Source organism: Buttiauxella sp. AC142 (genome assembly GCF_979253435.1).
The window spans coordinates 1,152,494-1,267,836 of the sequence record NZ_CEEDCH010000001.1; the positions used below are offsets into that span (position 1 = coordinate 1,152,494).

At 52.0% G+C, this 115,343-nt stretch carries 96 protein-coding genes, 3 pseudogenes and 1 riboswitch (2 of these 100 running past the window's edge); of the genes and pseudogenes, 53 read left to right on the forward strand and 46 right to left on the reverse strand.

What is annotated here, in order from left to right:
* The 6 genes from kdpE to kdpF all read right to left on the reverse strand — a co-directional run.
* Window positions 1-204, reverse strand: partial view of a two-component system response regulator KdpE gene (kdpE, locus tag AC0IWZ_RS05245; RefSeq protein ID WP_034494051.1) — the 5' portion only. The gene continues 474 nt to the left of window position 1, outside the view; only the first 204 of its 678 coding nucleotides appear in the window; the start codon lies at window positions 202-204; its stop codon lies beyond the left edge, outside the window.
* Window positions 201-2,888 (reverse strand): two-component system sensor histidine kinase KdpD, encoded by a 2,688-nt coding sequence (kdpD, locus tag AC0IWZ_RS05250; RefSeq protein ID WP_471677944.1) that lies wholly within the window; start codon window positions 2,886-2,888, stop codon window positions 201-203. Before kdpD ends, kdpE begins: the two co-directional genes overlap by 4 nt.
* An 85-nt stretch (window positions 2,889-2,973) precedes the next feature.
* Window positions 2,974-3,549: a potassium-transporting ATPase subunit KdpC gene (gene kdpC / locus AC0IWZ_RS05255; RefSeq protein WP_034494054.1), complete on the reverse strand. Its 576-nt coding sequence runs from the start codon at window positions 3,547-3,549 to the stop codon at window positions 2,974-2,976.
* Between the two features lie 12 nt (window positions 3,550-3,561).
* Window positions 3,562-5,610 (reverse strand): potassium-transporting ATPase subunit KdpB, encoded by a 2,049-nt coding sequence (gene kdpB, locus AC0IWZ_RS05260; RefSeq protein ID WP_471677942.1) that lies wholly within the window; start codon window positions 5,608-5,610, stop codon window positions 3,562-3,564.
* 13 nt (window positions 5,611-5,623) lie between these two features.
* Window positions 5,624-7,312, reverse strand: coding sequence for a potassium-transporting ATPase subunit KdpA (gene kdpA / locus AC0IWZ_RS05265; RefSeq protein ID WP_471677940.1), 1,689 nt, complete (start codon window positions 7,310-7,312; stop codon window positions 5,624-5,626).
* Window positions 7,312-7,401 carry a K(+)-transporting ATPase subunit F gene (gene kdpF / locus AC0IWZ_RS05270; RefSeq protein ID WP_081908377.1) on the reverse strand — a complete coding sequence of 30 codons (90 nt, stop codon included), beginning with the start codon at window positions 7,399-7,401 and terminating at the stop codon, window positions 7,312-7,314. Before kdpF ends, kdpA begins: the two co-directional genes overlap by 1 nt.
* 307 nt (window positions 7,402-7,708) lie before the next feature.
* Here kdpF and AC0IWZ_RS05275 point away from each other — a divergent pair, with 307 nt between their 5' ends.
* The 8 genes and pseudogenes from AC0IWZ_RS05275 (at window position 7,709) to menE (ending at window position 15,525) form a co-directional block, all read left to right on the forward strand.
* Window positions 7,709-7,915, forward strand: a complete 207-nt coding sequence (locus AC0IWZ_RS05275; RefSeq protein ID WP_034494057.1) for a YbfA family protein — start codon at window positions 7,709-7,711, stop codon at window positions 7,913-7,915.
* Between the two features lie 177 nt (window positions 7,916-8,092).
* Window positions 8,093-8,392 (forward strand): stress response protein ElaB, encoded by a 300-nt coding sequence (gene elaB, locus AC0IWZ_RS05280; RefSeq protein ID WP_172895213.1) that lies wholly within the window; start codon window positions 8,093-8,095, stop codon window positions 8,390-8,392.
* 122 nt (window positions 8,393-8,514) lie between these two features.
* Window positions 8,515-9,815, forward strand: a pseudogene (gene menF / locus AC0IWZ_RS05285) (isochorismate synthase MenF).
* Between the two features lie 80 nt (window positions 9,816-9,895).
* On the forward strand, window positions 9,896-11,566 hold the full coding sequence (gene menD, locus AC0IWZ_RS05290) for a 2-succinyl-5-enolpyruvyl-6-hydroxy-3-cyclohexene-1-carboxylic-acid synthase (RefSeq protein WP_471677938.1): 1,671 nt from the start codon (window positions 9,896-9,898) through the stop codon (window positions 11,564-11,566).
* Complete coding sequence (gene menH, locus AC0IWZ_RS05295; protein WP_471677936.1) at window positions 11,563-12,345, forward strand: 2-succinyl-6-hydroxy-2,4-cyclohexadiene-1-carboxylate synthase; 783 nt, start codon at window positions 11,563-11,565, stop codon at window positions 12,343-12,345. The genes menD and menH overlap by 4 nt, the downstream gene beginning before the upstream one ends.
* Window positions 12,342-13,199 (forward strand): 1,4-dihydroxy-2-naphthoyl-CoA synthase, encoded by an 858-nt coding sequence (gene menB, locus AC0IWZ_RS05300; RefSeq protein ID WP_034494062.1) that lies wholly within the window; start codon window positions 12,342-12,344, stop codon window positions 13,197-13,199. Before menH ends, menB begins: the two co-directional genes overlap by 4 nt.
* The gene (gene menC, locus AC0IWZ_RS05305) at window positions 13,199-14,164 is read left to right on the forward strand and encodes an o-succinylbenzoate synthase (protein WP_471677934.1); all 966 of its coding nucleotides are present in this window, start codon (window positions 13,199-13,201) and stop codon (window positions 14,162-14,164) included. The genes menB and menC overlap by 1 nt, the downstream gene beginning before the upstream one ends.
* On the forward strand, window positions 14,161-15,525 hold the full coding sequence (gene menE / locus AC0IWZ_RS05310) for an o-succinylbenzoate--CoA ligase (RefSeq protein ID WP_471677933.1): 1,365 nt from the start codon (window positions 14,161-14,163) through the stop codon (window positions 15,523-15,525). The genes menC and menE overlap by 4 nt, the downstream gene beginning before the upstream one ends.
* Window positions 15,526-15,570: 45 nt before the next feature.
* On the opposite strand, the gene AC0IWZ_RS05315 is transcribed toward menE, so the two are convergent.
* The 3 genes from AC0IWZ_RS05315 to AC0IWZ_RS05325 are packed head-to-tail and all read right to left on the reverse strand — an operon-like array spanning window position 15,571 to window position 18,527.
* Window positions 15,571-17,088: a tripartite tricarboxylate transporter permease gene (locus tag AC0IWZ_RS05315; RefSeq protein ID WP_034494065.1), complete on the reverse strand. Its 1,518-nt coding sequence runs from the start codon at window positions 17,086-17,088 to the stop codon at window positions 15,571-15,573.
* A gap of 14 nt (window positions 17,089-17,102) precedes the next feature.
* Complete coding sequence (locus AC0IWZ_RS05320; RefSeq protein WP_034494066.1) at window positions 17,103-17,534, reverse strand: tripartite tricarboxylate transporter TctB family protein; 432 nt, start codon at window positions 17,532-17,534, stop codon at window positions 17,103-17,105.
* Between the two features lie 12 nt (window positions 17,535-17,546).
* Window positions 17,547-18,527, reverse strand: a complete 981-nt coding sequence (locus tag AC0IWZ_RS05325; protein ID WP_471677931.1) for a Bug family tripartite tricarboxylate transporter substrate binding protein — start codon at window positions 18,525-18,527, stop codon at window positions 17,547-17,549.
* Between the two features lie 132 nt (window positions 18,528-18,659).
* Here AC0IWZ_RS05325 and tctD point away from each other — a divergent pair, with 132 nt between their 5' ends.
* The 4 genes from tctD (at window position 18,660) to AC0IWZ_RS05345 (ending at window position 22,733) form a co-directional block, all read left to right on the forward strand.
* Window positions 18,660-19,334 (forward strand): transcriptional regulator TctD, encoded by a 675-nt coding sequence (tctD, locus tag AC0IWZ_RS05330; protein ID WP_034494068.1) that lies wholly within the window; start codon window positions 18,660-18,662, stop codon window positions 19,332-19,334.
* On the forward strand, window positions 19,321-20,727 hold the full coding sequence (locus tag AC0IWZ_RS05335; protein ID WP_471677929.1) for a sensor histidine kinase: 1,407 nt from the start codon (window positions 19,321-19,323) through the stop codon (window positions 20,725-20,727). The genes tctD and AC0IWZ_RS05335 overlap by 14 nt, the downstream gene beginning before the upstream one ends.
* Before the next feature lie 165 nt (window positions 20,728-20,892).
* A complete protein-coding gene (locus AC0IWZ_RS05340) occupies window positions 20,893-21,435 on the forward strand; it encodes a YfaZ family outer membrane protein (protein ID WP_115630085.1) in 543 nt (180 codons plus the stop codon).
* Between the two features lie 101 nt (window positions 21,436-21,536).
* On the forward strand, window positions 21,537-22,733 hold the full coding sequence (locus AC0IWZ_RS05345; protein WP_471677927.1) for a nicotinamide mononucleotide deamidase-related protein YfaY: 1,197 nt from the start codon (window positions 21,537-21,539) through the stop codon (window positions 22,731-22,733).
* A gap of 3 nt (window positions 22,734-22,736) precedes the next feature.
* Here the strand turns inward: AC0IWZ_RS05345 and glpC are convergent, their stop codons facing one another.
* The 3 genes from glpC to glpA are packed head-to-tail and all read right to left on the reverse strand — an operon-like array spanning window position 22,737 to window position 26,808.
* Entirely contained in the window at window positions 22,737-23,936 is a 1,200-nt protein-coding gene (gene glpC, locus AC0IWZ_RS05350; protein WP_471677925.1) for an anaerobic glycerol-3-phosphate dehydrogenase subunit GlpC, read from the reverse strand.
* Window positions 23,933-25,192, reverse strand: a complete 1,260-nt coding sequence (gene glpB / locus AC0IWZ_RS05355) for a glycerol-3-phosphate dehydrogenase subunit GlpB (RefSeq protein ID WP_471677923.1) — start codon at window positions 25,190-25,192, stop codon at window positions 23,933-23,935. Before glpB ends, glpC begins: the two co-directional genes overlap by 4 nt.
* Window positions 25,189-26,808, reverse strand: a complete 1,620-nt coding sequence (glpA, locus tag AC0IWZ_RS05360) for an anaerobic glycerol-3-phosphate dehydrogenase subunit A (RefSeq protein ID WP_471677922.1) — start codon at window positions 26,806-26,808, stop codon at window positions 25,189-25,191. The genes glpB and glpA overlap by 4 nt, the downstream gene beginning before the upstream one ends.
* 237 nt (window positions 26,809-27,045) lie before the next feature.
* On the opposite strand from glpA, the gene glpT reads away from it, so the two are divergent.
* Window positions 27,046-28,404 (forward strand): glycerol-3-phosphate transporter, encoded by a 1,359-nt coding sequence (gene glpT, locus AC0IWZ_RS05365; RefSeq protein ID WP_471677921.1) that lies wholly within the window; start codon window positions 27,046-27,048, stop codon window positions 28,402-28,404.
* A gap of 71 nt (window positions 28,405-28,475) precedes the next feature.
* Here glpT and yfaE read toward each other — a convergent pair whose 3' ends face one another.
* From yfaE to ubiG, 4 genes are all read right to left on the reverse strand, one after another.
* A complete protein-coding gene (gene yfaE, locus AC0IWZ_RS05370) occupies window positions 28,476-28,730 on the reverse strand; it encodes a class I ribonucleotide reductase maintenance protein YfaE (protein ID WP_115630075.1) in 255 nt (84 codons plus the stop codon).
* A gap of 3 nt (window positions 28,731-28,733) precedes the next feature.
* Window positions 28,734-29,864 carry a class Ia ribonucleoside-diphosphate reductase subunit beta gene (gene nrdB / locus AC0IWZ_RS05375; RefSeq protein WP_034494083.1) on the reverse strand — a complete coding sequence of 377 codons (1,131 nt, stop codon included), beginning with the start codon at window positions 29,862-29,864 and terminating at the stop codon, window positions 28,734-28,736.
* Window positions 29,865-29,923: 59 nt separating this feature from the next.
* Window positions 29,924-32,209 (reverse strand): class 1a ribonucleoside-diphosphate reductase subunit alpha, encoded by a 2,286-nt coding sequence (nrdA, locus tag AC0IWZ_RS05380; RefSeq protein ID WP_034494085.1) that lies wholly within the window; start codon window positions 32,207-32,209, stop codon window positions 29,924-29,926.
* A gap of 354 nt (window positions 32,210-32,563) precedes the next feature.
* Window positions 32,564-33,283, reverse strand: coding sequence for a bifunctional 2-polyprenyl-6-hydroxyphenol methylase/3-demethylubiquinol 3-O-methyltransferase UbiG (gene ubiG, locus AC0IWZ_RS05385; RefSeq protein WP_034494086.1), 720 nt, complete (start codon window positions 33,281-33,283; stop codon window positions 32,564-32,566).
* Between the two features lie 148 nt (window positions 33,284-33,431).
* Here ubiG and gyrA point away from each other — a divergent pair, with 148 nt between their 5' ends.
* The 3 genes from gyrA to rcsC all read left to right on the forward strand — a co-directional run bounded on the left by gyrA (window position 33,432) and on the right by rcsC (window position 39,553).
* Window positions 33,432-36,080, forward strand: coding sequence for a DNA topoisomerase (ATP-hydrolyzing) subunit A (gene gyrA, locus AC0IWZ_RS05390; RefSeq protein ID WP_034494088.1), 2,649 nt, complete (start codon window positions 33,432-33,434; stop codon window positions 36,078-36,080).
* 121 nt (window positions 36,081-36,201) lie between these two features.
* On the forward strand, window positions 36,202-36,588 hold the full coding sequence (locus AC0IWZ_RS05395; protein WP_034494089.1) for an ASCH domain-containing protein: 387 nt from the start codon (window positions 36,202-36,204) through the stop codon (window positions 36,586-36,588).
* Window positions 36,589-36,700: 112 nt separating this feature from the next.
* Complete coding sequence (gene rcsC, locus AC0IWZ_RS05400; RefSeq protein ID WP_471677920.1) at window positions 36,701-39,553, forward strand: two-component system sensor histidine kinase RcsC; 2,853 nt, start codon at window positions 36,701-36,703, stop codon at window positions 39,551-39,553.
* Between the two features lie 151 nt (window positions 39,554-39,704).
* On the opposite strand, the gene rcsB is transcribed toward rcsC, so the two are convergent.
* A complete protein-coding gene (gene rcsB, locus AC0IWZ_RS05405) occupies window positions 39,705-40,355 on the reverse strand; it encodes a response regulator transcription factor RcsB (protein WP_034494092.1) in 651 nt (216 codons plus the stop codon).
* A gap of 16 nt (window positions 40,356-40,371) precedes the next feature.
* The gene (gene rcsD / locus AC0IWZ_RS05410) at window positions 40,372-43,029 is read right to left on the reverse strand and encodes a phosphotransferase RcsD (protein WP_471677918.1); all 2,658 of its coding nucleotides are present in this window, start codon (window positions 43,027-43,029) and stop codon (window positions 40,372-40,374) included.
* A gap of 865 nt (window positions 43,030-43,894) precedes the next feature.
* On the opposite strand from rcsD, the gene AC0IWZ_RS05415 reads away from it, so the two are divergent.
* The 9 genes and pseudogenes from AC0IWZ_RS05415 (at window position 43,895) to modC (ending at window position 53,935) form a co-directional block, all read left to right on the forward strand.
* Window positions 43,895-45,004, forward strand: coding sequence for a porin OmpC (locus AC0IWZ_RS05415; RefSeq protein WP_410372227.1), 1,110 nt, complete (start codon window positions 43,895-43,897; stop codon window positions 45,002-45,004).
* A 140-nt stretch (window positions 45,005-45,144) separates the two neighbouring features.
* Window positions 45,145-46,185, forward strand: a complete 1,041-nt coding sequence (gene apbE, locus AC0IWZ_RS05420) for an FAD:protein FMN transferase ApbE (protein ID WP_471677916.1) — start codon at window positions 45,145-45,147, stop codon at window positions 46,183-46,185.
* Window positions 46,186-46,266: 81 nt separating this feature from the next.
* Window positions 46,267-47,336 (forward strand): annotated as a pseudogene (gene ada / locus AC0IWZ_RS05425) (bifunctional DNA-binding transcriptional regulator/O6-methylguanine-DNA methyltransferase Ada).
* The gene (gene alkB, locus AC0IWZ_RS05430; RefSeq protein ID WP_259267352.1) at window positions 47,336-47,977 is read left to right on the forward strand and encodes a DNA oxidative demethylase AlkB; all 642 of its coding nucleotides are present in this window, start codon (window positions 47,336-47,338) and stop codon (window positions 47,975-47,977) included. Before ada ends, alkB begins: the two are co-directional and overlap by 1 nt.
* Before the next feature lie 84 nt (window positions 47,978-48,061).
* Window positions 48,062-49,708, forward strand: a complete 1,647-nt coding sequence (locus AC0IWZ_RS05435; protein WP_471677913.1) for a multidrug ABC transporter permease/ATP-binding protein — start codon at window positions 48,062-48,064, stop codon at window positions 49,706-49,708.
* Between the two features lie 153 nt (window positions 49,709-49,861).
* Window positions 49,862-51,289: a magnesium transporter gene (gene mgtE / locus AC0IWZ_RS05440; protein WP_410372223.1), complete on the forward strand. Its 1,428-nt coding sequence runs from the start codon at window positions 49,862-49,864 to the stop codon at window positions 51,287-51,289.
* Between the two features lie 122 nt (window positions 51,290-51,411).
* Window positions 51,412-52,185, forward strand: a complete 774-nt coding sequence (gene modA / locus AC0IWZ_RS05445; protein ID WP_410372222.1) for a molybdate ABC transporter substrate-binding protein — start codon at window positions 51,412-51,414, stop codon at window positions 52,183-52,185.
* A complete protein-coding gene (gene modB, locus AC0IWZ_RS05450; protein ID WP_034494111.1) occupies window positions 52,185-52,877 on the forward strand; it encodes a molybdate ABC transporter permease subunit in 693 nt (230 codons plus the stop codon). The genes modA and modB overlap by 1 nt, the downstream gene beginning before the upstream one ends.
* On the forward strand, window positions 52,877-53,935 hold the full coding sequence (modC, locus tag AC0IWZ_RS05455; protein ID WP_034494112.1) for a molybdenum ABC transporter ATP-binding protein ModC: 1,059 nt from the start codon (window positions 52,877-52,879) through the stop codon (window positions 53,933-53,935). Before modB ends, modC begins: the two co-directional genes overlap by 1 nt.
* Before the next feature lie 50 nt (window positions 53,936-53,985).
* Here the strand turns inward: modC and AC0IWZ_RS05460 are convergent, their stop codons facing one another.
* On the reverse strand, window positions 53,986-54,804 hold the full coding sequence (locus tag AC0IWZ_RS05460) for a pyridoxal phosphatase (protein ID WP_410372220.1): 819 nt from the start codon (window positions 54,802-54,804) through the stop codon (window positions 53,986-53,988).
* 142 nt (window positions 54,805-54,946) lie between these two features.
* On the opposite strand from AC0IWZ_RS05460, the gene pgl reads away from it, so the two are divergent.
* Entirely contained in the window at window positions 54,947-55,945 is a 999-nt protein-coding gene (gene pgl / locus AC0IWZ_RS05465) for a 6-phosphogluconolactonase (RefSeq protein ID WP_172895184.1), read from the forward strand.
* 99 nt (window positions 55,946-56,044) lie between these two features.
* Here the strand turns inward: pgl and AC0IWZ_RS05470 are convergent, their stop codons facing one another.
* The 4 genes from AC0IWZ_RS05470 to bioA all read right to left on the reverse strand — a co-directional run bounded on the left by AC0IWZ_RS05470 (window position 56,045) and on the right by bioA (window position 60,003).
* Window positions 56,045-57,343 (reverse strand): putative acyl-CoA thioester hydrolase, encoded by a 1,299-nt coding sequence (locus AC0IWZ_RS05470; protein WP_034494121.1) that lies wholly within the window; start codon window positions 57,341-57,343, stop codon window positions 56,045-56,047.
* Between the two features lie 127 nt (window positions 57,344-57,470).
* On the reverse strand, window positions 57,471-57,947 hold the full coding sequence (locus tag AC0IWZ_RS05475; protein ID WP_471677911.1) for a kinase inhibitor: 477 nt from the start codon (window positions 57,945-57,947) through the stop codon (window positions 57,471-57,473).
* 15 nt (window positions 57,948-57,962) lie between these two features.
* Window positions 57,963-58,643 carry a type 1 glutamine amidotransferase domain-containing protein gene (locus AC0IWZ_RS05480; RefSeq protein WP_471677909.1) on the reverse strand — a complete coding sequence of 227 codons (681 nt, stop codon included), beginning with the start codon at window positions 58,641-58,643 and terminating at the stop codon, window positions 57,963-57,965.
* Window positions 58,644-58,713: 70 nt separating this feature from the next.
* Window positions 58,714-60,003: an adenosylmethionine--8-amino-7-oxononanoate transaminase gene (gene bioA, locus AC0IWZ_RS05485; RefSeq protein ID WP_471677907.1), complete on the reverse strand. Its 1,290-nt coding sequence runs from the start codon at window positions 60,001-60,003 to the stop codon at window positions 58,714-58,716.
* 89 nt (window positions 60,004-60,092) lie between these two features.
* Here bioA and bioB point away from each other — a divergent pair, with 89 nt between their 5' ends.
* The 6 genes from bioB to AC0IWZ_RS05515 all read left to right on the forward strand — a co-directional run bounded on the left by bioB (window position 60,093) and on the right by AC0IWZ_RS05515 (window position 64,670).
* Window positions 60,093-61,133, forward strand: coding sequence for a biotin synthase BioB (bioB, locus tag AC0IWZ_RS05490; RefSeq protein ID WP_410372216.1), 1,041 nt, complete (start codon window positions 60,093-60,095; stop codon window positions 61,131-61,133).
* On the forward strand, window positions 61,130-62,281 hold the full coding sequence (gene bioF, locus AC0IWZ_RS05495; protein ID WP_471677905.1) for an 8-amino-7-oxononanoate synthase: 1,152 nt from the start codon (window positions 61,130-61,132) through the stop codon (window positions 62,279-62,281). The genes bioB and bioF overlap by 4 nt, the downstream gene beginning before the upstream one ends.
* Complete coding sequence (bioC, locus tag AC0IWZ_RS05500; protein WP_471677903.1) at window positions 62,265-63,023, forward strand: malonyl-ACP O-methyltransferase BioC; 759 nt, start codon at window positions 62,265-62,267, stop codon at window positions 63,021-63,023. Before bioF ends, bioC begins: the two co-directional genes overlap by 17 nt.
* Window positions 63,016-63,699, forward strand: a complete 684-nt coding sequence (bioD, locus tag AC0IWZ_RS05505) for a dethiobiotin synthase (protein WP_410372213.1) — start codon at window positions 63,016-63,018, stop codon at window positions 63,697-63,699. Before bioC ends, bioD begins: the two co-directional genes overlap by 8 nt.
* Before the next feature lie 171 nt (window positions 63,700-63,870).
* Window positions 63,871-64,134 carry a hypothetical protein gene (locus tag AC0IWZ_RS05510; protein WP_471677901.1) on the forward strand — a complete coding sequence of 88 codons (264 nt, stop codon included), beginning with the start codon at window positions 63,871-63,873 and terminating at the stop codon, window positions 64,132-64,134.
* A gap of 17 nt (window positions 64,135-64,151) precedes the next feature.
* Complete coding sequence (locus tag AC0IWZ_RS05515) at window positions 64,152-64,670, forward strand: helix-turn-helix transcriptional regulator (RefSeq protein WP_034494138.1); 519 nt, start codon at window positions 64,152-64,154, stop codon at window positions 64,668-64,670.
* Between the two features lie 43 nt (window positions 64,671-64,713).
* Here AC0IWZ_RS05515 and AC0IWZ_RS05520 read toward each other — a convergent pair whose 3' ends face one another.
* Window positions 64,714-65,424, reverse strand: coding sequence for an ABC transporter ATP-binding protein (locus tag AC0IWZ_RS05520; RefSeq protein WP_034494140.1), 711 nt, complete (start codon window positions 65,422-65,424; stop codon window positions 64,714-64,716).
* Window positions 65,425-66,239: 815 nt separating this feature from the next.
* Between AC0IWZ_RS05520 and uvrB the strand changes: the two genes are divergently transcribed.
* The gene (uvrB, locus tag AC0IWZ_RS05525) at window positions 66,240-68,255 is read left to right on the forward strand and encodes an excinuclease ABC subunit UvrB (RefSeq protein ID WP_410372211.1); all 2,016 of its coding nucleotides are present in this window, start codon (window positions 66,240-66,242) and stop codon (window positions 68,253-68,255) included.
* 30 nt (window positions 68,256-68,285) lie between these two features.
* Here the strand turns inward: uvrB and yvcK are convergent, their stop codons facing one another.
* Window positions 68,286-69,194 carry a uridine diphosphate-N-acetylglucosamine-binding protein YvcK gene (yvcK, locus tag AC0IWZ_RS05530; RefSeq protein WP_172895174.1) on the reverse strand — a complete coding sequence of 303 codons (909 nt, stop codon included), beginning with the start codon at window positions 69,192-69,194 and terminating at the stop codon, window positions 68,286-68,288.
* A 324-nt stretch (window positions 69,195-69,518) separates the two neighbouring features.
* A riboswitch (molybdenum cofactor riboswitch) is annotated at window positions 69,519-69,650 on the forward strand.
* Between yvcK and moaA the strand changes: the two genes are divergently transcribed.
* From moaA to AC0IWZ_RS05560, 6 genes are all read left to right on the forward strand, one after another.
* The gene (gene moaA, locus AC0IWZ_RS05535; RefSeq protein ID WP_034494147.1) at window positions 69,638-70,627 is read left to right on the forward strand and encodes a GTP 3',8-cyclase MoaA; all 990 of its coding nucleotides are present in this window, start codon (window positions 69,638-69,640) and stop codon (window positions 70,625-70,627) included. Its footprint overlaps the riboswitch before it by 13 nt.
* A gap of 33 nt (window positions 70,628-70,660) precedes the next feature.
* Window positions 70,661-71,173 (forward strand): molybdenum cofactor biosynthesis protein B, encoded by a 513-nt coding sequence (moaB, locus tag AC0IWZ_RS05540; RefSeq protein ID WP_034494150.1) that lies wholly within the window; start codon window positions 70,661-70,663, stop codon window positions 71,171-71,173.
* A 3-nt stretch (window positions 71,174-71,176) separates the two neighbouring features.
* Window positions 71,177-71,686: a cyclic pyranopterin monophosphate synthase MoaC gene (moaC, locus tag AC0IWZ_RS05545; RefSeq protein ID WP_471677899.1), complete on the forward strand. Its 510-nt coding sequence runs from the start codon at window positions 71,177-71,179 to the stop codon at window positions 71,684-71,686.
* A complete protein-coding gene (moaD, locus tag AC0IWZ_RS05550) occupies window positions 71,679-71,924 on the forward strand; it encodes a molybdopterin synthase sulfur carrier subunit (RefSeq protein ID WP_034494153.1) in 246 nt (81 codons plus the stop codon). The genes moaC and moaD overlap by 8 nt, the downstream gene beginning before the upstream one ends.
* 1 nt (window position 71,925) lies before the next feature.
* Window positions 71,926-72,378, forward strand: coding sequence for a molybdopterin synthase catalytic subunit MoaE (gene moaE, locus AC0IWZ_RS05555; protein WP_034494155.1), 453 nt, complete (start codon window positions 71,926-71,928; stop codon window positions 72,376-72,378).
* Between the two features lie 87 nt (window positions 72,379-72,465).
* Complete coding sequence (locus AC0IWZ_RS05560) at window positions 72,466-73,176, forward strand: Bax inhibitor-1/YccA family protein (protein ID WP_034494157.1); 711 nt, start codon at window positions 72,466-72,468, stop codon at window positions 73,174-73,176.
* Here AC0IWZ_RS05560 and AC0IWZ_RS05565 read toward each other — a convergent pair.
* The 3 genes from AC0IWZ_RS05565 to AC0IWZ_RS05575 are packed head-to-tail and all read right to left on the reverse strand — an operon-like array spanning window position 73,173 to window position 76,263.
* Window positions 73,173-74,222, reverse strand: a complete 1,050-nt coding sequence (locus AC0IWZ_RS05565; protein WP_471677897.1) for a lysylphosphatidylglycerol synthase transmembrane domain-containing protein — start codon at window positions 74,220-74,222, stop codon at window positions 73,173-73,175. The genes AC0IWZ_RS05560 and AC0IWZ_RS05565 overlap by 4 nt on opposite strands.
* Window positions 74,222-75,508: a cardiolipin synthase ClsB gene (gene clsB / locus AC0IWZ_RS05570; RefSeq protein ID WP_471677895.1), complete on the reverse strand. Its 1,287-nt coding sequence runs from the start codon at window positions 75,506-75,508 to the stop codon at window positions 74,222-74,224. The genes AC0IWZ_RS05565 and clsB overlap by 1 nt, the downstream gene beginning before the upstream one ends.
* Complete coding sequence (locus AC0IWZ_RS05575) at window positions 75,505-76,263, reverse strand: endonuclease/exonuclease/phosphatase family protein (RefSeq protein WP_034494159.1); 759 nt, start codon at window positions 76,261-76,263, stop codon at window positions 75,505-75,507. Before AC0IWZ_RS05575 ends, clsB begins: the two co-directional genes overlap by 4 nt.
* Before the next feature lie 132 nt (window positions 76,264-76,395).
* On the opposite strand from AC0IWZ_RS05575, the gene AC0IWZ_RS05580 reads away from it, so the two are divergent.
* Window positions 76,396-76,806: a YbhQ family protein gene (locus AC0IWZ_RS05580; RefSeq protein WP_471677893.1), complete on the forward strand. Its 411-nt coding sequence runs from the start codon at window positions 76,396-76,398 to the stop codon at window positions 76,804-76,806.
* Here the strand turns inward: AC0IWZ_RS05580 and AC0IWZ_RS05585 are convergent.
* Genes AC0IWZ_RS05585 through cecR form a run of 5 tightly spaced genes read right to left on the reverse strand, consistent with a single transcriptional unit; the run spans window position 76,768 to window position 82,437 of the window.
* Window positions 76,768-77,874: an ABC transporter permease gene (locus AC0IWZ_RS05585; RefSeq protein ID WP_034494163.1), complete on the reverse strand. Its 1,107-nt coding sequence runs from the start codon at window positions 77,872-77,874 to the stop codon at window positions 76,768-76,770. The genes AC0IWZ_RS05580 and AC0IWZ_RS05585 overlap by 39 nt on opposite strands.
* A 9-nt stretch (window positions 77,875-77,883) precedes the next feature.
* A complete protein-coding gene (locus tag AC0IWZ_RS05590) occupies window positions 77,884-79,023 on the reverse strand; it encodes an ABC transporter permease (protein WP_471677891.1) in 1,140 nt (379 codons plus the stop codon).
* Window positions 79,010-80,758, reverse strand: a complete 1,749-nt coding sequence (locus AC0IWZ_RS05595) for an ATP-binding cassette domain-containing protein (RefSeq protein WP_034494167.1) — start codon at window positions 80,756-80,758, stop codon at window positions 79,010-79,012. Before AC0IWZ_RS05595 ends, AC0IWZ_RS05590 begins: the two co-directional genes overlap by 14 nt.
* Window positions 80,751-81,752, reverse strand: a complete 1,002-nt coding sequence (hlyD, locus tag AC0IWZ_RS05600; RefSeq protein WP_034494169.1) for a secretion protein HlyD — start codon at window positions 81,750-81,752, stop codon at window positions 80,751-80,753. Before hlyD ends, AC0IWZ_RS05595 begins: the two co-directional genes overlap by 8 nt.
* Entirely contained in the window at window positions 81,742-82,437 is a 696-nt protein-coding gene (gene cecR, locus AC0IWZ_RS05605) for a transcriptional regulator CecR (RefSeq protein ID WP_410372205.1), read from the reverse strand. Before cecR ends, hlyD begins: the two co-directional genes overlap by 11 nt.
* A 252-nt stretch (window positions 82,438-82,689) precedes the next feature.
* Between cecR and rhlE the strand changes: the two genes are divergently transcribed.
* The 5 genes from rhlE to AC0IWZ_RS05630 all read left to right on the forward strand — a co-directional run bounded on the left by rhlE (window position 82,690) and on the right by AC0IWZ_RS05630 (window position 89,475).
* A complete protein-coding gene (rhlE, locus tag AC0IWZ_RS05610; RefSeq protein WP_034494173.1) occupies window positions 82,690-84,057 on the forward strand; it encodes an ATP-dependent RNA helicase RhlE in 1,368 nt (455 codons plus the stop codon).
* Between the two features lie 68 nt (window positions 84,058-84,125).
* Entirely contained in the window at window positions 84,126-85,064 is a 939-nt protein-coding gene (gene dusC / locus AC0IWZ_RS05615; RefSeq protein WP_471677890.1) for a tRNA dihydrouridine(16) synthase DusC, read from the forward strand.
* Between the two features lie 152 nt (window positions 85,065-85,216).
* Window positions 85,217-86,059 (forward strand): transcriptional antiterminator BglG, encoded by an 843-nt coding sequence (gene bglG, locus AC0IWZ_RS05620; protein WP_034494177.1) that lies wholly within the window; start codon window positions 85,217-85,219, stop codon window positions 86,057-86,059.
* Between the two features lie 151 nt (window positions 86,060-86,210).
* Entirely contained in the window at window positions 86,211-88,097 is a 1,887-nt protein-coding gene (bglF, locus tag AC0IWZ_RS05625; RefSeq protein ID WP_471679083.1) for a PTS beta-glucoside transporter subunit IIABC, read from the forward strand.
* Window positions 88,081-89,475, forward strand: coding sequence for a glycoside hydrolase family 1 protein (locus AC0IWZ_RS05630; RefSeq protein WP_471677889.1), 1,395 nt, complete (start codon window positions 88,081-88,083; stop codon window positions 89,473-89,475). Before bglF ends, AC0IWZ_RS05630 begins: the two co-directional genes overlap by 17 nt.
* 15 nt (window positions 89,476-89,490) lie before the next feature.
* On the opposite strand, the gene AC0IWZ_RS05635 is transcribed toward AC0IWZ_RS05630, so the two are convergent.
* The 6 genes from AC0IWZ_RS05635 to AC0IWZ_RS05660 all read right to left on the reverse strand — a co-directional run bounded on the left by AC0IWZ_RS05635 (window position 89,491) and on the right by AC0IWZ_RS05660 (window position 96,204).
* On the reverse strand, window positions 89,491-90,414 hold the full coding sequence (locus AC0IWZ_RS05635) for a LysR family transcriptional regulator (RefSeq protein ID WP_471677888.1): 924 nt from the start codon (window positions 90,412-90,414) through the stop codon (window positions 89,491-89,493).
* 149 nt (window positions 90,415-90,563) lie between these two features.
* Window positions 90,564-90,647, reverse strand: coding sequence for a small membrane protein YohP (yohP, locus tag AC0IWZ_RS05640; RefSeq protein WP_072011146.1), 84 nt, complete (start codon window positions 90,645-90,647; stop codon window positions 90,564-90,566).
* Window positions 90,648-90,753: 106 nt separating this feature from the next.
* The gene (locus AC0IWZ_RS05645) at window positions 90,754-91,491 is read right to left on the reverse strand and encodes a class I SAM-dependent methyltransferase (protein ID WP_471677886.1); all 738 of its coding nucleotides are present in this window, start codon (window positions 91,489-91,491) and stop codon (window positions 90,754-90,756) included.
* Window positions 91,492-91,590: 99 nt separating this feature from the next.
* Window positions 91,591-93,174, reverse strand: a complete 1,584-nt coding sequence (locus AC0IWZ_RS05650; RefSeq protein WP_471677884.1) for a carbohydrate porin — start codon at window positions 93,172-93,174, stop codon at window positions 91,591-91,593.
* 51 nt (window positions 93,175-93,225) lie between these two features.
* Window positions 93,226-94,605 carry a glycoside-pentoside-hexuronide (GPH):cation symporter gene (locus AC0IWZ_RS05655; RefSeq protein ID WP_471677882.1) on the reverse strand — a complete coding sequence of 460 codons (1,380 nt, stop codon included), beginning with the start codon at window positions 94,603-94,605 and terminating at the stop codon, window positions 93,226-93,228.
* Window positions 94,606-94,629: 24 nt separating this feature from the next.
* Entirely contained in the window at window positions 94,630-96,204 is a 1,575-nt protein-coding gene (locus AC0IWZ_RS05660; RefSeq protein ID WP_471677881.1) for an alpha-L-rhamnosidase-related protein, read from the reverse strand.
* Window positions 96,205-96,416: 212 nt separating this feature from the next.
* Between AC0IWZ_RS05660 and AC0IWZ_RS05665 the strand changes: the two genes are divergently transcribed.
* From AC0IWZ_RS05665 to AC0IWZ_RS05675, 3 genes are all read left to right on the forward strand, one after another.
* Window positions 96,417-97,241 (forward strand): helix-turn-helix domain-containing protein, encoded by an 825-nt coding sequence (locus AC0IWZ_RS05665; RefSeq protein WP_425591292.1) that lies wholly within the window; start codon window positions 96,417-96,419, stop codon window positions 97,239-97,241.
* A 187-nt stretch (window positions 97,242-97,428) separates the two neighbouring features.
* Window positions 97,429-98,877: a multidrug resistance outer membrane protein MdtQ gene (mdtQ, locus tag AC0IWZ_RS05670; RefSeq protein WP_051873645.1), complete on the forward strand. Its 1,449-nt coding sequence runs from the start codon at window positions 97,429-97,431 to the stop codon at window positions 98,875-98,877.
* 64 nt (window positions 98,878-98,941) lie between these two features.
* Entirely contained in the window at window positions 98,942-99,715 is a 774-nt protein-coding gene (locus AC0IWZ_RS05675; RefSeq protein WP_410372198.1) for an SDR family oxidoreductase, read from the forward strand.
* Here AC0IWZ_RS05675 and AC0IWZ_RS05680 read toward each other — a convergent pair.
* Window positions 99,712-100,281, reverse strand: a complete 570-nt coding sequence (locus AC0IWZ_RS05680) for a DedA family protein (protein WP_034494195.1) — start codon at window positions 100,279-100,281, stop codon at window positions 99,712-99,714. The two genes, AC0IWZ_RS05675 and AC0IWZ_RS05680, sit on opposite strands and share 4 nt — an antisense overlap.
* Before the next feature lie 71 nt (window positions 100,282-100,352).
* Window positions 100,353-101,579: an MFS transporter gene (locus AC0IWZ_RS05685; RefSeq protein WP_034494196.1), complete on the reverse strand. Its 1,227-nt coding sequence runs from the start codon at window positions 101,577-101,579 to the stop codon at window positions 100,353-100,355.
* A gap of 284 nt (window positions 101,580-101,863) precedes the next feature.
* On the opposite strand from AC0IWZ_RS05685, the gene AC0IWZ_RS05690 reads away from it, so the two are divergent.
* Together AC0IWZ_RS05690 and pbpG are read left to right on the forward strand one after the other, a co-directional pair.
* The gene (locus tag AC0IWZ_RS05690; protein WP_034494197.1) at window positions 101,864-102,451 is read left to right on the forward strand and encodes a Yip1 family protein; all 588 of its coding nucleotides are present in this window, start codon (window positions 101,864-101,866) and stop codon (window positions 102,449-102,451) included.
* Between the two features lie 132 nt (window positions 102,452-102,583).
* Window positions 102,584-103,534: a D-alanyl-D-alanine endopeptidase gene (gene pbpG, locus AC0IWZ_RS05695; protein ID WP_471677880.1), complete on the forward strand. Its 951-nt coding sequence runs from the start codon at window positions 102,584-102,586 to the stop codon at window positions 103,532-103,534.
* Between the two features lie 137 nt (window positions 103,535-103,671).
* On the opposite strand, the gene AC0IWZ_RS05700 is transcribed toward pbpG, so the two are convergent.
* Both AC0IWZ_RS05700 and dld read right to left on the reverse strand, forming a co-directional pair.
* Window positions 103,672-104,223: a GNAT family N-acetyltransferase gene (locus tag AC0IWZ_RS05700; RefSeq protein ID WP_034494199.1), complete on the reverse strand. Its 552-nt coding sequence runs from the start codon at window positions 104,221-104,223 to the stop codon at window positions 103,672-103,674.
* Between the two features lie 119 nt (window positions 104,224-104,342).
* Window positions 104,343-106,088 (reverse strand): D-lactate dehydrogenase, encoded by a 1,746-nt coding sequence (gene dld / locus AC0IWZ_RS05705; protein WP_471677879.1) that lies wholly within the window; start codon window positions 106,086-106,088, stop codon window positions 104,343-104,345.
* Window positions 106,089-106,281: 193 nt separating this feature from the next.
* Between dld and bglX the strand changes: the two genes are divergently transcribed.
* Together bglX and AC0IWZ_RS05715 are read left to right on the forward strand one after the other, a co-directional pair.
* Window positions 106,282-108,579: a beta-glucosidase BglX gene (gene bglX, locus AC0IWZ_RS05710; protein WP_471679082.1), complete on the forward strand. Its 2,298-nt coding sequence runs from the start codon at window positions 106,282-106,284 to the stop codon at window positions 108,577-108,579.
* 81 nt (window positions 108,580-108,660) lie between these two features.
* A pseudogene (locus tag AC0IWZ_RS05715) lies at window positions 108,661-109,001 on the forward strand (IS4 family transposase); the annotation flags it as partial.
* Between the two features lie 208 nt (window positions 109,002-109,209).
* Here the strand turns inward: AC0IWZ_RS05715 and AC0IWZ_RS05720 are convergent.
* The 3 genes from AC0IWZ_RS05720 to tssI all read right to left on the reverse strand — a co-directional run bounded on the left by AC0IWZ_RS05720 (window position 109,210) and on the right by tssI (window position 114,415).
* Complete coding sequence (locus AC0IWZ_RS05720) at window positions 109,210-109,623, reverse strand: hypothetical protein (protein WP_471677878.1); 414 nt, start codon at window positions 109,621-109,623, stop codon at window positions 109,210-109,212.
* On the reverse strand, window positions 109,620-112,082 hold the full coding sequence (locus AC0IWZ_RS05725; protein ID WP_471677877.1) for a glycoside hydrolase family 19 protein: 2,463 nt from the start codon (window positions 112,080-112,082) through the stop codon (window positions 109,620-109,622). The genes AC0IWZ_RS05720 and AC0IWZ_RS05725 overlap by 4 nt, the downstream gene beginning before the upstream one ends.
* 119 nt (window positions 112,083-112,201) lie before the next feature.
* A complete protein-coding gene (gene tssI / locus AC0IWZ_RS05730) occupies window positions 112,202-114,415 on the reverse strand; it encodes a type VI secretion system tip protein TssI/VgrG (protein WP_471677875.1) in 2,214 nt (737 codons plus the stop codon).
* Window positions 114,416-114,773: 358 nt separating this feature from the next.
* Here tssI and osmF point away from each other — a divergent pair, with 358 nt between their 5' ends.
* Window positions 114,774-115,343, forward strand: partial view of a glycine betaine ABC transporter substrate-binding protein OsmF gene (gene osmF / locus AC0IWZ_RS05735; protein WP_471677874.1) — the 5' portion only. It continues 342 nt past the right edge of the window; the window shows 570 of its 912 coding nt (coding positions 1-570); the start codon lies at window positions 114,774-114,776; its stop codon lies off the right edge, out of view.

Sequence of the window (115,343 nt, forward strand, 5' to 3'; positions counted from 1 at the left end):
GCGGAAATCACGGATAAAATCAATGCCGTCGCCATCGGGTAAACCGAGGTCGAGAATCACTAAATCAGGCTTGCGTGTCGCGGCCTCAAGCAAACCGCGTTGCAGCGTCTCGGCTTCGTGGACGCGTAATGATTCCGCCTCCAGCGCGGTGCGCAAGAAACGGCGGATCTCTTTTTCGTCTTCAACTATCAGAACGGATATCACAGCGTCTCATTCATCTCAGCAAGTTCGGGCGGCGGGGGAAGGGGTAAAATAACATGGAAACTGGCTCCGCCTTCCACCCGATTAGCCGCAATAATTTTTCCGTCGTGGACTTCAACAATCGCCTGGCAAATTGCCAGCCCTAAACCTACGCCTGGGATTGCCGACTCTTTGTTACCCCTGGAGAATTTATCAAAAATCTTTTGTTCCTGGCCAACAGGAATACCCGGCCCGCTGTCCCAGACTTCAACGTCCAGCTTATCAGCCAGAGCTTGCGCGCGAATGCCAATTTTGGCCTGGTAGCCTGCGTATTTTGCCGCATTCTCAAGCAGGTTTATCAGCACCCGTTCAAAGAGCGGGCCATCAACATGAATCAATAGCAGAGGTTCAGGCAAGTCCAAATCAATATGTCGCCCGCCCAGTCCAGGCTCCAGCATTTTTAACGCGCTGCCGACCACCTCTTCCAGCGTTAACCACTCTTTGCGCAGATTAAATCCACCGGACTGAATCCGCGCCATATCCAGCAAATTGTTGACCAGGCGCGTGGTATTGAGCACATGCTGGCGAATATCGTTGGCTTGCGGCGCATGTTTAGAGCCTTCAGATGCCAGATCCAGAGTCAGAATTTCCGCCTGCCCAAACAACACTGTCAGAGGTGTACGCAAATCGTGCGAAAGGGCGGCGAGCAGCGAGTTACGAATTTGCTCGCGTTCGCTCGAAAGCCGGGCTTGTTCTTCACTTGCGGTCAGCAAAAATCTTTCCAGCGCTGTCGCCGTCAGCAGGGTGAAAGTTTCCAGCAGCCGCTGCTGCTCAGGAATCATCAACTGGCGTAAATTATTGGGTTCGACGATAAGCAAGCCGAGTGTTTTTTCCGGCGTTTTCAGCGGCAGAATTTGATACGGCACGCCGGGTAAAGTATCGGTCCCAGCACCTGCGGGCTGGCCTTTATCAAAGCTCCAGCGGGCAATGGCTTCGTCCCAGTTTTGCGGTTCACTCTGCCCATTAGCACGCACTAAAACGCCGGTCTCATCCGGCAGTAAAAGTTGGGCGCGGGCGTGAAAACTATTTTTGATAAACAGTTCGCTGGTCGCGGCTATATCTTGCGGCGTACGTTCTGCGGCGAGGGCTTTAGACATCTCATAAAGATGGCGTGTGCGCTGCTCGCGATAACGAGCGATGCGCGCCTGATAGCGCACGCCCGCCGTGAGATTCCCGATAACCAGGCCAACGGTCAGCATAACGGCGAACGTTAACAGGTACTGGATATCAGAAACCGCTAGTGTGCCGTGAGGAGCAATAAAGAATAAATCGAAACTCAGTACGCTAATAACGGTGGCCAGTACCGAAGGCCAGCGGCCATAAAACAGCGCCACAATCACCACACCCAGCAAATAAAGCATCACCAGGTTAGCGGCATCGAAACCCATCAGCCATTGATTCGCGATAAACGTCGTTACCGCGCAAAGGGCGACGGCGACGCCACAGCCGCGCAATTGCGCACGCCATTTTTCGCTAAAGCTGCGAGTGTCCTGGGCGGAAGGAGAGACGGCAGAGGGTTTATCGTCAAGGGCGACAATCACCAGATCAAGGTCTGGCGCACGGCGGGCTAAACGATCGGCAAAGGATTCCCGGCTCCAGAAGCGTCGTGTTGTGCGTCTGCCGATAATAATCTTGCCGAGATTATGCTCGCGCGCGTAACGCAAAATCGCTTTATCTTCTGCCGGATCGGCAAGCGTGGTGGTTTCTGCCCCCAACTCTTGCGCCAGGCGAAGCGAGGCCAAAATAGCGCGACGTTGATGTTCAGGTAACCGATGAAGCTGCGGGGTTTCGACGTAAACGGCGTGCCAGACGCTGCCTAGTTTTGCCGCCAGGCGCGCGGCGGTGCGCACCAGTTTTTCATTGCCGGAACTGTGGCCGATACACAGCAAAATGGCATCTCGCGTGTGCCAGACTTTTTCCTCGCCCTGGTTATCACGCCAGGCACGCATTTGATCATCAACGCGGTCGGCGGTGCGGCGCAGGGCCAGTTCGCGTAAGGCAATCAAATTCCCCTTACGGAAGAAGTGCTCGATGGCGCGTTCGGCCTGGCCTGAAATATACACTTTCCCTTCGTGCAGGCGCTGGCGTAAATCATCAGGCGGCAAATCGACCAGCACGATTTCATCGGCGGCGTCAAAAATCGGGTCGGGTACCGTTTCGCGCACCTGAATTCCCGTCACGCCACCAACAATATCGTTCAGGCTTTCAAGATGCTGAACGTTGACGGTGGTGAACACATCAATTCCGGCGTCGAGCAACTCTTCCACATCTTGCCAGCGTTTAGGGTGGCGCGAACCGGGCGCATTGCTGTGCGCCAATTCGTCCATCAGGATCAGCGCCGGGTTACGTGCAAGCGCCGCGTCGAGATCAAACTCCTGAACCCAGCGCCCACGATGGTGTATCCGCTTTGCAGGCAGAATATTCAGCCCGTTCAGCAGCGCGGCAGTTTCCTGGCGGCCGTGAGTTTCTACCACGCCAATCAGGATATTTAGCCCTTGTCCTCGCAACCGCTGCGCTTCCTGAAGCATGGCGTAAGTTTTCCCTACGCCGGCACACGCGCCGAAGAAAATCTTTAACTTGCCGCGCGATGGGCGGTTGACCTGCTCCAGCAATTTATCTGGATTAGGGCGCAGCGGTTCCTGAGACATATCAAATCCTTTTTGGTGGATGACGCTGGCGCTTGCTCGCGACCGGGTAGGTCAGATAAGCGCAGCGTCATCCGGCAGTTTTCTCTTATGGTGCCTGGAGAGCATCCAGCGCCAGGTTAACCAACAACACATTCACCACTGGTTTACCGATAAAACCAACCAGCGGGTGAGTGGTATTTTCTGCTACCAGGCGCGCCACTTGTTGAACGGGCAAATTGCGCGCATTAGCGATACGAGGAATTTGCCAGGCTGCGGCTTCTGGTGAAATTTGCCCGTCCAGACCACTGGCCGACGCAGTAACCAGCTCAACGGGAACCGCCGGGTTGGCTTGCGGATTTGCCTGTCTTAATGCCGCGACACGTTCGGTAATTTGTTTATCTAATTCTGGATTGCTTCCTGCCAAATTACTGCCGCCAGAGGCCATTGGATTATAAGGTGTTTCTGCGGTTGCAGAAGGGCGACCTTGCAAATACTTAGCCTCGGTGAAGTTTTGCCCAATCAGCCTGGAGCCGCGTACTTCGTTGGCCTGAATAATCAACGAACCATTGGCCTGCTCATGGAACCACCACTGGCCTAAAAGTGTGGTCAAAAGCGGGTAAAGTCCGCCTGTAATCAGGGTCAGCAAAATCAGTAACAGTATAGCGGGACGTAAAATAGTCATTTGTTTTTCCTCTTAAACCAGGCCACACACGGTCAGCACCAGGTCGATAGCTTTGATGCCAATAAACGGCACAATTAAGCCGCCGAGCCCGTAAATCCACAGATTGCGGCGCAACATGGCAGCGGCACTTAGCGGTTTGTAGCTCACGCCACGTAATGCCAGTGGAATCAAAAAGATGATGATCAGGGCGTTGAAAATCACCGCGCTTAAAATCGCCGAAGTCGGGGAGTGCAGGTGCATCACGTTCAGCGCATTCAACTGCGGGTAAGTCGCGGCAAACGCGGCGGGAATGATCGCGAAATACTTCGCTACATCGTTGGCGATACTGAATGTGGTCAGCGAGCCACGGGTCATCAGCATCTGTTTGCCGATATGCACCACTTCAATCAATTTGGTAGGGTTGGAGTCCAGGTCCACCATGTTGCCGGCTTCTTTCGCCGCCTGGGTGCCGGAATTCATCGCCACCGCCACATCTGCTTGCGCCAGCGCCGGGGCATCGTTGGTGCCGTCGCCGGTCATCGCCACTAAACGACCTTCCGCCTGATACTGACGAATCAGTGCCAGTTTGGCTTCCGGTGTCGCTTCCGCGAGAAAATCATCGACACCCGCTTCGGCGGCAATCGCAGCTGCGGTCAGACGGTTATCACCGGTAATCATCACGGTTTTAATCCCCATCTGGCGTAACTGCGCAAAGCGCTCTTTAATGCCACCTTTAACAATATCTTTCAGGGCAATCACACCGAGTACGTTGGCGCCTTCCGCGACAACCAGCGGCGTACCGCCAGCGCGGGCAACACCTTCGACGAGATTATCCACCTGCGGCGGGAAATGACCACCGTTGGCCTCAACGTGGCGACGAATTGCATCGACAGAACCTTTGCGAATCATGCGGTCCTGAATATCAATGCCGCTCATCCGGGTCTGCGCGGTGAATGGTACAAAGGTGGCATGCAGGTTTTGTACATCACGTTCGCGCAGGTTAAAGCGCTGTTTTGCCAGCACCACAATGCTGCGGCCTTCAGGTGTTTCATCGGCAAGCGACGAAAGCTGCGCCGCATCGGCCAATGTTTTTTCATCAATACCGGGAGCCGGAAGGAAATCTGAAGCCTGGCGGTTGCCAAGCGTAATGGTGCCGGTTTTATCCAGCAGCAAAACATCTACGTCGCCAGCCGCTTCTACGGCACGCCCGCTGGTGGCAATCACGTTTGCACCCAACATACGGCTCATACCCGCCACGCCAATGGCTGAAAGCAGCCCGCCGATAGTGGTCGGAATCAGGCAAACCAGCAGGGCAATCAGCACCGTGACGCTCACCGCCACGCCGCCATATTGCGAGAATGGCCAAAGCGTTGCCGTTGCCAGTAAAAAGACGATAGTGAGTGCGACCAGTAAAATCGTCAGCGCGATTTCGTTCGGCGTTTTACGGCGCTGGGCGCTTTCCACCATCGCTATCATGCGGTCGAGGAAGGTTTCGCCAGGGTTCACACTGCACTGAATCACCAGCCAGTCGGAAAGAATGCGCGTCCCGCCAGTCACGGAGGCAAAGTCACCGCCTGACTCACGAATCACCGGCGCGGACTCACCGGTAATCGCGCTTTCATCCACCGATGCGCCGCCTTCCAGCACCTCGCCATCACACGGGATAATATCGCCCGCTTCAACCAGCACGATATCGCCTTTGCGTAAATCTGCGGCAGGCACATGGTCTATCTGCGCGTCATGATGCGGGGCGCGTAACTTACGAGCAAAACTGGTTTTCTTCACCCCTTTCAGGCTATTAGCCTGGGCCTTGCTACGGCCTTCAGCCAGCGCTTCGGCAAAGTTTGCGAACAGCACCGTAAACCAAAGCCATACGCTAATGGCGGCGGTGAATGGCGCATCGCCGGGAAGTTTTCCACTGAACATGGCAATCGCCAGAGCGGTAGTCATCACGCTCCCCACCCAAACAATAAACATCACCGGGTTGCGCCATTGCACTTGTGGTGTGAGCTTTTTAACGGAATCTATCAGCGCCTGACGAATCAGCGATGGTTCAAATAGCGCCTGTTGCTTGCGACTCATGGAAGCCTCTTAATCACAAATTCACAAAGGAAAGGTGTTCCGCAACCGGGCCTAAAGCGAGGGCGGGAATAAAGGTCAGCGCACCGACTAACAGCACCGTGCCAATCAGCAAGCCGATAAACAGCGGGCCGTGGGTGGGTAAGGTGCCGATGCCTGCCGCCTGCGACTTTTTAGTGACAAGCGAACCCGCAATAGCCAGCACCGGGATAATCACCGCAAAGCGGCCAAACCACATGCACACCGCCAGCAGCACGTTCCAGAAAGGCGTATTGGCGCTTAGACCGGCAAACGCGCTGCCGTTGTTATTGGCCGCAGACGAGACGGCATACAACACTTCGCTAAAGCCATGAATGCCGGGGTTGAGCATTCCCGCGCGACCGGCGTCCGTCATCATCGCCAGTGCGGTGCCGAGCAGCACTAAAGTGGGCGTAACCAAAATCGCCATGGCGGTCATTTTCATCTCGGCAACGTCAATTTTTTTACCGAGATATTCAGGCGTGCGGCCAATCATCAACCCGGCGATAAACACCGTCAGTAAGACGAACAGCAACATGCCGTACAGACCGGAGCCAACGCCGCCGAACACTACTTCGCCAATTTGCATCAGCCACATTGGGATCATGCCGCCAAGTGCCGTGAAGGAGTCATGCATCGCGTTAACGGCACCACAGGAAGCAGCGGTGGTAATCACAGAAAACAGGCTACTGACCAATATCCCGAAGCGGCTTTCTTTGCCCTCCATGTTGATATTGCTGTCCGCGCCGAGCAGCGTGAAATGCGTATTCCCGCTAGTTTCGGCCCACATCACCACCACTACGCAAATCACAAAAATTACCGCCATCGCCCATAAAATGGCGCGTCCCTGGCGTTTGTCGCTGACGGCTTCGCCAAAGGCAAAACACAGCGCGGTGGGGATCAGGAAGATCGCCAGCATCTGCACAAAGTTGGTCAGGGCGGTTGGGTTCTCGAACGGGTGCGAAGAGTTGGCATTAAAGAACCCGCCGCCGTTGGTGCCGAGCATTTTGATAGCCTCTTGCGAAGCGACCGGGCCCATCGGCAACACGTGCTGCACGCCTTCAAGCGAGGTGAACGGCTGATACGCCGCGATGTTTTGCAATGTGCCCTGGCTGATAAAGAACAGCGCAATCAGCAGTGAAATCGGCAGCAAAATGTAAAGCGTGATGCGAGTCAAATCGACCCAGCCGTTACCGAGCGTGTGAGTGCTTTGACGGGAAAATGCGCGGATCAGCGCAAATACCACGGCAATACCGGTGGCCGCGGATAAGAAGTTTTGCACCGTCAAACCGACCATCTGGCTGAAATAGCTCAGCGTGGTTTCACCGCTGTAGGACTGCCAGTTCGTGTTGGAGACAAAACTGACGGCGGTGTTTAACGCCAGATGCCAGGAAAGCCCAGGCAATTGCTGCGGGTTAAGCGGCAAACTCCCTTGCGTTAGCAAAATGACGAACAGCAGCACCAGACCAAAAACGTTAAAGGCAAGGATCGCCGCCAGATACCGCTTCCAACTCATCTCCTGGCTGGCGTCGGCTCCCAGTAGTTTTATGAACAGCGAGTCCATTTTCCCCAGAACAGGCAACGGCTCGCCATTAATGAAGCGCGTCAGCACTCTACCCAGAGGTTTTGCCAGGGCAAAAAGCACCAACAGGAAACTGGCAATCAGTAAAAATGCGGAAGCGGCCATCAGAACGCCTCCGCATTGATCAGGGCATAAATTAAATATCCCAACAGCATAAAGACCAGCACCACACCGGCTATCAGACCTGCACTCACAATCCACCTCGGTAGTTATAAGGAATTGGAATCAGTGTGAAAGTTTCAGTGCAAAGATGTCGTAAAAGTCGCAGGGCAGGGTGTAAAAAAAGTATAAAAATGGCGAAAGCCATTAATTAACCAATGGTTAGTATTTATTTAACCTTTTTGTAACTTAATTACAGCCGGGATTGTAAATTAGTGGCAAAAAGTGACTTTAAGTGGTCGGAGGAGTAGTAAACTTTCAGGCAATGCGATACTATTTTAGCCAGATGACAAGTTCTATTTTCCCGGTGTTTGCTACCGGTCACAATTTAAGGGAGGCATTATGAGCTTATACAAAGACTATCCACTGCATCAGGTCTTCCTGCGTCGCACTTTCGTGGTTCTGGCAGGTGTCCTGGCGTTGCCAGTGATGCTGTTCTGGAAAGATCGTTCCCGCTTTTACAGCTACCTGCATCGCGTATGGTCAAAAACCAGTGAAAAACCAGTCTGGATGGCGCAAGCCGAAGCCGCATCCGGTGATTTTTACTGAGTTTGCCGAAATGAGAAGAAACCGCCACTTGTTGGCGGTTTTTTTATGGCTGAAGATAAGTTGGAGTCGGCATCGGCATTACACATCCATGTTTAGCGAATCATGAATCAATGAGCGAAAAGCATTAGCATTGTCTATAGTTAGCGGACGAGCATTTTTTAAACACGGAGAACAGTAATGCAACCGTATGAATCTCGTCTTGATGATGATTTAACTTTGCTGAGTGAAACGTTAGAAGAAGTGCTGCGTTCCTCAGGTGATCCGGCAGACCAAAAGTACATTGAGTTGAAAGAACGAGCCGAACAGGCGCTCAGTGAGGTCAAAGCGCGGGTGAGTAGTGCTTCTGATAATTACTACTATCGTGCAAAAAAAGCTGTTTATCGCGCTGATGATTATGTCCATGAAAAACCATGGCAAGGAGTGGGTGTGGGGGCGGCGGCAGGCCTGGTACTAGGGCTTTTATTAGCCAGGCGCTAGTTTAGAATCGGCGCATAATTTCACCGTGTGCCGATTAAAGAAAATCTTACCCATTGGGTGGGATTTTTTTTTGCCGCCATGACCACGTATAATCAGGGGTTTTCAGGGAAGGTGAGGTAAACGTGAATTCAGTTGTCGTCGCGCTGCAACAGTTACAGCTTGCATTGAACGCAGAATTTGCGGATGCGCCGGGCTTAGAACAACTCTCCGTTGCTATAAGTCTGAGTGATGCCTCGGATGCTCTCGCGTGGTTGACCAGCCAACGCCTGTATCCCCAATTTTACTGGCAACAGCGCAATGGTGATGATGAAATTGCGGCACTTGGCGCGTTGCGAAACTTCGAAACCTTAGATGCTGCCAGCGCATTTCTCAACGATTATGCTGACCAGCCCACACTTCGTATCACTGGCGTAAATGCGTTTTCGCCCACGACAAGCTGTTTATTCCTCCCACGTCTTGAGTGGCGACGCATTGGTGGCAGTGCTTATCTTTATCTTCATTTGTATAGTGAAACTTCCTTACAAGATGATGCACGTGAGGCGCGACACTTCCTCGAACAACTGTTGCCTGCCAAACTGCTGCCTTCGCAGCGTTTAAACTGCGTGGGCGAACAACACATTCCGACTCAGCCCGAATGGCATCAGCTTATCGAGCGAGCGACGACGGCGATAGAACAGCACGAACTCGATAAAGTGGTGCTGGCGAGAGTCACCGATTTGCAATTTACCTCGGCAGTTTCTGCGGCGGGTTTTATGGCGGCGAGTCGGCGGGTAAACCTGAACTGCTATCATTTTCTGATGGTATTTGATGCCAGCCATGCGTTCCTCGGCTCAAGCCCGGAGCGGCTTTGGCGGCGAATCGATTGCGCATTACGTACCGAAGCATTAGCGGGAACCGTCTCTAACCATCCGGATGAACATCGCGCCTGGTCGCTCGGGCAATGGCTGTTAAAAGACGATAAAAATCAGCGTGAAAACATGCTGGTTGTGGAAGATATTTGCCAGCGCCTGCAAAAATCCGTGGGCGCGATTGATGTTCTCCCCCGCAAATTGTGCGGCTGCGAAAGGTGCAGCATTTGCGTCGCTGCATCTGGACAGAACTTGCGAAGCCTGACGATGCGCAATGCCTGGCTTTGTTGCAACCCACCGCCGCCGTTGCAGGTTTGCCTCGGGATGTGGCGCATCAATTCATTACCCAATACGAACCGTTTGAACGTGAATGGTATGCAGGATCCGCCGGGTATATATCTCAGCGCCAGGCGGAATTCTGTGTCGCCTTACGCTCGGCAAAAGTCACCAATAACATGGTGCGATTATACGCCGGAGCGGGCATTGTCGCGGGTTCAGACGCAGCGGAAGAATGGCAGGAAATAGAAAATAAAGCGGCTGGATTACGAACGCTACTGACGAAGACAACGTTCTAAATGCTATTACCGACCCACATCAAAATATTCATCTCAACAATAATTATAATGAGTCAGCAAAATTGACTCAGGACTGAACTATGTCGATAAGCTCGTTTAACCGCCGTTGGGCTACGGTAATCCTTGAAGCGCTAACTCGCCACGGCGTGCGCCATGTATGCATCGCGCCGGGTTCGCGTTCTACGCCGCTGACGCTTGGCGCGGCCGAAAACAGGGCTTTTATTTGCCATACGCACTTTGATGAGCGGGGTTTAGGGCATCTGGCATTAGGCCTGGCAAAAGCCAGTCAGGCTCCCGTCGCCATCATTGTGACCTCCGGCACGGCAGTTGCAAACCTCTATCCGGCCATCATTGAAGCCGGTTTGACGGGTGAAAAACTGGTGGTTCTCACCGCCGATCGTCCACCGGAACTTATTGATTGCGGTGCTAATCAGGCCATCCGCCAGCCTGGAATTTTTAGCTCCCATCCCACTGACTCGATTAACTTACCGCGTCCAACGCAGGATATTCCCGCTCGCTGGTTGGTTTCGACGATAGATCACGCACTCGGCCAGCAAACGGGCGGTGCCGTTCACATCAATTGTCCCTTTGCCGAACCGTTATACGGCGAACCTGATGAAACCGGCATGAGCTGGCAACAGGCGCTGGGTGACTGGTGGCAAAGTGATAAACCCTGGCTGCGCACCGGCTCCGCACAAGAAGCGGTGAAACAACGCGACTGGTTTTTCTGGCGGCAAAAACGCGGTGTGGTCGTAGCTGGGCGTTTGAATGCCGAAGAAGGAAAACACGTTGCCGCATGGGCAAAAATGCTCGGCTGGCCACTGATTGGCGATGTGCTCTCGCAAACGGGTCAACCGTTGCCCTGTGCGGATTTATGGTTAAGCAACAGCCAGGCGGTGACTGAACTTGCCGAAGCACAAATTATTATCCAGTTCGGCAGCAGCCTGACCGGAAAACGCGTGCTGCAATGGCAAGCGACCTGTGAGCCTGAAGAATACTGGCTGGTGGATAATCTACCCGGCCGACTCGACGCGGCAAACCATCGTGGCCGCCGCTTATCGTGTGATATTAGCGAGTGGCTGGAGCTGCATCCGGCTGAGAAACGCATGGCGTGGGATGAAAAATTAACCACGCTGGCAAAAATCGCGCAGCAGGCGGTGAAGAAAGGCACGACTGAATTTGGCGAAGCGCAAGTCGCCGCGCGCCTGCCTGAATTGTTACCGGATGCCGGGCAACTATTTGTCGGCAATAGCCTGATTGTTCGCCTGGTGGATTCTTTCGCACAATTGCCTGCGGGGTATCCGGTTTACAGCAACCGTGGCGCAAGCGGTATTGATGGTTTGCTCTCAACGGCGGCGGGGGTGCAACGCGCGACGGCACGCTCGACGATGGCCATTGTGGGCGATCTCTCAGCGCTTTACGACATGAACTCGCTGGCACTTTTACGTGAAGTCTCCGCGCCGTTTGTGCTGCTGATTGTGAATAACAATGGTGGGCAAATTTTCTCATTGTTGCCAACGCCTGCCGCTGAGCGCGAGCGCTTCTACTGCATGCCGCAAAACGTCAACTTTGCCCACGCCGCGGCAATGTTTAGTCTCAGTTACCATAACCCGGCAAGTTGGGACGAATTACAAACTGCCGTAGACCATGCCTGGCGTATGCCTCACGCGACAGTTATCGAGCTGACGGTGGGTGAAACTGACGGTGCGCAAACGTTGCAGCATTTGCTGGCGCAGGTCAGCCAGGCATGATTTTACATGCGGTTTTTCGTGAAGGGCGAGATGCAAATTTGCCATGCCTGGTCTGGCTGCACGGCTTTTTAGGCTGCCAGCAAGAGTGGCAACCTCTCAGTGACAACTTCACCGACTGGCCGCAACTGCACATTGATTTACCCGGTCACGGAAAATCTGCGGATATTTCGGTCGAAAACTTTCAACACGTTGATGAATTACTGCGTAAAACCCTTATTAGTTACAACATCCTAAAATACTGGCTGATTGGCTATTCACTTGGCGGGCGAGTGGGAATTTACCACGCCTGTCAGGGTGAAAATGCGGGTTTGCAGGGTTTGATTGTTGAAGGGAGTCACCCCGGCCTTGCGGATGAAAATGCGCGTGCTGAAAGGCAATCCAGCGACCAGCGTTGGGCGCAGCGATTGCGTACCGCCCCCCTAAAAGACGTGCTTGCAGACTGGTATCAACAGCCGGTATTTCATTCGCTCAATGATGAGCAGCGTCGCGAACTCATTGCTGTTCGCAGCCAGAATAATGCGTTAAGTCTCGCTGCTATGCTTGAAGCAACGTCATTAGGAAATCAGCCCAATTTGCAGGCCGCGCTACAACAATTACCGCAGCCTTTTTACTACATCTGTGGTGAGTGGGACGACAAGTTCCGTGCCGTGGCGCAAAGCTCAGGCCAGACACCACATCTTATTACTGCCGCAGGCCACAATGCGCACCGGGAAAACCCGGCCGCATTCAGTGCTTGCCTGCTCAACTTATTGCGAAAACCTGGCGAGGAAACACCATGATTTATCCAGATGAACAAATGCTCTATGCCCCAATTGAATGGCAGGATTGCTCGGAAGGTTACACCGATATTCGTTATCACAAATCTACCGATGGCATTGCGAAAATCACCATCAACCGCCCGGAAGTCCGCAACGCATTCCGTCCGCTGACCGTGAAAGAAATGATCAATGCGCTGGCTGATGCTCGATATGACGACAATATCGGCACCATCATTCTGACCGGCGAAGGCGAAAAAGCCTTCTGCGCAGGCGGCGACCAGAAAGTACGTGGCGATTACGGCGGCTATCAGGATGCAAGCGGCACTCACCACCTGAACGTGCTCGATTTCCAGCGCCAGATTCGTACCTGTCCAAAACCGGTTGTGGCGATGGTTGCTGGTTACTCCATCGGTGGCGGTCACGTGCTGCACATGATGTGCGACCTGACTATTGCCGCTGAAAACGCGGTCTTCGGCCAGACTGGCCCGAAAGTCGGTTCGTTCGATGGCGGTTGGGGTGCCTCTTACATGGCGCGTATCGTCGGCCAGAAAAAAGCCCGTGAAATTTGGTTCCTGTGCCGCCAGTACGACGCGAAAGAAGCGCTGGATATGGGCCTGGTCAACACTGTGGTGCCGAATGCCGACCTGGAAAAAGAGACCGTGCGCTGGTGTCGTGAAATGTTGCAAAACAGCCCAATGGCGCTGCGTTGCCTGAAGGCTGCGCTGAATGCCGATTGCGACGGCCAGGCGGGTCTGCAAGAACTGGCGGGTAACGCCACTATGCTGTTCTACATGACCGAAGAAGGTCAGGAAGGCCGCAACGCGTTCAACCAAAAACGCCAGCCGGACTTCAGCAAATTTAAACGGAATCCGTAATGCGTCGCGTCGAACTGTGGCGCTTTCAGGTGCCGATGGATGCGGGTGTGGTGCTGCGTGATCGGCGTCTGAAAACGCGTGACGGTCTGCTGGTGCGCCTGACAGACGGCGACAAACAAGGCTGCGGTGAGATTTCACCGTTGCCGGGTTTTAGCGCAGAAACGCTCGAAGAGGCGCAAAGCGTGGCGCAGGCCTGGCTACAGACCTGGCAAACGGGCCACAATGACGAATTGCCTGAAATGCCGTCGGTGGCATTTGGTCTGAGTTGCGCGCTGGCGGAAATCAGCGGTGAATTGCCACAGCAGGCGGATTACCGCGCCGCGCCGCTGTGTACCGGCGATCCAGACGAACTGTTTGCCATGCTTGCCGCTATTCCCGGCGAGAAAATCGCCAAGGTGAAAGTCGGTCTGTACGAAGCTGTGCGCGATGGCATGGTGGTCAATTTGTTGCTCGAAGCGATGCCTGATTTGCGTTTGCGTCTTGATGCGAACCGTGGATGGACACCGCTCAAAGCGCAGCAGTTCGCCAAATATGTGAACCCGGATTTCCGCCCGCGCATCGCGTTTATCGAAGAACCGTGCAAAACACGCGAGCAGTCGCGCGAATTTGCTCGTGAAACCGGTATCGCCATCGCCTGGGATGAAAGCCTGCGTGAACCTGATTTTGAATTTGCCGCCGAACCGGGGCTGAGTGCGGTCGTTATCAAGCCCACTTTAACCGGCAGCCTGGCGAAAGTTCGTCAACAGGTCGAGCAAGCCCATGCGCTGGGGTTGACGGCGGTCATCAGTTCGTCGATTGAATCAAGCCTCGGCCTGACACAACTGGCGAGAATTGCCGCGTGGTTAACGCCGCAAACTTTACCCGGCCTGGATACGCTGTCGTTGATGCAGGCGCAGTTAGTGCGCGAATGGCCAAATAGCCCGCTTCCGTGCTGGTCACTGGAATCCCTTGAGCGAGTGTTATGAGTTTTCAAGATTTTCCGTGGCAACACTGGGCGCAAATTCACGGTAGTCAACTCGCGCTGACGTTAGGGCATGAAAGCCTGACCTGGCGCGAGTTGTGCCAGCGTGTTGATCGGCTGGCAGGCGGTTTCCAGCAACAAGGTTTGCGTGCGGATCAAGGCGTCGTGCTGCGCTCGAAAAACAGCCCGGAAATGGTGCTGGCGTTCCTCGCGTTATTGCAATGTGGGGCGCGTGTTTTACCGCTTAATCCGCAATTACCAGATTCATTACTTGAGCAATTACTTCCTGAGCTGACCATTAGCCATGCGCTTACTTTCGGCTCACCGCTCACCGTTGCGCATATAAATACGTTAACGTGGGTGGAAGGCGAGGATTATCATGCCGAGTGGCAGCCCTCGCGATTTGCCTCGATGACGCTGACCTCTGGCTCCACGGGTTTGCCAAAAGCCGCGGTGCATACCGTTGCGGCGCATCTTGCCAGCGCCGCTGGGGTGTTGGCGGTAATGAACTATGGTGCGAGCGATAGCTGGTTGCTTTCATTGCCGCTGTTCCATGTCTCCGGGCAGGGTATTTTGTGGCGCTGGTTGTTGGCAGGCGGTTGCATGGTGGTGCGTGATTTACACCCGTTGGATGAAGCGCTGCAAGGCTGCACTCACGCCTCTCTCGTCCCGACGCAACTCTGGCGTTTGCTGGAGCGCTCATCTCGCCTGGCGTTGCGCGAAGTGTTACTGGGTGGGGCGGCTATTCCCGTTGAACTCACTCAGGCGGCACAGGAAAAAGGGATCAATTGCTGGTGTGGTTATGGCTTAACGGAGCTGGCATCAACGGTGTGCGCTAAACGCGCTGACGGGTTGCCGGATGTTGGCGAAGCATTGCCGGGTCGCGAAGTTAAAGTCGTTGATGAAGAAGTGTGGATTCGTGCCAGCAGCCTGGCTTCAGGTTACTGGAAATCAGGCGTTGTGCAGCCGCTGGTGAATGCGGAAGGCTGGTTTGCCACCCGCGATCGTGGCGTTTTACATGGCCGTCGGCTGACAATTATTGGCCGTCTCGACAACCTGTTTTTCAGCGGTGGAGAAGGGATCCAGCCGGAAGAAATTGAAAGCGTTATCGCGCAGCACCCGGCAGTCAGACTGGCGTTTGTCGTCCCGGTTGATGATCCCGAATTCGGCCATCGCCCGGTGGCGGTCGTTGAAGCCGATGAAGATTTTGATATATCGCTGCTGACCGAATGGCTACAGGGCAAAGTGGCGCGTTTTCAGCAGCCCGTGCGCTGGCTGCGTTTGCCGGATGAGATGAAGCAGGGCGGGATTAAGATTTCGCGTTTGCAATTAACGTTATGGGTAAAGCGGGTGGCTAAAATTTAGACCCACCCGCTTGATTTAATGTCGGGGACGCTGCGTTTGCCCGACCTACAAACCTGATTCTAATACTGATTTATTACGATGGCGGCGAATCAAACGCAGAACCGGCGGCACAACGATAACCACAATCGCCATAATCAACAGGCTTTTCGCCACGCCACTTTCCCACAGAATGCTCAACCCGCCGTTGCTGATAGACAGCGCGCGACGCAGGTTTTGCTCGAGCATTTCCCCGAGAACAAAACCCAGAATCAGCGGCGACATCGGGAAGTGCATCTTCCGCAGGATATAACCCAGCACACCCAGCCCGACCATCAACAGCAAGTCGAAAGTGGTGCTGTGTACCGCATAAACGCCCACCGCAGAAACGGCAGCAATTGCAGGCACCAGGAACCACAGTGGAATACTCAACATCTTCGTAAAGAAGCCAATGAGCGGGATATTCATAATCAGCAGCATCACGTTGGCAATCAGCAGTGACGCAATCAATCCCCAAACGATATCCGGCTGCTCGGTAAACATGGCCGGGCCTGGCGTGATGTTGTAAAGCGTCAGCGCGCCCATCATCACCGCCGTGGTGCCGGAACCTGGAACACCCAGCGTTAACATCGGGATAAACGAACCGCAGGCCGAAGCATTGTTTGCCGCTTCCGGCGCGGCCACGCCGCGAATATCGCCTTTACCAAAGGTTTCGCTATTACCGCTGATTTTCTTCTCGGTCATATAGGCAATGGCACTGGCGATGGTGGCTCCCGCGCCCGGCAGAATGCCGACGAAGAAACCGATAACCGAAGAACGCAACGTTGCCCCGGTGCATTGTGCGGCTTCCTTCATGTTAAACATCATGCGCCCGGTTTTGCGGACCAGAACCTGCCCACTGCTGGTGCTCTCGAGCATTAACAGGATTTCTGAAACCGAGAACAGGCCAATAACCACCACAATAAATTGCACACCGTCGGAGAGGTGAACGCTATCAAATGTGAAGCGATATACCCCGGTGTTGGCATCCACTCCGACGGTGGCAAGACCCAGACCAATCAACGCTGCAAGGAACGACTTCAGCGGATTTTGCGCCATCATGCTGCCAAGGCAGGCAATGGCAAAAACCATTAAGGCAAAGTATTCCGCAGGGCCAAATGCCAGCGACCACTGCGCCAGTGCTGGAGCAAAAAGGATGATGCCGGTGATGGCCAGCAATGAACCGATAAACGAACTCACTGCAGAAATGGACAACGCCACGCCACCGCGACCTTCTTTTGCCATCGGGTAGCCATCGAGCGCGGTCATGATGGCAGCCGCATCCCCCGGCACGTTAAGCAGTATTGATGAGATACGCCCTCCGTATTCGCATCCAATGTAGACCGTAGCCAGCAGAATCAGCGCGGACTCCGGTGGTAATTTCAGAGCGAACGCCAGCGGCAGCAAAATCGCTACGCCGTTAATTGGGCCGAGGCCCGGCAGCAGCCCGACGATGGTGCCGACAAAGCAGCCAATCAGGGCAATCATCAGGTTTTCCGGCGTCAGGGCAACGGCAAAACCCTGCGATAAATAGAACCAAGTGTCCATGGGTAAATTCTCCGCTAGTTCAGCCAAACGCCGAGAGGAAGGGTCACATCTAACAGGCGGTCGAACGAGTAAAACAACACGCCGCCCATCACCACGCCGGAAATTAATGCCGCCGGAATTGTCGCGCCAAACAACATGCCGAAACAGGCGGTGAGGAGCGTCGTTGCCAGTGGGAAACCGAGCCATTCAAACGTCCAGGCATACAGCGCCAGGCTGATGACCATAATCACCAGGCGTTGCAACGTTCGGCGATGCGGCCATTCCACAACATCCGGGTGGCGTAAAATTAACAGCACCGCGCACATCAACATCAGGCCGAGAATAGCCATGGGAAACGGGCGTGGCCCGACGGGTTCGTAGCTGTATTCGCTCTGAATTTGCCAGCCGACAAACAGGCCGCCAATGCACAGAACAATCCAGATCCCGGCAAAAATACGATCGCTCATCATCGCCTCCGGTTACTTAGCAAGCCCAAACGCTTTGGCTTGTTCGCGATAACCCGTCACTTGTTTCTTCACGTAGTCATCCAGTTCTTTGCCGCTCATGTTGAACTCGAACAGGCCGCGCAAGTCACGTTGCTTTTTGAAATCTTCGGTTTGCTGGAGCTTGTTAAAGGTGTCGACCCACCACTGATATTCCGCATCAGTCACTTTCGGGCCGACGTAGAAGCCGCGAATAATCGGCCATACCAGGTCAAAACCTTGCTCTTTTGCGGTAGGGATTTTTGCCAGTTCGCCAGGCAGACGCTCTTCAGAGAACACTGCCAGCACGCGCAGTTTGTCGCCGTTGAGATATGGCACCATTTCGCTCAAATCGCCCGATACCGCTTGCACATGGTTGCCCATCAACGCGGTAACCGGCTCGCCGCCGCCCTCGAAGGCGACGTAACGCATCTTGTGCGGATCGACATGGGCTTTTTGCGCAAGCAGCGCGGTTTTCATCCAGTCCTGGCTGCCGATAGATGCACCCGCACCAATCACCACGCTGTTAGGATCTTTTTCCATCGCCGCGAGCAGCGATTTCAAATCTTTCCATGGCGAGTCAGCACGCACCGCAATCATGCCGTAATCGGTGCCAACACTTGCCAGCCAGCGCACATCATCCACGCCATAACGGCCAAACTTACCTTGCGACAGGTTCAGCAGAGAGCCGCCGGAAAATGCGACCACCGTTCCCGCTTCGGCAGGGCGCTGGGCAACAATCGCGTTATAGGCCACCGCGCCAACGCCGCCTGGCATATAAGTGACGCGCATCGGTTTTTCAAGCACGCCGGTTTCTTGCAGGCTGACCTGAATCAGTTTGCAGGTCAGGTCAAAACCGCCGCCGGGTTTAGCAGGAGCGATACATTCGGTGCGGGATGGGACTTCTGCTGCCAGCGTATTAAAAGCAGTTAACAACAAAACTGAAGCGGTAAGGGCAGAGAGTAGGGTTCGTTTCATTTTCATCCTCACGTTAAACCGGTAGATGTTTCTCATTATGTGAGCCGCCTTGCAGTAGCTCGGTTGCGTGATTGTTAAGTCATTAACCTTTCATTTACCTTTCATGCATGCCGAAACTTTACAGGATGTGATATGCGTCTCTTACTGGCGGAAGATAACCGTGAGCTGGCTCACTGGCTGGAGAAAGCCCTGATACAAGCGGGCTTTGCCGTAGATTGTGTGTTTGACGGCCACGCCGCCGACCATCTATTACAAAACGAACGTTATGCGGTCGCGGTGATGGATATCGGGATGCCGAGAATGGATGGTCTTGAGGTTTTACAGCGTTTGCGCAAGCGCGGGCAGACGCTGCCGGTACTGTTGCTGACGGCGCACAGCGCGGTGAGTGACCGAGTGAAAGGATTGAATACCGGAGCAGACGATTATTTGCCGAAACCGTTTGAATTAGAGGAACTCGATGCGCGACTGCGGGCGCTGGTGCGGCGCAGCGAAGGACAAATCCATGAGCAGCAGCAATTGGGGCAGCTCGGTTTACATGATGACGGCTATTTTCTGCTGGAGAATAAACCGCTGGCATTAACCCCGCGTGAACACGCCATTTTGACGGTGCTGATGTACCGCCGCACGCGCCCGGTTCCCAAACAGCAACTGTTTGAACAGGTGTTTAGTTTGAGCGATGAAGCCAGCCCGGAAAGTATCGAGCTATATATTCATCGGCTACGTAAGAAATTGGCCAGCAGTAATGTGCAAATCACCACGCTGCGCGGGCTTGGCTACGTGCTGGAGTGCAGCGATGCAAACCATTAAGCCGCAATCGTTATTCGGACAATTGCTGCTTTTTCTCGGTTTACCGCTGTTTATTTTGTGGGGGTTTTCTGCGGTCAGCAGTTATTTGAGCGCGATGAATGCCGCGACTCAAGCCTACGACCGCACTTTGCTGGCCTCGACCCGCACCGTCGCAGAACAACTTGTGGTCAATGACGGGAAGCTTGTCGTTGATGTGCCGTGGGTGGTGCTCGACAGCTTTGAGCGCAACATGAATGACCGGCTGTATTACAAAGTCACCGACACGCAAGGCAAGGTGATTTCAGGTTATGACGATCTCCCCGACATGCCTGAAAACACGCCCGGCACTGAACTTTACCCGGCATTGGCGTGGTTCTATAACGCCACCTATCGCGGGCAAGAATTGCGCGTGGCACGTCTGCTCCAGCCGGTTAACGAGGGTGGGGTAAACGGTATGGCGCAAATTATCGTTGCCGAAACCGTTCAATCAAGGTACTACCTGGCGGTACGTTTATTGGCTTCTGCCACGCTCACTCAGGGCGGCCTGGTGTTACTGACGTTAACGCTTGCCTGGCTATTATTACGACGCGTACTCAAGCCGATGCGCCAGCTTTCGGTGCAAATGGTGCGCCGTGACCCAGGCGATTTAACGCCATTGCCCGATTTATTGCCCTGGTCGGAAACCCGCTTATTGATTGTTTCGTTTAACCGCTACATCGAAAGCCTGCGCGGCGTACTGGCCCGGCAATCGCGGTTCAGCGCAGATGCTTCTCACCAGTTGCGAACGCCATTAACCGTGCTAAAAACCCAGGCCGCCGTTGCGCTCAGTAGCCCTGATCCGATGCAGTGGCGCGAAAGCCTGGTCGCGATGCAAACTACGCTCGATAGCACCATCCACTTAACCGAACGTTTATTACAGCTTTCACGTTTAAGCCGCCTTGACCAGACAGAGAGGCAGGCTATGGAGCTGGTGGATTTGGTGAAAATCGCCCAGGCGTGCTGTTTCTCGAGCATGGCGCAGGCGAGAAGTAAAAATATCGATCTGGGGTATGAAGGATTAGACGAGGTATGGATAACGGGCGAGCCTGTTTTGCTGGCTGAGATGTGCATTAACCTGCTGGATAACGCGCTGAAATATACGCCCGAAAATGGCGTGGTGACGATTCGGGTAACTCGTGATGAAACGCAATTTGCCTGGCTGGAAATCGAGGATAGCGGCCCAGGCATTGAGAGCGGGCTGGTTCGCCATGCGCTGATGCCGTTCCATCGTTTAGATAATAGTGCTGCGCAAAGCGGGGCGGGAATTGGACTGGCGCTGGTGAATGATATCGCACGTTATCACCGGACAAAACCTGAGTTATTGCGCGCAGAATCGGGCGGATTGCTGGTGAAAATTAAACTGGCTGCGGTTTAACAACAGCCGGGGGAAAAATCCATCGACTCTCGCCTTGGCCTTTCATTTTCATTTTCTTACAAACGAAAGACAAAAAGCATTTCTAACAGATTGATTACATCAATACTGGCTGTAAAATCGGCCTCTTTTCAGGGACATCCCTTTTTACTGCTTAGGATTGAAAGCATGAACAAATTATTAATAGCAACTGTTGCCGGTTTGGCTCTCGTTTCAGCATCAGCAAGCGCGATTAGCATCAGTGGCCAGGCGGGTGAAAAATACACCAACGTGGCAGTTGGCTTTGGTCAAGATTCTGCAGGCCTGACGATGAACGGCAACTACGCACATAACGATGACGACGGCGATACCGCTGGTTTAGGCCTGGGTCTGAATGTGCCATTGGGTCCATTTATGGGTACCGTGGGTGGCCGTGCGGTATATCTGAATCCAAAAGATGGCGATGAAGGTTACGCCGTTGCCGTCGGCGGCGGTTTGAGCTGGAAAATCTTCGACAGCTTCTCCGTGTTTGGTGATTACTACTACTCCCCAGACTCTCTCTCAAGCGGCGTAAAAGATTATCAAGAAGCTAGCGCTGGCGCACGCTGGACCATTATACGTCCAATTACCGTCGAAGCCGGTTATCGCTATATTGGCGTTGATGGCAAAGATGGCAACCGCGATAACGCCATTGCAGACGGCCCGTACGTCGGCGTTTCCGCCGGTTTTTAATTTATCCAGGCCGCAGCAGCTCTGCTGCGGCTTACTCATTTCCCGCCGATCTTCATCCGCTTGAGTTATAGTAATTCGTTCCCTTCCCGCGGAGTTTAACAATGATAAAAGTGGAAATGCTGTCTACCGGCGACGAAGTGCTGCATGGTCAAATTATTGATACCAACGCAGCCTGGCTTGCTGATTACTTTTTTAACCAGGGTTTACCGTTGTCGCGCCGTAACACGGTGGGTGACAGTCTTGACGATCTCATTGCAGTGCTCAAAGAGCGCAGCGAGCAGGCCGATATTCTGATTGTGAACGGTGGACTTGGGCCAACCAGCGACGATCTCAGTGCGCTTGCCGCCGCCACTGCCGCAGGTGTGGAACTGGTGATGCATCAGGAATGGCTTGCGCAAATGGAGCGTTTCTTTGCCGAGCGTGGGCGTGAAATGGCACCGAGCAATCGCAAACAAGCGCTGATTCCTGCAACCAGCGAAATGGTGGATAACCCGGTCGGCACCGCGTGTGGTTTTGCGCTGCAACTCAACCGCTGCCTGATGTTTTTCACTCCCGGCGTGCCTTCTGAATTTAAAGTGATGGTCGAGCAACAAATCATGCCGCGCTTGCGCGAACGCTTTGTTCTGCCTGAACCTCCAGTTTGCCTGCGTCTGACGACGTTTGGGCGCTCTGAAAGTGAACTGGCACAAAGCCTTGAACCGATCCCGTTGCCGGAAGGCGCAGTGATGGGCTATCGCTCATCCATGCCAATTATCGAGCTAAAACTGACCGGCCCTGCCACGCAGCGCGCAGCAATGGAAGCCATCTGGCCTGAAGTTCAGCGCGTGGCCGGTGAAAGCACCATTTTTGAAGGGACTGAGGGTTTGCCTGCGCAGTTGGCGCAACGTCTGCGCGACCAATCGCTCAACGTGGCGGTCAGCGAGCAATTCACCGCCGGGCTGCTGTGTTTGCAACTCTCCAGCGCACAAGCGCCGCTGGGTAACAGTGAAGTGCTTTCCGCGCGCCCTGAAACCCTGATGCAAATCACTGAGCGTGCAAAGGCCTTCGCGCTGCAAGCGGGGAGTGCGGTGGCGCTGGTGGTCGGGTGCCTCGATGACGAGCATCTGAATTTCGCCCTGCACACGCCAAAAGGCACTTACGGTCTGCAAGTGAAGTTTAGCGTGACCCGCCACGCCTTGCGCACCCGCCAGGAAGTCTGCGCGATGATGGCATTAAACATGCTGCGCCGCTGGCTCAATGGGCAGGATGTTGCCGCCGAGCATGGCTGGGTTAACGTTGTTGACTCACTAGAAATCTAAAAGCTAAGCGAGCGCTCGGGCTAATAGCGTAATCGGGTGCTCGCATTTTTTACTGGTAGACATCTCAATCTGCCATTTACAAGTTTCGCAATCCGTCACGACTAAATCGACCCTGCTTTCTTCTATTTGCTGGAATAACGTCGCTCCAATGCTTTGCGACGTATTATAGTTTTCCTTTTTAAATCCATAGGTTCCGGCAATCCCGCAGCATTGAGACTCCAGTATTATCAGCTCCACGCCTGGCAGACGGCGTAATAAATCGAGCGTATATAACGACCAACCCATTTTCTCCATGTGGCATGGCGTGTGGTAGGCGATTCGTAACGGCAATGCTTTAAGCTTTAGCTCTTTCCCGCTTTCCAGCTGCTTCCAGATAAAACGTGTCGCCAGTTCTATATGGTCGCGCATCGGGCGAGTATCGATGTCCAACACCTGCGGGTATTCGTCACGTAAAGTAAACGTGCAGGTGGAAGACGTGGCAATGACCGGAAGCCCTTGCTCAATCACCGCTTTCTCCAGAGAGGCGGCATTAATCGCGGCCTGTTTTTTAGCTTTGTCGATAAAACCGTTGGCAATCAATGGCACGCCACAGCATTTTTCCCGCTCCAGCAATTGCACACCAAATCCCATGGCGTTCATCACGCGGACTAAATCTTTGCCGAGATCGGAGTGGTTGTAATTAACGTAGCAGCCGTGGAAAAACGCGACCTGTTCCGCAAAAGCTTTTTGAGCGGCGGCTTGTTTGCGATACCAGCCGCGAAACGTGCCGGAAGAGTATTTGGGTAATTCGCGATGACCGTCAATGCCGAGGGTTTTATCGAGCAAATTGCGCACCGGTTTGAGCGACGTCGCAGTGTTGACCAGCGGTGCAAACGGCGTCGAGAGCGTGCCCATTAAATCGGTATGGCTGAGAATGGCATCTCTTAGATTGAACCTGGATTTACCGTAGCGAGCCTTAGCGCGTTGAATAATATCGCCAATTTTCACATCAGACGGACAGGCCACTTCGCAACGTTTGCAGTTGGTGCAATATTTCAATGCATCATCGTAAAGCGCTGCATCTTTCAGGCGCAGGCGTTCGCCATCTGGCCCGGATTGCTTCGGGCCTGGATAATCAGGATTGACCCGGCTCACCGGGCAAACGGTGGTACAAACGGTGCATTTAATACAGTTTTCGAAACTCTTTTCATCAAGCAGATTCATTGGTTTCTCCCCTGAATCTCAAGAATTTGCCGGGCGACATGCAGAGCGCCCATCATTGAAACACCTGCGCCACATCCTTGTTCGATGGGGTCGAAGCCCGCGAGCACCGAGCCGATAGCAAACAGATTTTCAATACGCTGCCCGTCACGAGAAGGGTGAAAGTGTTCATCAACGATAACGCCCGCCTGCAAATAAGGTTGCGGGCTGAAAAAATCCTCTTTGCTCCAGCCTTCACGCTGCGCCGGGGCACGAACATCAAGACCAAAAATAGCTTCGCGGATGCCGTCAAATTTCGCTTGCAGGCCATTACTGAAAAAGCTGCCGCTGGCGAGCACAACATGCCTGGCTCGTAGAGGGACTTCACCGTGATTGCGGGTGAACAGTGCGCGGACGTTATTATTCTCTACTTCCGTGTTCACGACGGCATCACCGGGCATGATGATTCCGCCCAGTTGCTGGAAACGGCGGCGCAATTGTTGGGACATGCGCATGCCGAGCACTGACGGTGGGAGTGTGGGCAGCAGGTGCAGTGGGCAGGATAACTGGCGGCTGATATTCTGCCAGGCGAGTGAGTTTTCGCTTCCCAGACAAGCCGGAAGGAAGAGGGCGTCGGTGTTGTTCGCCAGCGCTTTTAACTCCTCAATAAGCAGGCGCTGCTGCTCTGGCATATCCAACACGCGGGCGATGTTGGCGGCGCGAAATTCGCTGGAGTTGTTACGCAGCGTGTCTAAGGCAGGAAGCGTCAGCTCGGCTACTTGAACCTCAATATTATTATCAGCAAGCGAACCGGCGACCAGCTCAGGCTGGAAATCAAGAAAACCGGCAATCCCGACCACCGTAATGCGCTGCCACGCGAGGGGAGCCACAGGAATTTCTTCCGGGCTTAACCACGTCGCACGTTGTGTTCCCAGCGGTGTGATGCGCTGATGATTTTGCTGATAACTTCCTGTGAGCGTGATATTACACCGGGCAAGCAGGGCCTCGCTTTCGGTCGCATAACGGCAGACGTTATCTGCACCCATCAGGCTGTAAGGGTGTTCAGGGGCTTGTTGTTTCAGGGCTTCGAGTGCGTTTAAAGGTGAGTTTACCGGGCTGCCGTCGGGCAATTGCGCCAGCAAATCCAGCGAACCTGACGAAAAATGCAATGCGCTTTGCCCCCGGCTGACGATAGCGCAATGAAGACCCGCCTCCGCCAGACGAATCCCGCATACCAGTCCGGCTAAACCACCGCCAATAATCAGGCTGTCGAATTTCATTGTGGTGATCCTTTTTTTAGCCCGCACAACCCCTGGTACACCCAGGCGGTGAACTCGCTTTCCCTCAGTGCATCATCCCAGGCTATCGGGCGAATACCTTTCCAGCGTTCATTGAGAAAAGTGGACAGCTGCTCGAGCGATTGCGCGGGTGTTGAGGTGCCAAAACGTTGTAATAAACCCGCGGCGCGACAGGCGCAAAGTTCCCCCTGGCAAGTCCCCATTCCCACGCGGGTGCGGCGGCGCAAATCACCAAGATTACTGACGGCCAGATTGTTAACCGCGTAACGGACTTCGCCTGCGGTGACCGCTTCACACTCACAAACCAGACTGTTGCTCAGACGATCCCCAGCCAACAACTGCCCGGCGCGGTCGCCATGACGCCAGACCGCCGATCGCCGGATAGTGAGGGGTAAAGAAATGACTTTGCTCAGGGTTTCTTCCGGAGAACTTCCTGAGCCTGGAAGCGGCTCCGTTGCGGTGGAGCAAGCCTGGGTATTACCGAGCTTTTCACAAACTGCGTTCGTCGCCCATTCTGCCATCAGGCGATATGTCATCAGTTTGCCGCCGGTGATGGTGATAAACCCGTCCATCCCGTCGCGCTTTGCGTGATCAAGCAGCACGATCCCTCGGCTGGCGTTGCGCCCGGTCGGATCGTTGTCGCTTGCTACCAGCGGGCGCACTCCTGCGTAAGCGCGCAGAATACGAGTCGCCGCGAGTTTTGGCGCCAGTTTCGAGCCTTCACGAATCAGGATATCGACCTCTTGCGGCGTGACGCGCATATTGTCGATTTGGTCATATTCAATGGGCGTGGAAGTGGTGCCAATCAGTGAAATAGTATCGCCGGGCACCAGAATATCGGCGTCAGCAGGTTTGCGGCAGCGGTTGATCACCATGTTATTGATGCGATGGCCAAGAATGAGCAGCGAGCCTTTTGCGGGCAGCATTCGTACCCGCAAATCAGCATATTCCGCGATGCGCTGGCCCCAAATCCCGGCCGCATTCACCACTACACTTGCGTATAAATCGTGCTGTTGTTGGGTTTGGTGGTTATAGACGCGCACCCCACAAACCCGATCGCTGTTGCGAATCAGGCCAGTGACTTCCTGGCCGGTGAGAATTTCAGCGCCGTGCTCTCTGGCATCCAGCATATTGGCGGCGGTCAGGCGGAAGGGGTCGACGGTGCCATCAGGCACGCGAACAGCACCAATCAACTCAGGGTTTGCGGCCGGTTCCAGGCGTAATGCTTCTTTGGGTTCGATACGCTGAGCATCAATTCCCGCGTCCTGGCAGGAGGCGATGAATATACTCTGGAGGGATAAATCATCTTCGGGAAGGGTGATAAACAGGCCGTCTGTGCGTTCGATACAATGGCGAGCGATGCGTTTAAGGATGCGGTTTTCTTCAATGCATTCTCTGGCCGATTCGCTGTCCGTCATGGCGTACCGCGCGCCGCTGTGGAGTAAGCCGTGGTTTCGCCCCGTCGCCCCGGTGGCGATATCGTGTCTTTCGAGCAGCAGCGTTTGCAACCCGCGACGGGCGCAGTCGCGGGCAATTCCCGCACCGGTTGCGCCACCGCCGATAATAATGACATCCCTCTCTTTGCGTCCCGTCGCCATGCTCTGCTCCTGAAAAATTCTCTTGAACACAATTGAGCCACAAATCAATTTTCAAATGTTTGATATCGAGCAAATTCGAGCATAAATCGAAAGTAAAGTGTGATGTTATGCACCTTTTCGACAGTTTGTAATAAAAATGTAATATGTTGTGGGGTGTTTCACACTAACTCACCCCGATAATCCTTAACATGCGCTCGCAAATGAACATGGCTTATAAACCCTGCCACGGAGGCATTTATGCTAAGCATTTTCAAACCTGCCGCACACCAGCCCCGGCTAAAGAGCGAGCACATTGACCCAACTTATAAACGCCTGCGCTGGCAAATTTTTATGGGGATTTTCTTCGGTTACGCCGCCTATTACCTGGTGCGTAAAAACTTCACGCTGGCGATGCCGTACTTGATTGAGCAAGGTTTCTCGCGCGGGGATTTAGGATTCGCGCTTTCCGGTATTTCTATCGCCTACGGCTTTTCAAAATTCATCATGGGGTCAGTCTCTGACCGCTCGAACCCACGCGTTTTCTTACCTGCCGGTTTGATTCTGGCGGCAGCCGTGATGCTATTTATGGGGTTTGTGCCATGGGCGACATCCAGCATCGCGGTGATGTTCGTGCTGCTGTTCCTCTGTGGTTGGTTCCAGGGCATGGGCTGGCCGCCGTGCGGGCGCACCATGGTTCACTGGTGGTCGAAGAAAGAGCGTGGCGGAATTGTTTCTGTCTGGAACTGCGCCCATAACGTAGGCGGTGGCTTGCCGCCGTTGCTGTTCTTACTTGGGATGGCGTGGTTTAACGACTGGCACGCAGCTCTTTATATGCCAGCCTTTGCAGCGATTCTGGTGGCGCTGATTGCTTTTGCATTAATGCGCGACACCCCGCAATCCTGCGGCTTGCCGCCCATTGAAGAGTACAAAAACGATTACCCAGACGACTACAATGAAAAAACGGAAGAAGAGCTGACGGCGAAGCAAATCTTCATGCAGTACGTTTTCCCTAACCGCCTGCTGTGGTACATCGCCATTGCGAACGTTTTTGTCTACTTGCTGCGTTACGGCATTCTCGACTGGTCGCCAACGTATCTGAAAGAAGTGAAGCACTTCGCGCTGGATAAATCTTCCTGGGCTTATTTCCTTTATGAATACGCCGGGATCCCAGGGACGCTGCTGTGTGGCTGGATGTCGGATAAAGTGTTCCGCGGCAACCGTGGCGCAACCGGTGTGTTCTTTATGATTCTGGTGACGATTGCGACCATTGTTTACTGGCTGAACCCGCCGGGAAATCCGGGTGTGGATATGGCATGTATGATTGTGATTGGCTTCCTGATCTACGGCCCGGTGATGCTGATTGGCCTACATGCGCTGGAACTGGCACCGAAAAAAGCAGCGGGAACGGCTGCGGGCTTCACTGGCTTGTTCGGCTATCTCGGTGGGTCGGTCGCAGCGAGCGCCATTGTGGGTTATACCGTTGATTTCTTCGGCTGGGATGGCGGCTTTATGGTGATGATCGGCGGCAGTATTATGGCCGTGATTCTGCTGCTGGTGGTGATGGTGGGTGAAAACAAACATCACCAGGAAATGAAAGCGCGGGAAGAGAAAGGCTAAAAACGTCAAAGGAATGCCGGATGACGCTGCGCTTATCCGACCTACAACAGAGGTTGTAGGCTGGATAAGCGTTACATCTCGATTTCAATATCGCCATGCGCCTGGCAGCAACAGGGAAGTATTTCACCGGGCTGGATAAACGCCAGCGGTTCGGTAAGCCACTTAACCTGACCCGCAATTAAGCGAGTCCGGCAGGAGCCGCAATAACCTTCCCGACACTGATACTCAACAGTGACCTGATGTGATTCAAGCGTCGCCAGCAGGGAAGGGTGTTCTTCCCCACATAACAGTTGTGCGCCGGATTTGCGTAATGTAATGCGGCTCATGGCTTAAAGCTGGAAATTGCTCAGGTCGTCAGCATCGACATTAGAGTCAATCTGGCCAACAAGATAAGAGCTGACTTCCACTTCCTGCGGTGCCACTTGCACGTTATCCGACACCAGCCACGCGTTGATCCATGGGATTGGATTTGAACGTGTCTTGAATGGCAAATCCAGGCCGACTGCCTGCATACGGATGTTGGTAATGTAATCAACATACTGGCAAAGAATGTCTTTGTTCAGGCCGATCATCGAACCGTCGCGGAACAGATAGCTTGCCCACTCTTTTTCTTGCTCGGCGGCCAGTACAAACAGGTCGTAACATTCCTGGCGGCATTCCACGGCGATTTCTGCCATTTCCGGGTCGTCTTCGCCGGAACGCATCAGGTTCAGCATATGCTGAGTCCCGGTTAAATGCAGCGCTTCGTCACGGGCAATCAGTTTGATGATTTTGGCGTTGCCTTCCATCAGTTCGCGCTCGGCGAAAGCGAAGGAGCAGGCGAAGCTGACATAGAAGCGAATTGCTTCCAGCGCGTTCACGCTCATCAGGCACAGATAAAGTTGGCGTTTCAGGGCGCGCAGATTCACGGTCACGGTTTTTCCGTTGACGTTGTGCGTGCCTTCACCCAGCAGATGCCAGTAGCTGGTCATTTCAATCAAGGTATCGTAGTAACCGGAGATATCTTTCGCACGCTTTAAGATTTCCTGGTTGGTCACGATATCGTCAAACACAATCGCCGGATCGTTAACGATGTTGCGGATGATATGGGTGTAAGAACGCGAGTGGATCGTTTCGGAAAACGCCCACGTTTCAACCCAGGTTTCCAGCTCAGGGATGGAAATCAGCGGCAGCAGCGCCACGTTCGGACTACGGCCCTGAATGGAGTCCAGCAGCGTCTGGTACTTCAGGTTGCTGATGAAGATGTGTTTTTCATGATCCGGCAGCGCCTGGTAGTCGATACGATCGCGTGAAACGTCAACTTCTTCCGGACGCCAGAAGAAAGAAAGTTGCTTTTCGATCAGCTTTTCGAAGATGTCATATTTTTGCTGATCGTAGCGTGCCACGTTAACCGGCTGGCCAAAGAACATTGGCTCAGCGAGTTGATCGTTTTTCGTCTGTGAGAAAGTGGTGTATGCCATGAAATCAAATCCTGTAATGCGTCGAAAAAATCCCCTCAACAAGGTGAGGGGATTTTAAGTTAGATTTTACATGCGCCGCTTTCGCAGCCATCGTCCTGGATAGAAGGTGCCAGGTCGTCTTGCGCATCTTCTGCGCCGTCTCGGGTGTTCTGATAGTAAAGCGTTTTGACACCGAATTTATAGGCGGTGAGCAAATCTTTGAGCAATTGCTGCATCGGCACTTTGCCTGACGGGAAGCGCGATGGGTCATAGTTGGTGTTAGCAGAGATCGACTGGTCGATAAATTTCTGCATCAAACCCACTAATTGCAGGTAGCCGTCGTTGTTTGGCAGATCCCACAGCAGCTCATAATTATCTTTCAGCTTTTCATAATCCGGAACGACCTGGCGCAGAATACCGTCCTTCGACGCTTTAATGCTGATATGGCCGCGTGGTGGCTCGATACCGTTAGTCGCGTTGGAAATCTGCGATGAGGTTTCAGACGGCATCAATGCAGAAAGCGTTGAGTTACGCAGGCCGTGGGTCTTGATTGACTCGCGCAGTGCTTCCCAATCCAGATGCAGCGGCTCATTGCTGATCACATCCAGATCTTTCTTATATGTGTCGATTGGCAGAATGCCTTGTGCATAGGTGGTTTCGTTGAACCACAAGCATGGGCCTTGCTCTTTCGCCAGTTCGTTCGACGCTTTCAGCAGGTAATACTGAATGGCTTCGAAGGTTTTGTGCGTCAGGTTGTTGGCGCTACCGTCGGAGTAACGAACGCCATTTTTCGCCAGGTAGTAGGCGAAGTTAATCACGCCTACGCCCAGAGTACGGCGGCCCATCGCACCACGTTTCGCGGCAACAATTGGGTAATCCTGGTAATCAAGCAGCGCATCCAGAGCGCGTACTGCCAGAATCGCCAGCTCTTCGAGTTCATCGAGGCTTTCGATGGCGCCAAGATTGAATGCCGACAGCGTACACAGTGCAATTTCACCGTCTTCGTCGTTGATGTCATTCATTGGTTTGGTCGGCAGCGCGATTTCCAGGCACAGGTTAGACTGGCGAACTGGCGCGATAGCCGGATCAAACGGGCTGTGGGTGTTGCAGTGGTCGACGTTCTGAATATAGATACGGCCCGTTGACGCACGTTCTTGCATCATCAGCGAGAACAGCTCAACGGCTTTCACGCGCTGTTTGCGGATGCTGTTGTCTTTCTCGTATTTGGTGTACAGCTGCTCGAATTTTTCCTGGTCGGCAAAGAATGCGTCGTACAGGCCTGGGACGTCAGACGGGCTGAACAGGGTGATGTCTTCGCCTTTCAACAAACGGGTGTACATCAGTTTGTTGATTTGCACGCCGTAATCCATATGGCGCACGCGGTTGCCTTCAACACCACGGTTGTTTTTCAGTACCAGCAGGCTTTCAACTTCCAGATGCCACATTGGGTAGAACAGTGTCGCAGCACCGCCACGCACGCCGCCCTGAGAGCAGGATTTCACTGCGGTCTGGAAGTGTTTGTAGAACGGGATACAGCCGGTGTGGAACGCTTCACCGCCGCGAATCGGGCTACCCAGCGCACGGATACGACCGGCGTTGATACCGATGCCTGCACGTTGGGAAACGTATTTCACAATCGCGCTGGAAGTGGCGTTGATGGAATCCAGGCTGTCGCCGCACTCGATCAGGACACAAGAGCTGAACTGGCGAGTTGGGGTACGCACGCCAGACATAATTGGCGTCGGCAGAGAGATTTTGAACAGGGAAACCGCATCGTAAAAACGCTTCACATAGCTCAGACGCGTTTCACGCGGATAACCAGAGAACAGGCACGCTGCAACCAGAATGTAGAGGAACTGGGCGCTCTCGTAGATTTCACCGGTGACACGGTTTTGAACCAGGTATTTACCTTCAAGCTGTTTCACCGCGGCGTATGAGAAGCTCATGTCGCGATCGTGGTCGAGGTAATCGTCCATCTGCTTGAACTCTTCTTCCGTGTAGTCTTCCAGCAGATGTCTATCGTATTTGCCCATCTCAACCATTTTTACAACATGGCTGTACAGTTTTGGCGGCTCAAACTCACCGTAAGCTTTTTTACGCAGATGGAAAACCGCCAGGCGTGCAGCCAGATACTGGTAATCAGGTGCTTCACGAGAGATTAAATCGGCAGCGGCTTTGATAATGGTTTCATGAATATCAGAAGTTTTGATGCCGTCATAAAACTGAATGTGTGAGCGCAGTTCAACTTGCGATACGGATACGTTGTTTAAGCCTTCGGCGGCCCAATCCAGAACTCGGTGGATTTTATCCAGATCGATGCGCTCAGTGCGACCGTCACGTTTTGTAACCAGCAGACTCTGATTCATGTGAGTGTGTACCTGTCCGTGAAATGAAAAATACCCCGGTTATCCACAGTTAGCGACTTGTGGCTAACCTTGTGGATAAATACTATATGTAGGGGGTTATGGATTACTTGATCACTATATGGTGAGTATTCTAGTAACTAATCGGCTGAGAACAAGTATTGATTTCGAGATGAATTTAAGGTTGTGACAAGCAGAATTTCGCTAAGTCCACGTCACATAAGGCCTGTGACAATTGTCAATGGGATGCAAAAAAAATGATATTTTTGATCGAGTGCTGATTTCTTAAACTTAATGGATAATTGCGCAACTTGATGTTGCGCAAAAACCATAAGATTCACCTATGAGAAAGCAGGTTTATGCTTCGGTATGCAGCATGTAGTTAACATCAACACCTGGCGCGAGTTTGAAGGTGTTGGTCAGCGGGTTGTAATGTAACCCGGTCATGTGACGTTCGCGCAGTTGAGTCTCATCAACCCAGGACAGCAATTCCGCAGGTTTGATAAACTTTTTAATATCATGCGTGCCTTTTGGCACCATGCGTAGAATGTATTCCGCGCCAACGACCGCCATCAGCCAGGATTTGCCATTACGGTTGAGGGTCGAGAAAAAGACATGGCCGCCTGGTTTGACGAGTTTTGCACAGGCCGCAACGACCGATTTCGGATCGGGCACATGTTCCAGCATTTCCATGCAGGTCACAACGTCGTACTTTCCAGCAAATTTTTCGGCGTGCTGTTCAACAGTTTCCTGAACGTAATCCACCTGAATACCGCTTTCCAGGGCATGAAGTTTAGCCACTTGTAACGGTTCGAATCCCATATCCAGGCCAGTCACATTCGCCCCTTCGCGCGCCATGCTTTCTGCCAGAATTCCGCCGCCGCAGCCAACATCAAGCACCGTTTTACCGAATAACCCACCCGCACGCTGGCTGATATAGCCCAAACGCAGCGGATTAATACGGTGAAGCGGTTTAAATTCGCCTTCTAAATCCCACCAGCGTGAGGCAACGGCTTCGAATTTAGCGATTTCATCATGGTCGACGTTCTGGATTACCGGTTGGTTTTCGGCATTCATGGGCTGCTTACTCCTTGCTTGTTTCGTGGCGGAAGTATACGAATTATTTAGGGTAGATGTGTAGTTCTTCTGGTTTCCCCACAGTCGGGCGATTGTGTTATAATTTGCGACCTTTGAATCCGGGACACAGTAGAGGGATAGCGGATACATGAGCGACCTTGCCAGAGAAATTACACCGGTCAACATTGAGGAAGAGCTTAAGAGCTCATATCTGGATTACGCGATGTCGGTTATTGTCGGCCGCGCACTGCCAGATGTCCGCGATGGACTCAAGCCGGTACACCGTCGCGTACTTTACGCCATGAACGTATTGGGCAATGACTGGAATAAAGCGTACAAAAAATCCGCCCGTGTTGTTGGTGACGTAATCGGTAAGTATCACCCTCATGGTGATACCGCTGTTTATGACACTATCGTGCGTATGGCGCAGCCATTCTCATTGCGTTACATGCTGGTAGATGGCCAGGGTAACTTCGGCTCTGTAGATGGTGACTCCGCCGCGGCGATGCGTTATACGGAAATCCGTATGTCGAAAATCGCCCACGAGCTGATGGCCGATCTCGAAAAAGACACGGTAGACTTCGTCGATAACTACGACGGCACCGAGCGAATTCCTGATGTTATGCCAACCAAAATACCTAACCTGCTGGTAAACGGTTCATCCGGTATCGCAGTCGGTATGGCAACTAACATCCCGCCTCATAACATTACGGAAGTGATCAACGGTTGCCTCGCGTTTATTGAAGACGAAGACATTACCGTTGAAGGGCTGATGGAACACATCCCAGGCCCGGACTTCCCAACTGCTGCAATCATCAATGGCCGTCGTGGCATTGAAGAAGCGTACCGTACTGGCCGTGGCAAGATTTACATCCGCGCTCGCGCAGAAGTAGAAGCTGATGCTAAAACCGGTCGCGAAACCATCATCGTTCATGAAATTCCATACCAGGTTAACAAAGCACGCCTGATTGAGAAAATCGCTGAACTGGTGAAAGACAAACGCGTTGAGGGCATTAGCGCTCTGCGTGACGAGTCTGATAAAGACGGCATGCGCATTGTCATCGAAATCAAACGCGATGCAGTGGGCGAAGTGGTTCTGAATAATCTTTATTCTCAGACTCAGCTTCAGACTTCCTTCGGGATCAACATGGTTGCGCTGCACCAGGGCCAACCGAAGATCATGAACCTGAAAGACATTCTTTCTGCGTTCGTGCGTCACCGTCGTGAAGTTGTTACGCGTCGTACTATTTTCGAACTGCGTAAAGCACGCGATCGTGCGCACATCCTTGAAGGTCTGGCGATCGCTCTGGCGAACATCGACCCAATCATCGAACTGATCCGTCATTCTCCAAATGCGGCAGAAGCGAAAGCAGGCCTGATCGCCCGTTCATGGGATCTGGGCAATGTTTCCGCGATGCTGGAACGTGCAGGCGATGACGCTGCGCGCCCTGAATGGCTGGAACCAGAGTTCGGTATTCGTGATGGTCAATATTTCCTGACCGAGCAACAAGCACAGGCGATTCTGGATCTGCGTTTGCAGAAACTGACTGGCCTTGAGCACGAAAAACTGCTCGACGAATACAAAGAGCTGCTGGAGCAGATCGCTGAGTTGCTGCACATTCTGGGCAGCGCTGAACGTCTGATGGAAGTGATCACTGAAGAGCTGGTTGCGATGCGCGATCAGTTTGGCGACAAGCGTCGTACAGAGATCACTGCGAATACCTCTGATATCAACATTGAAGATTTGATCAACCGCGAAGATGTGGTTGTGACGCTGTCCCATCAGGGCTATGTGAAATATCAGCCGCTGACCGACTACGAAGCACAACGTCGTGGTGGTAAAGGTAAATCCGCAGCACGTATTAAAGAAGAAGACTTCATCGACCGCCTGTTGGTTGCCAATACCCACGATACCATTCTGCTGTTCTCCAGCCGTGGTCGTCTGTACTGGATGAAGGTTTATCAGTTGCCGGAAGCGAGCCGTGGTGCGCGTGGCCGTCCAATTGTTAACCTGCTGCCACTGGAAGCAAACGAACGTATCACCGCGATTCTGCCGGTTCGTGAGTATGCCGAAGGCATTAACGTATTCATGGCGACCGCAAGCGGCACCGTGAAGAAAACTGCGTTGACCGACTTCAGCCGTCCACGTTCAGCAGGCATCATTGCCGTTAACCTCAACGAGGGTGACGAGCTGATTGGTGTTGATTTGACCGACGGTAGCAACGAAGCCATGTTGTTCTCGGCTGCGGGTAAAGTGGTGCGCTTCAAAGAAGACGCCGTTCGTACCATGGGTCGTACTGCAACAGGTGTTCGCGGTATTAAACTGGCGGGCGAAGACAAAGTCGTTTCCCTGATTATTCCGCGCGGTGAAGGTTCAATCCTGACCGTGACGCAGAATGGTTACGGTAAGCGTACTGCGGCTGAAGAATATCCGACCAAGTCGCGTGCGACTCAGGGCGTGATCTCCATCAAAGTGACCGAGCGCAACGGCAGCGTTGTGGGCGCGGTGCAGGTGGAAGATACCGACCAGATTATGATGATCACCGATGCCGGTACTCTGGTTCGTACTCGCGTTTCTGAAGTGAGTGTCGTTGGCCGTAACACCCAGGGCGTTATCCTCATCCGTACCGCGGACGATGAACACGTAGTGGGCCTGCAACGTGTTGCAGAACCGGTAGACGAAGAAGAGCTGGATGCTATCGACGGCTCAGTTGCCGAAGGTGATGATGAAATCGCACCAGAAGCAGACACTGATGAAGCTGTTGATGATGAAGCCTCCGACGACGCGGACGAATAATCCGAAATTTGTCGTTTGATGTGACTTAAAACGCCTGATGCATTCTGTGCATCGGGCGTTTTGTATTTTAATACCATGTATTATTCTAATGAATTGATGGCTCAATTAATAAGGTGAAGCAATGGCTATTCCTGAAAAGTATGAAGACATAGAACGTTGGGCATTCGGTGATACCGAAAAGCAGGCGGATGAACTTGCCAGACTGGTGCTGGATGGCGTGAAAACGGCCACCTGTTCTAACCTGGACGGCGAGGGCATTGCCCAACCTGGTGATATCTTCGTGGTGGTAGATGGCAAGAATGAGCCGGTTTGTGCGATTGAACTGACGACCGTTGAGATGACCACTTATGAGCAGGTCAATGAAGCTCATGCTCTGGCTGAAGGCGAAGGCGATAAATCGCTGGCTTACTGGCGTAAAGAGCATAAACGCTTTTTTGAAGAATATGACTTATTCTCACCGGATATGACCCTGGTGCTGATGCATTTCAAGGTTATCGAGAAGTTCTGACAGTAATCCTTTGTGGTCAGTGTCATCCACGCTGTTTGCCGTTGCGGGCTACCATTTTTGCGACTACCTTAACGGCATCTAAAGTTTTGTTATTTCCACGACCAGGCTCAATTTGAAATATCTTGTCTCCTTTCGTACCACACTCAAAGTCTCCCGCTACATGTTTCGGGCGCTGGCTTTATTGCTCTGGCTGCTGATTGCGCTCTTTTCGGTGTTCTACATCGTGAATGCATTACACGAAAAAGAGTCAGAAATTCGTCAGGAATTTAATATCAGCTTCGATCAGGCGCAGCGTTACATTCAACGCACCTCTGATGTGGTGAAAGAACTCAAGTACATCGCCGAGAATCGCCTGACTGCGTCGAATGGCGTGTTGCCGGTCGTGGAAAATGATGACAACAAAGTTGATCCGCCGAATTTCATGCCGTTATTCCCCGACTCTGACTGCTCCGCCGTCAGTGCCTCCTGGCGTTCTTCGTTGCAATCGCTGGCGTGGTTCTTGCGCTACTGGCGCGATAATTTTTCTGCAGCTTACGATCTCAACCGCGTCTTTTTGATTGGCGGTGATAATCTGTGCATGGCCGATTTCGGCCTGCGTGAAATGCCGCTTGAGCGCGAAAAAGCGCTGAAAACGTTGCACGAACGTATCATGAAATATCGTAATGCCCCGCAAGATGAGCGTAGCAACAGTATTTACTGGATTGGGCAGGGGTCGCGTCCGGGTGTTGGTTACTTTTATACGCTGACGCCGGTGTATCTTGCTAACCGCTTGCAGGCGCTGCTGGGTGTTGAACAAACCATCCGCATGGAAAATTTCCTGTCACCGGGTTCTATGCCCATTGGCGTGACCATTCTGGATGAAAATAGCCGACCGTTGATTTCACTGACCGGCCCGGAAACACGTATCGAGCCTGAAAGTAAATGGGTGCAGGAACGTTCGTGGTTTGGTTACACCTCAGGTTTCAAACAATTCATTCTCAAGAAAAACTTGCCGCCATCGTCAATGAGCGTGGTGTACTCCGTCCCGGTGGATATGGTGCTGGAGCGGATCCGGATGCTGATCCTCAACTCGGTGCTGTTGAATATCCTGGTGGGCGTCGTGCTGTTTACGCTGGCTCGGATGTACGAGAAACGGATATTTATCCCGGCGGAAAACGATGCCCAGCGTCTGGAAGAACACGAACAGTTCAACCGTAAAATTGTGGCTTCGGCCCCGGTAGGGATTTGTATTCTGCGTACTCAGGACGGCACAAATATTCTGAGCAACGAACTGGCGCACAATTATCTCAACATGCTGACTCACGAAGACCGGCAACGGCTGACGCAAATCATTTGCGGGCAGCAGGTTAATTTTGTCGATGTGCTGACCAGCAGCCATACCAACTTGCAGATAAGCTTTGTCCATTCGCGCTATCGTAATGAAAACGTGGCGATTTGCGTGCTGGTGGATGTGAGTGCGCGTGTGAAAATGGAAGAGTCACTCCAGGAAATGGCGCAGGCGTCTGAGCAAGCAAGCCAGTCAAAATCCATGTTCCTTGCCACCGTCAGCCATGAACTGCGTACGCCGCTGTACGGCATTATCGGCAACCTGGATTTATTGCAAACCAAAGAGTTGCCGAAAGGCGTTGATCGCCTGGTGACGGCGATGAATAACTCTTCCAGTCTGCTGCTGAAAATTATCAGCGATATTCTCGACTTCTCAAAAATTGAATCTGAACAGCTCAAAATCGAGCCGCGTGAGTTCTCTCCGCGTGAAGTCATGAGCCACATCACCGCCAACTATTTACCGCTGGTGGTGCGCAAACAGCTCGGCCTGTACTGTTTCATCGAGCCCGATGTGCCGCTGACGCTGCAAGGCGACCCGATGCGTTTGCAGCAGGTGATTTCCAACTTGCTGAGCAACGCCATTAAATTTACCGATGTGGGCTGCATTGTTTTGCATGTCAGCGTGGAAGGGGATTATCTCTCGTTGCGAGTGCGTGACACGGGCGTGGGCATTCCTGCAAAAGAGGTCACGCGCCTGTTCGACCCGTTCTTCCAGGTGGGCACTGGCGTGCAGCATAATTTCCAGGGCACCGGGCTGGGTCTGGCCATCTGTGAGAAATTAATCAGCATGATGGATGGCGATATTTCGGTTGATACCGAAGTCGGCATGGGCAGCCAGTTTACGATTCGCATCCCTTTATACAGTGCCAATTATGCCGGGCAATCTGAGGTAGAAGGCTTGCTGAGCAAGCGCTGCTGGCTGGCGGTGCGCAACGCGTCACTGAGCCAGTATCTGGAATCGATGCTTGCCAAAAACCATATCGACGTTCGGCAGCATCAGGGTGAAATGCCCGGCAGCGACGATATTTTGATTACTGACGATGAGCTGGAAAACGAGTGGGAAGGGCGTGCCGCGATTATTTTCTGCCGTCGTCATATCGGTATTCCAATTGAGATGTCACCGGGTTGCTGGTTGCACAGCCTTGCCGCCCCGCATGATTTATTGCTGCTGTTGGGCCGTATTTACAGCGTTACCGTGACGTTACCGGGTACGGATGTGGAACTCCCGGCGCTCACTGGCAACAATGAACGAAACGATGACATGATGATCCTGGTAGTTGACGATCATCCTATCAACCGACGTTTGCTGGCCGATCAGTTGGGATCTCTCGGGTATCAATGCAAAACGGCGAATGACGGCGTGGACGCACTCAATGTACTGAGTAAAAATCATATTGATATCGTGCTGAGCGACGTCAACATGCCGAACATGGATGGATACCGTCTGACGCAACGTATTCGACAGTTAGGTTTAACGCTGCCTGTTGTGGGGGTCACGGCGAATGCGCTGGCTGAAGAGAAGCAGCGTTGTATTGAATCGGGAATGGATAGTTGCCTGTCGAAACCGGTGACGCTGGATATTCTTAAAAAGACTGTCGATCTCTATGCCGCAAGGGTGCGCAGCAGTAGGGAGTTGTAGTTCTGCAAAGCAGGATTAGGGTTTATGCCCGAATAATTCGAGTTACAGCCAGGCGGCAAGAGAACTCATCCCCAGGAGCTTACTAAAGTAAGTGACTGGGGTGAGTGAGTGCAGCCAACACAGCTGCAACTTGAAGTATGACGGGTAGAAATTATTCTTTGTCAGCCGGGGACAGGCTCACTGACGAAAGATAGTTCAGCAACGCAATGTCATTTTCCACACCCAGTTTCATCATCGCTGATTTTTTCTGGCTACTGATGGTTTTGATGCTGCGGTTCAGTTTGCGGGCAATTTCAGTCACCAGGAAACCTTCCGCGAACAGGCGCAATACTTCGCTCTCTTTTGGAGACAAACGTTTGTCGCCGTAACCGCCCGCGCTGATTTTTTCCAGCAGGCGTGAAACGCTTTCCGGGGTGAATTTTTTGCCTTTCTGCAATGCGGCCAGGGCTTTTGGTAAGTCGGTTGGCGCGCCTTGCTTCAATACAATTCCTTCGATATCAAGTTCTAATACTGCACTTAAAATCGCCGGGTTGTTATTCATCGTCAGAACGATGATGGAGATATTCGGGAAATGGCGCTTAATGTATTTGATAAGCGTAATGCCATCGCCGTATTTGTCGCCAGGCATTGAGAGATCGGTTATCAAAACATGAGCATCAAGTTTTGGCAGATTATTGATAAGCGCTGTGGAGTCTTCAAATTCACCGACAACATTCACCCACTCGATCTGCTCGAGAGATTTACGAATGCCGAACAGGACAATCGGATGGTCGTCGGCAATAATTACGTTCATACTGTTCATGTAATAGGCTACCTTGCTACAGCAAACTCTTGACGTAAGCGTCAATATCGCTGGTATATTTTTGTATGTTGGTAGCATCACTTTCGCGAATGTGATGCTCTAACGTTTCACATAACTGCTTGCCGGGTACCAGATTGAGCATTGCAAACACCCCCTTTAAGCGGTGAGCTGTCTGCGCTAACGCTGCGAAATCGTGCGCCGCAGATTCAGTATACAATCTCCTAACATCTTCCGGTACTGTGTCAACAAACAGCGCGTAATAGCCGCTGGCATGAAGTTGCGCATTTTCGTCACCCCCTAACGGGGATTCAGATGCACCTTCTTGCGCCAGTTGCTCCTCTATCAGTTGTAGCACCGCATCCTGCATGGCATTGCTGATATTAAAATTAACGCGGAATTGGCCTGGCCCTATTTTCCGCATTCCGTTCTCATCATCGCTTAAAAGCAAACCAGAAGATGTAAGATTAGACGGATTATCTGTCAGGAAGATATCAAACTCTTGACTTGCCAGTCTTTCATCAGGGGTGATGCATTGTGCTCCCCAATTCTCCAGCAGACGAGTGACGATATTTCGCACTTCGTTCGAGGTGATATCAATCATCGCCACGACATCATCGAGCAATTTCTCTTCCTGTTCTTCGTGCTGCGGCTCTGCCGTCATTTTGATGTGCAGGTTATAGCGCGTACCAATCCCCTCACGGGTTTTAATATTCAGATGCCCGCCTAATTTGCGTGACAGCTGGTTGCACAAATAGAACGTTAAACCGTTGGCTTGCCCGTAACGATCCTCGCTGGTTTCGTTAAGGAAAGGGAAGTGGAGATTATCGACTTCGCCGTGACTAATACCTTCGCCGGTGTCCAGAATACGGAACAACAAACGGTCAGGACCGGATTCTTCTTCGGTGATATCCAGGGTGATTTTACCAATCTGCGTCGTCGTCACCGAGTAATTGAGCAGTAATTGTAAGGCTTTGCGCAACGCTTCGCGGTCGCCATGGCGTTCTTCATCGGTTGTCAGGTGATTATTTATCAGCAGCTGCAAGCCCTTGCGTTTGATAATCGGCAGCATTTCCAGCGCGACTTCATCAATCAAAGGTTGGATGGCAAACTTTGTTGCATTGGTTTTCCATGCGTCGGTTTCGAGCATATTCAGCAACTGAATTTCATCCACCAGACGCGCAATACTTTGCGCTTCATTAGCGACGACACGCGCCTCTGGAGTGTTTAACGCGCTGGCGTGCTCGGCAATGCTTTTCACCGGAAGCTGTAACGCCTCTCCGATATTGCGCATGAACGCGATGCGGCCTTGCTGATTTTTCTCATATAAACGTTGCGCTTGTTTGAGCTTTTTATTCACCAGAATTTCGCGGTCCTGATCGCGAATCACAAAAATCTGCGTGCGCGGAGCAATTTGACTACGGAACTGCCGGATTTCATACAGTTCGTTATTGATCGTGGCTTGAATCACACCCTGATGCTGATCGGCCATCGCAATAATGTTTTGCAGATTCAGGTGCGGCAGCAGATGGTCGGCAATTTTGTTGCTGATAACCGTACGGTTAGAGTCCAGATCATGCACCAGCAGGCCAAGTGGCAGTTGCGCGACAATCTCTTCATTTAAGGCCCGCAGGATTTGTAACTCGCCATTGCCGCTTTGAGTTTCGACAGGACGCGCAGCCTGTTGGCGGAAAGTCGTAAAGCCAAACAGTGCGAGTGCCAGCAGGCCGATATTAAGCAGCAGTGGCAGCAAAATATTTTGCAAGGTGTCCATCAACAACGTGCCAAGTGGAACCTGCCACACCAGACGCAAATCGGTAGTGGCAAGCGGTGAAGCAATTTCGATTTTCGCGCCGTTAAAGTTAATGGTGATGCTATCTGGTCCCTCTTTATCGGCACTCTTGGCCGGAAGCTGGGCATCATTATTTTCCAGACGGAAACTATCCAGTGACATCGTTGGCGGAATTAAATCGTTAATCGGCAAATCAAACGCGACGACGGTTGCCAGATGCCCCGGCTGGTTAAAGGTCGTGCGCAGGGTGAAGTAGTGGCCGTTTTGCCAGGCCAGATGGCGTAATGAAGAAAAACTCTCACGTTCATCAAGCGCGTTTGCTTGTTGCAACATCTCAGCGCGACGTGAATCGACAATTGAGCCTACGCCACTTTCCTTCAGGCCGGATGAGAGATCTTTAAGCGGCAGGGTGGAAACCAGGATCATGCTGTTGTCCTGGCCGTTTAAATAATACATCGACCACGGGCTATTTTCGGCACCCCACAGCGTATCGAGATAGGTCGAAATACGTTGGGTCATGTCCAGGGTGGAGCTGTCGTGGGAGCCAAAAATCAGGGCTTCGGTTTTGCGGCGAGGTTTCTCTAAATAATAAACGTCCTGGCGCAGACGCGTTTCTTGCAGGCCTTCACTTGCCGGAGATGTCGACACGGCAATGTTGTCATAGATTTGCCAGGTGGCGTAACGGTAGGTATCGATGCGTTTATGCAGCGCATGCGTGATATCTACAATTTGATAGCTCTTATCTTTCAGCCAGGTATTGACGGCACTTTGCACCATGACGCCCATGGCAATGAGCAATATCACGATCAATAGCAGAAAGAAGCGCGTGATATTGCCGGGGATAAGCGAAAATTTATTAGGGATCATACTGTCTGACTGACTCATTGTTAGCGCGCAACCCGGCGAGCATTCGCCACTTTAATAAAAACCACTGTTCTGTTCTACCCGCAGACATAAGCCTGACAGGCGGTAGAACTGTCACCAAAAAACCAGCGCTAAGAATACCTTTATCAGGCACTGGCGTCATCGACTCTCTTTGAAACCCAACGAGTATAATTCCAAATGGGTACATTTCCAGGTTACTGAAAATTAGCCAGAATGGGAACGGCAAACGGAGCGTATTTTGTACGATTGAGATGGGGTGTTTTTGTACAAAATGATTTCATCTGTACAAATATTATATTTGAAATGACATTTTATTTAGATTTTCTTCTTTGAAAAAATTCCGGTTAAGCGAAGCGGCATTAATCGTGTTGAGGGCGGATTTCTTAATAGTCATTACATTTTTGAAGGGAGTAGCACAGAATGATTAAAGTTACGTAAAGAAGCGTAAAAAAAACCGGATGCAAGCATCCGGTCCAAAATAGGGGTAAACAGACATTCAGAGATGAATGACGGTAATAAATAAAGTTAATGATGATAGCGGGAGTTATTTTATATATAAATCAGCAGTATGTTTTATCATTCAGTGCTACTGATTTTATTTTGCATTAAGTGATTGATTTTACTTTGTGTTTTATTTGTTTTAACTTTTAGTGCTTATATAATTGTCTTTTCGTGCTGAAAAAAGTTCCGTCATATTTACATTTTGAAACACCTATATGGATAAATGAAACATCTCTATGGTTTTAGTATCATATTCGGATTGGATTAATCTGTATTTGTTTTGGACAATGGGTTCGCCGACTGATTGGAAAAACAATCAGTAAGCAGTGGCATATAAAAAGGCATATAACAGAGGGTTAATAACATGAAAGTTAAAGTACTGTCCCTCCTGGTTCCAGCATTGCTGGTAGCAGGCACCGCTCATGCGGCCGAAATTTATAACAAAGACGGCAACAAATTAGATCTGTACGGTAAAGTAGATGGCTTACATTACTTTTCTGACAACGATGGTCAAGACGGTGACCAGTCTTATGTTCGTATCGGTTTCAAAGGCGAAACTCAGATTAATGACCAACTGACCGGTTACGGCCAGTGGGAATACAACGTTCAAGCAAACAACACCGAAGGCAGCAGCGATCAGGCGTGGACTCGTCTGGGCTTCGCAGGTGTGCGTTTTGCTGACTACGGTTCATTCGACTACGGTCGTAACTACGGCGTTGTATACGACGTAACTTCATGGACCGACGTTCTGCCAGAATTTGGCGGCGACACTTATGGTTCTGATAACTTCATGCAATCTCGTGCAAACGGCGTTGCAACTTACCGTAACACCGACTTCTTCGGTCTGGTTGACGGCCTGAACTTTGCTCTGCAATACCAGGGTAAAAACGGCAGCGTTTCTGGTGAAGGTTCTACCGCTAACGGCCGTGGCGCTCTGAAACAGAACGGTGACGGCTTCGGCGGTTCCCTGACTTATGATCTGGGCGAAGGCTTCAGCCTGGGTTCAGCTATCTCTAGCTCCAAGCGTACCTCTGACCAGAACAGTGCTGCATACCTGGGTGACGGCGATCGTGCTACTACCTACAGCGGCGGCATGAAATATGATGCTAACAACATCTACCTGGCAGCGCAGTACACCCAGACTTACAACGCGACTCGCTTCGGTGGCGGTGACTCCCTGGTTTCTGGCTTTGCTAACAAAGCACAGAACTTTGAAGTTGTAGCACAGTACCAGTTCGACTTCGGTCTGCGTCCTTCCGTTGCTTACCTGCAGTCCAAAGGTAAAGACATCAACGGTTACGGCGACCAGGATCTGGTTAAATATGTTGATGTTGGCGCGACTTACTACTTCAACAAAAACATGTCTACCTACGTTGATTACAAAATCAACCTGATGGATGACAACAACTTCACCCGTGATGCCGGTGTTAATACCGATGACATCGTAGGTGTTGGTCTGGTTTACCAGTTCTAATACCTGCCTACGCAGTGTTAGTTGTAAAAGGTGCCTTTAGGGCGCCTTTTTTACGTCTGAACCCTCAACAACCTTTACTTTTAAGCCAATTTTTTTGCCAGTTGGTGTACCCTTTTGCGCTCAAACAGGAGAGAGAAACAATGGACTTACGATTACTACGCTATGGCCTGTTTGCCATAGTTCTGGGCGCTTTAGCAGGCTGTGATAACCCAACGGTCAAAGGTAATTCCGGTATGGTGCTGGAAGGCAAAACCATGGGCACCTACTGGCGTGCCAGTGTTGCGGGAGTGGACAACGCCCGTCAGACGGAACTGCGTGAAAAAATCCAGGCGCAGTTAGACGGTGATGACCGCCTATTGTCGACCTATAAAAAAGATTCTGCGCTCTCGCTTTTCAATCAGTCGGTATCAACCCAACCCTATCCGGTTGCCGAAGCGATGAGCGATATTGTGACCATGGCCTTGCGAATCGGGGCGAAAACGGACGGCGCGATGGACATTACCGTTGGGCCGCTGGTAAATCTGTGGGGATTTGGCCCGGATAAACAACCCGTCAAAACGCCGGATCAGGCACAAATTGACGCCGCCAGAGCGCTAACCGGTTTGCATCATCTGAAGGTGATTAACCAGGCCGGGAATCAGTTCCTGCAAAAAGATCTGCCTGGCTTGTATGTGGATCTTTCCACGATGGGCGAAGGTTACGCGGCCGATCATCTGGCGCGTTTAATGGAACAAAACGGTATTAGCCGTTATCTGGTTTCCGTCGGTGGCGCCGTGGTAACGCGTGGCACTAACGCTGATGGCAAAGCCTGGCGAGTCGCTATCCAGAAACCTACCGACCGTGAAAACGCGGTACAGGCGGTGGTTGATCTCAATGGCCACGGAATCAGCACATCCGGAAGCTATCGCAATTATTACGAACTCGACGGCAAGCGCCTGTCGCACGTGATTGATCCCAAAACCGGCCAGCCAATTCAGCACAAACTCGTTTCGGCAACCGTGATTTCCCCGACCGCCATGGAGGCTGATGGATGGGACACCGGCCTGATGGTGCTCGGTACGGAAAAAGCGAAACAGGTCGCAGAAAAAGAGGGGCTGGCAGTCTATTTGATTACCAAAGAGGGCGATAGTTTTACTACGTGGATGTCGCCGCAGTTTAAAACCTTCTTACTCAACGAGTAAAATTAGAAAGCAAGATTGCGGGTTTCTCAGCACACCTATGCTGTCAAAGTCATACCATGACAGCAAAAACAGGAGCCAGTCATGAAACAATTTTTTGACGAAGTCAGCGATGAAAGCCGCTGGCAGGCCGTGGAAACCCGCGATAATCGCGCCGATGAGCAGTTTGTTTTTGCCGTGAAAACGACAGGAATTTGCTGCCGTCCCTCTTGCAGCGCACGCCACCCATTACGCAAAAACGTCCTGTTCTTTGAAAATGTTGCCGCTGCAGTCGATGCTGGTTTTCGGCCATGCAAACGCTGCCAGCCTGATAAACCGGCGCCAGAGCAGCAGCGTATTGACCGTATCACCGAGGCTTGCCGAATTCTCGAAGCCAGCAGCGAGCCGATTGTGCTGGCTGAACTTGCGGCACGTGTGGCTATGAGCCCATTCCACTTTCACCGCCTTTTCAAAAAGGTCACTGGCTTAACGCCCCACGCCTGGCAAAAAGCGCTTCGTGCCAAACGCCTGCGCGAGCAACTTAATGAAGGTGAAGGAGTGACTCGCGCTGTTTTCGAGGCGGGCTATCAGTCCGGGAGCAATTTTTATCAGCAGGCAAATGAGGTTCTCGGGATGACGGCAAAGCAATATCGTCGGGGGGAGCGCGCGCTACCATTCAATTTGTCGTCGGTTCTTGCCGATTGGGCGAATTCCTGGTTGCCCAGAGTGAGCGCGGGATTTGCGCCATACTGTTAGGTAACGATGGACAAAGTTTGATTCACGAGCTGGAAACGTTGTTCCCGAATTCTTCACTTGATGTGGGCGATGAATCATTTGCCCGACGAGTGGCGCAGGTGGTGAGCGTGCTTGAACATCCGGGCCAGCAGGTTGCTTTACCGCTGGATATTCAGGGTACCGCATTCCAGCAACAAGTCTGGCAAGCGTTGCGTCAAATCCCGGCGGGGCAAACGGCGAGTTATAGCGATATCGCCCAGCGCATCGGTAAACCGCAGGCCGTTCGTGCCGTTGCTGGAGCGTGCGCGGCCAACAAACTGGCGGTTGTCATTCCTTGCCATCGTGTAGTGCGTAACGACGGAGCGCTTTCCGGGTACCGTTGGGGTGTGGAACGTAAGCGTCAATTACTTGAGATTGAAGCCAAACAGCGGGAGGAGTGATGCTTGATTTATTTGCCGATGAAGCGCCGTGGCAGGAGCCACTGGCGGAAGGGGCGGTGATTCTGCGCCGCTTTGCCTGTGCCGATGCGCGACAGCTTCTCGGGCAAATTTCTCTGTTGGCTGACCGTTCTCCGTTTCGCCAGATGGTCACGCCCGGCGGATACACCATGTCCGTGGCGATGACCAACTGCGGGGATGTTGGCTGGACAACCGACAGCCACGGCTATCTCTATTCACCCATTGACCCACTCACTTCGCAGCCCTGGCCCGCCATACCAACGATTTTTCGTGAGCTATCTGATGCCGCGTCAAAAGCGGCTGGATATCCTGGTTTTGCGCCTGATGCCTGCCTGATTAACCGCTATGCCGTGGGGGCTAAACTTTCGCTGCATCAGGATAAAGACGAGTTGAACTTGCAACAGCCGATAGTTTCCGTCTCGCTTGGTCTCCCGGCTGTGTTTCAGTTTGGTGGCCTTAAACGCAATGACCCACTTAAGCGTGTGATGCTCGAACACGGCGATGTAGTGGTGTGGGGCGGCGCTTCCCGCCTTTTTTACCACGGTATTTTGCCGCTTAAAGCTGGCCAACACAGCGCCACTGGCGAGTTTCGTTACAACATTACTTTCCGCCATACCCGTTAACACGAATATTAATAAGAATTATTCTTGCTGTTGGATGCCAGCCGTTTAAACTGCTCGCTGTTTTCGTTTTACGGGTTGTGAGTAATGGAACTTTTGCGTGTGGTTTTCCGGCAGTATCGCTGGCCTTTCTTGATAGTCATGGCGCTGAGTTTGCTCAGCGCGGCGCTTGGTATTGGCTTAATTGCTTTTATCAACCTGCGCTTGATTGAAACGCCTGATATTTCCCTTTCGGTCTTGCCTGAATTTCTGGGTCTGTTACTGCTATTAATGGCGGTGACGTTAGGCTCACAATTAGCGCTGACCACACTCGGCCACCATTTCGTTTTCCGTCTGCGCAGCGAATTTATCAAACGCCTGATGGACACTCACGTTGAACGCGTTGAACAACTCGGTAATGCGGCGCTGCTCGCAGGTTTAACCAGCGATGTACGCAACATTACCATTGCTTTTGTGCGTCTGCCGGAACTGGTTCAGGGGATCATATTAACCTTCGGTTCAGCGGCTTATCTGGCGTGGCTGTCGCCAAAAATGCTCGGTGTCACGGCGATTTGGGTGGCGGTGACTATCTATGGCGGCTATGTACTGGTGGCGCGGGTTTACAAACACCTGGCGCAACTGCGTGAAATTGAAGACCAGCTTTATAACGATTATCAGACCGTTATTGAAGGACGCAAAGAACTGGCGTTAAACCGTGAGCGTGCGGAACGCGTCTATGAAGACACCTATATTCCTCATGCCAACGATTATCGCAGCCATATTATTCGCGCTGATACCTACCATCTGAGCGCGGTGAACTGGTCGAATATTATGATGCTCGGCGTTATTGGCCTGGTGTTCTGGATGGCAAACAGCCTCGGCTGGTCTGATACCAACGTGGCGGCAACATTCTCCCTGACGCTGCTTTTCTTACGCACGCCTATGCTTTCGGCGGTTGGCGCATTGCCAACATTATTAACGGCACAAGTCGCGTTCAACAAACTCAACAAATTCCACCTGGCGCCTTACGATGCGGCATTCCCGCGCAGCAAAGAGCCGGTTCGCTGGCAAACCCTGGAAATGCGCGATGTGGTGTTCCAGTACGGCGACAATACTTTCTCTGTCGGGCCGCTGAACCTGAAAATTGAACGTGGCGAACTGCTGTTCCTGATTGGTGGCAATGGTAGCGGTAAATCCACCATGGCGATGCTGCTGACCGGACTTTACCAGCCGGTGTCTGGCGCAATCTATCTGGATGGGCAAAAGATTGATGCCAGCAATCAGGATGATTATCGCAAACTCTTTTCAGCGGTATTTACGGATGTGTGGCTGTTTGACCGCCTGCTTGGCCCACAGGGCGAACAGGCGAATCCTGAGCTGGTGGCGACCTGGCTTGAGCGCCTGCAAATGAGCCACAAGCTGGAGTTGGATAACGGCACAATCCTTAATCTGAAACTCTCGAAAGGGCAGAAAAAACGCGTGGCGTTACTGCTGGCGTTAGCAGAAGAGCGTGACATCATTCTGCTCGATGAATGGGCCGCCGATCAGGATCCTCATTTCCGCCGCGAGTTCTACCAGACGCTGTTGCCACTTATGCAGCAAATGGGTAAAACCATTTTTGCTATCAGCCATGACGATCACTACTTTATCCATGCCGATCGTTTGCTGGAGATGCGCCAGGGTCAGTTGAGCGAGTTAACCGGTCACGATCGTGATAACGCTTCGCGAGATGCCGTCGCCCGAACCGGTAACTGATCTTTTCCAATGGGTGGATGACGCTATCGCATATCCACCCCACAACACCGAACCCGTAGGTCGGATAAGCGCAAGCGTCATCCGACAAAATCTGGTTATCTGTTCCCCGACAGGCTATAACTTAGCTCGTCGTTCACAGGGAAAAACTGCCAGATGTCTGTCACTCCAAAGTACAGCACAAAACAGCGTGCGCAAGACCGAGCCAGAATCCTCCAGATTCTGTTAACCAATAAAGCCGTTGCTACCGGCATTCTCGATAAAATCCCACAGCCGGACGCTCATACCCCCGAGCAGGATATTGCCGAAATCGTGACCCTGGTGGCGCGATTGCCCGCCGCCGATCTCGCCGATGTGCTCGAAGCGTTACCGACGGAAGAGCGCCACGCATTGTGGAGCCTGGTGAAGGAAGAGAAGCGCGGCAAAGTGCTGATCGAAGCCTCGGAAACCGTCTGGGATGACCTGATTGAAGATATGAGCGACAAAGCGTTGCTCAATATTATTCGCCCGCTGGATATCGACGACCAAATTTACCTCGCGCAATATCTTCCCCGCGACTTGATGGGCCGCTTGCTGGCGACATTGCCGCAAGAACAGCGCACTCGCGTCAGACAAGTGCTGCATTACGAAAAGCACAGCGTCGGCGCAATTATGGATTTCGAAGTGATCACTGTGCGGGCCGATGTCACGCTCGCCGTGGTGCAACGTTTTCTGCGTTTGCGTGGCAAAGTGCCGCAAAACACCGATAAAGTTTTCGTCACCACGCGGGATAAAACCTTGTTGGGCGAACTCGGTCTTACCACCATTTTGCTGCATGCGCCGCAAACGCTGGTGATTAACGTCATGGACGACAACCCGACCTGTTTTGCCCCGGAAGATAATGATGAAGTTGCGGCGCGAACGTTTGAGCGTGATGACTTAGTCAGTGCGGCGGTTATCGACAGCAGCGGCAAACTGATTGGTCGCCTGACTATCGACGAAATCGTCGATGTGGTTTACGAAGAAACCGATAACGATTTGCGCCGTATGGGTGGTTTGAGCGCCGAAGAAGATGTGTTTGCCCCCGTCAGCAAAGCGGTTAAAGCGCGTTGGGCGTGGCTGGCGTTAAATTTGTGTACCGCCTTTGTCGCCTCACGCGTTATCGGCCTGTTTGAACATACCATTTCGCAACTGGTGGCGTTGGCGTCGCTGATGCCGATTGTTGCGGGAATTGGCGGTAACACGGGCAACCAGACCATCACCATGATTGTGCGTGCGCTGGCGCTGCAACATATCCAGCCGGGCAACTTCTCGTTTCTGGTGTTGCGTGAACTGGGCGTCGCCCTGATTAACGGCATTATCTGGGGCGGCGTGATGGGGGGCGTAACGTGGCTTCTCTATGACGATCTCGCATTGGGCGGGGTCATGACGCTGGCGATGGTGCTCAACCTGCTGGTGGCATCTCTGATGGGCGTGTTGATCCCTATTTTCATGATTCGGATGGGCAAAGACCCGGCAGTCGGTTCCAGCGTGATGATTACTGCGATTACCGACACCGGCGGTTTCTTTATTTTCCTCGGCCTCGCGACGATATTTTTGCTTTAGCCAGAGCGACTTGCATGCAGTTCGTGAATCAACTTTCCGCCAAATGTGCCGATAAGTTCTGTAATTTCTTTGCTTGCATCGTTATATTACGCACTACATAACGAAACTCAGTGGAGTAAAACATGGCTAAGCAGTGGGTACGTCTCGCATTAGGCGCGGCATTGAGCGTCACATTGGTCGGGCAGGCATTTGCCGATAACAGCAAAATTACCGTCTTTGCAGCGGCGTCATTAACTAACGCAATGCAGGATATTGCCACGCAATATCAGAAAGGCACCACGGTTCAGATCGCGTCTTCTTTTGCGTCATCTTCAACGCTTGCACGCCAGATTGAAGCCGGTGCTCCTGCGGATTTATTCATTTCTGCCGACCAGAAATGGATGGATTACGCCGTCAGCAAAGACGCAATTAAAACCGATTCTCGCGAAACGCTGCTCGGCAACAGCCTGGTTGTTGTTGCTCCGAAAGCCAGCAAAATTGGCGATGTTGCTATTGACGCTAAAACTGACTGGGCGTCATTGCTCAACGGTGGCCGTCTGGCCGTTGGCGACCCGGACCACGTTCCAGCAGGCATTTATGCCAAAGAAGCGCTGCAAAAATTAGGCGCATGGGATACGCTCTCACCAAAATTAGCTCCGGCAGAAGATGTGCGTGGCGCACTGGCTTTGGTTGAACGTGATGAAGCGCCGATGGGTATCGTTTACGGTTCCGATGCGGTGGCGAGTAAAGGCGTGAAAGTGGTTGGCACATTCCCGGAGGATTCCCACCAGAAAGTGGAATATCCGATTGCGATTGTCAAAGGCCACGACAACCCGACCGTTAGCGCGTTTTACACTTATCTGAAAGGACCGGAAGCGGCAGCTATCTTCCAACGTTACGGATTTACGACTAAATAATGATATTGACCGATCCCGAATGGCAGGCGGTACTGCTGAGCCTGAAAGTCTCGACCCTTGCGGTGCTATTTAGCCTCCCTTTTGGGATCTTCTTTGCCTGGGTGCTGGTGCGTTGCCGGTTCCCCGGCAAAGCCCTGCTCGACAGTATCATCCATCTCCCATTAGTTCTCCCCCCTGTAGTCGTTGGTTATTTATTGCTGATTGCGATGGGCAGACGTGGCGTAATTGGTGCCTGGATCTACGACGTTTTTGGAATTACCTTTGCGTTTAGCTGGCGCGGCGCAGTATTGGCGGCGGCGGTGATGTCCTTCCCGCTGATGGTGCGAGCGATTCGCCTTGCGCTCGAAGGTGTGGATATGAAACTCGAACAGGCTGCACGCACGCTCGGTGCCGGGCGCTGGCGAGTGTTCTGCACCATCACCTTACCGCTCACGTTGCCGGGAATTATTGCCGGCACCGTGCTGGCATTTGCCCGCTCGCTCGGTGAATTCGGCGCCACAATCACCTTCGTTTCCAATATTCCTGGCGAAACCCGCACCATTCCTTCGGCGATGTACACCCTGATTCAAACCCCTGGCGGCGAAAGTGCGGCAGCGCGTTTGTGCGTGATTTCCATTGTGCTGGCGTTGGCGTCTTTGCTGGTGGCGGAATGGCTGGCCCGCCAGAGCCGTAAACGGATAGGGGCACTCTGATGCTGGAGCTAAATTTCGTTCAGACGCTGGGAGAGCATCGTTTAGCCATAAATGAAACATTGCCGGGGCAGGGGATTACTGCGGTATTTGGCGTTTCTGGTGCAGGAAAGACCTCGCTTATTAACGCGATAAGTGGCCTGACGCATCCGCAGCAAGGGCGAATTGTCCTGAACGATCGCGTATTGAGCGATGCCGAAAACAAGCGTTTCCTGGCCCCTGAAAAACGCCGAATTGGCTATGTGTTTCAGGATGCGCGCCTGTTCCCACACTACCGCGTGCGCGGCAATCTAAAATACGGTATGCCGCGATCCGCTGCCGGGCAGTTCGATAAACTGGTGGCGCTGTTAGGTATTGAGCCGCTGTTAGAACGTTTCCCATGGAGTTTGTCCGGTGGGGAAAAACAGCGCGTGGCGATTGGTCGCGCTTTATTAACTTCGCCTGAACTGCTGCTGTTAGATGAACCGCTCGCCTCGCTGGATATCCCCCGCAAGCGCGAACTGCTGCCGTATCTGCAACGTCTGGCGCGGGAAATTAATATCCCGATGCTTTACGTCAGCCACTCGCTGGAAGAAATTCTGCATCTGGCGGATAAAGTGCTGGTGCTCGATGGCGGTGAAGTCAAAGCTTTTGGCAATCTGGAAGAGGTTTGGGGCAGCAGTGTGATGCATCCGTGGTTGCCTAAAGAGCAGCAAAGTAGCGTGCTGAAAGTGACGGTGCTGGAGCATCATCCACATTACGCCATGACGGCACTTGCGCTCGGCGATCAGCATTTATGGGTCAACAAACTCGATAAACCGTTGCAGGCGTCGTTGCGTATTCGCATTCAGGCATCAGACGTTTCGTTGATTCTCCAGCCGCCGGTCAACAGCAGTATTCGTAACGTGCTGCGTGCCAAAGTGGCTCAGTGTTATGACGATGAAGGGCAGGTAGAAGTGCAACTGGAAGTGGGTTCGCGAACGCTGTGGGCGCGGATTAGCCCGTGGGCAAGAGATGAGCTAATGATAAAACCTGGCCAGTGGTTGTACGCGCAAATCAAAAGCGTGTCGATAACGGCATAGCGGGATCGGTAGGGTGGATAAGCACAGCGTCATCCACCATTTTCACCGTTTTAAATCAGATGCTTATAAATCGTCTCAGCGATACCGGTTTCCAGATTGGTGCCAATCACCAAATCGGCACGTGCTTTAATGGCGTCATCGGCATTACCCATCGCCACGCCAAGTCCGGCACTTTCCAGCATACTTAAATCGTTAAAGTTATCGCCGAAAGCCATCACATCGCTCATAGATAAGCCTTGCGATTCAACCCAACGCGCCAGACGCATGCCTTTGCTGTTACCGCTTTGCGCAACATCAACCTGATCATGCCATGACCATTCGCACGCCAGTCCCAATTCATGTTCAACCACCTGGGTGAAGTTTTTCAGCTTCACGGTGTCTTCATCCGTCAGCGCAAACTTCCAGATAGACTCGACATCATGCGCCGCTTCACGCAGCGAGTTCACATGGCGGAACACCGGACGCTGGGATTCCGGCAGCGACTTCGCCCAGTTTTCGGTACGTAAAACGTGCCCGGTGGTTTCCTGATACAGCATTGCTTCATCGACATACATCAGCCCATGAACATTGTGGGCATCCAGTAAATCAAGCAGCTGGTTTGCTTGCGCGGGCTGCAACGGATCGGACTCAAGCACCTTTTTCGCATGATAATCATACAAATAAGTCCCATTACAGCAAATTGCAGGTGTTTCTAAAGCCAGTGCCTGATAAAAAGGATGAATGGCAACGTGATGACGTCCCGTCACAATGACAACTTTCACGCCAGCGTCACGTGCGCGTTGTAAAGCTGTCAGTGATTCAGGAAGAATAGTTTTTTGCGGCGTGAGTAACGTGCCGTCGAGATCAAGGGCGATTACGCGATAAGTCATTTAGGGTTCCAGTCAAATTCAGAATCATAAGGCCTGTGCCGATGTTACACCGCTTGCGGCGTTGTTCAAAATGACAACACGAGTCGGTAAAACGCACTACCCTTGTGACTATTACTCAAGACGTTGGGAGGAGAGAGATTTCATGAAACAAACAGTCTATACCGCCAGCCCGGAAAGCCAGCAAATTCACGTCTGGCAACTTAACCAAAATGGTGAACTGACTCTGGTGCAGGTTGTTGATGCCCCAGGCCAGGTTCAGCCAATGGTGATTAGCCCGGACAAACGTTACCTGTATGTGGGCGTGCGCCCTGAGTTTCGCGTTATTGCATACCGCATTACGCCGGATGACGGCACGCTAACGGAAGCGGGTGTGACGGCAATACCGGGAAGCCCAACGCATATCTCTACCGACCATCAGGGCCGTTTCCTGTTCAGCGCGTCTTATAATGCCGGAAGTGTCAGTGTTGTGAGTCTGGCTAACGACGGCCTGCCGGGTGATGTTGTGGATGTGGTTGAAGGCCTGGAAGGTTGCCATTCCGCTAACATTTCGCCTGATAACCGCACGCTATGGGTGCCTGCGCTCAAGCAAGACCGCATTTGCCAGTTCACCTTGTCTGACGACGGTCATCTGGTCGCTCAAACCCCAGCGGAAGTGACCACCGTTGAAGGGGCTGGCCCGCGCCATATGGCATTCCACCCGAATCAGCAATACGGTTACTGCGTCAACGAACTGAACGGCTCTGTGGATGTCTGGGAGCTGAAAAATGCTTACGGCAAAATTGAATGCGTGCAAACGCTGGATATCATGCCTCCAGGTTTCTCGGACACCCGTTGGGCGGCAGATATTCACATCACGCCGGATGGCCGTCATCTGTATACCTGCGACCGTACCGCTAGCATCATCACCGTATTTAGCGTTTCGGAAGACGGCAGCGTGCTTGCGGTGGAAGGCTACCAGCCAACGGAAACTCAACCACGCGGCTTTAACGTTGACCACAGTGGTAAATATCTGATTGCCGCAGGGCAGAAATCGCACCATATCGCGGTTTATCAGATCACCGGTGAGCAAGGTTTACTCGAAGAGAAAGGCCGTTATGCCGTAGGGCAAGGCCCGATGTGGGTTGTTGTTAACGCCCATTGATTTTTAAGCATAAAAAAACCTCGCCTGGGCGAGGTTTTTTGTTTTGTTGCGATGTAGGGTGGATAAGCGTAAGCGTCATCCACCGTTTCGACGCTGATTTTACTCAGTAACCACAGAACTACCTACACCGCGGTTGTTGAATTCCCACATGCGGTTCGCGTTGGCATCATTCAGATCGCGCTGAATTTCGCCTTTCTCGCCTTTGGTTCCGGTATTGCCGGTAAACGGACGCTTAGAACCTGCGGCATCGCCCCACGGTTTGGCATTGTTGAAGCCTTCGTTAATCACGCTGTCACGGATAACAACCTGGCCGTTAGACGTCTGGCCTGCGCTGTAACCGTTTTCGCTCGCTTCCACATCCCAGGCGCGACCCAATTGTGCGGTGTTATCGCCAGCAGCGCTAAAGCGGCTGTTGATGGCCAGGAAACCGTAATAAATATTCGGCAGAGTGGCAGGCGCGAACACCGAACCTTCTGGAGTACGGCTATTGACCAGACGGAAATCAGTGTTATCAAACACCACCGCGCCACGGCCGGCCACCACATCCACATCACCCTCGATATAGCTGTTCGTCACCAGAGTACGCGGCTGGCGATCGGTCAACAGGCGGTTTTGCACATCGCTGTTGGTCACGAAGAAAGTATTCTGACGGCCCAGCAGGTGAACATTGTTCAACTGAACTTTATCGCCATCGGTACGCAGCGCCACGGCCTGGTGATTAGACGCATCAACGCTGTCACCCAGGGTGTTGGCGATAGTCAGGTTTTGCATCTGCAAGCCATTGTTCTGTGACCACACTACCGCAGAACACATGATGCCAACGGTCGCGCTACGCTTGCTCTGGCAATTATCGAACATGTACCAGGCGGGTTTACCCGGCATATATTTTCCTGATGGGTTGACCGCACGACGCCAGGTATTCACGTCAATTTCAGAGTCCAGCGGCATCGTGATTTTGACATCACTTGCGTTATCAGTGGTGCCGTACAGCGTGACGCTACCGGAGCCTGCTGGCACATAAACGGTACCGGCATATTCGCCCGGCTGAATAGCAATGTACTGGCGTGCGTTGCTGTGCTTGATCATGGCTGCATCGACGGCGGCCTGAATCGAAGTATGCGTCACACCTTCGCCACCAGCGGCACCCACAACAAAGTCAGGTTGCGCAGGAATGCGAATAGAAGACGGTGTCCACGGGGCTTCATCTTTATTCTTAGACGAGAAGTAGCGCGCCTGAACAAAGTTCTGCGCTTCATCCCCAGAAAGAACCGGACGGGATTGAGTGCCAGGTGCCACTTGTGTTGAAGGGCGGTCTTCCGGAGGCGTTGAGCTACAGGCAGACAAAGCCATAGCAAAAGCGAGCACGGCTGCCCGACGAGTAACCGAAATTGTGTTCAAGGCTTGCTCCTTGCAGTGCAAATTAAAAAGAATGCAATTTTAAAAGGGGATCTGAAAGCCTGCTTTTTTATACTAAGTTGAGCAAAACAGGAAGCCGATTGTGCAAATCGGCTTCATAAAAAGTGGATTAACTGAACATCGCGGTAATCGAGGCACTGCCTAAAGAGTGGAAGTGAACGTTAAAACCGACCATCGCCCCTGATGCATTCTCATCAACTTCAAGGGTTTCAGCATCAATGGCGTGAACGGTAAAGATATAGCGATGCGTCTCACCTTTTGGTGGTGCGGCACCGCCGTAGCCCGCTTGTCCGAAATCGGTTCGCGTCTGAACGGCGGGTTCTGGCAGGGCGGCTAACCCCGAACCAGCACCTTGCGGCAATACGCGCGTATCGGCAGGTAAATTCGCTACAACCCAGTGCCACCAGCCGGAACCTGTCGGTGCGTCCGGGTCATAACAAGTCACGACAAAACTTTTGGTTCCCGCAGGAACATCATCCCAGGCCAGATGCGGCGAAAGGTTATCGCCTTCGTAACCCATGCCATTAAACACGTGGCGGGCGGGGAGTTTGTCACCTTCTTTAATATCCTGACTAATGAGTTTCATGACCGCTCCCTTTAACTATAGATCGAGTAGTTTTAGCAATTCCTGGGCAGCAATAGCCGAAGACGCTGGGTTTTGCCCTGTGACTAAATGCCCGTCAACCACCGCATATTCGCCCCAGTCGTCGGTGCGCTCATATAACCCCCCGGCATTTTTCAGCTCATCTTCCACCAGGAAAGGCACGACAGCGGTTAAACCCACGCCATCTTCTTCGCTATTGGTAAAACCGGTCACCCGTTTACCTTTGACCAGCGGCGTGCCGTCGGGTTTTGAAACTTTGCGCAAAACGCCCGGTGCATGGCAGACCGCGCCGACAGGTTTACCCGCAGCCCAGAATTGCTCAATCAGTTTGATGGAGTTTTGATCTTCGGCCAGATCCCACAACGGCCCGTGGCCGCCGGGATAAAACACAGCGTCAAAATCATCAGCGTTGATGCTCTCAAGTTTTTGGGTATTTGCTAATAATTTCTGTGTGGCGGAATCGCCACGGAAACGGCGGGTGTCGTCAGTTTGTGCATCCGGCTCATCACTTTTGGGATCAAGCGGCGGTTGGCCGCCTTTTGGCGAAGCGAGTATCACGTCCAGACCGGCGTCATGGAAAACATAATAAGGCGCGGCAAACTCCTCAAGCCAGAAGCCTGTGGGTTTGCCGGTGTTGCCGAGTTTATCGTGCGAAGTTAAAACCATGAGAATTTTCATCTAAATCTCCCTGTTGGGCGCATGAAAAGATCCTCGAAGTGTAGTGCAAACTCGCGCGGCTTGCTGGTGCTCAGCTCTTGAAAAACGCCGGGTTTTCTACCGCAAGTGCTACGGCGTTAATCAATTTTGCCAGTTGTTCATGGCTGATAACGTACGGTGGCATCAGGTAAATCAGGCGGCCAAATGGACGAATCCACACGCCTTGCTCGACAAAAAATGCCTGAAGGGCGGCCATATTCACCGGTTGGTGAGTTTCGACCACGCCAATTGCACCCAGCACGCGCACATCAGCCACTTGCTCGCTTTGAAGCAACGGTTTCAGCCCCGCAGACAACTGCTGCTCCAGGGCGCTAACTTGTTGTTGCCACTGACCTTCTTCCAGCAAGGCGAGGCTTTCTGTTGCGACGGCACAAGCCAGCGGATTCCCCATAAACGTCGGGCCGTGCATAAAGCAACCGGCTTCGCCATCGCTGATGGTTTCGGCGACCAGGCGCGTGGTCAGCGTGGCGGAAAGCGTCATCGTGCCGCCGGTCAGTGCTTTGCCGAGGCACAAAATATCGGGTGAGATTCCCGCGTGTTCGCAGGCAAAGAGTTTCCCGGTGCGCCCAAAGCCCGTCGCGATTTCATCAGCAATTAGCAAAATACCTTCGCGGTCACACATGCGGCGAATGCGCTTAAGCCATTCAGGATGATAAAAACGCATTCCACCAGCGCCCTGAACAATCGGCTCAAGAATAATTGCGGCAATTTCATGGCGATGCGCGGCCATTAAACGGGCAAATGGCACGATGTCCATCTCGTCCCATTCATCGCCGAAACGGCAATTTGGTGCGGGTGCGAATAGATGCTCCGGAAGATACCCCTGCCACAAACTGTGCATGGAATTATCCGGGTCACAGACCGACATCGCGCCGAAGGTATCGCCATGATACCCATGACGGAAGGTGAGGAAACGCTGGCGCGGCTCGCCTTTTGCGTGCCAGTACTGCAACGCCATTTTCATTGCCACTTCAACGGCAACAGAACCGGAGTCGGCGAGAAACACGCACTCAAGGTTTTCTGGCGTCATGGCAACTAATTTACGGCACAGCGCGACCGCAGGTGGATGCGCGATACCGCCAAACATCACGTGCGACATCTGGTCAATCTGGTCTTTCATCGCCTGATTTAAGCGCGGATGATTGTAGCCATGAATTGCCGCCCACCAGGACGACATCCCGTCAACAAGGGCTTTACCATCAGCAAGTTGTAGTTCGCAGCCCGACGCCGAAACCACCGGATAAACCGGTAACGGTTGGGTCAAGGAAGTATACGGGTGCCAGATATGTTGTCGGTCGAACGCTAAATCAGCAGGGGTCATAGGGTGACTTGTAAACCATTTAAAAAAGATTTAGGTTTACAAGTATAACGTCAATCAATGCCTAACAACACCCTTTTTGGAGACGCCCAATGGCTCACCACGCACGCTGGTCAATGTCGCAGGTTACTGCTTTATTTGAAAAACCTTTCCTCGAACTGATGTTTGAGGCCCAACAGGTGCATCGCCAGCACTTCGATCCTCGCCATGTTCAGGTCAGCACGCTGCTGTCGATTAAAACCGGCGCTTGCCCGGAAGACTGCAAGTATTGCCCGCAAAGTGCGCGTTATAAAACCGGGCTGGCATCTGAACGTCTGATGGAAGTGGAGCAGGTACTCGACTCGGCGCGTAAAGCGTTGAATGCCGGTTCGACCCGTTTTTGCATGGGCGCTGCCTGGAAAAACCCTAACGATCGCGATATGCCGTACCTCGAGCAAATGGTGCAGGGTGTGCGCGAAATGGGGCTGGAAACCTGCATGACGCTCGGCACATTAACCGGTGCGCAAGCCGAACGTTTAGCGGCGGCGGGGCTTGATTATTACAACCATAACCTCGATACCTCGCCAGAATTTTACGGCAATATTATTACCACCCGCACCTATCAGGAACGCCTTGATACGCTCGACAAAGTGCGCGGCGCAGGCATTAAAGTCTGCTCCGGCGGCATTGTCGGTTTGGGCGAAACGGTGACAGATCGCGCCGGATTATTGCTGCAACTGGCTAACTTGCCGACCCCTCCAGAAAGTGTGCCCATCAACATGCTGGTGAAGGTAAAAGGCACCCCGATGGCCGATAACGAAGATGTCGATGCGTTTGATTTTATTCGCACCATTGCCGTTGCGCGTATCATGATGCCAGGGTCTTTTGTGCGTCTTTCCGCCGGGCGCGAACAGATGAGCGAACAAACTCAGGCCATGTGTTTCATGGCGGGGGCGAACTCCATTTTCTACGGCTGCAAACTGCTGACCACGCCAAATCCAGAAGAGGACAAAGACCTGCAATTGTTCCGCAAACTGGGGCTTAACCCGCAGCAAACCACCACCCATGCGGGCGATAACGAACAGCAGCAGCAACTCACCGATCAACTGCTCAACGCGGATACGGAGACTTACTACAACGCGGCGGCTGTATGACCTGGCAGCAACGCATCGACGGCGCGCTTGAACAACGGCGTGCCAGCGGCAGTTTCCGAACCCGTCAGGCTAACGAGCACGGCAGTGGCCGTTATCTGGTGCAAGACGCCCATCGCTATCTGAATTTTTCCAGTAATGATTATCTGGGAATAAGCCAACACGCCAGAGTCATAACCGCCTGGCAGCATGGGGCAGAAATTTACGGTGTTGGCAGCGGCGGTTCCGGGCATGTCACCGGCTACAACGAAGCCCATCAGCAATTTGAAGAACAACTGGCAGATTGGCTCGGTTATCCGCGTGCGCTGCTGTTTATTTCAGGGTTTGCGGCTAATCAGGCGGTGATTGCGGCGCTGAGTGAAAAACCAGACCGTATTCTTGCGGATAAACTCAGCCACGCGTCGCTTCTGGAAGCAGCGATGCATAGCCCGGCACAACTTCGGCGCTTTGCCCATAACGATGCCACTTCTCTGCAAAAACTGCTGACGCAGCCAACAGAAGGGCAGCAATTGGTGGTGACGGAAGGCGTATTCAGCATGGACGGTGATGAAGCACCGCTGGCTGATATTGCACAAACCACCCGGCACGCCGGAGGCTTGTTGATGGTTGACGATGCTCACGGCATCGGCGTAATCGGCGATGAAGGGCGGGGCAGTTGTGATCAGCAAAACGTTAAGCCCGATTTGCTGGTGGTGACGTTTGGTAAGGCGTTTGGTGCAAGTGGTGCCGCTGTGTTGTGCAGTGAATCAATGGCAGATTATTTGCTGCAATTCGCTCGCCATCTTATTTACAGCACCGCCATGCCGCCCGCGCAGGCATATGCGTTAACGGCGGCATTAAATGTCATTCGCGAGGATGATTCCAGGCGTTCGCAATTACACGCCAACATCGCCCGGTTTCGTATGGGGGCAGCACGCTTGCCGCTGGAGTTAAGGGCCTCGCAAACGGCCATTCAACCGCTAATTGTGGGCGAAAATCAGGCGGCGATTCAGCTTGCTGCCACTTTGCGTGAGCGGGGATTCTGGCTGACTGCGATTCGCCCTCCCACTGTACCGCAGGGTACTGCGCGGCTGCGTATTACGCTTACCGCCAGCCACACCTTTGAGGACATCGACAGGCTGCTGGAGGCTTTGCATGACGCGACTTGTTAACAAAACGGCTATCGCTTCTGCATTTGGCCGTGCAGCAACTACCTACGACAGCCACGCGCAATTACAGCGTGAGAGTGGAACATTGCTCGCAAAAATGATTGAAGGCCGGGAAATCTCAACCGTGCTGGATGCCGGTTGTGGCACCGGTTGGTACAGCCGCGTATGGCGTGAAAAAGGCTGCCATGTGACGGCCCTGGATCTCTCACCTGCAATGTTGAAACATGCCGCACTCAATGGTTGCGCTGATTGCTATCTCGAAGGCGATATCGAAGCCATAGCGCTTTCGCAAAAGCAGGTTTCCCTCGCCTGGAGTAACCTTGCTGTGCAGTGGTGTAGCGACTTACGAAGTGGTTTGAGCGAGCTTTACCGCGTCACGCGTGTGGGCGGGTGTGTGGCATTCACCACCCTTGCAGCCGGTTCATTAAGTGAATTGCACACGGCCTGGCAGGCGGTGGATGAACAATCCCATGCCAACCATTTCCTGCCTTTTACGCAGATTCAGGAAGCGTGTCATGGCTGGCGGTGTTCTCTGCAAATTCATGAGATTACCCAGTATTACGACAGCGTGATAAGTGCCATGCAATCGCTGAAGGGCACTGGCGCTACGCATCTTCATGACGGGCGCAAAACATCGTTGATGACCCGTCAACAATTGCAAAAATTAAGTCTCGCCTGGCCACAAAAAGAGGGGCAATTCCCTCTGACCTGGCAACTCGTTTGTGGAGTTATTGAACGTGATTAAAAAATGGTTTGTCACCGGAACCGATACAGAAGTAGGCAAAACTGTTGCCAGTTGCGCACTGCTACAGGCGGCTACAGCGGCGGGTTATCGTGCCGTGGGATATAAGCCGGTAGCGTCGGGAAGCGAGATGACGGCGCAGGGCATTCGTAATAGCGATGCGCTGGCCCTTCAGCGCAATAGCAGCGTTGAATTAGGCTATGAACAAGTCAATCCGTTTGCATTTCTGGAACCCACGTCGCCGCATATCGTGAGCGCGCAGGAACAACGGCCTATTGATTTTTCGCAAATGTCGGCGGGGCTTGAGGCACTTTCAACGAAGGCAGACTGGTTGCAGGTCGAGGGCGCAGGAGGTTGGTTCACACCACTTTCAACAACCACAACTTTTGCTGACTGGGTGATACAAGAACAACTGCCGGTAATTCTGGTGGTCGGGGTGAAACTGGGTTGTATCAACCACGCCATGTTGACGGCACTGGCAATTCAGAACTCCGGCTTAAAGTTCGCAGGCTGGATTGCCAATGACGTTCAGCCAACGGGCAAACGGCATGAAGAATACATCGCGACGCTGCGTGATGTTTTAAAAGCACCGATGCTGGGTGAAATTCCTTTCTGCCCGGAAATCAGCGATCAAACGGCATTGGGTAGCCACCTGAATATTTCCCTTCTTTCGGCATAGCTCGCATTTCCCTCGCACATTTTTGCAACGCCCGATAAATCTTTCGGGCGCTCTTCCTGTTGCTATTAATCGTTTGAATTTCTTGTTGTAGAAAACCAGGCCAGGAGTAAATTGCCTCTCAATTTATGTTGTCATGTGACAACTTTTTTGAGAGTATCGACTGGAGGTTTTATGACGTGGCGGTTACACCCGAATAAAGATATCGAGGCAGCATTGACCTATGCCGAATGTCAGGGCTGGAAAGTGCGGCCTGGCGGTTCGCACTGTTGGGGAAAGATGTATTGCCCATGGAATGATAAAGCCTGCCGCTGCGGTGAGTTTTGTATTAGCTGCATCTGGAGTACACCGCGTAGTGCGTATAACCACGCGCGGCAAATCCGCCGTGTTGTCGATAACTGTAGTCAACAGGGTACGCCACCTATCATCAGGCATTGAGTTGCAAGGAGAAGGACATGTCAGAGTTTAGTTTTACAGTGATTTTCACGCTGCCAGAAAAGAGCCAGAATCCGGAGCAATGGGTTGAAGCCTTAGGGGCTCAGGGGTGTGATGACGCGCTCGTTGGCGTGGGAGTGACCGGGCGCATTGCATTGAATTTTATTCGCGAAGCGCAAGATGCAAAGCAGGCGGTGGTTTCAGCGATTAAAGACGTTAAGCGCATTATTCCAGGGGCGGCATTGGTCGAAGTGATGCCCGACCTGGTGGGGCTTACTGATATCGCTGAACTGCTGGGGTTTTCACGCCAGTATATGCGCAAAGTGATGGTGAGCCGGGATGCATTTCCTCAGCCTGTGCATGACGGTAAAACAGCCATCTGGCACCTGGAGCCTGTGCTGCGTTGGATGCGTGAAGCGGGTGTGTCGAAAGTCCCTTTGCCGCTGGTGGAATTATCAGCCATCACCCGCCAATGTAATTTGCAGAGGGAACTGGCAGATGTTGATGCAAACATACAGAAGCAACTGGGCCAGTTGTGACGGCAGAACTTGTGTTCTGTTCTTGCCGTCGAAGGGCACACCATCATGGATCTATCCAACTGGAAACCAGTTTGTCATCCAGTAAAGCCACGTTCCCCTGGGCCACATTTCGCCCACGATGAAGCAAACAGAAGCGGTCTGCGACACGGCGAATAAACGACAACCGTTGTTCTACCAACAGGATAGTCAGCCCAAAGTCACGGCTTAGCCTGCGGATGATATTTCCCAGATCGTTGATAAAACGCTGGCCGCTGCCAAAAGTCGGTTCATCAAGAATCAACAGTTTCGGTTCAGTCACTAGCGCCCGTGCCAGAGCTAACTGCTGCTGAAGGTAGTCAGAAAGCTCTCCGCCCCGCATGTGGCGCAAGCTGTAAAGTTCAGGGAAAAGCTCATAGATCATATTGGGTATCGCGCGTGACGGTATACGAGCTGCTAAAAGCGCAATTTGGAGGTTCTCCTCAACGCTTAATTGAGAAAATATTCGTCTGTCCTGCGCAACGTAGCTCATTCCTAGCGCAGCCCGGCCTTCAATGGGTTGAGTCAGTAAATCTTGCGGAGGATGGCCTGCTTCAAGCCAGGTCATACTGCCACTTTGCACTGGCAGATAACCCGTGATGCAGTTGACCAGAGTCGTTTTACCCATTCCTGGTGCGCCCAGAACGCAGGTGCATTCGCCTGGCGCGAGTTCGAGATCCAGATTCCACAGCACATGGCTTTCGCCATAAAACTGATTAACAGCACGAAGACTCAACATCGATACTCTCCTTCTGGCAGGCTGAACAACGTAGGCTACTTCAGCGATTTGAAGCATGGCGTCTATCATCACTGCAATTCTCCTGCCATGAACCGATGTCGGAGCCAGAACAATGCAACTTTGAGAAAAGACTCATAAAAAAGGGTGAATAAGTGTTCGGCTTCTACGACTTTAAAAAGGGCATGCACTTTGTCAGTGCCTGGCTGTTTACGTGTTTGGTGCAAGTCTGTGACACTATTTTCTCAAATGCGTAATCCGTGAGCAGGATCAAAAGAAATATCGACCTCAGGACGAGCAAAAAAAAGCCAAAAATAATCTGGAAAAATATTTTTAGCCTCCCGCACATAGAATTTAGGGTTTTTTGCGGTCTGCGCTGCAAAAGGCCTGAGAGCAGTTATCCACTATTCCTGTGGATAACCATGTGCATTAGAGTTAGAAAACTTACGGTAAGCGAGAGCGGACGCGGGTTGCGCATGAATTGGCGCGAAACCAGACTTTCTTAAATAATCTTTAAAAATTAACGAGTTGAATAAAATCAATTGCTGCAATAAAAGTGCCACAGATGTTCCTTACGCTTTTATGACACTGCTTGACAAATGTTAAAAGGTAAAAAAATCTGGGGATAACCATTTTGGTCAGCGTAAACCGCTAAGAGTTGTATGTTTTAGATGCAAACCTGGCGGTAAATCGTGTCGGTATCATAAACGTGACGGCAAGTAACTGGTTTTTCATCCAGTATCTTTTTCTGGCAAAATTTCCTGTGCCGAGTAAAATTATCCTCCGGCCCGCTCGTTTCTTCATCAGGTAGCCTCTTCATGAGTAAAGCGTTCAAATTAAATTCAGCATTCAAACCTTCTGGCGATCAGCCTGATGCCATTCGTCGCCTGAAAGAGGGGCTGGAAGACGGACTTGCGCACCAGACTTTGTTAGGTGTAACCGGGTCCGGTAAAACCTTCACCGTGGCAAATGTGATTGCTGATTTACAACGCCCCACTATGGTGCTGGCTCCAAACAAAACGCTGGCGGCGCAGTTGTATGGCGAGATGAAAGAGTTCTTCCCGGATAACGCTGTGGAGTTCTTCGTTTCTTATTACGACTACTACCAACCCGAAGCTTATGTGCCAAGCTCTGATACTTTTATCGAAAAAGATTCCTCAGTGAACGAACACATCGAGCAAATGCGTCTGTCAGCAACCAAGGCTTTGCTCGAGCGGCGTGATGTCATTGTGGTGGCGTCGGTGTCGGCGATTTACGGTCTGGGCGACCCGGATTTATATCTGAAGATGATGCTTCACCTGACCAAAGGGATGATCATCGATCAGCGTTCTATAATACGGCGCCTGACGGAGCTGCAATATACCCGCAACGACCAGGCATTCCAGCGCGGTACTTTCCGCGTGCGCGGTGAAGTGGTTGATATCTTCCCGGCCGAGTCGGACGACCTCGCATTACGCGTTGAGCTTTTCGATGAAGAAGTTGAACGGCTTTCGCTGTTTGACCCGCTGACAGGGCAAGTTGACCAGGCTATCCAGCGTTTCACTGTCTACCCTAAATCGCACTACGTCACACCGCGCGAACGTATTCTGCAAGCGATGGAAGAGATCAAAGTTGAACTGGCTGACCGCAGAAAAGTGCTGCTCGCCAACAACAAATTGCTTGAAGAGCAGCGCCTCACGCAGCGAACTCAGTTTGATTTAGAAATGATGAACGAATTGGGCTATTGCTCTGGCGTTGAAAACTACTCGCGCTTCCTTTCTGGCCGTGGGCCTGGCGAGCCGCCGCCGACGCTATTCGATTATCTGCCCGCCGACGGCTTGCTGGTGGTTGACGAATCCCACGTCACTATTCCGCAAATCGGTGGAATGTACAAAGGTGACCGTTCGCGTAAAGAAACACTGGTGGAATATGGCTTCCGTCTACCTTCGGCGCTTGATAACCGCCCTTTGAGATTTGAAGAGTTTGAAGCACTCGCGCCGCAGACTATTTATGTTTCGGCAACACCGAGCAATTACGAATTAGAAAAATCGGGTGGTGATGTTATCGATCAGGTCGTCAGGCCGACCGGCTTGCTGGATCCGATCATCGAAGTTCGCCCGGTGGGGACGCAGGTCGATGATCTGCTTTCTGAAATCCGTAAACGTGTCGAAATTAACGAGCGCGTGTTGGTGACTACGCTGACCAAACGAATGGCCGAAGATTTGACGGAGTATCTCGAAGAGCATGGCGAGAGGGTGCGCTATCTGCACTCGGACATTGATACCGTCGAGCGTATGGAAATCATTCGTGATTTACGCCTTGGTGAGTTTGATGTGCTGGTGGGTATCAACTTGCTACGTGAAGGCCTGGATATGCCTGAAGTGTCGCTGGTGGCGATTCTGGACGCCGATAAAGAGGGCTTCCTGCGCTCCGAACGTTCACTGATTCAGACTATTGGCCGCGCGGCACGTAACATTAACGGTAAAGCGATTCTGTATGGGGACAAAATCACCCCGTCGATGGCGAAAGCGATTGGTGAAACGGAGCGCCGCCGTGAGAAACAGCAGCGTTACAACGAAGAAAACGGGATTACGCCGCAAGGGCTCAATAAGAAAGTGGTGGATGTCCTTCAGCTTGGCGAAGGCATGGCAAAAACCAAAGGCCGGATGAAGAGCAAAGCGCGTAGCGTGATTGAAGATGATGAAATCATCCTGACGCCAAAAGCGTTGCAGCAGAAAATCCATCAACTCGAAGGGAAGATGCTGGAGCACGCGCAAAATCTGGAATTTGAAGAAGCCGCGCAAATTCGTGACCAGCTCCATCAGTTACGGCAATTGTTTATAGCAGCGTCATAATGAAAACGCCTTCATTAAGAAGGCGTTGTTTTATCCGAGTTGCTGAATAGCTTTTTCAAGTGCCTGGCGAAGCAGATGCCTGTCGTGGCGATACCGAACGTCACTCGCCTCCAGCGGTTCCTGAATCACCACGCGGTCGGTAATCTCAGAAACATCTGTCTGCGGGCCAACCACTACCGCATCCACAATACGTTTCCCGATTCGCTGTTCCATGATGTCCAGCGTCTGTGCAAGTGACAGGCTGGCTGCGGCGGTGCTCAATTCCTTGCCCAGATTGCCAATGAAAACGACCGGGGCCGGAGTGCGGCGTAGGGCCTGGTCCATATCCTCAAGCAAAAGTATCGGCATCAAGCTGGTGTAAAAACTGCCGGGGCCAATCAAAATCAGGTCGGCTTCTGCAATCGCTTGCACTGCTTCACGCGTGGCGTGGGCTTTCGGATATAACGACAGCTCCTGCGGCGGCGAAGAAAGCTGGTCAATATTCACTTCACCATAAATAAAATGGCCATCTGCATCCGTTGCCATCAAATCTACTGGCTGCTCGGACATTGGAATCAGAAATGCGTCCACTTTAAGCAGGTTGCGAATAAGATTGATGGCTTCCAGAGGCCGCACACTCAGGTGATCCAGCGCCTTTAACATCAAATTTCCGAGGTTATGACCTGAAAGTTCGCCATTACCGCCAAAACGATACTCAAACATTGCTGAAGCAACGCTTTGTTCGGTAATTAATTGATTTAAACAGTTGCGCATGTCACCCCAGGCGATGCCTCCTTCAGAGCGTCGAATGCGCCCCGTAGAACCGCCGTTATCGGTAGTGGTAACAATGCCGGTTAAACGTGAACCCAAAGAGGAGAGGGACGACATGACCCTGCCCAGACCGTGCCCACCGCCAAGGGCGACCACCCGGTCCAAATCCGCAAACGTGCGATTGCGCATAGCTATTCCTTATGACGAACTATCGAAATAAGGTAGCGCAAATGCAGTCAAAATACGATTCAGCTCCGGTTGTTAATGATGTATATCAAAGCAAAAGTTCACTTTTCGCGTAGTCTGTGGCGAAATTGAACGATTAGCTCGCTATGTATATACTTATATAGCGAAAGCTGTTATGGCGAATAATACCATCACGCGCTACTATCGCCGTAGTCGTTAGCATTCAAGGGGCAGGTAGACGGCAAGGGAGTGAGTCCCCTGGAGCTTACTAAAGTAAGTGACCGGGGTGAACGACCGAAGCCAACACCCTGCAGCTTGAATGATGGCGGATATAAAACACACTAAGCCTCTGGACCTAAGTCGAAAGATACGGTGCTTTGGCCGTGACCTTGAGTCACCAGGGTGCAGTAAGAAATGACTGCATCTCCCGTATTTGGAAGGTGTACATGGCTACCCAACTTACCGATGCATTCGCGCGTAAGTTTTTTTACCTGCGTTTGTCAGTTACCGACGTTTGCAATTTCCGTTGCAACTATTGCCTGCCGGATGGCTACAAGCCTCACGGTGTGGCGAACAAAAGTTTCCTCAACGTTGATGAAATTCGCCGCGTCACGCGCGCATTTGCTGCCCTGGGTACTGAAAAAGTACGCCTGACCGGTGGCGAACCCTCTTTGCGTAAAGATTTTACCGACATCATTGCCGCCGTGCATGAAAACGCCAGTATTCGCCAGATTGCGGTGACGACTAACGGCTATCGTCTGGCGCGTGATATCCAGCAATGGCGTGACGCCGGGCTGACCGCGGTGAATGTCAGCGTCGATAGCCTTGATGCTCGCCAGTTCCACGCGATTACCGGGCAGGATAAATTTCGCCAGGTAATGGATGGCATCGATGCTGCTTTTGCCGCCGGTTTTGAGCGCGTAAAAGTGAACACCGTCCTGATGCGTGGCGTAAACCACCATGAACTCGATACCTTCCTTGCGTGGATCAAACCGCGCCCGATTCAGCTGCGTTTCATTGAACTGATGGAAACCGGCGACGGCGGCGAGTTATTCCGCAAACATCATATCTCCGGCAAAACCATCCGCGACCAGCTACTGGCCCGTGGTTGGGTGCATCAGCTGCGTAGCCGCAGCGACGGCCCGGCGCAGGTCTTCTGTCACCCTGATTACGCGGGTGAAATCGGCCTTATCATGCCGTATGAAAAAGACTTCTGCGCCAGCTGCAACCGCCTGCGTGTCTCATCGGTTGGAAATCTGCATCTATGCTTATTTGGCGAACAGGGCATTTCCCTGCGTGATTTGCTGGCAAGCGACGAGCAAATTGACGAACTTGAAGCGCGCATAGCCGAAGCCTTAACGCATAAAAAACAGACCCATTTCCTGCATGACGGTGATACCGGAATCACTCAAAACCTGTCTTATATTGGCGGGTAAACCAGATAAAATCAGACCAAAAGGAAGAATTTCATGAGCCAGGTAAGCAGTGAATTTATCCCGGTACATATTGCTATTCTGACCGTTTCAAGTCGTCGCGGTGAAGAAGACGACACTTCAGGGCACTATCTGCGCGAAGCCGCCACTGAAGCGGGTCATCATGTGGTAGCCAAAGCTATCGTCAAAGAAAATCGCTACGCCATTCGTGCTCAGGTTTCCCAATGGATTGCTGATGATGAAGTCCAGGTTGTGTTGATTAACGGTGGCACAGGCTTCACCGAAGGCGACCAGACTCCCGAAGCGTTACTCCCGTTGTTTGACCGGGAAATCGAAGGTTTTGGTGAAGTGTTCCGGATGCTCTCGTTTGAAGAGATCGGCACTTCTACGCTGCAATCACGCGCCCTTGCGGGAATGGCAAACAAAACACTGATTTTTGCCATGCCCGGTTCCACCAAAGCATGTCATACCGCGTGGGACAACATCATTGCGCCGCAACTGGATGCCCGCGTGCGCCCTTGCAATTTTCACCCTCATCTCAAGAAATAAACTATGTCGCAACTCACTCATATTAATGCCGCTGGCGAAGCGCACATGGTGGATGTTTCTGCCAAAGCAGAAACGGTGCGCGAGGCGCGAGCAGAAGCGTTTATCACCATGGAAGCCGCTACGCTTGCCATGATTATTGAAGGCAGCCATCACAAAGGTGATGTGTTCGCCACGGCGCGTATTGCAGGTATTCAGGCGGCAAAACGCACCTGGGATTTGATTCCCCTTTGCCACCCGCTGATGCTCAGTAAAGTCGAAGTCAATTTAGCTGCCGAACCCGAGCACAACCGCGTGCGCATCGAATCTATCTGCCGTCTGACCGGTAAAACCGGCGTGGAAATGGAAGCGCTGACTGCCGCATCGGTCGCAGCATTAACCATTTACGACATGTGCAAAGCGGTGCAGAAAGATATGGTGATTGGCCCGGTGCGTTTGCTGGCGAAAAGCGGCGGTAAGTCTGGCGACTTTAAGGTGGAAAGTAAGGCGCAGAGCAAGGTGGTTGAGCATGATTAACGTTCTTTTTTTTGCTCAGGTGCGTGAGCTGGTCGATTGTGACCGTCTGCAACTGGACGCTACTTTCAGTGATGTCGAAGAGTTGCGTGCTGAACTGGCAAACAGAAGCGAGCGCTGGGCGCTGGCGCTGGAGTCTGGCAAATTGCTGGCTGCGGTAAACCAGACGCTGGTGAGTTTTGATAGCCCACTGACTGACGGTGACGAAGTCGCTTTCTTCCCGCCGGTTACCGGAGGCTAAAATGGAAAATACCCGAATTCGTGTTAGCCACGAAAACTTCAACGTTGGCGAAGAATACCAGTGGCTTGCGCAGTGTGATGAAGACGGTGCAGTAGTGACATTTACGGGCAAAGTTCGTAATCACAACCTTGGTGACAGTGTCAGCGCCTTAACGCTTGAGCACTACCCGGGGATGACGGAAAAAGCACTGGCGGAAATTATCGAAGAAGCTCGCCAGCGCTGGCCGCTGCAACGCGTTAGCGTGATTCATCGCATCGGTGAGTTGTGGCCTGGTGACGAAATTGTTTTTGTCGGCGTAACCGGCGCGCACCGCAGTTCTGCGTTTGAATCCGCACAATTCATCATGGATTATCTGAAAACGCGTGCGCCATTCTGGAAGCGTGAAGCCACGGCTGACGGGGATCGCTGGGTCGAAGCACGCGAAACAGATAAGCAAGCTGCGAAACGCTGGTAACAGGCACCTTCATGTAGTTGTGTTAATCTTAAGGTACAGGCCTTTGAGCCTGATATTCGGTCAACGTAATTCACTTAAGGAAGCATCATGGATCGATTCCCACGTTCCAATGACACCATCGTGCAGCAGGCCCGTACCGGTTTGCAGGCATACATGGCACAAGTTTATGGCTGGATGACCTGCGGCCTGTTACTGACGGCATTTATCGCATGGTACGCCGCAAATACGCCAGCGGTGATGGAATTTGTCTTTTCCAGCAAGATCACCTTCTTTGGGCTGATCATCGTGCAATTGGGGCTGGTGTTTGTGCTCTCTGGCATGGTGCATAAGCTCAGTGCGGGTATGGCAACCAGCCTGTTCATGCTCTATTCGGCACTGACGGGTCTGACGCTTTCCAGTATTTTTATCGTTTACACCTATTCGTCTATCGCCAGCACGTTTGTAGTGGCAGGCGGGATGTTTGGCGCGATGAGCCTCTACGGCTACACCACCAAACGCGACCTGAGCGGCTTTGGCAATATGCTGTTTATGGCGCTAATCGGTATTGTTTTAGCTTCACTGGTCAATATGTGGCTGAAAAGCACCGCGTTGATGTGGGCGGTGACGTACATCGGCGTCATCGTGTTTGTCGGTCTGACGGCCTACGACACGCAGAAGCTGAAAAACATCGGCGAGCAAATTGATACTCGCGATACGCAAACCATGCGCAAGTATTCGATTCTTGGCGCGTTGACGTTGTATCTCGACTTCATCAACTTGTTCTTGATGTTGCTGCGTATTTTCGGCAACCGCCGCTAAGTTCTTTCGCCCTCATCCCGGCCTTCTCCTCCTGGAGAAGGGGAAAAGCTTGCACCCTCTCCCTCAGGGAGAGGGCTGGGGTGAGGGTTGTTTAGCTTCTTCTCGTTCTTCACTCGTATTTTCTTCGCCCGACTCTCAAGCCCCAAATAGCACACAATCGCCAGCAGCAGCGGGGCGATAAAATAAAGCATTCGGTAGGCAATCAGTGCCGCAATAATGGTGCCGTTGCTGGCATGCTCCCCGGCAAGCAGTGCGATAAATACGGCTTCCAGCACGCCGATTCCGGCAGGAATATGCACAATCACCCCGGCGATACTGCTCACTAACAGCACGCCCAGCACGAAGAAATAATTCACCTGCTGACCCAATAACAGCCAAATAATTGCGCCCATCACCATCCAGTTACTGCTGGAAATGACGAGCTGCATCAGCGCAAATTTGAACGATGGCAACACCAGACGCTGGCCTCTAATCGTCATATGGCGATGTTTGGCAAACGCGCAGAACCACAGATAAACCGCAATAATCGCCAGCAATACGGCACCTAAAATCCGCAGCGTGGTTTCGTCGATGTACCAGTGATCCGGTAACTGCACCACACCCACGGTAAAAATCACCCCGGCCAGCAGAATGTAACCCAGCCAGTTTGTTGAAATACTCAGGGAAAAGATGCGCGTAATAGTGGCGCTGGGTAGCCCAAGCCGTGAATAAAGCCGATAGCGCATGCCAATGCCACCCACCCAGGTACTGAGCGTAAGGTTGAATGCATAGCAGATAAACGACACTAGCATCACCTGTCGTTTTGCGAGTTTGTGCCCACAATACGAGCGCGCCAGCAGGTCATAACAGCCGTAAATCAGATAGCTCAGGATAACCAGTCCGACCGCGCTAAACAGCGCCAGGCGGTTATAGTTGCTAATAACCTTCCAGACCTCCTGCCAGTCAACCTTTGTGGCATACACCACCAGCAATACGATAACGGCGATAAAAAATAACCATGTGAGGATTTTCTTTGCTTTGCGCCATTTAGGATGAGAGTACGACATCAGTATTTCACTCCCTGGTTTTCCGTTTCAGCGTCGCTCTCAATACCGGCGGAAGCCGGATTACCCATATCAACTCTGTCCTGAGTTTCCATATGTGGCTGCGCCGGGGGCATGACTTGCGCAAGTTTTGGCGTGTGAGCGGGCAACCAGCCGACCATGGCCGGGAAGTGGCGCAAAAAGTGGAATGCCAGCACGCTTTTACCCAAATTCCACCAGGTTCGTTTTGGCAGCATTGACTCAACGACTGGATGGCAGTCTTTGGCAATCAACGAGGTCAGATTGGCACGCAGCGTGTCATTAAACGTGCGGTCATAAATAATCAGATTCGCTTCGAGGTTTAGCGAGAGACTCAGCGGGTCAAGATTACTGGAGCCGACGGTGGCCCAGTGGTCATCCATAATAGCGACTTTGCCGTGCAGCGGGCGGCGGTGGTATTCGTAGATTTTCACCCCGGAGCGCACCAGGTAGTTGTACAGCAGACGAGCACCGACTTTGACTATCGGCATATCCGGCTCGCCTTGCACGATGAGCTTCACCGAAACCCCACGCCGCGATGCGTTACGCATCGCGTGTAGCAACCTGTAACCAGGGAAGAAATACGCGTTAGCAATAATCACTTCGCGTTTGGCTTTACTGAGCATTTTCAAATAATAACGCTCAATATCATCGCGATGCTGGTCGTTATCACGCCAGACGAACAATGCCTGCGCTTCACCAGGTGTGAGGTTTTCTTGTGCAGGATTCCTGCGGCGTCGCCACCACTGGCGCTTGTGGTCATTGCCCGGCAAGTTAGAAATCACATACTGACAAATATCGTCCACCACCGGGCCTTCGACTTTTACCGAATAATCCTGCTTGGCTTCCGGGCCGTAATCGCTCATCTGTTCTGCGGAATAGTTAATCCCGCCGACAAACGCCACGGAACCGTCAACCACCACGATTTTTCGGTGCATACGGCGGAATAAATTCGTGCGCATCCCGAACACCAATGGGCGAGGGTCGTAATAGCGGAATAGCACCCCAGCCGTTGTCAGCTGTTCAACGAATTCGTCGCTTAAATCGGGTGAACCGTAGCCATCAAGCAGAACTTCGATGCTAACGCCGCGCTGTGCCGCGTCGAGTAAGACTTTATGTAACTGCTTGCCAACATCGTCCTCAAACCAGATAAATGTCTCGAGGAGCACTTTACTGCGCGCATGTTCAATGGCTTTGAATACCGCAGGGAAAAACTGATCACCGTTTTCAAGTAATGAAATCCGGTTCCCGTCGCGCCAGTTATTTTTCATAGATGAATCTCCACGGCGAGTGGCGCATGGTCCGAGAGATGCCGCCATTGCTGCAACGGCAGGGCTGTTGGTGCGCTTGCGGAAGCGTTTTTCACATAAATTCGGTCAAGGCGCAGCAGTGGGAAGCGGGCAGGGAAGGTGCGAGCCGGGCGGCCAGATGCGCGAGTAAACACCTCATCCAAACCCGTTTGCTTTAATTGCCGGTTGGCGCGTTGCTGCCAGTCATTGAAATCCCCGGCAACCACCACCGGCTCGCCTTCCGGAAGATTATTCACCAGCTGACACAGCATATTGAGCTGCGCCTGACGGTGTGCATCACGCAAACCGAGATGCACGCAAATCACGTGTACACGCACATTTTTGTCCGGCACATTCATCTGGCAATGCAGCATGCCGCGCTTTTCGTGGCCTTCGACCGAGATATCACGATTTTCGAAATGATGGATAGGGAAGCGAGACAGCACCGCGTTCCCGTGATGCCCTTCGGGATAAACCGCGTTGCGGCCATAGGCGAAATCGCTCCACATCGTATCGGCGAGGAACTCGTAATGACTGGTTTCCGGCCAGTTTTCAAAACGCACCGAATGCGCTTCGTGGGCACCCATGACCTCTTGCAAGCAGACGATATCGGCGGAAACCGCGCGCACCGCATCACGCAACTCCGGCAAAATAAAGCGCCGGTTGAGTGCGGTGAAACCTTTGTGTGTATTAATTGTGAGCACTTTGAAGGAAAAGTGCTGAGACTTGTTACCCATGCTTCTCCCGGCATTGTTAACATCCTGATGAAAATAAAGTGTAGTCTCTGTCACAAATAGGTGCCGCGTTACGGAATTTTCCGCATACTGCGGTACTCTGAAAGACAGGAAATAGCGGCCAGGAGAGAAATAATGAAATGGCAACAACGTGTACAAGTGACGACAGGCCTAAGCTGCTGGCAGATAATGCTGCATCTGGGTGTGGTCTGTGCGCTGCTCGTTGGCTGGAAAACTGCCACCCTCATACCGGTCGGCATAGGGCTATGTTTGCTGTATGCAGCAACAGTAATTTTGATGTTCGCCCTGCACCGTGTGCGGACAGGGCGGTTACGTGATATCGGAGATTTTCTTGAAGAGCTGACCACCACCTGGTATTTCGGCAACGCGATGATTGCCCTGTGGCTGTTGTCACGCGTCGTCGAAAACAAGTTTCTGCTCGTTGGTGCGGGTATTGCGATGATTGCCGGGCCGATTATTTATTCGCTGCTCGCCAAAGATAAAACCTCAGGCAATTTTGCGGCGAAACATCCAGTACGCCGCTGAACCCGTGGTGGCCGCGATAACCAATAGCGGCCACACACTTCCCCAGACAATATCAAAACTCGCGTTCTTCAAATAAATCTGCTTGGTGATATCGGTGAAATGCCGAATCGGATTCGCCCACGTCAGGTTTTGCAGCCACACCGGCATATTCTCTACGGGTGAAACATACCCCGAGAGCAAAATCGCGGGCATCATAAAGACGAACACGCCGATAAACGCCTGCTGTTGCGTTGAGCACAGCGCTGAAATCAACAAACCAAATCCCACCAGCGACAACCCGTAAATCAGCATCGTGAAGTAAAACAGCAAAAGCGAGCCGGAAAACGGAATGTGATAACCCCAGATCCCCACGCCCAGCACAATGGTTGCCTGGCCAATCGCCACAATTTGCGCAGGCACTGCTTTGCCCACAAAGATTTGCCAGGTTGCCAGCGGAGAAACCAGTAGCTGATCAAGCGTACCTTGCTCGCGTTCACGGGCGACCGAAAGTGACGTCACAATCATCACGCCGATAGTGGTGATCATTGCAATCAATGACGGCACTACGAACCATTTGTAATCCAGATTCGGGTTATACCAGTTGCGCACCACCAGTTCGCTGTTATTCGGTTTTGGCTGCCCGGACACCAGTTCCTGCTGGTAATTCTTCACAATCTGTTGCAGGTAATTTGCGGCAATTTGCGCACTGTTTGAATTACGCCCATCGAGAATAATTTGCAGTTTGGCTTGCTGCTGGCTTGCGATATCACGTGAGAAATCGGCCGGGAAGCGAATCAGCAGCAGTGCTTTTTGGTTGTCGATGGTCGGCTGGATTTCCTGGGGGCTTTTTAGCAGCAACACATGGCTAAACGCTTTGGCGCGTGCAAAACGCTGAGTCAGTTCAACCGAATGGCTGCCGTTATCTTCGTTATAAATCGCGATAGTGGCGTTGGTAACTTCAAGTGTGGCGGCAAATGGGAATAGCACCACCTGCAACACCACGGGCAGAATCAAAATCGCGCGGGTTTGCGGCTCGCGCAGCAGGGATTGCAGCTCTTTGCGAATTAAAGTCCAGAGTCGATAAAACATCGCGTTCCCCTAGTCGAGACGGCGTTTAGTTTTTAGCGCCGTCAGGCCGATAAACATCACCGCCGAAGCAATTAAAAACAGCACGTTGATAATCAATACAGTCGAAATATTCCCCGCCAGAAACAGGCTTTGTAGCGTGCTGACAAAATAACGGGCAGGAATCACGTAAGTCACCGCGCGGATAATCGCCGGCATACTGTCAATCTGGAAGATAAAGCCGGACAGCATGATAGACGGCAAGAATGCGGCGTTGAGAGCCACCTGGGCGGCATTAAACTGGTTGCGAGTAATCGTCGAAATCAACAGCCCCATACCCAATGTGCTGAGTAAAAACAGGCTGGTTACCAGAAACAGAATCAGCAGAGAGCCGCGATAGGGCACGCCGAGAATAAATACCGACACCAGCATACACAGCAGCATCGCCAGCATTCCGAGCACGTAATAGGGCAGAAGTTTGCACAGCAGCAGTTCGGTGCGCGTGACTTGTGTCGAGAGTAACGCTTCCATGGTGCCGCGCTCCCATTCCCGCGCCACCACCAGGGACGTCAGAATCGCGCCAATCACCGTCATAATGATGGTGACTGCGCCGGGGATAATAAAATGCTGGCTGATAGCCGCCGGGTTAAACCAATAACGGAGCTGCACGTCGATCAGCGGTTCAAATTTTTCGCCCCGGTCTTCCGCGCGTTGCTGCTGCCATATTTGCCAGATACCCTCCATGTAACCTTGCACAAAGTTGGCGGTGTTCGGCTCGCTGCCATCGGTAATAACCTGCACCGGAGCCGTCGCGCCTGCTCGTGCCATGTTTTGCGAGAAGTCGGTTGGGATCACCACCAGACCGCGAATCTTACCCGCCTGCATCAACTGAATAAGATGCTGACGATTATCGCTAATGGTTGGGTCGATGTAAGGCGATGCGGTAATGGTATGGGCGAAATCCAGCGCTTCCTCGCTTTGCTGTTCCAGTAACACGCCTACGCGCAGGCGGCTGGAGTCCAGGTTGATGCCGTAGCCAAAAATAAACAGCAGCAGTAACGGAATTACCACCGCAATCAACCAACTGCTGGGGTCGCGTACAATCTGGCGAGTTTCTTTCACGCACAGGGCGCGCACGCGCCGCCAGGAAACGGCCTGATTATGTTCGCTCATGCTCGTGATCCTTATCCCATTGATGAATCAGCGTAATAAACGCCTGTTCCATCGTCGGGTCAGTTTGCTCGTCATCGGCCGCTTGCTCTTTCAGGTCGTCTGGCGTGCCGCTGGCAATCAGTTTGCCGCGATACACCAGCCCAATACGGTCGCAGTATTCCGCTTCATCCATAAAGTGCGTCGTCACCATCACCGTGACGCCTTTTTCCACCATGCTATTGATGTGCAACCAAAATTCGCGGCGTGTAATCGGGTCAACGCCTGAAGTCGGTTCATCGAGGAACAAAATGTCTGGCTCATGCATTAACGAGCACGCCAGCGCCAGGCGTTGTTTAAAACCGAGCGGCAGTGCATCCGTAGCGCTGTTCATAATCGGTTGCAGGCTGAAGGCTTCGCTCATGCGATTGATTTTCTCCTCCTGCGCTTTGCCACGCAGGCCGTACACGCCGGAGAAAAATCGCAGGTTTTGCGCCACGGTTAAGTTGCCGTAGAGCGAAAATTTTTGCGCCATGTAACCCAGATGCTGGCGTGCCTTGCCGGAACTGGTTTTTAAGTCCATATCCAGCACCAGCGCTTTGCCAGAAGTGGGCACCAGCAAGCCGCACATCATTTTAAAGGTGGTGGATTTCCCGGCGCCGTTCGGCCCCAGCAGGCCGAAGATCTCACCGCGCTGGACGGTAAAATCCACGTTGTCCGTCGCCGCAAAATCGCCGAATTTTTTGGTTAATGATTCCGCCCGGATAACCGTTTCGCCTGGCGTACCTTCTACCGTATGCAGGATTTTCCCCAGCGGCGATTCCTGAGTGGCGGCACCGCCGAGCAGGTCGATAAAGGCATCTTCAAAACGGGGCTCGGTTTGTGAAATGCTGTCGGGTGGCACATCAAGCGCGTGGCTGAGATCTTCAAGAGAGGCGTCTTTGGCGAGGATCAGGCGCACCGAGCGCCCCTGAATCACACCATCGCTGACCTGCGGCAACTTCAACGCACGTTGCAACAGCTTGCGATTATTTTCCTCACCGTGACTCACCAGCAGCGATCGCCCGGCCATTTGCTGCGTCAGCTCTTTCGGCGCGCCATGGTAGAGCAGTTCGCCTTCGTTCATCAGCAACACGTCGCGGCACTGCTCGGCTTCATCGAGATACGACGTGCTCCACAGAATCAGCATGCCGTCACCGGCCAGTTCGTGCACCATTTGCCACAGTTCGCGGCGCGAAATCGGGTCGACGCCGACACCGGGTTCATCAAGCAGCAGCACTTTTGGCTGGCCGACCAGGGTGCAGGCGAGGCCGAGCTTTTGCTTCATGCCGCCGGAGAGCTTCCCGGCAAGCCGGGTGGTAAACGGCCCAAGGGCGGTGAATTCCAGCAGGCGCTTAAAGGTGTTTTTGCGTTCCTCGCCCGTTACGCCACGTAAATCGGCGTACAAATTCAGGTTTTCCATTACCGTTAAATCTTCATACAGGCCAAATTTTTGCGGCATGTATCCCAGAACGGCGTGCAGAGCGCGGTCGTCTTCTACCGGATCAAGCCCAATCACGCTGGACGTGCCTTCTGTAGGTTTTAATAAACCTGCCAACATGCGCATTAGCGTGGTTTTTCCGGCACCGTCAGGGCCGACCAGACCAGTAACCGAGCCGGTATGAATCTCGCATTCAAGGCGTGCGACCGCAGGCTTTTCCTGCCCCGGAAATTGTTTCATTAACCCGTGCAGGGCAATGATGCCGTCCTGGCTACTCATGCGCGTTCTCATCGTTGAATTTCACCGTGACCGGCATTCCCTGGCGCAGAGAATCATCGGCATCGGTGACGATAATGCGCAGGCGATACACGAGATCGGTGCGCAAATCCGGCGTTTCGACGGTTTTCGGCGTGAACTCAGCGGTTGGTGAAACGAAACCGATTTTGCCGTGATACGGCTTATCCGGTCGGCCATCGGTGTAAACCAGCAACTCGGTGCCGGGTTTCGCCTGATTCAGACTCACTTCGCTGACGTAAGCTCGCACCCAAACCGGGCGAGTCAGAGAAAGCGTTAGCACGGTGCTTCCGGCGTTCAGCATGCTGCCAGGTTCAACCGCGCGGGTCAGCAATGTGCCGTCGGAGGGCGCAACCAACGTGGTGTCCTGTAAATCTAATTGTGCCTGAGCAAGTTGGGCTTTCGCCTGTTGCAGGCTGGCCTGCGCCTGGGCAATTTCTTGCGGACGGTTCCCGGTGCGGTACTGGCTTAATTTGTCGCGCGCCGCTTTCAGCGTGGCTTTAGCCTGGTCACTGGATGAACGCGCATTTTCCAGTTCGTTGGCAGAAATAACCCGGCGTGCCCATAAACCCTGCTGGCGCTGATAAAAGTTCTGCGCGTAATCAAATGCCGCCTGGGCTTGATTAACCTGCGCTGCGGCCTGGGCAATTTCTTCATCGCGATATCCGGCGATGATCAAATCAAACTTAGCCTGTGACGCGGCGACGTTAGCTTGTGCCTGAAGCAGGGCATTTTGGTATGGCCCCTGGTCCAGCTCACCCAGCGGTTCGCCAGCTTTAATCGCATCACCTTCGTCAACCTGTAACGCCGCAAGACGCCCGCCAACGCGGAAACTCAAATTGACGGTGCGAATATCCACGTTGCCGTATAGCGTCAGCCCTTGCTCTTGTTGGCTTTTGTACCACATCCAACCGCCTGTCCCTGCGGCGATAAGCGCGATAACCACCACGGCGATAACGATCGGCTTTTTACTTTTCATTGCTGGCATTTCCTCGTTGGCTCGATAACCCCTGCAAAATGAAATCGATATGGCTACGCACCACATCGCTGATTTGTTTCACGCTTTCTTGATCAAACGTTGTCCACCCGGCACGCAGCAAAATGGTTTCCCGCCCGAGACGAAATGCCAGCACCTGCCCAAGCAGCGCATGGGTATGAAGAATCGTGGCGGTGTCATCGGGGCTGCGACCCGTATAGCGGCCGACGAGCGTGGTGAGATGCGTGTGCATCGGCGCAATCACTTGCTGGTGAATCAGCTGATAGGCCGGAGTGGGCGAAAGCTGTTCGCGGGATATAAATTTGCTCAGGTTCAGCGTTTCATCGGCGGTCAGCAGGATAATCATGTGCTCGCACGCGGTATGAATCAGCTCGCGTATCTGCTGTTTGTCTGGATTTTCCTGGCTGAGAATAGCTTCGGCACGTTTGACGTGAGGCTGGAAATTGTGGGTGATGAAATCAGCAATCCATTGCGCGGACGCCATATACAGCTCTTCTTTTGAGCCGAAGTAGTAGGTGATGGCGGCAATGTTTTGCCCGGCGAGTGCGGCGATATCGCGGGTCGTGGCGTGCAAGCCATATTCACCAAATTGCGCGATGGCGGCTGTAATTAGCGTGTTTTTTGCCTGCTCACCACGGGAAGTGACCGGCGTCGGTGTCGCGTTCATACCGACCTCTTAAAAAGTTAATCAATCGATTGATTAAGAGTAGGCTCTCGATATCGCAGTGTCCAGTTCCAAACATTTATCTTGTGAATGCATCGAAAAATAGAATTTGTGCGCAAAGTCACAAAACCTGTTACACTGCGCGGCTTACGGCACCGTGGTTTGTGCCCCTCTCTTGCGCCAGAATGACTGGCGTCATACGAACCCCTGGAAACTACACCGCACCTCGCGGTCAGGGCGATTCTGGAGTTCCAAATGTCTTTTGATTCTCTCGGCCTGAACGCCGATATTCTGCGTGCAGTGGAAGAGCAGGGCTATCGTGAGCCTACCCCTATTCAACGTCAGGCGATCCCGGTTGTTTTAGCTGGTCGTGACCTGATGGCCAGTGCCCAAACCGGCACCGGAAAAACCGCTGGTTTTACCTTGCCGCTGTTGCAGCGCCTGGTAGACAAACAGCCGCATGCGAAAGGCCGTCGCCCAGTGCGCGCCCTGATCCTGACGCCAACCCGTGAGCTTGCTGCTCAGATTGGTGAAAACGTCAGCGACTACAGCAAATATTTAGATATCCGTTCGCTGGTGGTTTTCGGCGGCGTGAGCATAAACCCACAGATGATGAAACTGCGTAGCGGTGTCGATGTGCTGGTGGCAACACCGGGCCGTCTGCTGGATTTAGAACACCAGAACGCAGTTAAACTCGACCAGGTAGAAATCCTGGTACTGGATGAAGCTGACCGCATGCTGGACATGGGCTTTATCCACGATATCCGTCGCGTGCTGGCAAAACTGCCAGCTCGTCGCCAGAACCTGCTGTTCTCCGCGACCTTCTCTGACGATATTAAAGGCCTGGCTGAAAAGCTGTTGCACAACCCGGAAGAAGTTTCCGTGGCGCGTCGCAACACCGCTTCTGAGCAAGTGACTCAGCACGTTCATTTCGTTGATAAAAAACGTAAAAGAGAACTGCTGTCACAGATGATTGGCGAAGGTAACTGGCAGCAAGTGCTGGTGTTTACCCGTACCAAACATGGTGCAAACCACCTGGCAGAACAGCTGGGCAAAGACGGTATCACTGCTGCGGCCATCCACGGTAACAAGAGCCAGGGTGCGCGTACTCGTGCATTGGCTGACTTCAAAAACGGTGGCATCCGTGTGCTGGTAGCAACGGACATCGCCGCGCGTGGCCTTGATATCGAAGAACTGCCACACGTTGTGAACTACGAATTGCCAAACGTACCGGAAGACTACGTGCACCGTATCGGCCGTACTGGCCGTGCCGCGGCAACGGGTGAAGCGCTGTCTCTGGTGTGTGTTGATGAACACAAACTGCTGCGTGACATTGAACGCGTGCTTAAACGTGAAGTGCCACGTATGGCGATTCCAGGGTACGAAGTGGACCCATCCATTCCTGCTGAGCCTATCGTTAACGGTCGCCAGCAGCAGCGTGGCGGCGGTCGTGGCAACGGCGGTGGTCAGGGCCAGGGTCAACGTCGTGGCGGCAATGGCGGCGCATCATCAGATCGCAGCAGCGCTCCACGTCGCCCATCACGCCCACAGGGTGATGGTGCCGCTAAACCTGCTGGTGCAAACGGCCGTCGCCGCCCAGCTCGTAAGCCTGCATCCGCATAATTAATTAGGCTTTGCCAACTCATACAGAGGCGCTAACATAGCGCCTCTTTTTTTACCGGAAAAACGCTATGCGTGTACTGCTCGCGCCGATGGAAGGGGTTCTCGACTCGTTGGTTCGTGAACTGCTGACAGAGGTCAATGACTACGACTTGTGTATCACCGAGTTCTTGCGCGTGGTCGACCAGCTTTTGCCGGCAAAATCCTTCCATAAACTTTGCCCGGAACTTCATCAGGCGAGCCGTACATCGTCCGGTACGTTAGTCCGTATTCAACTCCTGGGGCAACATCCACAATGGCTGGCTGAAAACGCGGCCCGCGCGGTGGAACTTGGCTCCTGGGGGGTAGATCTCAACTGCGGTTGTCCCTCTAAACTGGTGAACGGCAGCGGCGGCGGAGCCACTCTACTCAAAGATCCCGACTTAATTTACCGTGGCGCGAAAGCGATGCGTGAAGCGGTGCCTGCGCATTTACCTGTCACCGTTAAAATCAGGCTGGGTTGGGACAGCGATTCCCGGCAGTTTGAAATTGCTGACGCAGTACAGCAGGCTGGTGCAACCGAACTTGTCGTTCATGGGCGCACCAAAGAAGACGGTTATAAAGCCGAGCGGATAAACTGGGCGGCGATTGGCGAAATCCGCCAGCGTTTGTCGATTCCGGTGATTGCTAATGGCGAAATCTGGGACTGGCAAAGCGCGCAAGATTGCATGGCGGCAACAGGCTGTGATGCGGTAATGATTGGCCGTGGCGCGCTTAATGTGCCGAATTTAAGCCGCGTGATTAAATACAATGAGCCGCGGATGCCATGGCCGGATGTAGTGAAATTGCTGCAAAAATATAGCCAGCTCGAAAAGCAGGGCGACACGGGGATGTATCACGTGGCGCGTATCAAACAGTGGCTGGGGTATTTGCGTAAAGAATATGTTGAGGCAACGGACTTGTTTACTGAGATTCGTACACTTAAGCATTCTGCGGACATTGCCCGCGTGATTTGTAACCCGGTACGTTAAGCCGCGATCTTCGTCACGATTTTCAATTCATTCGTTTGAGTGATGTTTCGAAGCTGATAGAGTGTCATTGTTGGATTGTTACTGCTGCGGCAGGCAAAACCTGATTTTCTGGCTTCTGCCGGAGGTCAGGTTTTTTTGTTTCTGGGGTACTGATGAAAATCGCCAAAATACTCAATAACAATGTCGTGGTGATTATTGACGAACATGGACGTGAACAAGTGGTTATGGGGCGTGGCCTGGGCTTTCAGAAGCATATTGGCGACACCCTGGAAAACGACAAGATTGAGAAAGTGTTTGCCCTGAAAAGTGACGAACTGGTTGCGCGGTTAAGCGAATTACTTAGCCAAATCCCGCTGGAAGTGATGACCACCTGCGATCGTATTATTGAGCTTTCGCGTCAGCGCCTGGGTAAGTTACAAGAAAGCCTGTACATCACGCTGACCGATCACTGCCATTTTGCTATAGAGCGGCAAAAGAAGGGAGTGGTGATTCGCAACGTCTTGCTGTGGGAAATTAAGCGTCTTTACCCTAAAGAGTTTTTGCTCGGCCAGGAAGCGTTGACCATCATCGAAAAGCGCCTGAATGTTCAATTAGCGGAAGATGAGGCCGGGTTTATTGCTTTGCATCTGGTGACTGCGCAGTTGAATAGCGAAATGCCGGAAGTGATGCACGTGACCCGGGTGATGCAGGAAATCTTGCAGATCGTGAAGTATCAACTGCGGTTTGAGTATGACGAAGAGAGTCTGAGTTATCAGCGCTTTGTTACGCATCTGAAGTTTTTTGCCCAACGAATGCTGAGCCGCAACGTGGTGGCAGATGACGATGTCACGCTACATGCGGCAGTGAAAGATAATTACCCGCAAGCCTGGCGTTGTGCTGAAAAACTCAGTCGCCATCTGATGACGGAATATCAACGAGAGCTAACGACAGAAGAAATTATGTTCCTCGCAATTCACATTGAGCGGGTGCGCAAAGAGAGTCTTAAAGTTTCATAACGACGTGCCGAAAGGCCGACGAAAACAAAAACGGATTGTTACTGCTGCGGCAGGCAAAACCTGAGCACTGGCTTCTCCTTGAGGGAAGTCGGTCTCAGGTTTTTTTTTACTTTACTCAGTCATATATGCCGAAAGGTGAAAGGAAAGAATGATGGGATATCAAGATGTTGCGAGAGATATTCTGACCCATGTCGGTGGGAGAGAAAATATTATCAGTCTGGTTCACTGCGCCACGCGCTTACGTTTTAAGCTCAAAGATCAGAAACAGCCTGATGCACAGGCGCTGAAAAATAATCCTGGCGTGATTATGGTGGTGGAAAGCGGCGGGCAGTTCCAAGTGGTGATTGGTAATCATGTTCACGATGTTTACAACGCGGTGTGTGCTGAGGCCGGAATTGTTGAAGATGGCGTTCAGCCAGCGTCTGAACCGGGTGAAAAGGTTAATATTCTCAGCCGCTTGATTGATATTGTGTCAGCAGTATTTACGCCGTTTATCGGTGTGATGGCGGCTTCCGGTATTCTCAAAGGTTTGCTCGCCGTGGCGGTGGTTTTTGGCTGGCTAACGACCGAAAGCGGGACATATAAACTGTGGTTCGCCGCCAGTGATTCGCTGTTTTACTTCTTCCCTCTGGCGCTGGGTTACACGGCAGGTAAAAAATTTGGCGGGAATCCATTCGTTACCATGGCTATCGGTGGGGCGCTGACGCATCCGGTGGTGATGCAGGCCTTAGAGGCCAGTAGCCAGGCGGGGGCCGCCACCGAATACTTCCTCGGTATTCCGGTCACTTTTATTAACTACAGTTCTTCAGTTATCCCGATTATTTTCGCCGCGTGGGTGAGTTGCTGGCTGGAAAAACAGGGCAACAAACTATTGCCCTCTGCGATGCGTAACTTCTTCTCCCCGCTGTTTTGTCTTGCCATCACGGTTCCACTGACCTTTCTGTTGATTGGGCCTGTCGCGACATGGCTAAGCCAGATGTTAGCTCATGGGTATCAGGCAATTTATGCTCTGGCACCATGGCTTGCAGGCGGTGTGATGGGGGCTATCTGGCAGGTGTGCGTCATCTTCGGACTGCACTGGGGATTAGTCCCGCTGATGATTAACAACCTGAGCGTGCTCGGTCACGACACGATGATGCCGCTGTTATTGCCCGCCGTTATGGGACAAGTGGGCGCGACCTTAGGTGTATTCATTCGTACCCGCGATAAGAAGCTTAAAGTGCTGGCAGGCTCCGCGTTCACCGCAGGGATCTTCGGTATAACTGAACCTGCTGTGTATGGGGTGACGCTGCCTAATCGCCGTCCGTTTATCTTCGGCTGCGTTGCCGGTGCCGTTGGCGGCGTGATTGTTGGGTTCAGCCAGACAAACGTTTATTCGTTTGGCTTCGCCAATATTTTTTCCTTCGCGCAAATGATTCCGCCAGGCGGCGTGGATGCAACCGTGTGGGGCGCTGTTTTCGGAACGCTGTTGTCGCTGGTATTAGCCTGCGTTCTGACATGCATCGCGGGTTTACCCCGTACAGAAGTTAACGCGCCTGTTGTGACGAAAGCGCGCGCGAACGACATCCTTGCGCCGATGAGCGGAACGGTACTGGCGATGGATCAGGTTCCAGATTCCACTTTCGCCAGTGGTTTGCTTGGCGAAGGGGCAGCGATAATCCCGCTGACCGGCAAAGTTATCGCACCGTTTTATGGTCAAGTCGCCTCGTTATTCCAGACCCGCCACGCCATTGGTTTGCTTAGCGATAGCGGCATCGAAGTGCTGATTCATATTGGTATTGATACGGTAAAACTGAATGGTCAGTACTTCACCACCCATGTGAAAGTGGGGGACAAAATTAAGCCCGGCGATTTGCTGATTGAGTTCGACAGGCAAGCGATTCTGGATGCCGGATACGACCTCGCAACCCCCGTCATTATCAGCAATAGCGACGAGTACGCGAGTGTGATGCGAAATACTAATGACCATGTAATTGATTCAGGTATGCCGTTCATGACGGTTCTAAACAAAGGAGAAGTAAATGAAAGCATTTCCTAAAACGTTTCTGTGGGGCGGCGCGATCGCTGCAAATCAGGTAGAAGGCGCATGGCTTGAGGATGGGAAGGGTGTTTCCACTTCTGACCTGCAACCGAATGGCGTATTAAGCGACACCGTTGAGCGCAAGCCGGGTGATTTTGGCCTTAAAGATATCGCGATCGATTTCTACCATCGCTACCCGGAAGACATCGCGTTGTTTGCGGAAATGGGGTTTAGCTGCCTGCGCGTGTCCATTGCCTGGACACGTATCTTCCCGAACGGTGACGAAACTCAGCCTAACGAAGCGGGTCTTGCATACTATGACCGTCTGTTCGATGAGCTGGCGAAACACAACATCACGCCGATGGTCACGCTTTCGCATTACGAAATGCCGTGGGGCCTGGTGAAAAACTACGGTGGCTGGGGCAACCGTGAAACCATCACCTTCTTTGAGCGTTATGCGCGTACCGTATTCACACGTTTCAAAAGTAAAGTGAAGCTGTGGCTGACGTTCAACGAAATCAACATGGCGCTGCACGCGCCGATGACGGGCGTTGGGATCTCTGAAACCAGCAGTAAAGCTGAAATTTACCAGGCGATTCACCACCAACTCGTTGCCAGTGCGCTGGCGGTAAAAGCCTGCCACGAAATCATTCCTGATGCGCGTATCGGCAACATGTTGCTGGGCGGCCTGGTGTATCCGTTGAGCTGCAAGCCAGAAGATGTGCTGGAAACCATGCAGGAAAATCGCAACTGGTTGTTCTTTGGCGACGTGCAATGTCGCGGTGAATATCCGGGTTATATGCTGCGCTATTTCCGCGACAACGGCATCAAGCTGGAAATCTCTGAGAGCGACCGCGAAGCGCTGAAGGCGACCATCGACTTTATCTCCTTTAGTTACTACATGTCCGGATGCGTCACTGCTGATGAAGAACTCAATGAGAAAGCGCGTGGCAATATTCTAAACATGGTGCCAAACCCGCACCTGGCGAGTTCCGAATGGGGCTGGCAAATCGACCCAATCGGCCTGCGTATTTTGCTCAACAAGCTGTGGGATCGTTATCAGAAGCCATTGTTTATTGTTGAAAACGGCTTAGGGGCGAAGGATAAACTCGAAGACGATGGGACGGTGCATGATGATTATCGCATCAGCTATCTCAACGACCACTTAGTTCAGGTGCGCGAAGCGATTGAAGATGGTGTTGAGGTGCTGGGTTACACCTGCTGGGGACCGATCGACCTGGTGAGTGCATCGAAGGCGGAGTTGTCTAAGCGCTACGGGTTTATCTATGTGGATCGTGATGACAAAGGTAACGGTACGCTTGCACGTTCACGCAAGAAAAGCTTCAACTGGTATAAAGAAGTGATTGCGACCAATGGCGCGAGTTTGAAAGGATAATTGTTGGGGCGGGGGTTAACCCCGCTCACTCACCATTCGCTTAATAAACCCGCGCACCCACATCAGCGCCGCATCACTGTTATGGCGCTGATGCCACAACAACGCCACTTCAAATGGCGCAATATCCAGCGGCACCGGGCTGCTGCACAGTCCCCAGGTTTTCTGCCAATTTTCACACAACCCCTGCGGCACAGTTGCCAGTATCGGCATCATGCTTAATAGTCCCGGCAGCGCGGAAAAGTGCGGGGTGGTGTAGTTAATCTCACGTTTCAAATTTTGCCGGGCTAACACGGTGTCGATATGGCTGCTGGTCGCTTCGCGGTAGCTCACCAAAACATGCTGTTGCGCAGCATAAATCTCCGCAGAAAGCGGGGCGGCGAGTTGCAATTGCGACGGATGCCAGAGCGTCACGAACTCCATCGGCGTCAGAAGTTCGCGTTCCATCCACCGTGCGGACTGGTTTGCCACGCTGATGGCCATATCCAAATCCCCACCTTCCAGGCGCTGCGCGTCCGTAAAAGAGTCACTGGCGACGACATTCAGGCGCACGCCTGGCGCCTGCGCGCGCAGCGCTGGCAGCAGTTGTGGCATCAGCCACATTTCTACCCAGTCAGTCATGCCGATGGTGATTGTCGCTTTTGCTGAAGCGGGGTGAAACTCCGCCTGCTGGAACAATGCGCTTTGCAATTGCTCGAGCAGCGGCATCAATTCTGTATGCAGCTCCGTTGCACGCGCCGTGGGCTGCATGCGATGGCCGCTGCGAATAAAAAGCGGGTCATCAAACATTTCACGCAAACGTGCCAGCGAACCGCTGACTGCGGGCTGGCCGAGATGTAGCTTATCCGCCGCCAGAGACACGCTCTGTTCGCGAAATAAAACCGCAAACGCAATCAATAAGTTGAGGTCTATTTTGCGAAAATCACTTTCTTTGATAGTCATTATTTCTCCAATCAATTGGAGTGATAATAAAGCTTCGCGGACAGTGTCTGCAAGGTGAACTCGATTTTGACTGGAAATGAATACACAAGAGGAAGCGAGGGGACGACGCTAACAAAGGGGTGCCGCCATTGTGGTGGCACCCGCTGTTTTCAGAAAATCATCTTAAACACGCCAGTAACGACCAATAAGCCAATAATAAAGATAATCAAAATTGCCCAAAGAATAATTTTCATCACGACTCCCTATCTTATGGCTAGTGTTTAAACAGTATAGGCAAGGAAGTGCGGGGCGGGGGGAGTTGCCTCCCCATAAACGCAAATTGAGATAAATTGAAGTGAATTAGATTAGAGGCTTACGCGCAGCAAGCAGGAAAATCATCGGGCGTTCTTTTTCTTCATCAAGCGCCGGGTTCTGGGCGATTTGTTCAGCGTCTGGCCCCCATTCATCGAGTTTTTCGATAATAAAACCGCTGGCAATCAGCGCGTTTATCCAGCTCGAAAGTTTGCGATGTTGTTTCTTCACGCCGTCCGCAAACCAGTTGCTGATACGCACGCCTTCCTGCTGATAATGATTCACCGGCCAGGATTTTTGCCCGGTCTGATCGGTCATCCAGCCTTGTTGCAACGGGGCGGTATAAATCGGATGCTCTGCCGAAAACACCAGCATGCCACCGGGAACCAGCGCCTGATAAAGCGTGTTGAAAAGTGCCGGAATATTTTCCAGATAATGCAGCGCCAGCGAGCTGTAAAACAGGTCAACACTTTGTACTTCCGGCTGTAACTGCTCCAGATCTTCACGGCGATAAACAATGCCCGCGCCCGTGGTCATTTCCTGTGCTTTTTCGAGCATTTTCAACGAGACATCCAGGCCCAACACATTTGCTGCACCCTGGTCACGTGCGTAGCGGCAAAACCAACCGTATCCGCAGCCTAAGTCCACCACCGTTTTACCTTGTAACGGTGGTAAAAATGTTTGTATGGTTGCCCATTCCGGTGCGCCATCTAACCCTTTAATGGAGCGGTCAAGAGTGGCGTATCCTTCAAAAAATGCCGGGTTATCATAGATATTTTGTGTCATTGCAACTCCTGTTCGCAAAGCCGTGATTGGCAGAAGAAGTCTAATGAAGTTATTAACCTGGGGAAAGGGTTCCCCAGGTTAAGGGTGGAGCTTTTCCTGTCAGAACCAAATTTCCGTCTGTACGCCGAAGTTCCAGTTCCCGCCTGCGGTGAAGCCCGTGCTGCCGAAATCATCATTGATGGCATAATGATCCAGCTCTTTTGACCAGTTCATATACGTGGCAAAGAAGCGAATTTCTGGGCGAGCTTTAATATCGAAGACATTGCCGACTTTAAAGGTTGGTGCGAAGGTCAGCTTGTAGAAGTCCCCTTTTACCGCCTGATAGTTATAGGTTGATCCGTCCGAGGTGTAGCTTCGGCCATTCGGATCTAAATCCATATATTGCCAGGAGGCCTCATAAAGCAGGGCGAAGTTTTGCGTAATGGCCTGTGAAGCGCGCAGGTTAAAGGTCGCCCAATCGTAACGATCGCCATCGCGATAACGGTCCTCACTGTGCTGGGCAATAACCGATGGAGCCAGTTCCCAGTTTTTACTCACCGGTACGATGCCGTAAGAGGCAAAGCGTAAGGATTTCGCATTCTCGGTTAAATCCCCGTCGCTACCAGGCTGGCGTGCTTCTGCGCCCAAGCCACCGCCATACTGTAGCGCTGTCTCAGAAACACCCGGGGCCAGGCCATAGAACCTGGATTTATCATGGTAGGCCAACATCGCGTAATAGCCATTTTTGGCGGTATTATCGCTGCGCAAAGCGTAGCTTCCGGTGGTTGAGGTGTTGTCTTTTAAGTCGTCATTTCCTTGCGCTGTCATGCCGGTTAACATCAATTGCCAGTTGTTGTAGAAGTTATTGGCCGTAAACATCAGGTTCTGAATGTCATTGTCGTTGTAATTATCGCTGCCGAGGTCGCCAAAATTACGCCCGTAAACGTTAAAGTCAGATTTTAATTTATCCGTCCACTGCACATCATTTATTCCTCCCCCGGTTCCACCGAGGAACATAATATCGCTATCCGTAAAGTGAATGTCGAAATTATCACGGTCAAAGCGCTTGCCTGCCCATAATATGGCGTGTTCCGCGACGCCACCGAAGCTTGCCAGATCACCCATTTCGACATAAAGCTGGCGAATATTGATATGATGGCTGTCATTATCCTGAACCCATGGATCAGGGTTATTAGCCCCATCGGCCAACATGGTTTTGAAATGTGCCCATGAACCGTCATCAAAACTCATTTTCTTATTGAAACTTAATTCTACGTAATTATCTTTTTCATTGCCGAGGCGCCCGACATGCGCGTCCCCATTTAATGAACTTGCGGGTGAAACACCTGGTCCACCGCGACCACCTTTCCCATGCTCATTAATCAGCAGCCCTGAACGGGCGTAAGCGGAAAACTCAAAGCCATCATCACGTTTATTTTTTTCCACCATTTCGATCTGTTGCGTTTGTTTTTCTTGTTTCTTCGTTACCTGCGCAAGCTGTTGTTCGGCGGCGAGGGTGCGCTTTTCTGCTTTATCAGCCCGGAGCTTGGCTTCACTCGCTTCTCGTTCGGCCAGATTTAATCTCGACTCCAACAATGTCAGTCTTTGTTCTATTGATAAGGGAGTTGAAGCCTGAGCTGAGGAGTAATAGCCCAGCCCAAAAAAGGCGCAGAGAATCCCTGCGCGAATCTTTGTGATACGCATGAGTTAATTCCTTGTAAAAACCAGAGGTATTTTTTTAATTAAACTTCCTGATTACATCGCACGACTCTTATTTAAATTAAATGCAGGGTCTGAATTGGCTGCGTTAATACCAGAATCTAAATCGGCACGGATTTGTTCGTAATGGTCATCGAGGCGATAAAATTTACCTATCCATAACATTGAGACGACAATTAGCGTCGCAGGAATATAGAGGTAACAGGCTTTGATCGCGAATAAAGCATCAACACTTTGTGCGTGATTAGCCACATAACCGCTGGCGGAGAGCATAATTCCGGTAATAGCGCCCGCACCGGCCATCGCCACTTTGCCCAGGAAACCATTAATGGAGGTTAAAATTCCGGCGGTATTAATTCCGGTTTTCCAGACGCCGTAATCAACCGGGTCCGCCTGCATTGAGAAATAAATCGCGGTACGTTGCCCGGCGCCGAGTGACAAAATAACAGCCCCTGCAACCAGTGCCATCACGTTCACGCCTGCGAAAATCATCACCGCCATACCCGCCAGGTTTATAGCAGAGGCGACAAGATAGACGTGGCGTTTTTTCATGCGTTTTGCCAGCAACGGAACCGTCAGCGTACCCAATAATGGTACGAAGGTGGAGATCCCGGCCACCAGCGCGGTTAATTCGCTATTGCCGACGTAGTAATTAAAGAAGTACACCAGTGCGCCCGTCTGGAAGAAAAAGGCACCCCACATCAGGAAGATATTCACTGCAAAAACAAACCACGGCGGGTTATTGCGCAGGCTGACCCAGGCACGTTTTAAGGTCATCTTTTCTGAGGTGATATTGATTTTCTCTTCGACATTGCGAAAGCTAATCAGCAAAAAGAAGGTCGCAATCACGCCAAATACCATCGCGGTATATAAGAAACCGTGCTCCTGATTGCCCTGGCCCAGCGCTTTTACCAGCGGCAATGTGGCGACGGCGACAATCGTCGAACCTAGCGAGCCCAGCAAGATGCGTACCGTTGAAAGTGTGGTGCGCTCTTTGGATTCACTGGTCAGGAAGGGCAGCATCGCGCAGAACGGGATGTTGACGATGGTATAGAGAAACGACAGACACAAGTAGGTGATGAAGGCGTAAATCAGCCGGCCTGTGGTGCCAAAATCGGGTACGTAAAACGCCAGCACGCACAGCAAGCCGAAAGGCACCGCACCAATCAGCAGGTAAGGGCGGCAGCGGCCCCAACGGGTGCTGGTGTTATCAATCACCAGCCCCATCAGTACATCCGCGACGCCATCCACCAGACGTGCCACAAGGAACATCAGGCCAACATAATAGGCGGGTAGTCCCATCACATCGGTATAAAAGTACATCAGGTACAACGAGATCATTTGCCACACGAGGTTGCAGGACAAGTCCGCAATGCCGTAGCCGAAGCGTTGCCGCCATACAGTAGAGGTAGACATAAGTAGGTTCTCGACGTTGTTGTTTTACAGTAGGTACTTTCTAATGAACCACGAAGGAGTGCAGCTCCAGGCGTGGCAATAGCTGTTGATGAGCTTGCTGCCATAAGGGGAAAAATCAGGCCGTAGCGGATCAAAAAGCTCCCAGAAGGTATCGGCTCCGTGTTCCACCATCGCCCCCCAGTAGCGTTTGATCTCGTGAGTGGCTTGCTCTGGTTCATTCACCTGCAACAACGCCGCGACGTAATGATGCATCATGTAGGGCGTGTTCATCTGAATTTCCGGTGGATGAGTTAACAGATGGGCTAACAACTGGCGTTGGCTTTCCGGCGTACCGACATCTGCCAACACCAGCCAGACCTGCGAAGCGCAGGAAATTTGTCGCGATTCACCACTGACGAAAAAGCCGCTTTGTGGATCCCAAAGTTCGCGAAGTGCCGCACTTTTCAGCGTCGTAATCTGTGCTTCAAGCCATGTGACTTTGCTGCTGTCATAAGTACGCGCCAGCATTAATGCTTTGTTGAGGCAGTAGATCAGCACCCCCTGAGACGCCGCTTGCTTGTTGAGGTCTTCGTGCCAGTCAATAAATGACCACCAGTCGCTGCTGTCGCGCACGATACCGTTTCCAGCGACTCGCTCCATGGCCAGCTCGATTTGCCGCCAGGCGAGCGGCCAAAGCTGCGCCAGTGTTTCGCTGTCATCAGTCACCGCGACGTACTCTTGCAGCACATCGACAAAAAACAGTGCGTAATCGAACAGGAAAGTATCGTCAGAAATTACTTGCGGCTTAACAAAAATATTCGCCGACACCATGCCATCTTCCCGCGTCATGGCTGCGAAAAGATAAAGACAGCGTTTGACCAGGGAGTAATTTTGCACCGTGACATCATTCACCAGCGCTTGCAGGCGCAAATCACCGAGCCACAAGCGGCGGTCGCGTTTGGGTCCGTCTTCAAACACGTCGTGCATGCAGTTTTTCAGGGTGTTAACGGCCACCTCATCAATGCGTTTTAACTGAAGATCCACGGTCTCGCAGGCGGGTAGGGTGGCAAGCGACGCGGAAGTGACGGTATCGAGCTTCAGAGAGGTAAAACGCAGCTGGAATTTGCGTGACAGCGCCAGAACATTAATGCGCAGATAGCGGCAGCAGTAACGACGTGAAAGTCGCGTATGGCCTGGCAATTCATCCAGATAACAGTCCTGTTGCTGGAGCCAACTGCTGCTCAACCAACCGTTATATTCAGAAAAAGGCTCAACCACTTCTGCGAGCGTTTCACCAAAGATAAATTGCAGATGCGCTGGAGCATCTGGCGGGCTGCCGACCGCTTCGCAGGTAAACTCCAGGTAACCGACGCAATGCTTGCCGAAATCAATAATGACGTGCTCGCCCTGCGCGAAATCGTATTGGAAGAAATCTTCTGCGCTGTTCACTACATCCGCTCGCCAACCGTGAATTTGCTGCGCATCCGGCTGCGCGCTAATCATCGCCTGGGGGAGAACATCATGGTGATAGAGTTCAGGAATGAGTTCCTGTGCTTTGGCCAACATATGTGGATGACGAACCATCTTTAGATGACCATTTTTCTGCAATGCCTGTGACATACCGAGCCCTTAATGATGAAGCAATGAGCCGAGTTTAGAGGGCAACTCTGTTTTTCATCTATTCTCAGGCTGCCAGTAATTGTTAGTGAATGGCATTTTCAGTGGGGTGCAGTGGTTGGTTGTCACAATTTAAAAAATCGGGATCGTTATTTAGGCCGGAGTGTTTTATTTTTCCCACAGTCCAGAGTGGTGGGTTTTGCGAGAACGTAATGATTAATAAGTTAGAAGTCAGTAAGTATTTTCCCGATGAGCAGACCAAGCTTTCTCTTTATGCCAGCGACCCGGAAGACAACAACTGCGAGCATAGCCATAGCTTTCAGGAACTGGTGATTGTTGAGGAAGGGCACGGCCTGCATGTGATTAATGGCAAGCCGATTTTTATCCAGCAGGGCGATGTATTTTTTATTGGCGAGAACGATGTTCATTTTTACGATGAATTGGGCACCTTAAAGCTCATCAATATTTTAATTAATCCGCAGCTGGAGTTTGTTTATTTAACCGGAATAGAACAATTATTGAACCGTATTGCGGGCAACACGGCGGCAAATTACGGCTGGCTTACGCCGGAGACTAAAGCACACTGCAAACGGTTGATTAACGACATTTTCCATCAGCAGAGTTCGGGCGTTGAAAATCAGGCTTTAAAAGAGTCGCTGTTTTTTACCTTAGTGACGCAAATCATTTATGCGCAGTCGCAGGCTGAATACAGCAATACCCGCTACAAACTGCATAAGTTACTCAGCTATTTGCAAGAAAACTGCTTTAACGAGATTGACTGGCAGCAACTGGCAAATCAGTTTCACCTGACTCAACGTACCACGTCACGACATATTAAAGAGGTGACGGGGCTGACGCCGGAAAACTATCTGAAACGCCTGCGCCTGGTCTCGGCGCGAGTCAAGCTCAAAGAAACCGACATGACGATTACCGAAGTGGCTTTTTTGTGTGGCTTTGCCAACAGCAACCATTTCACCACCTCGTATAAGAAAGTTTTTGGCGTAACGCCGAGTGCTGAGCGCAAACGGGTGGAAAGGTGAAGCTATGTCAAAATTTAATCACCATAGTGATATTTGATTGTGATATTTTTATCACGGTAATAGTAATGTAGATAAACTAGTTTCAAATTGTATCCCTTATTAACCTCGTGTGTATTGCCACTGATACCTAAACTTTTGCGTAACGGAATGCGTAACCTGAGCACTTTCTTTTACTCTGTGGTTAATTATGACTTCCTCACGTTTCCCTCTCGCGGCGACAGGCGTCGCGTTAATGCTCGTTTTGTCCGGCTGTGCGCCAATGCACAATAACGATGCACCTCTCGCACAAAAAACTCCTCCACAACAGTTGGATACCAAACTACCTCCTGAACTGGCGCACGGTTGGCCGGGCAGTGACTGGTGGCGTGATTATCATGACAGCCAGATTAATACGCTGGTTGAACGTTCGCTGAAAGACTCTCCGGATCTGGCCGTCGTGCAGCAGCGCATTAAACTTGCGCAGGCGCAGACGCAAATGCAGGAGGCCAGTGACGGCCCGCAAATGGATTTCTCCGCCAATATTGAGCGTCAGAAAATGTCTCAGGAAGGGGTGATGGGTCCGTTTGCATTGACTGACCCGGCAGCTGGCACCACCGGCCCGTATTACACCAACGGTACCTTTGGGCTGACGGCAAGCTGGGATCTGGATTTGTGGGGAAAAAATCGCTCGGAAGTGGAAGCGAAAGTGGGCGTCATGAGAGCGAAACAGGCTGAACTTGCCCAAGCCAAACAGGTGATTTCGGCAAACGTCGTGCGCTTGTACTGGGATATGCAAACGCTGCTGGCGTTAAAAGATGTCAAACAGCAAACCCTCGCAGCACAGAAAAATATTGTTGATGTCGAGACAAAACTTTATGCGCGAGGGATCAATTCATCGGTTGATAATGTTGAACCCAATATTGATTACGTGAAAACTCAGCAGCAACTCGATGACATCGAAGGGCGCATCAATATTGCTAAAGCGCAGCTTGCTGCAATTACCGGCGATGCGCATGCGGCTTCCAATATCCGACGTGTCGAACTGCCGAAAGTGAAATCGAGCGTGCCTGAAAATATGGGGTATGAACTGCTGGCTCGCCGCCCGGACCTTCAGGAAGCGCACTGGTATATCGAATCCTCATTGAGCAGTGTTGATGCCGCAAAAGCTGCGTTTTACCCGGATGTGAACCTGGGGGCGTTCCTGCAAAATGATGCACTGCACCTGAGTGATTTGTTCCGTGGCTCGGCTCAGCAAATGGGTATTATCGGCGGCTTCACGCTGCCTATCTTCGACAGTGGCCGACTGAACGCGAATCTCGATATTGTTCGCGCAGAAAGTAATTTGTCGATTGCCAGCTACAACAAAGCGGTGGTCGGTGCGGTGAATGACGTTGAAAAAGCGGCCAGCCAGTTGAATGCCGTAGCGGCTGAAAACCAGCATCAGAAGACGGTATTGCAAGCCACTCATAAACTCACAACTCTTGCTCAGGCGCGTTATAAAGCAGGTGTGATTTCAGGAGCCAGATTCAGTGCTGCAACCTTGCCGGAGCTGTCAGAACAGGCGAAAGCCATTCAACTCCACGGGCAGTGGCTCAATGCTGACGTGCAGTTAATCTCTGCGCTCGGTGGCGGTTATCATCAATCTGGTAAGGCATAACAGACGCGATTCTCTCGCCACCTCCTATAATTAAAAGCTGATTGAACTTAGCCTGGAGGTGGTGATGAGTACGGCGAATAAAGTGGTTATCGTCACGGCGTCGGATTCCGGTATCGGCAAAAAATGTGCGTTGATACTGGCTGAGCAAGGGTTCGATGTGGGCATCACCTGGCATTCTGATGAACAAGGCGCGCAAGAAACTGCGCGTCAGGTCAGAGGGTTTGGCAGGCGAGCGGAAACAATTCAACTCGATTTAGCCCATCTGCCAGACGGTGCTGCGGGTATTGATGAGCTGATTGCTCGCTTCGGGCGCGTCGATGCGCTGGTGAATAATGCCGGGGCGATGAGTAAAAATGCGTTTCTTGATGTCACTCTCGAAGAGTGGCGAGAGCTGTTTACTGTGGACGTGGACGGCGCATTTTTATGTTCACAAAAAGTCGCGCGGGCGATGGTTTCGCAGGGGCAGGGTGGGCGGATTGTGAATATCACCTCCGTTCACGAGCACACCCCGCTGCCGGATGCCTGCGCTTATACTGCCGCCAAACATGCACTGGGCGGGCTGACTAAATCAATGGCAATGGAACTGGTTCATCACAAGATTCTGGTGAATGCAGTGGCGCCAGGCGCTGTCGCCACGCCGATGAATAACATGAGCGAAGGCGACGGAGCCAAAAGCAGAATCCCTGAAATCCCGCTTGGGCGAGCAGGGGAAACGGAAGAAATTGCCAGCCTGGTCGCATGGCTATGTTCAGATAGCGCCAGTTACACCACCGGGCAATCGTTTATCGTAGATGGCGGTTTTATGTTCGCCAACCCTCATTTCAAACCCAAAGGCTAATCTTGCTGTTTGCTCTCGCGATGTTTAAACCAGTAACGCGCCAGCCAGACCACGGCAACCACGCCCAGTAGCCAAATCCAGTGCTTAATATGTTGGTCCAGGTTATGTAGCCATGGGCCAACCACTTCTCCTCCGACATACCCCAGTGTTGTAAACAGCATTGCCCAAAGAATGGCACCCAGAATGTTGAGCGGCAGAAATATCTTTGGCGGCAGGCGGCTGGCCCCAATCAAAATGGGACCAATCACACGAAAACCGTACATAAAGCGCGAGCCAATCACGAACCAATATGGATGGCGGTTGATCAGCCGCTGCGCCTTATTGATTTTCTTTTGATGTTTTTTGAAACGCTCTTTAATCGAGCCGCCGAAGCGGCGGCCAATCAGATACAACAATTGGTCGCCAATCATTCCGCCGAGCGCCACAGACAGCACCACCAGTGGGAATTTCAGCAGCCCCTGGTGAGCCGCAACGCCGCCTAGCAGCGTCACGGTTTCCCCTTCTGCCATACTGCCAATGATCAGTGCGGCATAACCGTAATGCTCAATCAGATTATTAATATCCACAGTGAATTATGTAACTCCTTGTTGTTGTTCAACAACAGTATAGCGCTTGCTGCTGTGTTCCTCCGTATTTGCTATTCAATCCTTAACGCGGCGGACTTTTGTTTTAACCAATGCCCGCTGAACGACAGCACAACAATCAGTGCAAATCCCGCCCCGCTGAACAAATAAAGTGCGTACACCACGCCAAAATATTGGGCGCTGTAACCTGCGCCAACGGAAACCACAGACGTGACGATCATCTGCCAGCGATAGCTTTTGGCTATGGCTCCGGGAACCAGATCTTCATTAAATTTTCTCAGTAGGGCATAAACCGCCAGTGAGGCAACGACATTCGAGAAAATGTGGGCGGTAAATACCAGTATCAGCGCCGGATATTGTGACGGCATGAAAGGAACCAGCCCGTAACAGGCGATAAAAATGAACAGGCATCCGAGCATCAGCAGATTGCTGTTGCTGTATTTTTCGAATTTTTCCGGATTCAGAATTAACGGTCCCACTAATTGCCCAAGACTGCGCGCGAAAAGTAAGGCCAGCGCCAGGCTTTGTGCTTCACGGGCAGAAAAAGTTGCTGGAACCAAACTCGGTAACAGCGCCATTGCCGGTGCTCCGGCACAAGCCAGCAGTGGTAAAAGCAAAATTGCCCGTCGCTGTGTGCCGGAAATCGATCGCCAACGGACTTTTGCCGCTGATACGGATACGACAGAAAAACTCTGGTGAAACTGTGACTTAGTCAAACCCAGCAGTATCAGTGCAACAGCGAAGCTTCCCAGGTCGATGAACAATAATGTGATAACGCTGATATGCCCCAGCAATATCAGCCCCAGCCCAACGCCAAAGATGACATTGCAGGCAAAAATTAGCGTTTCGAGTGCGGTCGCCGCCGGAAGCTCTTTCTCGCTAAGGCCCGTTTTAAATATTTTGCTGATGGCCGGGAAGGTCATGCCGATGGTAAATGCAGAGATGCTCTGTGCGACAAAAAATAGCGCAACAGAGCCATTCATCACCGCAATAAAAGGGGCTGCAAGCCCTAAAAGCCCGAGGCATTCACCGGCAATCAGAATTTGAAATGGGTTTGCCTTGCTGCAAAACCGTTCCCCAATTTTACTGCCGATTAAACCGGGTGCGGTGGATAGCACATAGGCGATAGCCAGCGATGCGGGTGGCACAGAAAGACGAATTAATTCACTGAAAATAACGATATAGGTCAGGCCGTTCCCGATAGAGGACACAATAAAAGACCAGCCGAGTAATTGCAGCCATGGCTTTCCAGCCAGCGCCTGGTGAAGTGCTTTTAACATGATGTTTTCCGTAAATTCCAATAAGTGTGCGTTTCTCACCAAGGGTGAGAAACAACAAGGTCATCTTGTGACGACAGGCTCATTGGTTACGGCACTACATCGGGAACAATCCTGGAAGGAATAAGTCGGTAGGTTATTTAAATATGACGCTTTTGCCGTTTCGTCAACGTAACGGTATTAAATTCGCTAACCCTCTCACCTTGGTTATTTTCAACTGATTAAAAAACAATCAAGCCGCTGTGCATTATACTTTGACTGTGCTCACTCGTTTGTCAGGAGGCGTTATGAGTCATGTCTGGGGATTATTCTCCCACCCGAATCGTGAAATGCAGACCATAAAACGCGAGAACGAAACGGTATCGCATCACTACACTCACCATGTGCTAATCATGGCGGCCATTCCGGTTATCTGTGCATTTATTGGCACAACCCAAATTGGCTGGAACTTTGGTGACGGTACGTTCGTTCAATTGTCGATGTTTACCGGATTCTATTTAGGCGTACTGTTTTATGCACTGATGTTGGCAGGCGTTGCCGTGATGGGGCGCGTTATCTGGTGGATGGCGCGAAATTATCCGCATCGCCCGTCACTGGCTCGTTGCATGGTGTTTGCGGGCTATGTCGCAACCCCGCTGTTTTTAAGTGGCCTGGTGGCACTTTATCCGCTGGTGTGGTTGTGTGTGCTGGTAGGGGCGGCAGCTTTGATTTATACCGGTTATCTGCTGTATGTCGGCGTACCTGAGTTCCTGGGCATCAATAAAGAAGAGGGGATGAGCTTTTCTAGCTCAACGCTCGCCATTGGTGTGCTGGTGCTGGAGGTGCTGTTAGCGCTCAGTGTGATTCTCTGGGGTTATGGATATCGCCTGTTCTGATAATTGTTACGAATCAATTGTGGCAGTTTTCCGGGGCGTCAGCGTATTATGCTGGCGCCTCATCTATTCATACGCGCTGTGAAGAGATTCGAAGGACACATTATTTTTTTGAATAATTACAGAAGTGTCACCATGCCGACAAAAATCCGTCTCTCATTGCTCAGCCTTGCGCTGATGATTGCCGTACCATTCGCATCTCAGGCCGCGAATAAAGCTTCCGTATCATCGACCGTACAACAGTCTGCCGGGCAGGAAATTGCTTCCGGTAGCGCCATGATTGTCGATTTGCAAACCAACAAAGTTCTCTATTCCAGCCATCCGGATTTGGTCCGTCCCATCGCATCCATTACCAAATTGATGACGGCGATGGTGGTGCTGGATGCCAAATTGCCAATGGATGAAATGCTGAGTATCGACATCAGCCAGACGCCTGAAATGAAAGGGATTTATTCTCGCGTTCGTCTGAACAGCAAAATTAATCGCAAAGATATGATGCTCCTGGCGCTGATGTCATCGGAAAACCGTGCAGCGGCGAGTCTCGCGCACCATTATCCTGGTGGCTATAACGCATTTATTCGGGCGATGAATGCGAAAGCGAAATCTCTGGGCATGACGCACACACGTTATGTTGAGCCAACGGGGTTATCGATTCAAAACGTTTCCACGGCGCGTGACTTGTCCAAACTGCTGATTGCTTCGAAGCAATACCCGCTGCTTGGCCAGTTGAGTACCACCAAAGAAGATATGGCGACCTTCGCCAACCCGCCGTACACGCTGCCGTTCCGTAATACCAACCATTTGGTTTACAACAACAAATGGAATATTCAGCTGACTAAAACCGGTTTTACGAACAACGCGGGCCATTGCTTAGTGATGCGCACCATGATTAACAATCGTCCGGTGGCGTTAGTGGTGCTGGACGCATTCGGGAAATATACGCACTTTGCGGATGCAAACCGTCTGCGTAATTACCTGGAAAGCGGCAAAGTGACGCCAGTTCCAGGTTCCGCTCTGGCTTATAAAAAGCAAAAAGCGGCGCAAATGGCGAGCAATAGCACGCAGGGCAATGCCTTAGACGATTAAGGCAAATCAAACGAGACCCTAAATAATTCGAGTTACAGCAAGGCGGCAAGTGAATGAGTCCCGATGAGCTTAGTGAACTAAGTGATTCGGGCGAATGAGCGTAGCCAACAAAGCTGCAACTTGAAGTATGACGGGTATCAGGGAAGCGTCCGGTCGCCATCATTGAGCGGACGCTGCATAATCAACGTATCGCGCCATGCGCCAAGCTTAAACCCAACACTTCGCAACTGCCCGGCCACTTCAAAACCTAACTGCCTATGCAGACGACATGAACCCGTGTTGTTTTCACCGTCGCCAATAATGGCCACCATTTGTCGCCATGGGCCTTGCTCACAGATAGCGATCAATTGGGTTAATAACTCGCGCCCGACACCTCGCCCGGTCATGCTGGCATCAATGTAAACGGATTCTTCCAGGGTAAAACGGTACGCCGGACGCGGGCGATAAGCGGTTGCGTAGCTATAACCCACCACAATGCCGCTATGCAAGGCGACCAACCAGGGAAGTTCCTGGGAACGAACGGCTTGCAAGCGTTCAGACATTTGAGCCTGCGTGGGCGGCGTTTCCTCAAAAGATCCACGGCCATGCAACACATGCCATTCATAAATAGCGGTGATGGCCGGGATATCATCAGGCGTTGCGTCACGAACCTGCAACCGTGCTATTGGCAATGTTTCGAGCACTGACATTTCTCGCTCCTGTACGCAAAGAACCAAAGTGGCATGTGGTCACACCACTTTGCGATAGTCTAATCTAGTACGAAAAGTAAGCGAGGAATAGCCCCCGATCTGGTGGTTGACACCCAAACTTAATGGGGATCGTGGTGATGAGTATGGCTACAGGTTTGCTCCTCCCACCATTTATGCTTCGTGGTTTTGCCAATGCCTGGGTTCATACTGTTTGTAGGGTCATTTGCCTTATAAAACTGTTTTAAGCTGTCTGGGGCTTCGTATAAATGTCCGACGTTATGTTCCGCCGGATATTGCGCACCCCGGGTGCGGAGCAGTTCGAGCATCTGCTCCTTCAACGCGTGAACATCCACCCCTTTTTTGACAATGTAATCCTGATGGAATACATGACACATAAAGTGGCCGTAATACAGGCTGTGACTAATCTGGTTGCTGATTTCCGCTGGTAATTGCTCGAACCATTCCTGGTCATTACGACGCAAGGCAATATCGAGCGCCAGAATATCTTCCACTTCATTGGCATGAACGGAGTGATAACGTACAGCGGCTCCGGCTGCGGCGAAACGGTGTAAAAACGCTTTCGCGCCTTCGGTTGGGGTACAGACGAAAAAGTCCCCTTCGGCCTGTTGGAAATAGCTTTCCAGCCAGTTGCGCGCCTCAGCAATCCCTTCGCCGGACATTTTCAGCAGCAGATGATGCTCGTATTTGCTGCGCCACTCTTTCATGCGTGGAGGCAAATGGCTCGGACACCAGCCGCTCACGCGCTGTAGCACACGGTCAGTAAAGTGAGGTTTAACAAACGGGACTTTTTCAAACCAGGCGTCAGTGCGGCCTTTCAGTGTGAAAAACAGCGGCATTTTGTCGGTGCCGAGTTTGTCGATCATCATGAAAGTGTCTTTGCCATACACTTCAGCAATATCGTAAATATCGCGGTGCATGTATTCGCCCGCCACCGGCAGGTTTTCAAAATTAGCCAGAATATGACGGCGGATTTCCGTCAGCACATCTGGTTGATTGGTGCCGATGTAAAAGACTTCATTTTGCTTTTCGGCGACAAACGTATCGAGGCGTACCGCAAAAACAGCCAGTTTCCCGGCACAACCTGAGGCTTCAAACAGGCGGCTTGGATCAGCGTTAAAGCGTGATGGTGTGTCGGCATCCACATCGCGTACACGTTCAGCATAATCTTTATCAGATGCCTGGCGCTGATCATGTAGCACGTTTTCAGGTTTGACGCGTTCATCATCGAGCTTGCCGAGAATTTGTTCCGGCGTAACACCAAGATCAATACCCAGATGGTTCACCAGCGTTAACTTACCTTGCTCATCAATGCGCGCATACAGCGCCATCTCGGTATACGCCGGGCCACGTTTCACCAGCGAGCCGCCGGAGTTATTACAGATCCCGCCGATCACCGACGCGCCAATGCACGACGAACCAATCACCGAATGGGGTTCACGTCCCAGTGGTTTCAGCGTTTTTTCCAGTTGATACAACGTGCTGCCAGGGAAGGCCAGCACCTGCTTGCCGCCATCCAGCAGCTGCAATTTATCCAGACGCAGGGTGCTGATAATGACAATTTCACGGTCATAATCGTTGCCGTTCGGCGTCGAACCTTCGGTCAGTCCGGTATTGGCGGCCTGCATCAAAATGATTTTGTCGGTGCTGACGCAGACGCTCAGTACGCGCCATAACTCAAGCAGCGTGCCGGGGAAAACCACGGCTAACGCGTCGCCCTGGCCGGAGCGGAAACCTTTACGATAGCGCGCGGTTTTAGCCGCATCCGTTAACACATGCTGGCTGCCCACCAGACGGTTCAGTTCGTTTATAAATGTTTGTTTTTGGGATGGGGTAGGGTTAGGCATTTATCCGCTCCTTGGGAAAATATTGACGACTACAAGCATAGCTCGCAAATCGATAATGAATCTTCTTAAACGTTCGGAAAATCAGCATATAACACCGGGGCGACTCTTCTTACCGCTTTAACCTTGTGGCACACTGCACGTCTTATCACTTCGTGCTGCCCACTGCGGCGGCCTGAGCAAGAGAGTAATGTCGATGAAATGGCTCTGTTCTGTAAGTATCGCAGTTAGCCTTGCGCTGCAACCTGCGCTGGCGAACGAAATGTTTGGCCCGCACCCGCTAACGCCAGAAGCGCGTGACGCCTTCGTCACTGATTTGCTGAAGAAAATGACCACCGATGAGAAAATCGGCCAGTTGCGTTTAATCAGTGTCGGTCCGGATAACCCGAAAGAAGCCATTCGCGAGATGATTAAAGACGGGCAGGTGGGCGCGATTTTTAATACCGTCACCCGCCACGACATTCGTACTATGCAAGATCAGGTGATGAGCCTTAACCGCCTGAAAATCCCATTGTTCTTTGCTTATGACGTGGTTCATGGTCAACGTACCGTGTTCCCAATCAGCCTCGGTTTAGCCTCTTCATTCAACCTCGATGCGGTGAAAACGGTAGGGCGCGTTTCGGCTTATGAAGCCGCAGACGATGGACTGAACATGACCTGGGCGCCGATGGTTGATGTCTCGCGTGACCCGCGCTGGGGCCGAGTTTCCGAAGGCTTTGGTGAAGATACTTATCTGACTTCAATTATGGGGCGCACCATGGTTGAAGCGATGCAGGGCAAAAGCCCGGCAGATCGCTATTCCGTGATGACCAGCGTGAAACACTTCGCGGCCTATGGCGCAGTCGAAGGTGGCAAAGAGTACAACACCGTTGATATGAGCCCGCAGCGTTTGTTCAACGACTACATGCCGCCGTACAAAGCCGCTCTGGATGCGGGCAGCGGAGGCGTGATGGTGGCGCTGAACTCGCTGAACGGCACGCCAGCTTCTTCTGATTCATGGCTGTTGAAAGATCTGCTGCGCGATGAATGGAAATTTAAAGGCATCACTATTTCCGATCACGGTGCCATTAAAGAGCTGATCAAGCATGGTGTGGCAAGTGACCCGAAAGATGCGGTGCGTATCGCGCTGAACTCCGGCATCAACATGAGTATGAGCGACGAGTATTACAGCAAATACTTGCCGGAACTGGTGAAAAGCGGTGCAGTGCCGATGGCGGAATTGGATGATGCAACCCGCCACGTGCTGAACGTGAAATACGATATGGGCCTGTTTAACGATCCATACAGCCACTTAGGCCCAAAAGAATCAGACCCGGAAGACACCAACGCCGAAAGCCGTCTGCATCGTAAAGAAGCGCGTGAAGTGGCGCGTGAAAGCATGGTGCTGCTTAAAAACCGCCTGCAAACGTTGCCACTTAAAAAATCCGGCACCATTGCCGTGGTTGGCCCACTGGCTGACAGCAAACGCGACATGATGGGCAGTTGGTCTGCCGCAGGGGTTGCCGACCAGACTGTTACTGTATTGCAGGGCATTAAAACCGCGGTGGGTGCCAACGCTAAAATCGTGGTCGCCAAAGGCGCTAACGTCACCGACGATAAAGGCATTGTTGAATTCCTCAACCAGTACGAACCTGCGGTTTCCGTGGATACACGTTCTGCAAAAGAGATGATCGACGAAGCGGTTAACACCGCAAAATCTGCTGATGTGGTTGTGGCGGTAGTGGGTGAAGCACAAGGTATGGCGCACGAAGCATCAAGCCGTACCGACCTGGTTCTGCCGCAGAGCCAGCGCGATTTAATCAGCGCGTTAAAAGCCACCGGCAAACCGTTGGTGTTGGTATTAATGAACGGTCGTCCGCTGGCGTTGGTGAAAGAAAACCAACAGGCCGACGCGCTGCTGGAAGCCTGGTATAGCGGGACTGAAGGCGGTAATGCGGTGGCCGATATCCTGTTTGGCGATTACAACCCGTCAGGCAAACTGCCGATGTCCTTCCCGCGCTCTGTGGGTCAAATCCCGACGTACTACAGCCACCTGAACACTGGTCGCCCGTACAATCCGGAAAAACCGAACAAATATACTTCGCGTTACTTTGATGAAGCTAACGGGCCGCTGTTCCCGTTCGGTTACGGCCTGAGCTACACCACGTTCACCGTTTCTGATGTGAAAATGTCGGCACCTTCCATGAAAGCGGACGGCAAAGTAGAAGCCTCGGTTGAAGTGAAAAACACGGGTGATCGTGCAGGCGAAACCGTGGTGCAGATGTATTTGCAGGATGTGACGGCTTCTATGAGTCGCCCGGTTAAGGAGCTGAAAGGCTTTAAGAAAGTGACGCTGAAACCTGGCGAAACCCAGACCGTGAGCTTCCCGATTGACGTAGAAGCGCTGAAATTCTGGAACGCGCAGATGAAGCACGTCGCCGAACCCGGCAAGTTTAACGTGTTCATCGGGCTGGATTCTGCGCGCGTTAAGCAGGGTGAGTTTGAACTGAAGTAACTTTAAAGCCGTGATTATTTTAAAAGGCAGTCTGAGGGTTGTAATGCCGATCCGTTAAGGATCGGTTGACCGATCCAGTGGCGGTGCAAGAATCCGGAAATGCTCACCCGTTGCCTTGCTGAATTCTGCACTGTCACTCTGCGTCTGGCATACAATCTGGTGCGTTATCAGATGATAAAGATAGTGGTCAGCCTGAAAGGTTACTGGCCGAATCAACTGAGCTTCTCAGAATCTTGCGGGAAGTTGATGACGCGGCGGGGAGTTTTGCCGGGTCGGATCCCGGAACTGATGCGTGATATGGAGAGCATGGCGCAGATGGTGAAGTTACCAATAAGAAGGGAAAGAGCCTTCCCAAGAGTGGTAAAGGAGAGGCCGTATAAATATGGCAAAGCTAGTTAAAAAAAAGCCAGTCAGTTGTTTAACAGACTGGCATTACACATGAGGGTGGTTTTTTTAAATTCCTCCAGTTATGCCAGGAGACTTATTCATGTATATTGATTTTTTAATGGATAATAAGAGGGATGTTCCATTTCAATAGTGCCAGGCATCATTATGTTTTGTTCTGGCAGTAAGGGCATCGTCACTCCTCTTTCCATCTCTGCGGATATATTTTTTAAGTAATTTATCTGATTACTTCCAAATGCAATCTGAAAGCTCGTTGTTATATGCTTCTAAATTTTCGTTCAAGTGTAATGATTTTCCATTGCGATCTTTGTAGGCGAAGTCATAATATCTAGCTCCTTGTGAAACAACTGTATATTGACCGTTGATTTTGCCATCTATAAACTCAATCCACGTAGTTGCCACCTCTGCAGGACGTCCCTCTCTGGTATCGGTTATACTCGTATCAGAAAATAACAGAGGTATCGCTGTTTTGGAGTTTTTATATTTCACATAACTCATAACGACGTCATCATCATAAATGATGGCGAATTTCACATTGACTTTTTTTGCATCAGATGAAAAACATGCAATGTTTTTTTCCAGAGCTGCTATTGCACTTGATGAAAAAAGAATAAATAATAAAAAATTAAACTTGCTCATTGATTTCTCTCCAGTGTATCTATTCTATTATTAATATAAGACAGTAAATATCCGTACTCAACTCCATAAATCTTTTTGTGCCTCTGACTTTCAGGGAATGGGGATTCTATTAATAAGTCTCGTGACCTTCTGTACCCTTTTAACGCTTCTTCTTTACTTTTTACAATACCAGATTTTGTGCTTGTTGGGTCATGCCATATTCCCCAACCAAATGAGTAAATTTTGCTTTGGAAAATAGCACTGCTCTCTAAAGAGAATGACTCATCTACCATAAGCTTGTTAAAATGCTGAGAATTTAATGCTTGGACTGCTTTGTTAAAAATACTAAGGCGGTCATTATAACCATTAAATCCACCATTAATAATGGCTGTGATTTTATTAAAATCATCATCGTCTGCTGGGGTGTCAAGTGATTTATATATTTTGTAAAACCAAAATGCGGATAAAACACTATGTGGAAGGGTTGTAAGTTTATCTCTATTGGTCGCGGAAGAGCTAACATCCTCTCCAATATAATTTCCATATGCGATATAGTTTGTTTCCAGCGTTACTTGAATTAACCCCCTGCCATACCATGGCTGATAAAATGCATTTCTACCTCCAATTTCACTGGTAAATCTGAAATATCCACTTTCGTGTAAAACTTGAGCGAGAAAATGGGTTTTACCTCGACAAGTATTTATTCCAAATTGTCTAAATCCTTGATTTAATTGTTCAAGATTGCTTATAAGAACGGTATCGCTGACACCTGGTGCGATAGTTTTGATTTCATCAAATGTAATATCCCTATTACAAGCACACACACTCTTGATACTCATTGCATCCAAAAACACCACCGGATGCATATGCCACAAGGCTTCACTGCTGCGGATTTCTTGCACATCCTTCATCCACACCAGCTTGTTAATATACTCATAGTTATACAGCGCCAGCTCCGGGTAGCTTCCTGCCTGTTCATTCAGCGCCGTCTGCCATAGGGTCGTCATACCATCTTTCAGCCATTCGCTGTGATGCTTCACCACCAGACGTTGTACCTGATACTGTATATGCGGCTGATTATTATGCAGATACCGCCATAGCTCGTTTGCATCAATCAAACCGTCTTGGTTGGTATCCATTTCCTGAAGTAACTTCTGATAACCTTCAGCGTCACCCGACGAGTATGTGTCACTGCTTTCACTTCGGGTCAGCTCTTCCAGCCGGCCAAACGTCTGACGCAGCCATCCTTCTCGCGGGGTCTGGAAAATGCTCTGAGGCTCCTCATTTTGCTCCAGCCGGATAAAACCCCGTTTTTCAAGGTCAAACTGATTGACCTTCTCTACATCATCAGCTGACATCCATGCCGATTCTGCGGGAATTTCATACCAGGTTTTTCCGTCTGATATTTTATTCTGGCAGTCGCTTTCAGATGTGAATCGTTCCGCAGTCGATAAAGAGGGAGCTCCACCCACTTCTGCTGCTACAAATGTCTCGGTGTCTGCGATGTACTTCCATAGCGTCTTATTCGCCAGCGTATGCAAATGTGTTGCACCCTTCGTCACGCCTGCTTTATTCGCCAGAAAATCCTCCATACGTTGATCCTGGCTGAAGACCTCCAGATGACAGAAATGCTGTGGGGCACTCTCCGGACGCTCGTGGTAGCTCAGATGACCGATCAGGTCACCGGCTTTTACCTCAACAGTTTTGCCTGATACGACCTGGTTAAATACCCCAGGCTCACGGGCCTTTTGCATCCAGTTTGGCAGATTACTGGCCTTGCGCTTGACGTATGTATCCAGTCCGGAAATCCATCCAGACTCGCCTGCTGACAGCCCAGACACCTTACCGTCTGGCACAGATTTCACCCGCACAAACATGAAGGGGGCAGGTTGACCATTAAGTAGAAACGTTGCTTCCTCTTCAATCTCTACCACTGTGTCTTTTGGCAAAGTGGTATGGGTGTCCAGAGGAGCCTCATAGCAGTGGCTGGCATCAGGAACATTTCCGACCGACAGACCTGTACGCCCCCAACCTTGAGCCGGATTATCCTGGCGAACTTTAAGTGAACTGGCGGTGACAGTAGCAGTGGGTGTATCAGTCCCGTATTCAGAAAGCGGGGCTATCTGCATCCACAGGGTATAAAACTCCAGAGCGTTTGCGGATTTATCTTCGTCCGGGACGCAGGTGGATTTAATGAGCACAAAAGTTGAGCTAAATTTCAGTAAGTTATTATCATAAGTTGCCGTCTGGTAATTATCATTCAGGCGCCAGGCCACTGCGTGTCCATCTGTCATGCATTTCAGTCCATGACTTTCCGGTCTGTAGAAAGCGTTACTCGCGAAATTCTCGTACAAGTGAACACCACCATGCCAGAATTCACCGGGTTTCAGCAGCCAGTAGGCGTCACTTGCCGTACCCTGCATGGCCTCCATGAAGTCCGTGGCTGAACGGTATCCATCAACGGGTAATACCATTTTCATCTATTTCTCCCTGCGTTTATGCAATGATGAAAATCAATGGGATCGGACTGTGGAAGAGTCCTGAATTTGTACACCACTGCAATTGCTGTGGTATGTTTGCTGCCAGGATAAGACTCCGGTTATGAAAATAAGAACCAAATGCCGGATTCTTCACTTTCCGGCTCGTCTTGTTTCCCTGAACCGTCGCTACTGCTGGAACTATTTCCGACGCTGCTCCCGCTTTCATCCTCCAGCGGTTCATCTTCCGAACCCTCCTTATCACCCAGACGGCTCAGTACCGCCGCATGCAGGGTCTTAACCGGAGTCCCCGGACTTCCCCCACCGTTAAGGTTGATTTTCAGCCCGGTAATGTCGATACCGCCGGGATGGATGACCACAAACGAACTCCCCACTTGCAGCGTGATTTTGCTCCCGCTCTGCAGCACGATATCGCCCTGCGCATCCACACCCAGCGCCCCCGCCACTTTCTGGGCCAGGTCGCCTTTCACTTCCAGGCTGTGATGGCCCTTCACCAGGCTGATATGGTCTTTTGTGGTGTTGTGTTCCTGATTGCCTTTTACCGTCACTTTAAGGTCGCGCTCCACATACAGATTGTCATCGCGGCCGCTGTTTACCGTCCGGTCGCGGGTGACTTTCAGCGTCTGGTCATTGCGCACGGTGATGCTGCGGTCGTGCACCACGGTGATGTTCTGGCCATGTCCGGCGGCGTTCTCCTTGCCGATTTTCACCGTCTGCCCCAGCCCGACCGTGACCTTCTGGTTATGGCCGATGGTTTCGCTGTGGTCGACTTTCACATTGGTGTCGCGGTTGTTCAAAACCATCGTCTTCATGTCCTTCTGGGCATGCATCGACAGCAGCTCCTGTCCGGTCTGGTCCTCAAACATCAGTTCGTTGTATCCATTACCCTTATACGTCTGCGAACGTATCGCCATCTGGGTTTTCGTCCCCGGCAGGTCGCCCGGTGCACGGTTGGCAGCGTGATAGGTTCGCCCGGTGATAATCGGCTGGTCCGGGTCGCCGTTGAGGAAATCGACAATCACTTCCTGGCCGACGCGCGGGATGGCGATGTTGCCGAATCCGGTGCCTGCCCACGCCTGCGAGACACGCACCCAGCACGAGCTTTCTTCGTTGGTTTTGTTATACCGGTCCCAGGCAAATTTCACCGTCACACGCCCGTGTTCGTCGCAGTAGATTTCTTCCCCGGACGGACCGGTGACAATGCCTATTTGCGGGCCGTCCACCCGCGGTTTCGGTAGCGGTGCCGGTCGCCAGGTCTGGGTGGCAGGGATAACATGAAAACTGTTGGTGAGCGTGGTGCCCTGGCCGGAGCTGCCGATATGCGCCTGCGGCTGGCTGCCGGTCATCTCGCTCGACACCACCTGCCACGGGCTGTTTAAATCCTCGCGCGGATGGTCAGTGAGGGTGAACCAGCGCCCCGGCTGGAGCTGGGGGCAATTACTGGTGCCGCGGGCAAAATCGACGTTATTGCGCCAGCCGTCCATCTGATATTTCGCAAAATCGGCACCGTGCTGTTCGTCTTTAAAACGCCCCGGATAGTCAAAGATTTCATAGTCCGGGCGCTGATACGACAGGTCTGCGCCTTCTTCCTGGTACTGCGCCTGCCAGTTCGGGGCGGTGAAGGTGTAGTCCTTTGTGGTGACTTTTGCCGGGCGGATTTGCGCGCTGCGACAAAAGGTGTTGATGCAGTAGGTGGACGATTCAGAGGCGGCATTCGGGTTGTAGGGGAACGCCCCGAGGCCGCGCAGGTTGCTGCGGTCATCGGTGAAGGTCAGTTTCTGGTCGCTGTCGTCGAGATATTCATCCTCGAAGAAAAAAATGCCTTCTTCGGCGGCGAGGCGGGCGATGAAGTCGTAATCCGATTCCATAAACTGCACGCAGAATTCCCGCGCCGGATGCGCGCGGCGGAACAGCGCGTCATGCGTGCGGATACGCATCTCTTTGAGCAGTTTGGCAAAGATGTACTGGATGTCGTAGTTCTGAAAGCTGCGGCAGTTCTGCCGCTGGGAGCTGCGCCAGAACTCCGGGCGCACCGTCATGCGGTAGAGCGTCTGGTGTTTACCGGAATCGCCCTGTTCGCAGAAGGTGACGATACCGCGTACCCGGCGCTTAATCACCTCGCCCTGCCAGATGGTGAGAACCCCGTATTCATCGAGGAGTTTTTGAAAGCCAATCGCCGGGTCATTGCAGGCGACGGTGATCTCCAGGCTGAACAGAAAAGAAAGGGATTGTTTAAGCTTAAAGTTCACCACCGCAAAGGTATCCGCCGGAGTGCGCCCCGCGATGAAGGTAAAGCGGGTGCCGTCTGAGGCCATGATGGAAGTCCTTTCCTGTCCGTGGAGTTATTGACCAGAGCCTATTACTAAGAATGAATTATAATTCTGATAAATATAATAAAATCAATGCAATAGAGGTTGGTGAAGATAAGGCTAGAATAAGAGAGTGACAGTGATCAAGATCACATAACTAAAAAGTGGAAAACGGACATAGTAACCAGAGTGCTTAAGAAACAATCTTGCAGTAGCAGATCGGGTTTAGGGAGCTATGGCCAACTCATTCCTTTATATGCGAATGGTCGCGAATGCATGCAATGATTTTACCGGTAGCTTAATTCTCAGCTAAACTTTTGCGACTCCATGATTTTTAAGCAAAGAAAAACAGTGAGGAAGCACGATGAACTTAGCAGCGCGTTGGAGCATGGCAGGGTTAGCATTGTTAGCCGCAGGGGCGCAGGCCGCAGAGCCAGTCAAAGTCGGCTCTAAGATTGATACCGAAGGGTCGTTGCTCGGTAATATCATTTTGCAGGTACTGGATAGCCACGGCGTTAAAACCGTCAATAAAGTGCAATTAGGAACCACTCCCGTTGTGCGTGGAGCGATAACCGCAGGCGAGCTGGATATTTACCCGGAATACACCGGTAACGGTGCGTTTTTCTTCAAAGATGAAAAAGATGCGGCGTGGAAAAATGCGCAGCAGGGCTACGAGAAAGTCAAAAAACTCGATGCCGAAAAAAATCACCTGGTGTGGCTAACACCCGCGCCCGCAAACAATACCTGGACCATTGCGGTGCGCAAAGACCTGGCTGAAAAAAACAAACTCACCTCGCTTGACGATCTCAGCGCGTATCTGAAAAAAGGCGGTGAATTCAAACTGGCGGCTTCCGCTGAATTTATCGAACGCTCCGATGCGCTTCCTGCCTTTGAAAAAGCCTACGGATTTAAACTCGAACAGCCGCAATTATTA

What these genes read in the sequence shown, in the direction of transcription:
- AC0IWZ_RS05340 (WP_115630085.1), top strand. Translation starts at nt 20,893, where the DNA reads ATGAACAAATTATTAATAGCAACTGTTGCCGGTTTGGCTCTCGTTTCA.
- glpC (WP_471677925.1), bottom strand. Translation starts at nt 23,936, where the DNA reads ATGAATCTGCTTGATGAAAAGAGTTTCGAAAACTGTATTAAATGCACC.
- AC0IWZ_RS05650 (WP_471677884.1), bottom strand. Translation starts at nt 93,174, where the DNA reads ATGCGTATCACAAAGATTCGCGCAGGGATTCTCTGCGCCTTTTTTGGG.
- gyrA (WP_034494088.1), top strand. Translation starts at nt 33,432, where the DNA reads ATGAGCGACCTTGCCAGAGAAATTACACCGGTCAACATTGAGGAAGAG.
- clsB (WP_471677895.1), bottom strand. Translation starts at nt 75,508, where the DNA reads ATGAAAAATAACTGGCGCGACGGGAACCGGATTTCATTACTTGAAAAC.
- yfaE (WP_115630075.1), bottom strand. Translation starts at nt 28,730, where the DNA reads ATGAGCCGCATTACATTACGCAAATCCGGCGCACAACTGTTATGTGGG.
- alkB (WP_259267352.1), top strand. Translation starts at nt 47,336, where the DNA reads ATGCTTGATTTATTTGCCGATGAAGCGCCGTGGCAGGAGCCACTGGCG.
- mdtQ (WP_051873645.1), top strand. Translation starts at nt 97,429, where the DNA reads ATGACTTCCTCACGTTTCCCTCTCGCGGCGACAGGCGTCGCGTTAATG.
- AC0IWZ_RS05335 (WP_471677929.1), top strand. Translation starts at nt 19,321, where the DNA reads ATGCAAACCATTAAGCCGCAATCGTTATTCGGACAATTGCTGCTTTTT.
- kdpC (WP_034494054.1), bottom strand. Translation starts at nt 3,549, where the DNA reads ATGACTATTTTACGTCCCGCTATACTGTTACTGATTTTGCTGACCCTG.
- kdpB (WP_471677942.1), bottom strand. Translation starts at nt 5,610, where the DNA reads ATGAGTCGCAAGCAACAGGCGCTATTTGAACCATCGCTGATTCGTCAG.
- AC0IWZ_RS05580 (WP_471677893.1), top strand. Translation starts at nt 76,396, where the DNA reads ATGAAATGGCAACAACGTGTACAAGTGACGACAGGCCTAAGCTGCTGG.
- pbpG (WP_471677880.1), top strand. Translation starts at nt 102,584, where the DNA reads ATGCCGACAAAAATCCGTCTCTCATTGCTCAGCCTTGCGCTGATGATT.
- AC0IWZ_RS05595 (WP_034494167.1), bottom strand. Translation starts at nt 80,758, where the DNA reads ATGAGTAGCCAGGACGGCATCATTGCCCTGCACGGGTTAATGAAACAA.
- menD (WP_471677938.1), top strand. Translation starts at nt 9,896, where the DNA reads ATGTCGATAAGCTCGTTTAACCGCCGTTGGGCTACGGTAATCCTTGAA.
- bglX (WP_471679082.1), top strand. Translation starts at nt 106,282, where the DNA reads ATGAAATGGCTCTGTTCTGTAAGTATCGCAGTTAGCCTTGCGCTGCAA.
- AC0IWZ_RS05675 (WP_410372198.1), top strand. Translation starts at nt 98,942, where the DNA reads ATGAGTACGGCGAATAAAGTGGTTATCGTCACGGCGTCGGATTCCGGT.
- AC0IWZ_RS05320 (WP_034494066.1), bottom strand. Translation starts at nt 17,534, where the DNA reads ATGAGCGATCGTATTTTTGCCGGGATCTGGATTGTTCTGTGCATTGGC.
- AC0IWZ_RS05415 (WP_410372227.1), top strand. Translation starts at nt 43,895, where the DNA reads ATGAAAGTTAAAGTACTGTCCCTCCTGGTTCCAGCATTGCTGGTAGCA.
- apbE (WP_471677916.1), top strand. Translation starts at nt 45,145, where the DNA reads ATGGACTTACGATTACTACGCTATGGCCTGTTTGCCATAGTTCTGGGC.
- glpT (WP_471677921.1), top strand. Translation starts at nt 27,046, where the DNA reads ATGCTAAGCATTTTCAAACCTGCCGCACACCAGCCCCGGCTAAAGAGC.
- modB (WP_034494111.1), top strand. Translation starts at nt 52,185, where the DNA reads ATGATATTGACCGATCCCGAATGGCAGGCGGTACTGCTGAGCCTGAAA.
- menC (WP_471677934.1), top strand. Translation starts at nt 13,199, where the DNA reads ATGCGTCGCGTCGAACTGTGGCGCTTTCAGGTGCCGATGGATGCGGGT.
- moaC (WP_471677899.1), top strand. Translation starts at nt 71,177, where the DNA reads ATGTCGCAACTCACTCATATTAATGCCGCTGGCGAAGCGCACATGGTG.
- rcsB (WP_034494092.1), bottom strand. Translation starts at nt 40,355, where the DNA reads ATGAACAGTATGAACGTAATTATTGCCGACGACCATCCGATTGTCCTG.
- cecR (WP_410372205.1), bottom strand. Translation starts at nt 82,437, where the DNA reads ATGAACGCGACACCGACGCCGGTCACTTCCCGTGGTGAGCAGGCAAAA.
- AC0IWZ_RS05645 (WP_471677886.1), bottom strand. Translation starts at nt 91,491, where the DNA reads ATGACACAAAATATCTATGATAACCCGGCATTTTTTGAAGGATACGCC.
- rhlE (WP_034494173.1), top strand. Translation starts at nt 82,690, where the DNA reads ATGTCTTTTGATTCTCTCGGCCTGAACGCCGATATTCTGCGTGCAGTG.
- AC0IWZ_RS05520 (WP_034494140.1), bottom strand. Translation starts at nt 65,424, where the DNA reads ATGTTGAGTCTTCGTGCTGTTAATCAGTTTTATGGCGAAAGCCATGTG.
- AC0IWZ_RS05635 (WP_471677888.1), bottom strand. Translation starts at nt 90,414, where the DNA reads ATGACTATCAAAGAAAGTGATTTTCGCAAAATAGACCTCAACTTATTG.
- moaB (WP_034494150.1), top strand. Translation starts at nt 70,661, where the DNA reads ATGAGCCAGGTAAGCAGTGAATTTATCCCGGTACATATTGCTATTCTG.
- yvcK (WP_172895174.1), bottom strand. Translation starts at nt 69,194, where the DNA reads ATGCGCAATCGCACGTTTGCGGATTTGGACCGGGTGGTCGCCCTTGGC.
- kdpD (WP_471677944.1), bottom strand. Translation starts at nt 2,888, where the DNA reads ATGTCTCAGGAACCGCTGCGCCCTAATCCAGATAAATTGCTGGAGCAG.
- nrdA (WP_034494085.1), bottom strand. Translation starts at nt 32,209, where the DNA reads ATGAATCAGAGTCTGCTGGTTACAAAACGTGACGGTCGCACTGAGCGC.
- tssI (WP_471677875.1), bottom strand. Translation starts at nt 114,415, where the DNA reads ATGGCCTCAGACGGCACCCGCTTTACCTTCATCGCGGGGCGCACTCCG.
- AC0IWZ_RS05725 (WP_471677877.1), bottom strand. Translation starts at nt 112,082, where the DNA reads ATGAAAATGGTATTACCCGTTGATGGATACCGTTCAGCCACGGACTTC.
- AC0IWZ_RS05345 (WP_471677927.1), top strand. Translation starts at nt 21,537, where the DNA reads ATGATAAAAGTGGAAATGCTGTCTACCGGCGACGAAGTGCTGCATGGT.
- pgl (WP_172895184.1), top strand. Translation starts at nt 54,947, where the DNA reads ATGAAACAAACAGTCTATACCGCCAGCCCGGAAAGCCAGCAAATTCAC.
- yohP (WP_072011146.1), bottom strand. Translation starts at nt 90,647, where the DNA reads ATGAAAATTATTCTTTGGGCAATTTTGATTATCTTTATTATTGGCTTA.
- AC0IWZ_RS05660 (WP_471677881.1), bottom strand. Translation starts at nt 96,204, where the DNA reads ATGTCACAGGCATTGCAGAAAAATGGTCATCTAAAGATGGTTCGTCAT.
- uvrB (WP_410372211.1), top strand. Translation starts at nt 66,240, where the DNA reads ATGAGTAAAGCGTTCAAATTAAATTCAGCATTCAAACCTTCTGGCGAT.
- AC0IWZ_RS05655 (WP_471677882.1), bottom strand. Translation starts at nt 94,605, where the DNA reads ATGTCTACCTCTACTGTATGGCGGCAACGCTTCGGCTACGGCATTGCG.
- modC (WP_034494112.1), top strand. Translation starts at nt 52,877, where the DNA reads ATGCTGGAGCTAAATTTCGTTCAGACGCTGGGAGAGCATCGTTTAGCC.
- AC0IWZ_RS05475 (WP_471677911.1), bottom strand. Translation starts at nt 57,947, where the DNA reads ATGAAACTCATTAGTCAGGATATTAAAGAAGGTGACAAACTCCCCGCC.
- AC0IWZ_RS05590 (WP_471677891.1), bottom strand. Translation starts at nt 79,023, where the DNA reads ATGAGCGAACATAATCAGGCCGTTTCCTGGCGGCGCGTGCGCGCCCTG.
- AC0IWZ_RS05395 (WP_034494089.1), top strand. Translation starts at nt 36,202, where the DNA reads ATGGCTATTCCTGAAAAGTATGAAGACATAGAACGTTGGGCATTCGGT.
- elaB (WP_172895213.1), top strand. Translation starts at nt 8,093, where the DNA reads ATGCAACCGTATGAATCTCGTCTTGATGATGATTTAACTTTGCTGAGT.
- ubiG (WP_034494086.1), bottom strand. Translation starts at nt 33,283, where the DNA reads ATGAATGCCGAAAACCAACCGGTAATCCAGAACGTCGACCATGATGAA.
- AC0IWZ_RS05435 (WP_471677913.1), top strand. Translation starts at nt 48,062, where the DNA reads ATGGAACTTTTGCGTGTGGTTTTCCGGCAGTATCGCTGGCCTTTCTTG.
- AC0IWZ_RS05720 (WP_471677878.1), bottom strand. Translation starts at nt 109,623, where the DNA reads ATGAGCAAGTTTAATTTTTTATTATTTATTCTTTTTTCATCAAGTGCA.
- AC0IWZ_RS05275 (WP_034494057.1), top strand. Translation starts at nt 7,709, where the DNA reads ATGAGCTTATACAAAGACTATCCACTGCATCAGGTCTTCCTGCGTCGC.
- AC0IWZ_RS05690 (WP_034494197.1), top strand. Translation starts at nt 101,864, where the DNA reads ATGAGTCATGTCTGGGGATTATTCTCCCACCCGAATCGTGAAATGCAG.
- menB (WP_034494062.1), top strand. Translation starts at nt 12,342, where the DNA reads ATGATTTATCCAGATGAACAAATGCTCTATGCCCCAATTGAATGGCAG.
- bioB (WP_410372216.1), top strand. Translation starts at nt 60,093, where the DNA reads ATGGCTCACCACGCACGCTGGTCAATGTCGCAGGTTACTGCTTTATTT.
- dld (WP_471677879.1), bottom strand. Translation starts at nt 106,088, where the DNA reads ATGCCTAACCCTACCCCATCCCAAAAACAAACATTTATAAACGAACTG.
- dusC (WP_471677890.1), top strand. Translation starts at nt 84,126, where the DNA reads ATGCGTGTACTGCTCGCGCCGATGGAAGGGGTTCTCGACTCGTTGGTT.
- nrdB (WP_034494083.1), bottom strand. Translation starts at nt 29,864, where the DNA reads ATGGCATACACCACTTTCTCACAGACGAAAAACGATCAACTCGCTGAG.
- moaD (WP_034494153.1), top strand. Translation starts at nt 71,679, where the DNA reads ATGATTAACGTTCTTTTTTTTGCTCAGGTGCGTGAGCTGGTCGATTGT.
- mgtE (WP_410372223.1), top strand. Translation starts at nt 49,862, where the DNA reads ATGTCTGTCACTCCAAAGTACAGCACAAAACAGCGTGCGCAAGACCGA.
- AC0IWZ_RS05460 (WP_410372220.1), bottom strand. Translation starts at nt 54,804, where the DNA reads ATGACTTATCGCGTAATCGCCCTTGATCTCGACGGCACGTTACTCACG.
- menE (WP_471677933.1), top strand. Translation starts at nt 14,161, where the DNA reads ATGAGTTTTCAAGATTTTCCGTGGCAACACTGGGCGCAAATTCACGGT.
- bglF (WP_471679083.1), top strand. Translation starts at nt 86,211, where the DNA reads ATGGGATATCAAGATGTTGCGAGAGATATTCTGACCCATGTCGGTGGG.
- AC0IWZ_RS05560 (WP_034494157.1), top strand. Translation starts at nt 72,466, where the DNA reads ATGGATCGATTCCCACGTTCCAATGACACCATCGTGCAGCAGGCCCGT.
- bglG (WP_034494177.1), top strand. Translation starts at nt 85,217, where the DNA reads ATGAAAATCGCCAAAATACTCAATAACAATGTCGTGGTGATTATTGAC.
- modA (WP_410372222.1), top strand. Translation starts at nt 51,412, where the DNA reads ATGGCTAAGCAGTGGGTACGTCTCGCATTAGGCGCGGCATTGAGCGTC.
- AC0IWZ_RS05630 (WP_471677889.1), top strand. Translation starts at nt 88,081, where the DNA reads ATGAAAGCATTTCCTAAAACGTTTCTGTGGGGCGGCGCGATCGCTGCA.
- glpB (WP_471677923.1), bottom strand. Translation starts at nt 25,192, where the DNA reads ATGAAATTCGACAGCCTGATTATTGGCGGTGGTTTAGCCGGACTGGTA.
- menH (WP_471677936.1), top strand. Translation starts at nt 11,563, where the DNA reads ATGATTTTACATGCGGTTTTTCGTGAAGGGCGAGATGCAAATTTGCCA.
- AC0IWZ_RS05515 (WP_034494138.1), top strand. Translation starts at nt 64,152, where the DNA reads ATGTCAGAGTTTAGTTTTACAGTGATTTTCACGCTGCCAGAAAAGAGC.
- AC0IWZ_RS05585 (WP_034494163.1), bottom strand. Translation starts at nt 77,874, where the DNA reads ATGTTTTATCGACTCTGGACTTTAATTCGCAAAGAGCTGCAATCCCTG.
- AC0IWZ_RS05315 (WP_034494065.1), bottom strand. Translation starts at nt 17,088, where the DNA reads ATGGACACTTGGTTCTATTTATCGCAGGGTTTTGCCGTTGCCCTGACG.
- tctD (WP_034494068.1), top strand. Translation starts at nt 18,660, where the DNA reads ATGCGTCTCTTACTGGCGGAAGATAACCGTGAGCTGGCTCACTGGCTG.
- AC0IWZ_RS05510 (WP_471677901.1), top strand. Translation starts at nt 63,871, where the DNA reads ATGACGTGGCGGTTACACCCGAATAAAGATATCGAGGCAGCATTGACC.
- AC0IWZ_RS05325 (WP_471677931.1), bottom strand. Translation starts at nt 18,527, where the DNA reads ATGAAACGAACCCTACTCTCTGCCCTTACCGCTTCAGTTTTGTTGTTA.
- kdpA (WP_471677940.1), bottom strand. Translation starts at nt 7,312, where the DNA reads ATGGCCGCTTCCGCATTTTTACTGATTGCCAGTTTCCTGTTGGTGCTT.
- AC0IWZ_RS05565 (WP_471677897.1), bottom strand. Translation starts at nt 74,222, where the DNA reads ATGTCGTACTCTCATCCTAAATGGCGCAAAGCAAAGAAAATCCTCACA.
- rcsD (WP_471677918.1), bottom strand. Translation starts at nt 43,029, where the DNA reads ATGAGTCAGTCAGACAGTATGATCCCTAATAAATTTTCGCTTATCCCC.
- AC0IWZ_RS05685 (WP_034494196.1), bottom strand. Translation starts at nt 101,579, where the DNA reads ATGTTAAAAGCACTTCACCAGGCGCTGGCTGGAAAGCCATGGCTGCAA.
- moaA (WP_034494147.1), top strand. Translation starts at nt 69,638, where the DNA reads ATGGCTACCCAACTTACCGATGCATTCGCGCGTAAGTTTTTTTACCTG.
- bioA (WP_471677907.1), bottom strand. Translation starts at nt 60,003, where the DNA reads ATGACCCCTGCTGATTTAGCGTTCGACCGACAACATATCTGGCACCCG.
- hlyD (WP_034494169.1), bottom strand. Translation starts at nt 81,752, where the DNA reads ATGAAAAGTAAAAAGCCGATCGTTATCGCCGTGGTGGTTATCGCGCTT.
- moaE (WP_034494155.1), top strand. Translation starts at nt 71,926, where the DNA reads ATGGAAAATACCCGAATTCGTGTTAGCCACGAAAACTTCAACGTTGGC.
- AC0IWZ_RS05480 (WP_471677909.1), bottom strand. Translation starts at nt 58,643, where the DNA reads ATGAAAATTCTCATGGTTTTAACTTCGCACGATAAACTCGGCAACACC.
- glpA (WP_471677922.1), bottom strand. Translation starts at nt 26,808, where the DNA reads ATGGCGACGGGACGCAAAGAGAGGGATGTCATTATTATCGGCGGTGGC.
- AC0IWZ_RS05700 (WP_034494199.1), bottom strand. Translation starts at nt 104,223, where the DNA reads ATGTCAGTGCTCGAAACATTGCCAATAGCACGGTTGCAGGTTCGTGAC.
- bioC (WP_471677903.1), top strand. Translation starts at nt 62,265, where the DNA reads ATGACGCGACTTGTTAACAAAACGGCTATCGCTTCTGCATTTGGCCGT.
- AC0IWZ_RS05575 (WP_034494159.1), bottom strand. Translation starts at nt 76,263, where the DNA reads ATGGGTAACAAGTCTCAGCACTTTTCCTTCAAAGTGCTCACAATTAAT.
- bioF (WP_471677905.1), top strand. Translation starts at nt 61,130, where the DNA reads ATGACCTGGCAGCAACGCATCGACGGCGCGCTTGAACAACGGCGTGCC.